The organism is Celeribacter sp. (assembly GCF_048261515.1).
Lineage (GTDB): Bacteria > Pseudomonadota > Alphaproteobacteria > Rhodobacterales > Rhodobacteraceae > Celeribacter.
The window spans coordinates 1-115343 of record NZ_JBLXFZ010000002.1; the positions used below are offsets into that span (position 1 = coordinate 1).

Consider the following 115343-nt stretch of genomic DNA (forward strand, 5'->3'; position numbering starts at 1 on the left):
CTCAAAGAGGAGGGCCTTGTCTGATGTCCGTTCTTCTTCTCGCTGAAGTCTCTGGCGGCGAATTGTCCGTCGATGCAACCGCCAAGGCCGTGACCGCATCTGCCGCGCTCGGCGATGTCACCGTGCTCGTGTGTGGCCCGCAAGCCGCTGCGGAGACGGCGGCGAAAATCGACGGGGTGGCCAAGGTGCTGCTCGCCGATGACGCGGCCTATGCGCATGGTCTGGCCGAGAATGTCGCTGATCTGATCGTCTCGCTTGCGGATGGCGTCACGCATATCACCGCGCCCGCCACGACCACGGGCAAGAACGTGCTTCCTCGCGTGGCCGCCCTGCTTGATGTGATGGTGATCTCTGACGTGATCGAAGTTGTCGACGCCGACACCTTCAAGCGCCCCGTCTATGCGGGCAACGCTGTGCAAACCGTGAAATCGGGCGATGCGACCAAGGTCATCTCTCTGCGCACATCGACCTTTGATGCGGCCGGCGAGGGTGGCTCGGCCTCCGTCGAGGCTGCTTCTGGCGCGGGCGACAAGGGCCTGTCGCGCTTCGTCGAGGACAAGGTTGCCGAAAGCGACCGTCCCGAACTGACCTCCGCCAAGGTGGTGGTTTCTGGAGGGCGTGGTGTCGGCTCCGAAGAGGACTTCGCGATCATCTCCGCGCTGGCGGACAAACTCGGCGGCGCCGTGGGCGCCTCGCGTGCCGCGGTCGACAGCGGCTTTGCCCCCAACGACTGGCAGGTTGGCCAGACCGGCAAGGTCGTCGCCCCAGACCTCTATATCGCCGCAGGCATCTCCGGTGCGATCCAGCACCTCGCAGGCATGAAAGACAGCAAGGTCATCGTCGCCATCAACAAGGACGAAGAAGCCCCGATCTTCCAAGTTGCCGACTACGGCCTCGTGGCAGACCTCTTCGACGCCGTGCCCGAGTTGACTGAGAAACTGTAAGAAAACGTAGCTGTGCTGTCCCCAACCGCTACGTCGTCCGCCTCTATCCGCTTCGAAAAAGCTGCCTCGGATAGAGGCGGACAACTTTAACTCAGGTAGATCCTGCACCAGTTTTTAGCTGTCTCGCGTTTCATCTTCTGAGTGGATAGGCGGGGCTACCTTATTGGTCATCGATGCATGTAAGCTGCAGTGCTCGCGGTCTCAATAGGAGAGACGAAAAAGGTCTCCTAAGAGCTTTGCCTCCCCCTTTTATGAAAGCGGTTGTGGCATCTGCGGTAGGGATCGGAGCTAGTTTCGCCAGAGATTTACAACTGATTGATTTTGCGTAACTTTTTTCTTCGCTGTTGATGGCCGTTTGCCTGATTTGTGAGACATTTGTGAGACGGCTGTGAGACCGTTCCCGTAATGTTCATGTTTTACTTTAGGAGGCGCGTTGCCGATGGTCTAGGAAAAGTTTGGTGGTTTGAGCGTTCGATGCCTCAGATATCCTCCATGCCGACGGTCAGCGGACGGCAGAAATGGAGCATAAGAAGACTTGATACTCTTGGGCCCAACTGTACTTTAGGGATCAGCGAGGTGGTCCGTTCGTGGTCGTCGCGGCATTAAGAAATTGGGCACTCGAATGCACAACTGTTTGTTGTCACCGTGAGAAATTTCATGCAACTACGAAACGCTAAATTTACCATGGAAGTCTAAACGGTGTAGTTTGGTAAAGAAAAAGAGTAGTGTTTGATGAAACTAGTAATAACAGGCGCATCAGGTTTTTTGGCGGGTGAGTTGATACCATTCTTGCGCAACAATGGTCATGATCTCGTCCTTGTCAGTGGTAGATTCGGCGTCTTATCGGAGAAGTATCCCGATTTGGTTTGCGTGGACTATGCGGATTTCGACAACCATCTAGTCGATGCCGCATGCGTCTTGCATTTGGCAGTGCGACATAATGATCGTCAGGGCGATCTCTCTGCGTTTCGCGAGATCAATGTTGATCTTACGCTTTCTGTGTTGGAGGCGGCGAAGTCTGCAGGAGTGAAAAAGTTCATTTTTGCGTCCAGTTTGCATACTCTTGGTCTGTCCCCGCCGAGGAGTGATTACGCGCGTTCAAAAGCTGAGGCTGAAGAACTTGTGTTAAACGAAACTGGAATCGATGTATCGGTTCTGCATATGGCAGCGGTCCATGGCAGCAGATTTCGCGGAAAACTGGCAGTGCTGAACAAATGCCCGAAGATCCTGCTCAAACCAGCACTAACTTGCCTTGGAGCACTTCGCCCGACCGTTCACGTCGAAAAAGTTGCAGATCGAATTGAGGAAATTCTCTGTAACGACCGTTGCGGACCTCACTACTTGCACGACAATTTGCAAGACAACCCAGTATTCGTTTGGACCAAACGCACAATAGACTTGTTGTTCGCGTTATTCGTCTTTGTATTTCTGGGATGGCTCATGTTGCTCGTTTGGGTCGCCATTAAGCTGGATAGCCCAGGCCCAGGTTTCTTTATTCAAGAGCGCGTTGGCCGCAACGGAAAGACGTTCAACTGTTACAAGTTCCGAACAATGGCTCAGGGTACAACTCAAGCCGGTACGCATGAGGTATCCGCAGCTTCAATCACAAAGATTGGAAAAATTCTGCGCAGCACTAAAATCGACGAATTACCTCAAATTTTGAATATTGCTCGCAATGAAATTAGTCTGATTGGTCCCCGCCCTTGCTTGCCATCGCAGGCCGAACTGGTCGCGAAACGCCGCCAACTAGGTGTATTCGATGTCAAACCCGGCATTAGTGGCTTGGCGCAAATCCGAGACATCGACATGAGTACGCCCGACCGACTTGTTCAAGTCGATGCGCAATATGTCGCCCTGCAATGTCTGTCGTTAGATGTTAAAATTGCTCTGGCGACCGCGAAGGGTTCGGGGCAGGGCGATAAAGTCGTGCGCGATTGAGAAGTCTATCGCAGAGTCAGTTTCATTTTGGAGGGTTTTTCCCGTTATAGACCAAGAAAACTAAGTAGTTTGTCGTTTTGCGCATGAACATTAAATTGTTCTTCTGCCATTTTTCGACTTTCTGCGCCCATCGTAGCAATGTCTTCGGGTTGTTCGAGGAAATGACGCATGGCGGCGGCCAAGGCCACTGGGTCTCGGGGTGGAACCATGAACCCGTTTCGCCCATTGATGACCGTTTCGCGACAGCCCGGAACATCGGTTGTAATCACAGGCCGTCCTAGTGCCATTGCCTCTTGCGTGCTTAACGGTACGCCTTCGCGATAAGACGGAAGAACAAAAATGTTGGCCTTTTCGAACCATGGCTTGGATGGGACGTGACCTTTCCACTCAATCAGACCTTCAGCAACCCAAGCATCAACATCTGCTTGGGGGATTGCCGCTGGATTCTCGTCCCGTCCTCCCAATAATACGAAGCGTGCTTCTGGATAATCTGTTCGCAAGAGACGGGCGGCGGCAGCGAATTCACTTATACCTTTGTCGCGTAGCAATCTGGCGACAACAATAAACGTAACTTCATTTTTTGGCGGCGGCACAGGGGACCATGCGTCAAGATCGAGGCCAATACCTCCCAATAGATCTGTCTTTTCTGCGTCGACAAGCCGCCTCTCGATAAATTCCCGTCTGTCGTCTGGATTGAGGAATATTACGCGATTCAATCGTTTCAGGGTGAAACGGGACAATAGCGTGATCGCTTTTTGTACACGCTCACGACGCCTATCGACTGAAGAGGTCGATGTGAACGCAAATCCCAATCCTTCTATCAATCCATAACGCCGAGGAACTCGCGCAAACCAAGCTGCAATTGCCCCATAAATCACAGGCTTAATGAAGTAGGCAAAGCAAACATCTGGCTTATGTTTGAGCAGCAATCGCCAAAGCTCGAAAATCACAGCCAATTCTCGAAGGGGATTTAGACCTGATCGCGACATTGATGTCTCTATTGGTGTTACGCCCATAGCGACCAAGTCGTTGCGGGTGAGTTCATCAATGTTCGGTGCAAAAGTTAGAACTTCATATCCGCGTTTGCACATCTCAGTAAGTAATGGACCTCGGAAGTTCAGGAGTGATGACGCTTGACTCGTTACCACTGCAATTTTCATTTGTTGTACCCTTTCGGATTCTGCTCCTGCCAGCGCCAGTGATCTGTCAGCATATCGCTTAGCCCGCGTTTTGCTTTCCAGCCCAAGTCAGTCGCCGCGCGCGAAGGATCGGCCCAGCATTGCGCTGTGTCTCCAGGGCGCCGTGAAGCAATGCGCTTGGGAAGCGGTTTGCCAGTGATGTTTTCCAGTTCTCGCACCACGTCGAGAACCGAGTGGCCGCGCCCTGTGCCAAGGTTCCAGACGCCAAAGCCAGAGTTCTTTGTGAGGAAATTCACTGCAGCCAGATGCCCCTCCGCAAGATCCATGACATGGATGTAGTCTCGTACGCCAGTGCCGTCCGGTGTGGGATAGTCATCTCCAAAGACAGCAAGGCTTTGACGCCGTCCCACGGCAACTTGCATGGCAAATGGAGCGAGGTTGGCGGGTTCTCCAAGAGGATCCTCTCCAATTTGACCGCTGGGATGGGCTCCGACGGGGTTGAAATACCGGAGGATCGCGACACTCCAGCGTTGGTCAGAGATGCATAGATCTTCAAAAACTTGTTCGACCATACGCTTGGTACGCGCATAGGGACTGGCCGCCTCGCCGGGGACGTTTTCTTCGGTCAACGGCATCTTTTCCTGGTCACCATAGACCGAGGCGGTCGAGCTGAACACAACGCGATACACACCCGCCTGTGCCATCGCTTTTGCCAGAGTGACACTGCCCCCGACATTCACATCGTAGTAGTCGAGCGGTTTCTGAACACTTTCACCGACGGCCTTTAGGCCAGCGAAGTGCAAAACTGCGTCAATTTTGTTGTCCTTGAAAATCTGTTCCAACATTGTCGCGTCACGGATGTCGCCTTCGTACAAAGAAAAATGACGTCCCGTTAACGCCTCAACGCGCGTTAATGCTTCCCTTGAACTGTTCGAAAAGTCATCAAGAACGATGGCGTCATGACCCGCTTCCAAACATGAGAGAAGAACGTGTGAGCCAATGTAACCGGCCCCACCTGTTAACAAGAGTTTCATACTATTCTCTACTGTGTGAGTTTATTTCTTCGAGTTGGTTCGCTTAACTGAACCACGTTTCGTGGTAGCTTTCCACCATCCGCTTGATCGAGAAATTCTCGGAAACGTGGCGGCGGGCAGCCTCGCGACGCTGTTCCCAATCTGGTCCCTGGCGCTCGGTGAGAAGGTCGGTGATTGCGTCAGCAAGGGCTTGTGGATTTCGCGTTGGCACGATCCTGCCCGTATCACCGATGATTGCTGCTGCGTCCCCTACATCAGTTGAAACACAGGGCGTGCCGCAGGCCATTGCTTCAGACAGAACGTTTGGAAATGCTTCGCCGAATGCCGAAGACATAATGTGTAGGTCCAGTGCATTCATCACGGACGGGATGTCATTGCGTCGTCCAAGTAGCAGAATGTCGTCATTGAGGCCTCGAACCGCTATCTCATCCACCAGGTCTTTGGTCTGGGTATCCAATCCCGTGCCAATCAGCAGGCATTTGGGATAATCCCCCTGCGCTTTCAGGATACTCAGTGCATTTAACAGGTTTGCGTGGTCTTTTTGTGGATCAAACCGCGCGACAAACCCGATGACTGGCTCGGTGGGAGAAAGTTCCAATTCTTGTCGCAGTTGGAGACCCGCCGTAGGATTTTGTTGGAAAATGGAGAGGTCATAGCCATTGGGAACAACACGCATGCGCGCGCGGTCATAACCGAGTTCCGCATGCACTTCGAAAGATTTTTTGGCGCAGCAAATTATGCGTCGGGGCACGATCCGAGAAAGTCGGGCACAGGCTTTCGCCACAAGAATTGTGCTTCGCGGACTTTCGGCGGGATCTAGTGTGGTGTGGTGGTTACCCCATACGATATTGCGTTGCCCTGCCAGCCGTGCCGTTACGCCCCCCAGCAGATCGGCGTGGTACATCCACGTCTGAATTGCATCGGGTTGCAGTTTGCGAATGAGGCGCCACAGCTTCCATAGGCCTCGCACACTGACCTTGCCCTGTTTCATGTTCAGGCAGGTAACGGGCACTCCAGCCTCCGTTAACATTGGGCCATATTTGCCAGCATCCATCAGCGAGACGACATGGTGCTGATACACATGATCATGGGTGCAGAGCCGATAGAGGACCGCCTCGGCGCCTCCGTCATTCAGGCCTGTGATGATGTGGAGAATTTTCATTTACGAATATACCCGTTTACTATTGATTTGAATTTGGCGATGTTGTGGCGTTGCAAAGAACCACATGACCAAGGGGCATTTTTCTGCTGATCTAAGACAGAACTACTGTGTTGACCAATTCGCGTTTGGAAGACCAAGCAGCCAAGACTGATAGGGAATGTAGCATTCCTTAAAATGCGACGACAGGCTTGTCCATGTCGTGAAGCCAAGCAACAGCACAACACAAGGAAGCGCCGCTTTCATCTGGCGATGTCGAATCTTCAGAAATGGAATTCTTGCGATAATCATTGCCTGCATTGGGATGAGATAATAGCCGAGGCGGTCTCCGATAATCGACGATAGGGGAAGCATGGCAATCATTAGAACCATAGCCATCGAAAATAGATGCGCCAGCGGGAAGTCTTCGGGAAACTGTCTGCGCCACACTTTGCGCAAAAAGACAATGAAGTACAAACCACTAATAAACAACAATCCAAGTCGGAAGCCCGCGCCGGCAGCCTCGTACCCAGAATCGACATATACATTCATTGCGCGCTCCGCCACTGATCCTGAGACCAGAAAGTACACCCCTGGAATAGCAAAAATGGCGGCCAAAAATATGCGAAGCCTAGTATATGAGCCCATCACGAGAGGGACGAGAAGTAAAAATATTGCCGCGCTAGAATGGAACCCTGTTGCGATGACGACCCAGACAGTGAACCAGATAGTCTTCTTGTCGATAAAGTGTGTTAAAGCGACGGAAATTAGACCGATTGCAGCACCTTGTCTTATCCCAGACATTGGCATGTTGATGATTAGGAATGGAAATAACAAGGCTAGAAAAGCGAGAGGGTTAGGTTGTCTGCGCGCAAGCGAGGCGATTCCGAAGAAAAATATTGCCGATGTAACGACGTGGACCGAAGGGTATGGGAGTTCGAGGTAGCGCAGAATGCGCACCGTCCCCCAATAAAGGGGTTCGCGTTCCGTCAACGTCCAATCTGGATATCGTACGCTTACATCCAAATATTGACCGAAGTATGAGGGCCAATCGCACCCTACTTCGAACCTGAATGCAGAAAAAACAAAGAGCAAGAATAGAGTAACGAGATAAAGTTGGTGAGATAATAAAGTTCTTGCTCCAACCGCGACAGGGAGAAGGAACAATCCATAGCATATAAGAATATAGATCAACCTTAGGGGTACTCCGTGGTGGCAGTGTGTGAGATACTGAGCCTTATAAAAAGGGGGCAGCACTGGGTAAGTGCGATCAAGTTTTCGATGGATGTTACCACCTTACGAGCGATCTCGTGGGGGAGGGCATAGCAGTGCAACATAAGCTTCAACCGCTAGCTCGCTACGAAAATCTTCTGCCCTCTTGCGAACGTCGGGCGGAGACGGGTCGTCTAGCGCGGCTGCCATGGCATTTGCGAGCGCATCGGCATCCCCAACGGGCACCAACCGCCCCCAGCGACCGCCTTCCAATATTTCGTTGGGGCCGGTGGGGCAGTCGGTACTAACCACACGCGCGCCGCAAGCCATGGCCTGCACCAGTACATTTGGAAAACCCTCATGCCGAGATGAAAGAACGAAAAGGTCGCATGCCGACATCCAACCAAACGGATTGTCTTTGAAGCCGACCAAATCAGTTTTATCCGCAATTCCTAGTTGCTCAGCGCACTGTTCAAGTTCTGGACGTAGCGGGCCTTCGCCCAATATGACAAGTCGAACTGACCTTCGCGAGTGAACAAGTGAAAACGCTTTCAAAAGTGTTTCGAAGTCCTTCTGCGGCGCCAAACGACCAACCGCTAGAATTACGGGAGGTTGACCATTGGCGAACCAAGGATGATCTGGTCGCTTTCGTGCCAATGGATCGAGGGCGGTGAAGTCAATGGGGTTGGGAATCGCAACTACTTTTTCGGATGGCAGGTGCAGCTCCTTGATTAACTCCTCCTTCATCGCTTGCGAGACAGCTATGACACCATCGGCGGCAGGATAGAAATGGCGCATCAGGGTACGTATAACCTTCCGAACAGTGCCGCCAGAGTCTGATGTTAGGCTGTTGCGCTCACTGACAATAAGTCGTGTCGAGCTTCGCGCCAGTTTGCGTGCGAGAATTGCGATGATGTTGGCATGGTTCAGGGCCGATAGCATCGCATCGGGACGTTCGCGTCGCAGGTAACGCGCGAGCGGCAGCAGACTGGCCAGCACCCGACCACGTTTCATATCGACGATGCGTACATTATCGGCAACTTCTGGGAGATACGGGCCAACAGCCTGAGTGAGCACCAAGTCCACCTGATGTCCTCGTGCAGCCATTCCGTTGGCAAGAATAACCATGATCCGCTCCGCCCCGCCACCACGCAGCGAGGGCACATAGATGGCGATGTGGCGGGAGTTGCTACGAGAGGACATTTAATGCGTCCCAATGCCAATAGTGGTCAGCAGATCTTCGAGCATAAAACGCTCTGGTGTGACTGGGGCTTCGTGCCAGATCAAAGAGCGATCCCAGTAGCCTGGGCACTTTCGATACGCATCTGCGCTGAATGTATAGCTCACCTCAACAATCAGCCACTTCCCGTCTCGCTGCACAAAATCGAAAGCACAACTCTGCGATCCTAGATTGGAGGTCACGTCGAACGCGATCTGTACGCAATCCAAAGGAATTACTGATCTGTCAAATACGATTTCACCGCTTCCTGAGGCTTTGAAGTCGCCCGTTCGGACCATCCTCTGTATCGCAAAGGCACGATCGCCGATGACGATCACCCGTATGTCGAATTTATTGTCGGGAATAAACTCTTGAAAATACACATAGTCCCTTTGCAATGGGTTCTTGGAATTTAGTTCATGAGGCACGATCGCCCTAAAAACTCCCCTACTAAGGTTCAAAAATGCGCTCAGGCTTCGGTCTCTCCTCAAGTGCCAAAGGCGTTCTTTCAATGCGTGAAAGCGCGAGTTTCCCCACCCTTTGGAAAAAGACCTTTTAATAATTCGGCGTGCATCGGCTTGCGTCTTTGCCAACTGCACGTTTTGAGACCCAGCTCCACCACGGAGTTTCCAAACCTTCGGGAAGGTGGCCGTGTTGACCCATTTTAGAGCCACTTCTTTTTCATAAAAAACATAGGTCGGAACAAGCGGTGCTCTCATAGCTTCCAATAGATACTTCTGGCCAACCTTGTCATCATAGTGCCAAGACGTTTTCGTGCTCGGAAAGACGGTGATCCCCATCTCTTCTACTGATGCGATCAATTGGCGAGCAAATAACTGAGCTCTAAAATCATGGTGTGGCCAATGCCAAAGCAGTGCGCGGCATCCTTTTAGCTGGCTGATGATTTCGGGGGCGAAGCAATCGACAGCTTTAAATGGAATGTCTTTCTCGCGACAATAGGCGATCCATTCGATAGCAAACTGTCCAGATTTTGTATGTATAGCGATCATACCGTATTTTCCATTCCCACTTGTAGGATCCGAATGCCGTTAAACAGTTTGAGTATCATGTCTCATTCGCTCAATGGTGTTCTGGAAGAGTTCCATTCCAACGTGCGCAACGCCGAAACAGTACAAGGATAAGCGCAACGTTTACTGCAACGCTGGTTAAGGAGAATGCCGCGACTGCGGTTCCTGCGTCTCCCCCTAACCATGCAATTGATAGCATTGCGGACACACGTGCAGCCAAACTGACTGTGTTCATAGTCAATAAAAGGTTTTGAGCCTTCACAACTGGAGCTATTCGGACGGCAGGAATATTTGCCAGTGCGACGCCTAGCCACACCGACATCCATCGCGCGTAGTTGCCAGCTTCTCTCCATTCTTCTCCAAAAGCGTAGGCAAAAACAGTGGGGGCAAACCACGCGCAACCGATGATTAGGGGGGCGAGCGCCATCAGTGCAATTGTGCTGCGAAGAAGCAGAGGAAGGAGAGATTGACCGCTCCTAGATAGTTCGGCGAAACGTGCGTAGAGTACATTCCCTACGGCCGCTCCAATTACATTCGAGGGCAAATGCAAGATACTCCGCGACAGTGCGTACAATCCCGCTGCCGTGGGTGAAAACAAGGCCGCGAGCAGCAACACTGGGACCGATTGCGACAGGGCGTTCAGCACATCGGTAGGCATCCGGTAGATCGGGAAATCGCGATGGATCTTTAATAGCTCAAGAGCTTTCTCTTTCGTGAGGGTTGGTGAGGGCTGTCGAAGTTCGATTGCGCCACTACGCAACATGACCGCTTTAACCGTTGGAGCGAGAGAGGTGACAACGACCAGAGCTGCCGCAATCGGTGCCCAAAGCCCTCCAAGAACCCGTGCGAGATTTGTTAGAAACGCTTGGAGAATCTCAACTCTTCCCACCAGCTTGAAAGCACCCAGTCTGGCGGCGCGAAAACTCATGACATCCTGATATGCGATACTGAGGAGCGCAAGCGGTAGAAACAGAATTAAAGCCCCAAGGCCGTCAGCGCCCAACAGTCGTGCAACTGTTTCGCCTCCTGCGATCAAGCCAATCCACAAAATGCCAGCGATACCCGCGGAAATTAAGAGAGACAGTCGCGCAAGTTGTCTAGCGTCATCCTCGTTGCTGGCGGTGATTATTGCCATTGGATATCGCAGAGCAATGACTGGGCTCAGAATGCCGACTAAGGAGAGAAACACCCCCTGCAGGCCAAAAACCTCTGGGCCATAGATGCGCGTGATCAGTGGTGAGAAGGCAACGACAATTACCTGTGCCGCAGCGGTGCCTGACGCGACCACCGCGATGTTCCTCACAAGTGTCGATGACCTTAGAAAACCCATTTATGCCATCTCAAGTGAAGTAAATGGTGCCACGAATGCTCTTTGGAAAAAGTGTAAACTTAGTTTCATAGCTTGCACACGCAGAACGATCCCACTTTCACCTCTTGGGTCACCTTCGAAAAGGTCTCCCCGTTTCCCAGATAGTCCGCCAAGGCGTCGAAGCCCTCGGCGAGAAGAAGTATTGCGAGGTGGAAGCTATTGAACCCCGCGGTTCCAGTGACCAATACTCTCCGTTTCGTCACGCTAATGTCCTCAATTCTGATCTCTTGCTGTGTCGGGAAGCTCTGAAGTCAGCGCCTCGATCTCCTCTCGAAGAGCCTCATACTCCGCCATTTTTCGCGCCAAAAAGGATCGTGTGAGGGCAGCGCGTTTCGCAATTCCCTTCGGCGTCAGAACGTATGCGTATCGCCGCTTGTCCTTCGAGGCCGTGAAATTCCCAAGCTTTACAAGCCCTTTGTCGACAAGGGCTTTGAGGACATAGTTGACACGCCCCACGCTAACACCAACGGCCTTTGCAAGATCGCGTTGCGACATCTCAGGATTTTCCTGAAGCAGCCGAAGGATGCGAAATTGCATGTCTTCTTGGAGTTTGGAACGGGTCATTGTGGCTGGGATTTTCGCAGGCTACCGCAGTAGCGCTGCCTTTGAGGCGCGCCCGATAGCGTTGTGGCGAGGTGCGAATAGATGCTCCATCGTTCAGATTTGAGCAGTAGCCAAACATGGGCGCGCGGGCAACCGTGAAAATTGCGTTCTTGTGCCAGGGTAAGGCGCGATCCCCGCGGGTAGCAGGCTGCTTTCCGACATATTCTTCAAGGAGAGGTCAGGGCTGTGGCGCTACAAGATGGTTGCGGGGGCGAATTCTCCGTTACTCGGCTGTTCCCATGTTCCCATGTTTCGATGAATGTCAGGAGTATTAGTCTGAGACTGTGCGGTGTAGGGGATCGCAATACAGCTGCCCTTCGCGTCACGATCTTATCCATTCAGGTTTCTGACGGGAACAGTGGGAACGCGGGAACGGTTTCAGACGGTTCCTTTAGCTTTCATCGTTCTCAGAGCGTTTGCGTCACCTTGGCCAGCAGGCTCGGGCTATCGGGGTTGATCCCGAGCGCGAGGGCTGCTTCAAGGATTTGCGGATAGAGATGTATTAGGAAGAATGCCGCCGAAAGGGCTTGGGGCAGGGGAGTCGCATGCTCCAGCGACAGACGCACCACCGTGCTCCCTGCACTTTCAAAGCGGTCATGGGCGAGGTCGAGACTGCCCGCGAGCGCAGGGGTCTCGTCGTCCAGAATGATGGTTAACAGGTCGGGGCCAGCAAGCTGCATCGGGCCGTGGATGATCTCGGAGGCCGAATAGGCTTCCGCGTGGATGCCACAGCATTCTTTGATCTTAAGCGCCACTTCCTGCGCCGCGCCGAATGTTGCCTGCCGCCCAACGACGAAGATGTGCTTTGATGCGGCGATCTTGGCGGGGAGGTCTGCGGCCTCGATGGATGTCGGAGGCGTGGAGGCGTCGAGTGTGGGCAGGATCGCGTCGATGCTGCGCGCATAGTCGGCGTCGGCAGAGGCGATAAGGGCCATGCCCGCCGCGATGGCGCCGACCACGGATTTTGTTGCGGGGACGGCCTTCTCTGGACCAGCATTGATGGCGATCCTGTGATGCGCCTGCGCTTCGACGGGAGAGCCTGCGACGTTGGTGATCGCGATGACCTGCGCGCCTGAGGTGGCGGCGCCTTTGGCGGCGGCGACGAGATCACCGCTGGCTCCAGATTGCGAGATGGCTATGGCGGTGCTGTCGTGGAACTCGACGCCATCGCCCACGGAAAACACCGATGGAGGGAGTGTCGTGGCGGGTACTTTCAAAACGCGCATGAACTCGTAATTGAGAACCGTCGCGGCGGCGTCGGACGAGCCGCGCGCGATGGAATAGATGGCGCGGGGACGCGGGGTCAGCAGGGGCTCAAGCGGGCGCGTGCCGAGGGTGCGCCGCAAGACATCGGCGGATTCTGCAGCTTCCGAGCGCATGAGGGCGCCGAATTCGGACGTGTTCATCGTGTTTCCTATCGTTCAGTCAGTGACGGAATTTGTGGGCGCAGCCGTGCAGGGCGGCATAGTCATCTTGGAGCAGGGCAACGGGCACCTGTGCCATCTCGTCTGTCATGCGCCCTTTCTGGCGGAAGGCCGTGAGGAATGGGCCGTCTGGCAGGGCAAGGATCGGCGCGAGCGCGCGACAGGGGCCGCCTGCAAGCCACACGCCGCCCTTTGCCCAAAAGGTCAGCGCCAGATCGCCTGCTGTCTGCCCGAGCATCCGCGCGAATTCCATGCAGGCCTGACGCGCCGTGGCATCACGACCATCAACGCCTGCGCGCAGCACGTCTGGCCCAGAGACTTCATCCACTGGCGTGTTCGAAAGATCGGCGTAGATCTCGCGGAATCCCTGACCTGATAGAAGCCGCTCATTCGAGCATCTGCCGTATCGCTCGGTCATCTTCTCGCGCAATCTCAGGTCGAAGTCGGTGATCGGAACAAAGGAGGCATGTCCTGCCTCGCAAATGGTCACAGATCCGTCCGTGAGATAGGCGGCACAGTTGAAGCCTGTTCCCGCGCCAAGGATCAGCCTGGTCTGGCTGGTGTCGAGGTCGCGCTCTGCGAGGGGCAGGGTGTCGAGCGATGCCATGTCCCCAAGCGCATATCCGAGTGCGGTAAAGTCATTGAGGAAGGTAACAGAGCGCACCGAGAAGGCGTCCATCAGTTCCCGTTTGTCCAGCACCCAATCCAGATTGGTGAGCGCCACGCGGTCGCCCTCGGCCGGAGCCGCGAGCGCAATGACCATCCCCTCCAACGCATCAAAGCGACCGCTTTGATAACGCTGGATCTGGGCAATGAGGTGGGGCACATCCGCGTTCTCGTAAGATGCGATGTTGGTCCTGTCCACGACACCGTCGCGCATCAGACCAAGACGGCAATTCGTCCCCCCCAAGTCACATAACAGAACGGGATCAAGCATCGGGACTTGCAACCCGCGCCACGACGGGCACGTAGTCCTCGATTGCCTCGTCGGGGAAGTTGACCGTGCGTCCGAGTTCTGCCGACATGTAAAGACCCATCAGGATCTCGACGACGGCCAGACCGTCATGGAATGTCTCGGACGGCATTTGCCCCTTGCGGAAGGCGTCGACCATATGACGGTTCTCGTCGGTGTAGCCGTAGACCCCAGCCTCGTCCTCGAGGACTGGCATGAGCCCTTGCTCTGAGTTCTGTTTCTCGACGAGATCCTCTCCTTCTTCACCGGTAACGCGGCGGGACATGAACACTTTAAGACCGGTGTCCAGTGAATTGAATTCCATCGCGTATTCTGGTCCGAGAAGTTCGAGTTGGATGCGCAGGCCTGCGCCAACATAGGCCCAGCTTGTTGTGGCTTCGATGACCAGTTCATTGCCGCTTTCATCTTCGAGGATCACGCGGCCAGAGGCGAAGTCCTCGCTCGGGCGGTTTAGGTAGTCGACGCCCGATCCGAAGCGCTCGGTGAGTTCATTCGCGTAATCGGGACGCGACCATTTCAGGGTGGCAACCGTGCCGTTCACGGCTTTGACCTTCAGGCTTTCGCGGGGCTTGTCAGGGTCGGTCAGCATGTGGCGCGCGGCCTCGACGCTGTGGCACATCATGTCCGACAGTGCGCCGCCGCCCTGTTTGTCGCCTTGCCAGAACCACGGTGCGTGGGGGCCAGAATGCTCCTCGGTCGCGCGGGCAATATAGGGACGTCCTGTCGTGCGCGCGGCCCGTCGCCAGATGATTTCCTTGCCGCGCAGAACCGGTGTGCAGAACACCTGATTTTCGAGGTAGCCATGCAAGAGATTTGCCTCTTCCACAAGGCGTACCATTTCGCGGGCTTCGCGGACGGTGCGGGCCAGTGGCTTTTCACAAGCGACCGCCCTGATCGTTGAGCGTCCCGCGATCACTTCGTCTCTGATAGTGCGCATAACGTCGAGGCGCGTATGGTTGGGCGACAGAATCCAGATAGCATCCACTGTGTCTGACTGGCAGAGCGCTTCGAGACTTTCGAAGCCGACGCAGGGGCCGAGGTCGAGTTCTTGGCTCAGGGCGGTAATGCGGTCACGGTTCTCGGCGCTGCGGGAATAGACACCAACGACGTTTACGTTTCGAACCCCAATCATGGACCGCAGGTGAAATTCGGCAATGAATCCTGTGCCGACAATGGCGATGTTCAATGTGGGTTTGGACTGGAGCGTCATGTTTCTTTCTCCTGCTTCATATTCGAGTTTGAGGGCGCACCGGTTGTGGCGCGTTCGACCAAATGGGTTGGAAAGAGCTGCTGGCCGCATAGTGCGTCGCCGTTGAGTTGCGCGAGAAGGGTGGTCATGGCGCATTGCCCGATGTCGGCGCGAGGCTGGCTGACGGTTGTCAGTGCGGGAAAGACCGCGCGGCTGAGATAGATATCATCGAGCCCGACCACCGAGAGATCCTGCGGGATTCGCAGGCCGCGTTCCTGAGCGGTACTCAGGACGCCAATTGCCATTTCGTCGTTGGAGGCAAAGATTGCCGTGGGCGGCTCGGGTAGGTCGAGTAGGGTATCTGTGGCAACTTTCGCCGCCTCGAAATTGTAGTCACCGCGTTGCTGGTAGTCCTCGCGCAGTGGGATGTCGTGCGCGGCGAGAGCGGCGCGGAACCCTTTGTCCCGCTTCTCGCTCATGCCTTCGCCAACGGGGCCGCGAATATGCGCGATCCTGCTGTGGCCGAGCCCGACCAGATGATCCACGGCTTGTCGCACGGCCGCGGCGTTGTCGATGAGGACCTGTGAAATCTCCTCGCTGTCGATGCCTTCAAGAGCCACGACAATATTGCGCGTGTTGATTTCCTTTTTGTCAGGAAGGTTGCCCGTCATCAGGATCATTCCGTCGGCATGGCCATCGTGTAGCATCTCGAAGCAGTTTTGCTCGCGTTCTGCCTTTCCATCGGTATTCACCATCAATGCCGAATACCCTTGCTCGCGCGCCACTGCCTCCACGCCCTTGAATACCTCCAGGTAGAAGGGGTTTCCGATGTCGCGCACGGCGACCAGAATTGACATTGACCGCTGTGTGCGAAGTGAGCGTGCTTGCACGTTCGGGCGATAGTTCATTTCCGCGGCCTTTTGCCGGATCAGTGACAGTTTCGGTTCCGCCACGAGCCCCGATGAGGACAGGGCACGGCTCACAGTTGCTGGCGCGATGTTCAATTCGCGTGCGATGTCTTTGATGCGTGTTTTGGGTGCCATCAGTTTCTCAGGTTCTTTTCGCGTCCGTAGAGGAAGAGCAGCAACAACAGGGTCGCGCCGAAGATGAATTGCCGCCCTGACTCTTCGATATTGAGTGTCGTAAGGATGCTTTGAAGGACAACGAGCATTACCGCGCCGACCATAGTGCCGGTGTAGCCGCCTCGACCACCTGCCAGAGGGGTGCCGCCGAGAACAACGGCAATGATGGAGGCGAGCATGTATTGTTGTCCGACGTTGGCAAAGGAGGAACCCGAATAGCCGAGGATGCAAAGCCCTGTCACCGCGGAAAACATCCCTGCGAAAACATAGAGGCGGACACGGGTCCAGCGCACTTTCACGCCAACATTTCTCGCGACAGGTTCGTTTGCACCGATGGCGAAGAAACGCATCCCCAGAACCGTTTTGTTGAGCAGGAAGAACATCAACAGTCCGATTGCGATCCAGAGCCAGATGATACCAGGAAGCCAGAGAAGCTGCGGCTTGGACACAAATTCCGCAAGCATAGGGGCTGCACGTCCCGAGGGGATACCCTGCCGCACAACGACCAGAAGGCCTTCGAGAACGCCGAGCATTCCGAGGGTCATTACCAATGGCGGAATGCGCAACAGTGTGACGCCCAGACCATTGAGGAGGCCGAAGAAGGCTCCCGCGCCAAGGCAGGCAACGAGGGCAGGGAGGATGCCTGCATTGCTGCCGTCCATAATGTTCCCGCCGATCAGTGCGGAGATCGAAATGACGCCGCCCACGGAGAGGTCAATGCCTTCGCGGCCGCCCAGAATGACGAGGTTTTGTCCCGCCGCCACGATGCCGAGAAGGGCGGAGACGATCAGAAGGCTTTGCAATTGCTGCAAGGATGCAAAGCCGGGGGACAGCGTTTCGCCAAGCACCAGAAGAGCAAGAACAAGAGCACTGGAGATGGTGATGGGGTGTTGTAGGAACTTCATGACTGAACTCTCCGGCTAACAAATATCCCGATCATAAGGGCCACCAGAATGGTCAAGCCTTGCGCGAGGTTTTGCCATTCAGACGGGGTGCCAAGAAAGAAGACCAGACTGTTTATCAGGCCGATCGCAAGGGCGCCGAAGACGGAGCCAAGCATTGAGCCCGAGCCTCCGGCTAGAGCGGTCCCACCAAGCACGGTTGCGGCAACGGAGTTGAGTGTGATCGCCGCACCAACATTCGGGTCTCCGCTGGCAGTATCTCCTGTGATGCAGAGGGCTGCGAGTGCCGCGAAGACACCGCACATGATGTATCCCTTGATGCGAATGGCCGTAACGGGAAGGCCCGATTGATAGGCTGCCTTTTGGTCATCCCCGACCGTAAGGATCTGCAGGATCAACTTTGTGCGCACGAGGTAAGCGATCAATCCCAGAAGGCCGATGGCAATCAAAAAGACCACCGGCACGCCGAGAAATTTCGCACCATATGCGCGCCAGAAAATGGCCGGAGCAGGCACTCCCGCGACTGGCATGACCCAAAGCGCACAGCCAGCAAACACGATCGAAGACGCGAAGGTGGCAACAATGGCCTGAAGGCGTAGCCTCACGACCAGAAGCCCGTTGAGAAGCCCACATGCCGCCCCGACGGAAAGGCCCGCCGCTATGGCGAGCAGGACGGACGAAAGACCGCCCCCCATTGAGTCCATTATCGTGACGACGATGACATTCACCAAACCCAGAATGGCGCCCACGGAAAGGTCGATGTCGCCTGCGAAAACGACGATGGTTTGCGCAACCGCAAGGAACATTAGGGCGAGGTATGTGCTGATCAACCCTTTGAGCGCGAACATTTTCAGGCTGTTCGGTTCGGTGACGCCGTTCAGGATGAAAACAGCGGCAAGGATTGCGAGTGCGGGCAGGAAGGTAAGTTTTCCTCGCCGACTTTTGGTGAATAAGGTCATTGGGCCGCCTCGAATGCTGCTTGGGTGAGTTTCGTTTTCGTGCGGTCTGCCCCGGTGAGCTCCTTGCAGACCTCCCCGTTGTTGAACACGAGAATGCGATCTGAGTTTGCGAGAAGTTCGGCGTCTTCGGAGGAGTAGAGAATGATGGATAGGCCGCTTTGCGCCAACTCGCGGATGAGGTCGAACAGCTCTATTTTGGTCGAAATATCAATGCCCTTGGTCGGATCATCGAGCAGAAGGACATCGGGTTTGTCGGTGAGCCATCGGGAGATGATGACCTTTTGTTGGTTGCCGCCAGACAGGGCGTCTATTGATGCACTCAGTCCCTCGTATTTGGTCGAGAGGTGGGACAGGGCCGTCTTGGCGGATTTCGATTGCGGGCCCGAGCGCAGGAACATGGTTCCGCGCTTCAGAAGGCTGATGGGGGTGACGTTTTCGAGGATCGTGCGTCCCGTGATAGCGCCGTCATTGCGCCTGTCGCCCGAAACATAGGCCATCCCTTGAAGAATGGCGGTGCGCGGCGATTTGAGGTTGAGGGTTTTTCCGTCGAGGTGAACGGTCCCTGTCGCGCGGGTCAGGCCTGCGAGGCTGCGAAGCAGGTCGGATTGTCCCTGCCCATGTAGCCCGCCAAGGCCGAGGATCTCGCCGCGCTTCAATTCGAATGAGGTGGGCTTCAGTTTGCCTGAGCTGAGATTATGAACCGTCATATGAACATCTGTCGCCACAGGCCTGTCAGGTGCGGCGGCGAACCCATCATGGTCCTGCTCAATCCCGACCATCTGCGCCACAAGATGCTTTTGGGATGTTTCAGAGATTCTCGAAGAGTAGACCGTTTTGCCATCCCGGATCACCGTGACGCGATCACCGATATCAAAGACCTCCTCCATCCGGTGCGAGATGAAGATGATGGAAGCGCCGTCGGCTTTTCGCCGTTCTATCTCGTTGAAGAAGGCTTCTGACTGGCTGCGGTCCAGTGCCGAGGTGGGTTCGTCGAAAATAAGGATGTCGCCACCCGAATGAAAGGTTTTCATGATTTCGATCATCTGGCGCTGGTCGGCGCGCAGCTGCCCAACGGGCGTATCAAGATCGAAGGCCGCGCCCATCACTTCCGCGAATGGTTCCAGCGCGCTTTTCGCCTGTTCCTGTATGCTCTTCCTGTCGAGCAGGCCCCGACGAGCGGGCAGGGCATTAAGCACGATATTCTCCGCCGCCGTGCGATTGTTGGACAGGCTGAGTTCCTGAAAGAAAATCGACACGCCGAGTTTGCGGGCATCCGACGGGCTCTTGATGTTGACAGCCTTACCATTCAGAGAAATCGTCCCGCTATCCGCCTCAACGGAACCCGCGATGATCTTGCAAAGCGTGCTTTTGCCCGAGCCGTTCGAGCCGACGAGCATGTGTACTTCGCTGGAATGTAGCGAGAGGTTCCCTTCCTTCAGGGCCTGCGTCGCACCGAAGGACTTCGTCATTTGGGAAAGTTCAAGGTGTGGCATGTGCGCTCCGGGCAGGTGGATGGTTGCGCCCCCGCAGGGGCGCAGCCGTTTGGTTTGGTTGGGAGGATTGGGAGGTTCTGGCGAGCTTACTTGAAGAGCGCCTTGGCATCGTCGATGGACAGCGACGACGTGTAGGACACGTAGCCTGCTTTCCCGTCGAGTTGTGCTTTGGCCTCGTCCAGGTTCTCGCTGGAAATGAACGGGATCGGCAAATAGAGGGCATTGCCGTAGACGCCGTCATCCGCAGGTTCAGCCAGTTCCTTGCCCTGCAACAGCAAAACCGCAACGTTGAGGGCGGAGGCCATGACGCCGGGGGGGTTCACCGCAGCACCAGACTCGAGGTTGTTTTCCGACCAGAGATCGATGAAGTCCTTGCGGATCTCGCCTGTTGCCGCGATGTCGGTGCGGCCCGCGTCTTGAATGGCGCGCCAAGCGCCGGCGGCCATGCCATCTTGCACCCAGACGCCGTTGAGGTCGGGGTAGGTGGCCAGAAGGTTCTGCATGGCTTGCTGGCCCTGCGCTTGATCCCAGTTGGCATTCACTTCGTTGACGAGTTCGATGCCGTCATATTCGGCAAAGACTTCCTGATATCCTTCGACGCGCATTTCATTGGCAGGGTGCCCCGCGACGCCGTTGATTGCGACGACCGATCCCTCGCCGTCCAGCGTGTTTGCGAGCCACTCGGCAGAGGCTTTTGCCCATGCTTTCTGGTCAATGCCCACATACATCGCGTCAGGGCTGGAGACCTCTGCATCGGTGGCAATGACAAGGATACCGGCTTCTTTCGCCTGTGCGAACACGGGGTCGAAAGCGGTCGGGCTGTTCGGGTTGATGAGAATGGCATCAACGCCCTGATTGATGAAGTTCCGTACGTGCGCAATCTGGCCCGGAACATCGACGTTCGCGCTTTGCACAACGGTTTTGACGGTCACGCCCTCGGCGCCCCACGCTTCGGCGGCCTGTTCGGCTTCTTCGATCATCTGGGTGCGCCATTCGGAGCCGACCCAGCCGTTTGAGAGCCCGATTGTAAACTCTTCGGCCCAAGCAGCCGTCGTGCTCAAGCTTAATGCCACAAGTGTCGTGATGGTGGTTCTACGCATTGCTATCTCCCGTGTTGAATTATCTCTTGCGATTGTCAGTCTGAAATCGATTTCATTTTCAGTCAAGAGATTCCTGAAATCGATTTCATGGGCGGGTGGATGCCAAAATTGGGGGCGTGCGTAGCCCGCCGCTGCGCGTCACTATGGGCGCGCTCAACCTAGGGGGCGGTCTGAATCGGACGATGTGATTCTGTCGTTTTTCGGTCCTGTGAGGGGCTGTCACAGTGGGGTATCTGGCTTGAGTTAAGGTTAGGGTGGCGGTGAGATTTGCGGGCGGTTGGTGCCTGTGGAGAGATTTATCGGCAAGATAATAATTACACAAAAACAAATACATAAATGTCGATCTTATAGTTTCGCCTCAAATGCCAGTGTCGATCGGCATTGACGCAATTGCAAACGCCGCGCTATTCATCCTACCAATGGATTCGCCAACAGACCAAGGGAGGAGGGGCTGTGGCAGACGCAGGACGCACAGGCTGGAAATCCGGCTCGGCTCAGGTCGCCGAAGGTATTGGCAAGGCCATTATCGACGGCACTTACGCGGTCGGAGAAAAGCTGCCCTTGGAGGCAGAGCTGGCGCAGCAGTACAATGCGTCGCGCAATACTCTGCGCGAAGCCATGCGCTTGCTCGCGGCAAAAAACCTCGTGGAAATTGCCCCGCGACGAGGGACCGTTGTTCGCCAACGCTCGGCGTGGAATGTTCTCGACCCGGATGTTCTGGAATGGTCCGCCGACCAGTTGCTCAACGACCCGACCTTCATGGAAGAATTCGTGCGGATGCGTTTCGTGATCGAACCCGCCGCCGCGCAGGAGGCGGCGCGCAACGCGACCGACGCGGAGATTGCGACCATTCGCTCAGCGTACGAGACCATAGAGCGGCTTATCGATCATCAGGTTTTACCTGAGTGTCTCGAGGCCGATCTGGCGTTTCACATCGCCGTTGCGGACGCCACAGGGAACAGGTTCCTGAAATCCGTGGCGCATTCGATCACCTATGCGATGCGTCTCAACTTCCAGCGTCTTTTCGAGGCGCCGCACAACCTCAAGGACAACCTCGAAAACCACCGCCTCGTCATGGAGGCGATTGCAGACCGTGATCCCTATGCGGCGCATTCGGCGGCGCTGGAACTGCTCGCAAAAGCGCACGCCGCCACGCGCAACCTTTTCGACGACCCACCATAGGGGGCGTCGGTCGACCAACGACCCAACCTGAAAATCATGGATAATGAGGAGATAACCCATGAAAAGAAACGCACTTGCATCCACCGTTGCCGCACTCGCCATTATGGCGGGACCGGCCTTCGCCGACTACCCCGAACGTCCTATCACCCTGATCGTGCCATGGTCTGCGGGCGGCGGCACCGATGCCGTCGGTCGTATGATCGCCGAAGGCCTGAGCGGTGAACTGGGCACGCCTGTAAATGTTGTGAACCGCACAGGTGCGGGCGGCATCGTCGGGCACACCGCGATGATCGAAGCCGATCCCGACGGGTACACCATCGGTCTGGCCACAGCAGAAATCACCACCTATGCCGCCATCGGTACATCGGAAATTTCCGCCGATGACATGACGGCCATCGGGCTTGTGAACTTCGACGCCTCGGCCTTTAACGTGCGCGCCGATAGCGAATGGGGTGATGCCAAGGAAGCACTCGCGGACATCGCGGCCAATCCAGGTGAATACAAGGCGTCGGGTTTCCCTGTCGGCGCGGCCTATCACCTCGCCTTTGCCTCCTTCCTCAACCAGAACGGCGTCGATCCCACCAACATCGTGGTTGTCCCCAGCCAAGGCGCCGCTCCCGGCTTTCAGGAGCTTGTTGCTGGCGGTGTCTCCATCGTCCCGTCTTCCCTGCCTGAAGCGGCGTCAATGCGCGATGCGGGTCTGGTGAAGACCTTGGCCGTGCTTTCGGCAGAGCGTCTTGATGCCTATCCCGATGTTCCAACCGCTGAAGAGGCTGTCGGCACGGCCTCCGTGGGCGGCACGTGGCGCGGGGTCGTGGGGCCCAAGGGGCTTGACGGTGAGATCACCGTGACGCTCGAAGAGGCGCTGTCCAACGTCTACCAAAGCGAAGAGTTTCAGGACTTCATGGCCAATCGCGGCTTTGGAGTGAGCTGGCTCGGGGCAGAGGACTTCGCTGCGTTCATGACTGAGGCAACGGCAAACAACGCCGATGTCATCGGCAAGCTTGGCCTGAGCCAGTAACCTCTGGGGGTCCGCAAATGAAACTGAATGACGCCATACTCGGGACGGTTTTTATCCTGATCGCAGCATTGGTGCTGTTTCAGGTGCGGACCTTTCCCACGCTTCCAAACCAACCCTACGGGCCGGGGACATTCCCGGGCATCATCGCGGCGGTCATGGTGCTATGTGGCGGCGCGATGGTTCTCAATGGGGTGAGATCGCAGGCCCCGCTTATGACGCTGTCGGGATGGATCCGCACGCCTGGTGCCGCGGGACGCATGGCGGCGATGCTTGCCTTCGTGGTGCTCTACATATTCCTGAGTAAACCCATTGGCTTCCCGCTTCTCGTTCCTGTGCTCCTGACTGCGCTGCTGTGCATCATGCAGGTACGCGTGGCACTTGCGGTGCCCATTGCACTCGTGACGGCGGGGGCCATCTGGCTGCTGTTTGCGAAACTCCTGATGGTGCCGCTGCCTTTGGGACTGCTCACTGAGGTGATTTACTGATGGACGGATCTCTTCTGGCGGGCTTCGCGCAAGTCCTGCAACCAAGTGTATTTCTGATCATTGTGGGGGCGGCGACCTACGGGCTGTTGATCGGCTCGATCCCCGGATTGACCGCAACGATGGGCACGGCACTATTGGTGCCGCTGACCTTCTTCCTTGACCCGATCCCCGCGATCGGAGCGATTGTCGCGGCGACTACCACGGCCATCTTCGCGGGCGATATTCCAGGGGCCTTGCTGCGCATTCCGGGCACGCCAGCCTCGGCTGCCTATACAGACGAAGCCTACAAAATGCGCCAGAACGGACAGGTCGAGTTGGCGCTTGGCGTGAACCTGATGTGTTCGACCATCGGCGGGCTTGTCGGGGTGGCGATCCTGATCATGGCTGCGCCGCAAATCGCGCGGTTCTCGCTGGGGTTTTCTAGCTACGAATACTTCTTTCTCGCGCTTTTGGGCCTGTCCAGCGCGATCCTTGTCAGCAATGGTCCGCGGGTCAAAGGTGTGCTGGCGCTCTGTGCGGGTTTGATGTTGTCGACCATTGGCATTGATGTCGTGATGGGCATTCGGCGCTTCACTTTTGGGGACACCGAATTGATCGGTGGGATTTCGATTATTCCCGTGCTGATCGGAATGTTTGCGATCACCGAGATCTTGCGCAAATCCGCAGCCCCTTCCGATCTGCCGCCCACGCCGCCCCTGCGGGTGCGTGCTGCTATCTCGGGCGTGCTTGGCACGCTGTGGACCTACAAGGGCGGGGTTGCGCGCTCCTCGATCATGGGCAGCGCCATCGGCGCCCTGCCTGGCGCGGGGGCGGATATCGCCTCGTGGATTGCCTTTGCCCTGTCCAAGAAATTTTCCCGCACGCCAGAGAAATTCGGAACGGGCCATCCCGAAGGGATCGTCAGCGCTTCAAGCGCGAATAACGCGGCCCTGTCGGGGGCCTATGTTCCCAGCCTTGTTTTCGGCATTCCGGGCGACACGATTACCGCCATCCTGATTGGCGTTCTGTTAATGAAGGGGATCACCCCGGGACCGATGGTCTTTGTCATGGACACGGGGCTGGTGAACGCGATTTTTGCTGTGTTCATCCTCGCCAACCTGCTGATGTTGCCGCTGGGGTTGGGCGCTATCATGGTCTCGCGCCAACTGCTCTCATTGCGCCAGAATATTCTGTTTCCGATCATCCTGCTCTTTTGCGTCGTCGGGGCGTTCGCGGCCAACAACACGCTGTTTGATGTCTGGGTGCTGCTGATCCTCGGACTTGTGGCCTTCGTTCTAGAGGAGAACGATTTCCCGCTGGCGCCCATGATCCTCGCCCTGATCCTTGGGCCGCTGATTGAAGAGAACTTCATGAAGTCGGTGATCAAGGCCGACGGTAACCTGCTTGAATTCTTCGCGCGTCCGATTGCGGGCACGCTCGGCGCGATCACGTTGCTCATTTGGGCACTGATGATCGCACTCTCCCTTCGCCAGAGTTTCAAAAAACGCACAAGGACAACGACAACATGACGCGCAAAGTAGTGGTTATCGGCGGCACCAGTGGCATTGGCCGCGCTATTGCGACGGGGTTTCTCGATGCGGGCGATGATGTCACCGTGACGGGCCACGAAGCCGTGGACGATTTGCCCGAGGGAATGGCGCAGGCAGTGTTGGATGTCAGGGATAGCGATGCAGTTACCGCGTTTTTCGCACCGATGGAGCGGCTTGATGTGCTGGTCAATTGCGCGGGCGTCATTCGGCGCGGCGGGGCGGAGTTTACTCACGACGGGTTTGCCGATGTGGTGGACATCAATCTCAACGGGTCGCAGCGCTGCTGCACCGCCGCGCATGACGCGCTCAAGGCGGCGTCGGGATGCGTGATCAACACCGCCTCGATGTTGACCTACTTCGGATCCGCCGTTTCGCCCGCCTATGCCGCTTCCAAGGGCGGGATCGGACAACTCACGCGGTCGCTGGCTCTGGCATGGGCGGGAGATGGCATTCGCGTCAATGCGCTTGCCCCAGGATGGATTTCCACGCCTCTGACCGAAGCCCTGGGCCAAAACCCCGAACGGTCCGCCACGATCCTCGGACGGACCCCAATGGGTCGCTGGGGGCGGCCCGAAGATCTTGTTGGTCCCGCCATGTTCCTTGCGTCTTCGGCTGCAGGGTTCGTGACCGGAGCAATTCTACCAGTCGATGGCGGATACGCCGCAGCTTAAGAACATAAGGAAAAGACGATGAGCAAACTCTACGATAGTGACGAGGCGCTTTTTGCCCTGATGCGTGAGAAACTGTTCACAGCCGTGATCGGTGATGTGATGGACGTTATGGGCCTGCGCAAGCAGTTCCTGCCCGCTGGCATTTCGCCTCTGCAACAGACCAGCAAGATGGCTGGGCGTGCGATGCCGGTGTTGGAAGCCGATATCTTTGATGACGGAGATGAGGACTCCCGCGGACCATTGTCGAACAAGCCTTTCGGCCTCATGCTGGAAGCGCTCGACGACCTCAAGGCGGGTGAGGTCTATGTCGCCACTGGCTCTTCGCTGCGCTACGCGTTGTGGGGCGAGTTGATGACCACGCGCGCGCGCCATCTCAAGGCGGCGGGAGCTGTGCTCAACGGCTATGTGCGCGACGCGGACGGCATCGAAAGCCAAGGATTCCCGACCTTCTGCCGCGGCGTTTATGCGCAGGATCAGGGTGTGCGTGGCAAGGTCATCGACTTCCGAACCGCCATCGAGATTGACGGCATTCGCATCGAAACAGGCACGTTGATCTATGGCGACCGTGAGGGCGTTTTGATCATCCCGAAAGAGGCCGAAGAAGAAGTCATCCATCGCGCGTTGGAGAAGGCCGAAACGGAAAACACGGTTGGCGAGGCAATCCGCAAGGGCATGTCCGCCGTCGACGCACTCGAAACATATGGCGTTATGTGAGGTGGTACCATGACACAGACCGATGACGAAAAAAGAATGCCCTACCAACTCGAAATGCCGAAAGACGCAGGGGAGGATATCGTCATCCCTCACGCCGTTCCGCAGGATGAGCGTGTCTGGGTGCCGCAGGCGGAGAATGTCTATTTCCGCCCGCTGTGCCTCAATGTCTCGCAAGGCTATTGGGTCAACGTACTCAAGGTCACAAAAGGCGGCGTTCTCAGCCGTCACCGTCACCCGCAGCCCGTGCATGGGTATGTCCTCAAGGGGCGCTGGCACTATCTCGAACACGGCTGGACGGCGGAAGAGGGAGGCTATGTTTATGAGCCTCCTGGTGAGACCCACACCCTCGTCGTGCCTGATGACGTGCCCGAAATGATGACCCTGTTTCAGGTGAACGGCGTGATGTGTTACGTTGACCCTTGGGGCAAGCAGACGGGCTTCGAGGACGTGTTTACCAAGATCGACATGTGCCGAGCGCATTACGAGGCCGTCGGTCTCGGCGCGGATTATGTCGATCAGTTCATCCGTTAGCCTTTCCTGTCTGCCGCGATCAGCCTGCTGCGTGTGGACAGGATGCTGGCGGGATGAGTTTTTGGCAAAAAGCAGAGCGGCCCGTCCGTGTCAGAAGTTAGAGATCGGCATGCGAAAATCGGGAGCTTGGTGATCGAGAAAGATTTTTTCGGGCTCACGAGTTGAGCCCGGAGAAAACAACGTTTTTGTCCAGCGTGATCATCCCAAGGTGAACATAGTCGACAATGCAAGTTGGTGCGATTCAGCCGTTCCTCGTTCCATTACGCGCTGGTCGGGGTCAATTCCGACACGCTCGCAACGATGAAAGAGATCAACTGGATGTTCCCGAAATACCCGTTTTCGGCAGGCAACAGATCGTAGCCTTTCTGCGCTCTTCGAGCATGTGCAGATCGGAGCGGTCCTAGTCGTTCTTGACCTGTTCGTTCCCACGTTCCCGCGAGGATAGTGCCGAAGATATGGAAGACGGCGGGGTAGGGGCGGGGCTTCGCGTCGCGACCATATTCATACATTGATTTGACGGGAACAGTGGAACACGGGAACGGGTTCCTGCGGCTTCGCTGGTTTTTGTGTTGTTTTGTTTGTGCTCAAAAGCCCTTTGATATCAGAGGTGTGATAATTTATTTCCTAAAAAATCCGTGGGTTATCCACATATTCCAGCGCCCGCTGAATTGAAAATTTGGCGTGTTGCACGGACATTATTTGCACGCTGAGGCGAAAGCCGGGGGCGCGGTGGATTGCTGTGATCCCTAAAAACGTCCTCGTTTTTGGTTAGAGTTTTCCGCTAGATTTTTCCTGAGCTGGAATAGGAGCGGAAACGCATGAAAGCATCGAAGTTCACGGACGCGCAGAAGGCGTTCATCATTAAGCAGGGTGAAGAAGGCGCAACGGTTGCTGAGATCTGCCGTAAGGCTGGCATCAGCCAAGCTACGTACTTCAACTGGAAGAAGAAGTATGCAGGCATGTTGCCCACAGATATGAAACGGCTGCGTGAGCTCGAAGACGAGAATTCCCGACTTAAGAAGATCGTCGCTGATTTGGCATTGGACAAAGAAATGCTGCAGGACGTTCTGAAACGAAAGCTCTAAGGCCTGCTCGAAGAAGAACGCTGGTTGATGAGATCAGATCTGATTGGCGTGTGTCGACCCGGAGAGCGTGTGCTCTGATCCAGTTCGATCCGCGCACCTATCGGTACAAGTCTCGTCGGCTCGACCAGGCCGCGATCGAACAGCGGATAAAAGAGATTTGTCAGACGCGTGTCCGGTTTGGTTACCGGCGCGTACATGTCCTGCTGCGTCGTGAGGGCTGGGAGATCAATGCCAAGAAGACGTATCGCATTTACAAGGAGTTAGGCATGCAATTGCGGAACAAGACACCGAAGCGACGCGTGAAGGCAAAGTTGCGCGAAGACCGCAAAGATGCTGTTGGCCCTAACGATGTCTGGGCGATGGATTTTGTGCATGATCAGTTGGCTACGGGTCGCAAGATCCGCATTCTCACGGTTGTGGACACTTTCTCACGTTATGTGCCGGTGCTTGACGCCAAGTTCAGCTACAAGGGCGAAGATGTTGTCAAAACGCTAGATCGTGCTTGACGCCAAACAGGATACCCCAAGACGATACGAGTCGATAATGGCAGCGTGTCTATCTCCCGCGACATGGAGTTGTGGGCCTATCAAAGAAACGTCACGCTCGACTTCTCACGTCCCGGAAAACCCACCGATAATGCCTACATCGAAGCGTTCAACGGCAAATTCCGCTAGGAGTGTCTGAACGCTCACTGGTTCATGGGGCTTGAAGATACCGCCGAAAAGTTGGAGACTTGGCGCAGAGACTACAACGAAGAACGACCGCACAGCGCGATTGGGAATAACGTCCCAGCATCGCTGATGAAATTGCCAGACGCATCCAGCCCGTCTGTGTGATCAATATGCGGAAAATCTAGCCCTAACCGGGGACACTTTGGGTAGCTCAGTCTATTGGCTGAGAAATGACAGAACACAACCCGATCAGCAGGAGCAAAGAGTAGCTTAATTTACGCCAGATCCTGTCCAACAAATGGGGAGTAGCTCAGCCTCACGCCTCGAGAGCTGACACTCAAGCAGCATAACCCGCGGTATCAATGAGGCGGTTACGGTCAATACCGACAGAGCTTAAGATCTTATCTGATCACCAAGAAGGCGGTGCCAATGAGGCGGTTACTATAGGTCCCCGGCAAACTGGGGGCAATTCAACCAGCTCTTTGATCTGTTATCGATTTCAAAGTGAAATACGCACAAACAAAAATTAGGAACGGGAAACTACCAGAAAGCCCAGCTTCGCTCGTTACGAAGTTGCGTGAAAGAAAGAGAATAATCAGCTGAATGCAAAGTGTGCAGCAATGCAGTATTATATTATCCTTTGTTGTAGCCAATACGCTGATTGCCAAAATGAGTGTTTTGGCAACAAGATAGGTGAAGAGTGTGAGGCCAATTATACCGAAGCTGATGACAATATCGAAATATGAGCTATGCGTCGAAGTTACTTGGCTATAACCCGAGAGACTTTGCATTAACCGAATTAGTTCGGCATTGCCATTTGCACCGCTGGGGCCCTCGCCAAACCATACAGTGAAAGGATTTGATCTCAGGTAATCCAAGACCACGGCCCAAATTCCTGAACGTTGCGTAAGAGTTGGATCTCGGCCAAGAAGCAGAAGAATATCGTCGCGAAAGATGTTTGTCACCCAAAGTGCAATAGGTAAAATGACTAGAAGCACGACAATTATTGGTTTTCGGTCGGCTGTAGAGAATTTGGCGACTGCTGTCGCCAACAATTGTATTGTTATTGCTAGTACAAGCATTACGATTGCTGAAGCAGAGCCACTGAAGGCAACGCATGCAATGGCAAAAAGTGCTAGAAATAGGTATTTGCCGATGCCAAATATTTTGTAGGTTTGCCAGAAGTAACAAAACGCGAAACTAGAATAAGCGCCAAAATGATTTTTATGCATCATAAGTCCGCGGAGGCGTCCATCATGGTAGTCACTCATGATACCGATAGAAGGTACAATTGTGGTGAAAGCTATATTGAAAACCATAGCTAATGCTAAGATCTTCGCCAGCAGATGGATTTGTTGCTCAGCTTCAAATAGGCGGGCTGTGGTGGCGGCAAAAAACACGGGTACAAGAATTAGCACGTACTGGATTATTCCATCTATTGGTGCAGGTGACCAAAGTATTGAAAGACCACACCATAAAAGAAGCATTATGATGCTAACTGACTGAGATAGAATTTGCCCAGATTTCAGAATGATGGCTACAGTCACGATAGCCAAGATGGAAATCAGTTTTCCGCCTTGGTACGCTGCCATGTTTGCGGGCGGTATGAATGTTCCGAGCGTACTCTCGGAACCCCAGAACCACATGCGTAATTCCAAGAAAACATAAATTGTGAAAACAGAATTCACAGTTGCATACGACAATGCACTCAATGAAATCTTAGTTGACCTTCTGTCCGCGCGCCAGTCATGTTGTGGCTTGGAATTTATGTCTATCAATGCCATCCTGTGGGGTCCCAGCCGAGTAGCTCTTCGATTTCACTTATTTCTGGAGTGTAGAGTTCTTGTAATAGCTTTCGATCTTGTTCTCTCATCGGGGCGGGTGAGCTTCCAATGCTCTCAACGAGATTTCTAATCTTCTTGTGTAAGGATTTCCTGAATGACAAGGGCAAGACAGTTTTAAGAGCGTTTTTGAGGGGGTTTTCACTATATAAATTCACATAGGACCAGGTTACGAACGGCGACCGAATTTTAGTAACATTTGAAGCGCGATTGAAGTTGATAGTTGGAGAGGGATCGATGTCTAAAAATGTGAAAACGCGACGAAGTGTTTCCGCCGGTTGATCGCGAAGGTCTTCATGTTTTAGGACTAGGAGGCTATCTGCACCGAACACTTCCTGAAAGCGTCGAATTTGCTGTGCGTATTGCCCTGTATGGAAATACCGCCAGCCATACCACCAATTGTCTCGTTCACCTGAAATTTCTGATTTCAAGGCCTCTCCGAAACTGTCTGCAGGCTCCCTATTGAATGACTTTTGAAACGTATATGCAGAATAGGCTCGTGCGATAGGATTTCGCAGTACGGCTACAAGTTTTGCATTTGGTGACACGCTGTAAATTCGTTCAGCCGCTTTGGGATCTGGAAGATATAATGGAGTGCCTTCAGCGCGATACTTGTGGGTATTGCCCGCGGCGAAAAGTGATAAGTACTTTTCGCGAGATGTGTATTCTCCGCTACCCATATTGCTTGGCTGCAATTTCTTGTCGGGGCGAATGGGTAGGCTGGTTTTGTCTGTCAAAAATTCTCTACCCTCGACAAAATAGAATGGTTCTTTCTCAAGTGACATGAAAATTTCTGGGTGTTGTCCGAGATAGGTGCAGAGTGATGTTGTCGCACTTTTCATTGCGCCAATTACAAAAAGGTTGGGTAAGTTTGTCATCTTGGTTCCCTTATCTGTTCTGTTTGGGTTTGATAGGGGTCTTAAAGCCCGCTTTATAAAGTAGCCCTACTGCCGCTAAATTTAGAATTGCGAGCAAAGAACTTACCAACATCGCAGCACCCATAGATCCATATATTTTCGTTGAAATGGGGAGAAAAATTGGCAAAGCCAAAGAAGTTAAGAATACCAATATGAAGAGTGCTCGTTCTCGCCCTATCATCATGAGGAAAGCCCTGTTAGGCCCGCACGCCGTGTTTACGAGCTGTCCTAGAGACAAAATGACTAAAATGGGTTTAAATTTTGTGTAAGTATCGCCAAATAAAGACAAAAAATGTTGTCCCCAAACTAAAAAAACTATGAAGATGGAAAGTGCGCCTAAGAAGCTGAATATAGTTGCGCCAAGATACAATGTGCGTGCCTCACCGGCTCGTCCTGAATGCCAGCTGCGAGACAGCATTGGTCCAAAAGCCTGGTTGATAGCGACAAGAAATATTGTCATAAGCTGGCTCAATCTTGTGGCAGCGAAGAAGCCGCCAGCTTCTGCGGGACCAAGTGTCGCGCCAACCGCAATCGTTGCGGCGTTTTGACCAACGGAATTTGCAATTGCTATTCCCCAGAGGCCAATAGTTGCCTTTCTGATTTTGCTGACCGTGCCCGTAATTTTTGCGGCGTCGCCAGCTCTTGAACTCTCTTTCATCAGTGTACCAAGTAGCAACTTATATTGCGGCACGATTACAAGGAGAAGCACCAAGGCCGCCATCCAAGTTGCAGTTTGTCCAGTTTTGATACCAAGAGAGTATGCGGAAACCAATGTGATTACGCGCCAAGCCATATCCATTGGGATAAGGGCCCAATAAACTGATCCTTGTGCTCTCAGCGCGGCGGACGCAAAGTTGGCGAGTGCATAGCAGCATGCAAGTACACCAACAGCCAATAGAGCTGTTCCGTCAAATTTGATACCTGGTGGAGAAATGTTGAAGAGCGAAAAGAGAACCGCTAAAAATAACAGCGTTGTACATGAGGATCCGACCAACTTTAGGGAATACAATAGCACCTTGTTTGCGGCTTCTCTGCCCAGAGTTTCTTCTGTTGAGGGCCAGAAGCGCAAAACAGCGGAATCCTGTCCAAGTGAAGTTATGGTGCCTAGAAGTAGTGCCGTCGAGAAGCCGACTGCCAGAATGCCGTACTCATCTTGCTCTAAAAGTCTTGCGAATAGAGAAAAAAGCAGAAATGCCAGTCCAGTACCAAAGATCTTTATGACCCCGCTACCTGCTGCGGTTGATATGAGCTTTCGAAGCAAAGACTTTTTTTCCGACATTGTTTAATCTTTCAGAAAGGAGCGCTTCAATGGCATGCTTTATGCATTCATGAGTTCTCGGAAATTTTGGTCATGTCGAGTAGGAAAACTGATCGTTGACCGTTGGGCGCACCATTGATGACTACAAAACTCTGTGTTCGATCCCAGGCAGGGTGTGGATCAACTCGCCAACTTGCCTGTGGTCCAACATATTCCGTGGTTACAGGCATGCGGACTAGACATGCCTCTTCTTCACCGTTGTTAGTTATCCATCGAATAGGAACCGAACCATCCCCTTCACACATGGGCTCATGAGGATAGGCGTCGGTGAGAATAGCATTCTTCTTTGAGTTCCAAGTTGGGTGACCGGAGCCTAAAAAGGTTTCACTCAATTGAGTGAAGTTACTTCCATCATATCGAAACTTTACGAATCTCAACGAGAACGGCGAACTTAAAAGTTTGAATCCTGCTCGATGCAAAATCTTTATTGCCGTTGCCGTAAGATTGTTCATGAGGCCTCGCCTAAAAGGAAGCACAACGTTCATGATTATGTCTTTGCTATTTGGGCACCAGTTTGGATGGTGCCCGCCCAACCATTGTTCAGGACCTAAGGTAAGGTACATATTTTTTCCGTCACGATCGGCACATATCAACCAAGTTTTTTGTTTTCCATTCGCCAGTCTGCGACGTAGAACAATCATGACCAATGTATCATCGGGCGACCATTTAACGTGAAATACGTAGAAGTCTCCAGATTTAGCTTCCTCATTAGTGAAATGATCTGGCAGCTTCTCCAAAATTTCGGAAACACTAAGCCACAGCCGTGCGGCACCAGTTTCTAAGTCGATCCTGTATACGCCATCTTCGGTACTCGCGCCCTTAAATTCAGGCCTGAACTCTGGTGGCACATTGACGCCGTAGCCAGGTTGAGTGTTCGCAATACGCCGAAGGCAAGGTGAAAGTGCTTCACGACCATCATGAGACGCCATATAGATTGTGAATTCTAAATGACGTTCACTACCGTTTTGGATGTTGGCGACGACACCGTATGGTGTCCATGTCATTGTGTCCATATCGTTGAACAAGAGGCAGCTGTCATCCGTTCCCCACTGAACTTGTGCCCCGAGTTGGGTGTCCCATCCAAAGGTTTTGCGTCTAAACACAACTCCGCCAGATTTAAGGTCAATTACGACGACTTCCGCAGATTCTCCAATTTCTGGAGGGCGTTTATCAGTCTCAAATTCGGTTAGTGCAAGATATCTACCCGACGGGCTCAACGGGGAAGTGTCGAAAAAACGATGGATTGTAGGCTTTGTCCCAATCGAAACTTTCCAGACTGGAACTAGCGGATCAAAATCGGTGTACCTTTGAAAATTTTGATCCAAGTGGTCATAGCTAGGTTCCATGTTAGGCCTGCCCTCTACCGTCATCTTTTGATTGGGATATGCGTAAAAAAGTGACCATTTCACTTTGAATAGAAAAGTGCGCGTTTCATTTAGCCTTAGTATCGAAAAGCTTGGAGCCAATCACTTTTCTTCAGCTCGCTCATGATTGTTTTGGTACGTCCTCTGAAACTATGTCGCGCTTTCAACGCAATTTTTTGTGCAGTGCGTCAGACTTTTGCTCGGAATTTTTTGACTAGGAAGTCGGAAAGGCTCCGATATGCTGGTTCACTCAAAAAAACTTGTAAGAAAACTGTAGCTGCTAGTTTCACGGAATAGCTTCCCCGAAGTACGGCTACCAGCCAAAAGCTCAGTGGGCGCCAGAACGAGTCTCTACGTAGCAATTTTGCAATGTGCCAGCCTTTGTATCCCCAATAGGCAGAGGCGCCCGCTGTTTCGCGGATATTCTCTAGCCATGTTTCCAGAGCTTCAGACTTCTTGTTGCTAGATACACGTGCAGCTGATGGCATGTCATTCCAAAATACCAATGGATATTCGATCATTTTGAACTTCGCGCCCGCTGCCCATAGTCGGACACAAAAATCGGTATCCTGAGAGAATGGCAGGTCTGGGTCAAACTTGATCTGTTTCGCAAATCCGTTCTCAACAGCCATGGTCGAGGTTTGAATGAAGCCTCGATCAGACATGAGATACTTAGCAATATTCTCATTTTCTTTAGGGCTGCGATGAGGCTTGATAAATTTTATTCCATCACCTCGATCAACCTCAATATATGAACAGATCACTGATTTTTGCGTGCTATTGTTTATGACACGATAGGTCTCTTCCAGTTTCTCCGTTGAAAATTGATCGTCGCTGTCCAAAAACGCTATCCAATGCCCAACAGCAGCATCGATTCCGGTATTTCTAGCTGCTCCGCCGCCGCCATTTTCGCGCCAGATCACTTTGAAGCGAGGGTCGTTGAGCTCACTTACCACCCGAAGTAATTCGGAGTGATCTGTAGAGCCATCGTCGACAACTATGCATTCAAAATCTTTGAACGTTTGGTTCTGAACCGATAGCAAAGCTGGGTAGATTGTTGACGCGCGGTTATATGTCGGGATTACAACCGAAAAAAATGGTAGGTGCATATCCAGACTCATTGATTGATTGCTTGTGCGAGAGTGTGAAAATCTAGCAAGTTTTCTTTGGGCTATTTAAGGCAATCCACAAGGCGTGGGGATTGGTCGTCACGTATCGCCAAAAAAGTTGCCTAGGATTGGTTGCGAGGCGGTGCAGCCACTCCAGATTGAATTCCTGCATCCATTTTGGCGCTCGCGGATAGTGGCCAGTTAGGTAGTTAAAGCATCCTCCACAGGTAATGATCCAAGTGCAGTTGAGCTTTTCTTTGAGACGGAGTGCCATCTGCTGTTCTAAAGGCTTTCCCATTCCCAACCACACTACGTCGGCGCCACTCTGATTTATTTGAGAAATCAGTTCGTTCTCATCTTCCGCAGAGGCAAAAAATCCGTTTCTTCTACCAGCAATTTTCATTTTAGGATATTGTGCTCTAAGGATTTCTTCGCACGCGGAGTTGACTGGTTCTGTTGCTCCTAGAAGAAAAAAACTGTTCCCAGATTTTTCAAATTCAGTAGCAAAGTCATGGATCATATCCGTTGTTGCTGATCGTTCCGGGATTTGTGGCCCTGCCATCCGCTTCGATAACGTTACGAGAAATCCACCATCACAGTGGATAATGTCAGCTTTAGAAACGTCGTTCCTAAAGTCTGGATCGGTGCGCGCCAATGAAAGGCCGTGACCGTTTACATCCATAACGACACGAGGCTTCGTGAGATTAAGTGCAAAATCCTTTCTGAACCACTCAACTAGCTCGCTGCGTGACACGCAATCAATGCTGAAGTCACCAAATGTACGTTTTTCGCGATCTTCGAACTCGGTTGAGGGGTTCCTCGGAGTGGCCTTCATTTGGATGTTGTCTCCGTCGTATCGTGGTTCAAAATGGTCGAGTAAGACTACCTATGCCGTGCCTTTTGCGATTTTGCCGATCTTTTGCTTAGTAATGTTGGTATCGGACGGGACCTTGAAAGAAACAAGGTCGCGAATGCCTGCTAGGAGGATTTACTCTATTTTTCGGAATAGAACTGGCGCGATGCTGGGCCGCAGAAACTGGCCCTCTGCCGCCTCGTAGTTTTGCGGGATGAATAATCATGCGCGCCCTTCCATTCAGAGTACTTTCTTGCGCCTAGTTACTCCCGCTAACACATGTGCTGCAATCGATAGATAAGACTATAGCAATAGTTTCAGACTTATTGCTTCTATGTGATTACAACTTAGGCACTTGTAGATATGTACGGACTCTCGGGGAGCTATTGTCAAATCTGGTGTCCGAGGATTTTTCATGCGGCGGCCTGATCCTAGTTTGATGGCTTGATGCCGTTGACGAAATCGACGCCTTGTATGACGTCGGCGAGATGGGCAAAGCCGCGCAGCTTGCGCCAGCCTTTCTCGGTGCTTTGGCCGAGTTTGAACATCATATTAAGCATGCCGTCTCTGTTGAGGCGGCCCTTAGTCCGTTTTGTTCGGTGCCCGATTGTGGCGAAGGCGCTTTCGATCGGGTTCGATGTGCGGATGCTCTGCCAGTGTTGGGCGGGGAAGTCATGAAAGCTCAACAGCTCGTCACGATCCCGCATCAGGCGGCCTTTGGATATTTCGCGTCGAAGGTTTCAATGAACAAATCGAATGACACATGCGCATCCTCACGGGTTTCCGCCTGCCAAATGTCATGTAGCATCTTTTGGGCCTTTGGCTGGGTCCGCTTGGGCAGGTAGTTCAGCACATTGGCGGACTTGTGAACCCAGCAGCGTTGCTGACGGGTGCATGGGTGGGTCTTCTCCAAGGCGGCCCAAAACCCGATTGCGCCGTCCATCAGCCCCTGCTGGACAGATTTGGGGATTTGAATAAGGGAAGATTTCTGGTTCATCTTATCGATTAGGAGATCGAGATGACGAAGAAGCCTACCACATCGAAAGATGCCGCCGACAAGGTGGTTAAGAACATCCGACGCAAGACGCGGCAAACCTATTCATCGGAAGAGAAGATTTGCATTGTCTTGGCAGGCTTGCGCGGCGAAGAGAGCATTGCTGTTCTTTGCCGTCGCGAGGGCATTTCTGAGAGCCTGTTTTACAGCTGGTCCCAGGAATTTCCTGAAGCAGGCAAGCGTCGACTTTCTGGAGACACTGCGCGTCAAGCGACGTCGCCAGAGGTGACGGAACTGCGTTCAGAGTCGCTGGCATTGAGAGAATGCGTGGCGGATCTGACTCTTGCAAACCAGCTGTTCAAAAAAAGCATGACAGGAAATGGGGGATAATGAGACCTTGTCCGCCATTTGTCCGAGGGCAATGGTCGAATGAATGAGGTATCCAGCACCCGAGAAGCTTGAGATCATCCGCACCGGCGAAGGCTCACATCTGCCAGTCAAACAGACCCTTGATATGTTGGGTATTCCGCGCAGCACTTTTTATCGCTTGTACGACCTTTATGTCGATGGTGGCCTGGATGCATTGGCAGATCAAACTTCACGTCCCAAATCTGTCTGGAACCGTATCCTGGACATCAGGCGCGATGATCTGATCGAGTTTGCGTTGGAGCACGAGGCATTGTCGACACGGGAGCTTGCGGTCAAATACACGGATGAGAAGAAGTATTTTGCTTCAGAAACATCAGCTTACCGCATTCTGAAATGCTGCTGACCTGATCACAACACCAGTATATGTGGTGATCAAGGCTGCTGACGAGTTCACGGACAAAACCACAGCTATCAACGAGATGTGGCAGACCGACTTCACCTACTTCAAGATCATTGGCTGGAGCTGGTATTATCTCAGCACAATCCTGGACGATTACAGTCGCTACATCATCGCCTGGAAGTTCTGCACGACCATGCGCACTGCGGACGTAACGGATACGATCAAACTGGCATTGGTTGCGTCTGGTTGCGATCAAGCTGTTGTGCGTCACAAGCCGCGGCTACTCAGCGACAATGGCTCCTGCTATATCTCTAGCGATCTGGACGAATGGCTCGAGGGGCAAAGCATGACGCATGTGCGCGGCGCACCGTTCCACCCACAAACTCAAGGCAAGATCGAACATTGGCATCAGACTATGAAAAACCGCGTGCTGCTCGAAAACTACTACCTACTCGGCGATCTTGAACGCTAGATCGGCACAGTCGTCGATTACCACAACAACCAACGTTACCATGAGAGCCTAAACAACGTCACACCTGCTGACGTCTACTTTGGGCGCGACAAGGGCATCCTGAGAGAAAGGAAGAAGATCAAAAAGTAGACAATCCGACACCGCCACTTGCATCACGAAAAACAAGCCGCATAATCCATCACACAAACGAGCCAGAGCCTCCAATGCTTAAACCGATCTGAAGTCCAACTTTATATGACGACGGACACTTGCGCCGCTGCTTCGAGATCGAGAAGTTTATCGATTTTATCTTCACGCAGCTCAGGAAAGTTGAGCGGAAAATCGAGCCCGACCGAGGCCGTGTTTAGGGAACACCGCAGCCGGCTAAAATTGGTCACCGCATTCGCGTTTCGGGCGGGTATGGACCCGAAAACAACCATGGTCACTTCCAATACGCGTCGCAAAATGCACGGGATTTGCCGATCTTGACCTGTTCGTTCCCATGTTCCCACGTTCGCGCGAGGATAGTGCCGAAGATATCGAAAGCGGCGGGGTAGGGGCGGTGCTTCGCCTCACGCCCATACTTATTCTTTGAATTACTGGGAACAGGGGGAACACGGGAACGGGTTCAGACAGCTTCGCTGACGTGTGCGTTAATTCGCGTGCGCTTGAAAGTTCTTTTGTATCAATGATCTGACAATTTATTTCCCAAGAAATCCGTGGGTTATCCACATATTCCAGAGCCCGCTGAATTGAAAGCTTTGCGGATTACGTGGACATTGTAGCCACGCCGAGACGGTCGGTGTGTGGCGCGGCGGATATCAATGTCCAAATCTCAATCCACCGCGCAATCACTCCGACATCGTCTCATTTCTGAACCGAGGTCGCTCATACGAGCGGAAAAATGACGGAGTGCCATATGCACGATATGACAAAAGGCCAGAGGCCGAAACAGAAACTGACACAGAAATTCAAGCCCCGGCCGTGGGAGAGTAATATTTTCGATGAGGTGAAAGGGGCGTCGGCTTGGCGCATCGAGCGTCTCGTACGGGCATGGGTCCCCGGGGCGCGTAGGTCCGGTGATCACCTGATCGTTCCGAACCCCAAGTGTGGTGATCTTAGCCCCAGCAATCTCATCATCGATCTTCACACGGGAAGCTGGAATGATCGCGAACGCGGCTACTATGGCAAGGACATCATTTCCTTCTACGCGTATTTTCGCGGTCTGACACAGCTTGAGGCCGCGCGGGACCTCGCGATGCAGCTCGGAGTTGACGCATGAACGATATGTCTCATCACTCTACTGCGCGCCACTTTCTGCGCCCTCTCAGGTCAAAAGACCTGCCGGAAACCGCACTCCCTTGTGTGTCTGTCCCTGCGGAGTTTCCGATGCCTGATATGCGTCTCGGGACGACTGTGCCTGTCGCGACATATGAGTATCGTCATGGGGACGGGACTTTGGCGTTCCTTGTTGCTCGTTGTGAGTACGATGATCGGACGGGATTTTATCCGTTCAGCGTTTGGCGTGTGGAAGGTCAGAAACGCTGGGTCAATAAGGCGCTCCCCGTCGATGCTTTCGCAACGCGGGCACCGCTCTACCGTTTGACGGACCTCATGTCGAATTCTCTCAAACCCGTTTTGATCTCTGAGGGAGAGAAATGCGCGGATGCAGTTGCAGGGTTCGAGAGCGTTGTCTCGACAACCTGGCATGGCGGCGCGAAGGCGTTGGCAAAAACCGACTTCTCGCCGCTGAAGGGCCGCGATGTGATCATCGCACCCGATGATGACGAACCGGGTGCCAAGGCGGCCGAGACGCTGGCCGATACGGTGAAGGCACTCGGCGTCGCGCGTCTGCGGGTTTTGAGGGCAAGCGCGCTGACCGACATGTTCGTTGGCATGCGCAACACGGGCTTTGATATCGCGGATGCCATTGACGCCGGACTGTGTGAGGCACAGTTCATGGCTCTTCTGGAACAGGCCGGGATGGTGGAGGAGATTGATGTGACGGTTGCGGAGGAAGGCGCCACCGATGCAGCTTCTGATGAACATACCGATGAGGACCCCATCTGTCGTGAATTGCGCGAGCAGTTTGGTTTCGAACTCGATCTGCCTGACAATTTCAACATGTCCGTGGGCGGTATTGTGAAATACGACGTGGACCGTCGCGGCCAGCCGGTTGAGGTCTACGCAGGGTCTCCTATCGCTGTCCTCGGCAGGACAAAGCTTGTCACGAGCCGCGGCGGATGGGGCTATCGCATCGCGGTGCGGGCACCAAAACACGACTGGGAGTCCTTCACTGTGCCTGGCCGTTTGCTCGCGGGCGACGGGCGTGACCTGCGCGAAATGATTGCCGACACTGGCGGAATTGTTCCGCAGCAGATGGACGGGCGGCGCGCCTTGGCTGAGTATATTGCCGAAGCCGCGCAGACTTGTCCGATCGTCAATGTCACCGACCATCCCGGCTGGTGTGGGGAGGCCTTCGCATTGCCTGATGTGATTGTTTCGCCCGAGAAAGATGACATGCAGCTGACGCTCGACATGGGCGATCGGCCGACCCTGCTTGCAACGGCGGGCACTCTGGAGGGGTGGCAGGACCTGACGCGGCTCGCCGCACCAAACAGCCGTGCGACATTCGCGATCTGCGCGGCGCTCGCAGCACCCTTGCTCAGGCCTCTCGGCATCGAGGGCGGTGGCTTCCATTTCTACGGCCAGTCGTCCCGCGGAAAAACCACCCTGTTGATGCTCGCGGGCTCCGTGTGGGGCGGCGGGGGACGTGATGGGTTTCTGCGGAGTTGGCGCATGACGGTGAACGGGGCCGAAAGCGTTGTCGCGGATCACAACGATTTGGCGCTCTGTCTCGATGAAATGACCGTTGCGGATGCGGACGGGTTCACCGACATGCTCTATATGCTCGCGAACGGGCAGGGCAAAGCACGTGCGAAGAAAGACGGCAGTGCCGCAGCAAGCGCAAAGTGGAATGCGTTGGTCTTGTCGTCAGGTGAGAACACCATTGAGCAGCAGCTTGAGCAGGGGCGCGGGAAGCGGCGTATGACGGGTGGCATGGTTGTGCGCATGATCGACGTGCCCATCGAAGTCGAACCGGGCGTGAGTTTTGAAGACCTCGGGCCGTACGAGAATGGCGGCGCCTTCGCGGATCAGATCAAAGCGCTCTCCCGCGCGCATTATGGTCACGCGGGCCGCGTGTTTTTGCGGGCCCTCGTCAATAATCGCGAGGCGCTGTTGGCCAAGGCGCGTGAGCATATCGAAGCCTGTTTGGAGCGCATGCTCGATGACGACGATGATCCGCAGATCCAGCGCGTTGCACGGCGTTTTGCCGCTGTTGCCGCCGCAGGGCATTTGGCCGAGCAGGCGGGTATTTTGCAGATCTCACCGGAGCAGATCGACGATGCGGTTTCTGGATGCTTTGGTGCCTGGATTGTGGCTCGTGGCGGCGGTCAGTCCGAGGAATGGCGCAGCGCCGCGCGACACCTGCAGTACTTTTTCGAGGCTCACGGCCCGACGCGTTTCGAGCGCCTCGAAAATGGGAAGGCCGCCGACGATGATGCGGAGCGCAGTGACGGTTTTGCTATCCGTGATCGTTGCGGGTATCGCGTCGAGCAGGAGGATGGCGCGTGGCTTTACTATGTGCTGCCCTCGGCGTGGGAGCGGGACGTCTGCGGACCTCACTCACCCGATCTCATGGTCAAGATTGCTAAGGACCGCGGCGCGCTGATCTGCGGTGAGGGCGGGCGCAGCAAAAAGAACGTTCGTCTTCCCGACTACCCCAACACCACGCGCGTCTACGCCATCCGTCCCGATCTCCTCGCTGGCGACGGGTGATCGTTTAACAACCAACTGCCCCCGCCTGCCTTGTTAAACGATCAGGGCAGGTGGGGGCTATGCCGTGAGTGAGGCGAGCGGGGGGGAACGCTTTTCTACCAGGTGCCGTGTCGATGGCGTGTCGACCATGGCACGCCGTGATCCTATCGCGCCAGGTGTCGCGACACGGGCGCCGATATTGCATTGGCCGAGGTGATGGCCCCTCGCAGTACGCCACTTCTAATTTGTGTCTGTGGACGTGACTACTTTCAGAGCTTTGACACCCGCGGTTTGTAGATAGCGCAACAACCTTTCACCATAACTGCCAGAACATTCGATGCCGACGCGTTGCAGATCACCGAATGAACGCATCCATTCCAACATCATGCGATGTCCATGCCGTGTGGTTGCGAAGCTCTCGGTGCCGAGCGCAGGGTCGTAATGGTCGACGACGGATTCAACGTGTAAATCCGTGTGAGTGTCGACGCCTCCGACGATGTAAGGTGTGTATGTTTCTTGCCTTTTGATGCTCCTTTCATGCGGCAAGTGAGTGAGCGTTGCTCAGAAGAATGCAGGGACAGGACCGGTTATTGTCTAAGTGATCTATCCCCGCGGGTGCGGGGGAGCCCAACTCTCTTTGTCTGACATCGATTTCATCTGGGGTCTATCCCCGCGGGTGCGGGGGAGCCTACACACGCGGCCCCAATGGCGTCAGAGGCCAGGGTCTATCCCCGCGGGTGCGGGGGAGCCTCTTGCGAGCAATAGGTTGATTTTATTCAATTGTCAAAGGGCGTGAAGGCGAGTTATCGGGGCGCTCACTTTCGTTTGGCGAGTAAAACTCCATCTGCATCGACAATGTCTTTAGGTGGTTCGCCCAAATTTTCGATCTGCAGGTGTCCGGTCGCGGAGGTGTCGCGCCAGACAAGTGTGAGGGAGCCTTGACGCAGGTTTTCCCACCAGTCAGAGACGACATTCCAGACCCGTGTGCGCACCCCTGCTGTCATATCTGGCGCGACGTATACGCCGGGCGAGATTTCTAACATGACGGAGGTCAGGAAGCCGCGGTATCGGGTTTGGACATTCCGAGTGACGATAATGGTGAGTGCCATCAATCGCGGCCTTCGATCAAGGTTTTGATCCGTTCGATCATAGCAGAGATAATTTTTTCGTCGGATAGGGTGCGGGCATGAGCCAAAAGACGCAAAGCGTCGTGACTGACTGTAGAGCCTGGGCCCAAAAGGGTCATGGAGACGGTCTGAAGCGGGATAGCATAGCCGCCGGGGGAGAGAGCATCTGCGGGGGTGGTTTCTCCCTGCACAAAGGCGAGTGTGCCGTCGCGTGCCGTTAGGGCGCCGCGCGCAGGATAGAGGCATCCCGCGCGATCGGCGTGAGGGACTTTGACGCTGTCGAGGCCGAGGCGTCCTTTGAGCATTGTTCACTTCCTGCGTTGCGGCGGACGCAGGAGCAACATGCCATAGCCATAGGTGCGATGGCGCCCGATGCCGCGTGCCAGAAGCTCGGCAAAGCCCTGTGGGTCTTGCACAGTCAAGGTGCCGAGGATCGTAGCATCTGGTCCCTCGATCCGTTTTCCGCCGCGCTGGACGACCTGACGCTGGAATTTGTGCAAACGAGTGGTGTCCCGCTCCATTTTAGCCACGGGCGAGAGCCGTTTGGCCAGCCAGTCGCGATAAACCTCTTCACGCGGACGTGCCTGATCGTTGCGCAGAGTTTCTGCGAGGAAGGCATCTATTTCGGCGCCCTTAGAAAAGGTTGTTTTGTCCGAGGTCAGCGCAGAGGCCAGCCGGACAACAGGGCGCAGGCGCAGATCGAAGCCGAACCTCGCGCCTGCCTGCCATGTTTCCGCCGGACGTGGGAGCGAGCGGATCTGTTCGAGGTTCAGAAGTGCGCATTCACTGGGGAGAGCGACGCTTTTGGCCGTCTCCAGAAGAGCCTGCGCCGGTTGTGAGCTATAGGCGTAAAGAGTGGCCCGCGTTGCGCGCGGTGCGACCATGAGGCGGAAGGGCTGCAATGCGGCGGGGCCGAAGACCTCGCCCAATAGGTGGTGCAGGGCCAGTCCTTCGTCAAAGGTGCCCTTGCTCAGGTTGCGTTGCGCAGCCCAACCGTGCAGGTCAGGCAGATGGATCGGGAGTTCGACGAGATGGAGGCTCATGCGATTTCTCCTTCGCAGATAATCCGTGTGCCACCGTGCAGTCCGGTTTTCCAGTTCCGCAAATCCTGCAGGTCGTATTTGAGCGCACCGTCGTAGGGTCGGCCATCATCGGGCCAGATCGCGCGGCCTGTGATTCCCTGTTCCGCGAGGGCCTTGAGGGCTGCATAGGGGCTATCGGCCTCAATCCATCCGGCAACGAGGCGGCGTGTCGGCAGACAGGGTTTGCGTCCCAGAAACAGCGGGCGTGCCGGACGATCGAGCGCGTCTGCCAGTTGCTCTAGCGAAGGCGACACATCGGAGGTCAGCCGGATCACCACATGGGTGTCATGGTCGGCCAGATAATCGCGGCGACGACGGTGCGGGCTGTCATAAGTGGCCCCTGCACGTCCTTCGGGCTGGCCCCATGTGGTCCAGCCTTTGTCTTTTTTTTCCAGTTTGGCGTTCTGCGTATCGGTTACGATCAGCGGGGCGTGTCGCCCTTCGGGCAGGGCCGAAAGTGCGGCAAACTCCAGCCGGTTTTGCAGCGCCTGATGGGCGGCGCTGTCCTCGCGCCGCCAGCCGAGGGCATTGGCAAAGAGTCCTGTCAGTGCGGAGGCGGCGGGGTAGTCCCGCGACGGACCGACATGGTCGATTGTCCCCCCTCCAAAGGCCATGAGCGGCGCGGCGAGGTGAAGATGGAGCCAGCGTTGCGTCATGCAGCCTCCGGCGCTTTCAGCCGCTTGGGTAGGGATTTGGCGAATTGGGCCAAATTCTCAAGCGACCCGCGTTCCGCATCGGGCACCTCGGTGTTGGCCAGCGACATTACGCGGCGGGTTTCACCTGTGGCATAGGCGGAATCGAGCGCGGCAAGATGGTCGCACAATGCGGCAACGGCCTGACCTGTTTCGGCCTTGCAGGGAGAGCGGAAGGCTTCGGCAAGGGAACGCGGTTGCCGGTCTCCGGCCTCAAGCAACATAAAGGATGCGCGCGAATAGGGCGCGGTAGATCCCAGCTTGGCGCCTGGTGACACTTCAGCAATCAGGTAGGTCAGGTTGTGCAGCACTTCTCCGGCCAGCGCCACGTCGCCGCCGAGGTTCTCGATCAGGCCGGGCAGGTCTACCACTACATAGCCGTAGAACAGCCCCGACGTCAGCTCGGTTTCCTGAATGGTGTCGGCGCCCGTGTCCACTTCGCGGGCCAGATCGTCGGCGGCGATGAAGTAATCGCTTTCTGCCTCTTCCGCGTGGACGGTGAAGGCATGGGCGACATGCACGGGTGCCTCGATATTGGCGCGAGGATCGGATGTCACCATACGCCCGAAGAGTGCTCCCGTGAGACCGGCGGGCATTTTGGTGCCTTCACTCATGGCTTTGAGGTTGGCCTTGTGCTCCTTGAGCCATTGTGCTGCGAGATCCTTTGCAGCTTTCTTGTCGCCGCCTGCCTCCGCCACAAGTTCCTTGGCCGCTTTGGTCAGATAGGCGATTTCAACGGCACCGAGAAGCAAGGTCTGACGCGACTTCTTGTCAGCGCCTTTGTCGCCATAGACTGCTTTCAAAAGAGCGTCTCCGATTTCCTTGCGCACGTCCTCGTCAATACTGTCAGCCCATTCTCCGAAAACCTTGCGTTCAACGATTTCGCGCGACCGAAAAGCATCTTCAGCCCCGTCGATCTCGCTCAATGCATGGAGGTCTTCGGCTAGACGCCAGTGCCGCTTGAGACATTGGGAACTGACCCGTGTGCGCAGGGCTCCTCCATAGGGTAGTCGCTTGGCAAGGCCTGCATCGTCACGGTTGAGCAATGCGGCTGTATAGGGGGCGAGGAAATGGATTTGCAGGAAGCGCGGATCAGACATTTTGGATTTCCTTTTCAGGGGTGCGCGCGCTCTGGTCGAGGCGCTGGTAGTAGTCGCGGGCGATGCCCTGCCCGTCTTGTTTCAAATAGGCCCATGCAAGACTGGGCACGTCGATCTGGGGGTGTTTACGTGCAAGCATCCGTATGGCCCGTTCAAGAGCATCATGCCGTGCCGTGCCCCGTGCGGCGAGCAAACGTGCAAGGCGGGGTTCGGAGAGTACCGGCTTTTCAATATGCGCCCGAGCGTCGCCTCCATCGGCAAGAATAGCTCCGAACTGGCGACCATTTTCATGGATGCTTTCGGTTGAGCTGGCAGGGGTCAGGAGCGCCAGTGCCTTTGTGATCGCTCGCCACACGGGTTCTTCGGCAGGAGTCATGCCGAACCGCGCTGCCATACGCCAAAAGACCGGCGCCCCCTCGGTGCCCATGCGGCGTGCGGCGGCCTTTTCGCCGCTGGACGCGTGAGCAAGTGCTGTTGCAATCGCCAAGGCGCGGGCGCCAACTGATGTGGCAGCATTGGTGTCACTTTCAGACATGTTCCTTCTCCGTGATCCCGAAATTCTCAAATATTTTTCGAATACTGCTCTCAAAAGCCGCGCGGCCGCGTGTCATGGCGCGTGGCCGCATGATCCCCGCACAGGGAATCGCGGGGGCGGCGCGTGCAAACTCGGCGCGAGCGGCTGCGGCCAGATGGCGGGTAAAGCGGTTCTGTGCCTCATTGCGGGCATAATCGTCCGAGCATGCCAGTTTCTCCCAAAGAGCGGGGAAAAAGGCTGCATCGGCAATGCGTGCGACCTGATCGCAGGCGGGTTGGCTACGGGCGTATTCGGCTTTGCCGCGCTTGGCAAAGTCGCCCTCGGCTGCAATCAGGGCTAACCCGTCTCGCAATGCACGATCAATATCGTCGATGGTCTTGACTTGTACGGCGGAAAATTCTGCAGCTTGTGGGCCGATCATAGATTTTGTCACGGCTTTTGGCACTGGAACGACACGGGATTTGAAGCCGTCAGTCTTGGAATTCCCGCGAGCAAAGGCTTCGGCGACCAATGCCATGTCTATAGCCTCTTCATCAGCCGTCGAAGTGGCCAGTTCCGGCACTTTCCATTCTCCGCCATAGAGCAAGCGCGTAAGAAGTTTATAGCTCCAGTTCTGTTCCCCGAGTGTCAGGGTTTTGTTCTCGGAGAGGTGAACCGGTGCCCAAGGATCGCCAGTCATGCCTTTGGCTTCCTTGGCCGCGATCCGAGCGGCTTTTGATGTGCCGCGTTTTGCAAAGAGGCCTTGCGGACTTTCTAGGAGGCGGATGCGGCGACATACCTCAATGAACATTGGATCAAGCGTATGGAGATCGAGCATCTGCTTCTGAGGCCAAGGCAGGCACCACAAAAGCGCGGGTCCCGACAGGCCGTTGCGCTTGGCCAGGAGCCGCGTCACGTCACGTCGCCACCATGCGGAGGGATCTATGATCGCTGTGCCTGATTGCACTGGTACAAGGCCGATCATTGCCCGCGACGAGGAGCCGCCATTCATCCGGGCAATGCCGTAGTTCCCAGCACCGCCGAACCCCTCCATCGTTTGTAGGCTCACCAGCGCAAAGAGCCAGTCCTGCGGTGTAGCGTTATGGGCGATCTCACGTTTAAGATCGTGATTGCGCGAGGTGATGAGCATGTCGAGCGCATCAGGGGTCGCCACTTCGCTCCACTTCACGCCGCCGGGATTAGGGGGCTGCAAGAAGGCGGGCTTGCTGTCATCCTCTACGACCAGGTGCCACGCTACGTCATCCTCGAACTCGGCAGTCAGTTTGCGCAGATTTTCGCGCCATGTCTCTTCATCCTCTGGCAAGGGGACATCCTGTCCGCTGTGCGCCAAAACAGCCAATTGCACGAGAAACATGTGCCATGCGGGTCTCTGGTGGGGACGCAGGGCAGGGAAACTCCGGACCTCACCACGTGCCATCGCGGCAAAAATCCCAGGTAAGGTGAACGCCCCACCGTTGGTATGAATAAGAGGGTCAACCAAGAGGTTATGTGTCATAGTTATGTCTCCTCCAGACGTGCCAACCCCGATGCGTCATAAATGAAACCTGCGGTCCCGACGCGGAACGTAAGCGGGGAGGTCGTGATGATCTCTGTTGCTTCATCCCCCGTCAGGTCACGCGCCCAATGCGCAGGCAGGGCAAGCGTTGCGACAGGTGCTCCGAAGGGGCCGATTGTGCCTTCGGGAAAGGTAACAATGGGGCCGCTTTCACCCAGCCGCGTGCGGATGACTTCCTCGTTGGGGAAGGTGTCTGGAAACTTTTCGCGGCGGTCGAGGATGACATTTTGTGCCCCCATGGTCTCCGCGATAACCTTTCCCGTCACACGGCGACGATAGTCTTCCAATCCATTTTGAGCGGCAATCTCGTCGAGTCGTTCGGGATGGGTGGCGCGTTCGACCAGTCTGCGGTTCATCTGCGGAATGCGCCACAGCGGCTCGTTCTCGATTTTGTGCAGTGTCGCGGCCAGACCCGGCACGTCGAGATAGACGCCGGAAAGCGTTGTGTTCTGTCCATATGTGCCCAAGCCATTCTCCGGCTCGCGGGTTAGTCGGCCAAGGTCGCCCTCGGGGCAGAGGACCACGGCGCTGGCTTGTTCGAACCCGCTGGGGCGAGGCCGGTTGTGGCGGTGTAGGCGGCCGATCCTTTGCAGCAGCACATCCATCGGGCACAGGTCGGTGATCAGTATATCGGCATCAATGTCGAGCGATTGCTCCAGTGTTTGGGTGCCAATGACGATGACGCCTTGTGCGGCGCTGTCCTTGCCCAGAACTGCCTCGACGTGGACGTCGAGCCGCGCCCGGTCTTCAGCGGTAAACCGGCTGTGATGTAGGGTTGGCGTGCGATTCAGGCAAAACATCAGATCGGGGGCCTCACTTACGCAGGCGGCAAAGGTCTCTCGCGCGCGGTCAACGGTATTTCGGATGACCAACACCCGCGCTCCGCGGCGGGCAGCCGATATGGCTTTGGCGGCGGCGTCTTCGCCGCTCCAGCCGCTGTATGCGGTAACCGCGACATCCTTTTGTGCCGTGTGGCGGGTCTGGACAGGGAAACACTCACCTTTTGTCCAGACTGCGGGGTAGGGTGTCTGTTCTGCCTCCGATAGGCTGGGGAGCGGTGTTTCGCGCCAGGCGGATCGCGCCACGGCCCCAAGGGTGGCTGACATCAAGAACGCATGCCCCCCAAGCGCCAGATGGTCACGTAGAACCGCGCGCTGGATTTCTGTCATCCATGCATCCGAGGCGTGAACTTCGTCAATGACCAGCAAGGAGCGCGACAGTGCCGATCCACGCAAATGCGCATGTTTGACCTGAAGCCCCGCCATCATCGCTTGATCCACTGTGCCGACAGCAATCTGAGCGGTGAGATAGCGCGTCGCGTGTTCGGCCGCCCATCGTTTTGCTCGGGTGTCGCTGCCCGCATTGTCATCCCATTTTACCTCGAAAGCGGGCAGGCGAATGCCATGCGCCTCGCCGGAAACGGTTTGCCCCGGTATCGCAAGCACGGCTTCGGGGACTGGAGCGGAAAATATGCGGGCCATCGCCGCGTTTACACGGCTTTGTAATTGACGGGCTGCGGCACGAGTGGGAACGGCGAAGTAAAGGCTGTCCACGGCGCCGATTTCATACAGTTGAACAAAACGCCACAGCGCGGATTCGGTTTTGCCTGCACCTGTTTCAGCCTCAAGGATCACAAGATTGTCGGAAAGTGGGGTTCGAGCCACGACCTCCTGTGCTGGGCGTGGTGTCGGGTAATCTGACAAGAGTGCCCATGAGGCAGGGCCGGAGAGATGGCGGTCGGATGTGTCCAGACCGATCTCATGGACACGCCGTCGTGCCCGCTTTCGGGCGGTGTCCCAATAATCTGGGTCGTATGTTGCGACGAATGGAAACGCCTCCCGATCCGATCCGATCCAGTCCGCCAGTGCCAGAAGGCCGCAAAAGAAATGTGCAAATGTGGGGGACGGTGGTGGTGGGCGGTGGTCGCGGATTTCGGGAAACCATGACGCGAGAGCCTGCCCCATACGGGCCTCTTCAGCTTTCCAGTCATATTCTTCCAGCGGAGCAAAGGCATCTTGTGCCCAGCTTGGATCCGGACAGGTAACGGGGCGGCCATGATGGGCGAAGAGTATTTTAAACCAGACCTCTATCCTGTCCCAGCGGACGATATGGAGCGCCTGTCCGCCAAGGGCACTTGCTGCATCGCCCTGCTGCAGCCATTTCCAGCCGCACCGCAAATGATCACGCGTCTTGCGGGGATATGGTGAGGGAAGGGCTTTGCTTTGAAAGGACGGGGCTAGCTTTCCGATGTCATGGAGAAACGCGAGTGCGCCCAAACACATGAGTTGCTCATTCGTCAGACTTTGCCCTGCTGCGCGTTCTGCGCGGGCGCGCAATGTAGGGAGTTCAAGTAGGGCAAGCAGCGTGGCCGCGACATCAGCACTGTGATGCGCGAGATGGTGAAACTCGCCTGTATCTGTGTCAGTTTTGCCCCAAGAATGCATTCAAATAACGATCAACTGTATCATTGTCTGTCTAATGCCGGGAATTGTGCGAGGACTATATGTGTCGCACAATGGAGGAATTCTGGCCTTTATGTATGTACCGCTTCTTGGCCGCTTCTTGTAAAAACACGCAATTTTGGGATAGTGAATTCCAGTCAAGCGAGGCCCGTTCGGCTTTTGCAGAGAGCATTGAGCTCGGGGGGTGACTTGCGGGATTTCGGAAATTGATCCGACGCGGACAAAACGCAGCGTGACTGTTATTCCCCTAAACTCCGAGGAGTTGTGGCGAGGCAGGACGTCCTCATTTCAGATCAGTGTGACAACCCTGATCATTCCTCACTGTTTTTATTCGTGCAAAAGCGCCGTCTGTGCTAAAGTAGACCGCAATCTGTGGTGTAGCTGTGGCATGAGCGGCCCTTCGGATAATCGTTTAATAATAGTACGATACCGTCACGATAGTTAAACGATCATGATCTCAGTGCAGTAGCGGTCGCGCGTTGACGGCTTTCAGCTCCGAGACAATGCGGTCGATGTGGCGCAGTGTGACTGCGCGAGACCAGTTGCGGATGACGGCCATCCGCAGAGCAAACAAGTCACGTGGATCGAGGTCCGCATGATGCGTTTCGACGTATGCCATCACATCATCGATCGTCAGTCTCGGGATCTGGATGACGCGCATCCGTGACAGCAAAACGGGGTCGATAGCGTTGATGTTGTTGGCTGTCAGGATGAATGACACATCGCCCAGATCGACGGTCACACCAGTCGCGGGGCAGCGGAAATGCTTTGCCGTAGAGCGTTCGAGAAGTGGCAAAAGCGCATCAGACATCGAGCTGCGCGAGCCGCTGCTCGACGTGGCGCCCTTGCCGACCTTGTCGATCTCATTGATGATGACCATCGGATTTGGCGATTGGCTGTCGATCACCGCGCGAAAAACGTCACCCATCTGGCTCGACGACCAACCCGCCTCGACACCTGCGATCCGCATCGCGGATGTGCCTGCACCCGCATCGATCTCGACGTGGTGGATGCCAGCTTGTTCCGCGATATTCCGCGCGAGTGTCGATTTGCCTGTGCCATGCGCACCGACGAGGAGGGTAGGGGTCAATCCGAAGAAGCGGTCCTCCACCATTCGGGCTTTTAAGGAGGACCAGATCACGTTCAACGGGCGCTGCAACCAAGGCGCTTCGGCGAAGATCTTGGCGACCAGCTCGTCGATCTCGTGCTCAGAGCGCGGTCCTGCGTAGGCGAGTGGCCCCGTGGCGGATTGGAGCCGTTTGAGTGTCTCCTTATCCGTTTTAGAGGAGATTTGGCGTGTTAGGGGATAGCGCCGCGCATATTTTGTTGCGCGGGCTTCAATGTGCTTTTTCTGTTCGCTCTTCTGGTTGATCACGGTTTCAACAATCAGACAGGCTTGGAAATATGAGAAGTCGTGTGCATCGGCACGGCAGGCGTCCGGATCGAACGAGGTCAAAAGCTCCGCAATCTGTTTGCGGAAGGCTTTGAAGTTGAAATCGAAGTTCTGGAACACGCTGGCTTCGTGGCTGAGCTCGTCAATGCCGATGTCGAAGGCTTCGTCAAACGGAATACCGAGTTCGTCCGCCTTGGATTTGAGACGCGTATAGGCGCGTTTGCGTGAAGCGCGCAGCAACTTCTTCCAGATGCGCGTTTTGGCTTCGCTTCGTGTCTCGCGGATGGTGTAGGTCGTTTTCTTCATAGCGCTATCCAATGAAGAGCGACAGAATATCGGACAAGATGCTGAGCAGATCGTCAGCAAGAACGATCATATTCGCCGCGGCCAAAGCCAAAATTTGAAGGTCGCGTTCTGTACGCGTTTTGTTGTTTGAAGTCGTCATGATGACATCTCCTAATGATGGTAGGAGTCCCGAGTATCGAACTCGGCCGTCCGCGCTCATCTGGCGCCAATTCTCGGGGGTATAAGACCCGACCGCACACCTGTGCTGACTCCCGTTGCTGGAAGCAGTGCTAATCAACCGATCAGCGTATGGTGTGGATCGTGCTCTTGGTCATCATGCGGGGTATATGGGATTAAGGTGCATGTTGGTCAAGGGGAGGAGGAGAAGAGTCAATCTCGTTTTTCCGCAAGACTTTGTTGAACAGATCTGAAGTCAGACGATATGCCAGTCTCGATTGTGTCCTTCGTCTCAGTGGTCTCGGATCGGAGTGTCTCATGAGCCTGCGCAATTCGACATAGTGTTAAAGCGTCATCATCTCGGCCAGCTTCGGTTCGGTTCTTCTCATTGTTTTGGCGGTAAAATTTCCCATGGCATGAATGTTTTGAACATTTGCTCTTGCCATTTAAATTATTTGTAGTCACAAATTGGACTATACAAATTGGAGTCGACGGATTGCTTGCGCTTTCCTTGGCTTCAGTGGGGCGGCGGTTCGCGTTTGCTGCCGGATTTTTATGGATGGCCTCGCCGGCCGATGCCCGTTCGCAACTTAGGAGTTTTGCTTCATGACCTTTTCCCCCGATGAGCTGGCAAAGCGGCAAGCCATTATCGATCACTGCATCTTGATGAATAGCTCGGGGCTCAATCAAGGGACGTCGGGAAACGTTTCGATCCGTCATGGCGAGGGACTTTTGATCTCACCGACGTCACGTCCCTATGCGAGCCTCACACCGGAAGACATCGTCTTTATTGATGGGGACGGGGAGCCGCATGGTCGCTGGAAGCCTTCGACCGAATGGCGTTTCCACCGTGATATTCTCAAGACACGCAAGGACGCAAATGCTGTGGTCCATGCGCACCCGACCTACACCACGATCCTTTCGATCCATAACAAAGAGATCCCCGCCATCCACTACATGCTGGCGGTCTTCGGCGGGCCGAATATTCGCGTTGCTCCCTATGCGATTTACGGAAGCCAAGAGCTTTCCGACAATGCGATTGAGGCACTGGTGGATCGTCAGGCCTGTATCCTCGAGCACCACGGCATGATCTCCGTCGGCACCTCGATCCAGCAGGCATTCTGGTACGCGACCGAGCTTGAAACCCTTGCGCGTCAGTATCACGGCGCCCTGCTTCTGGGTGAGCCGCCTTTGCTTACGGATCAGCAAATTCAGGATGTCATCGACAAAATGGCGGGCTACGGCCTGAGCGACAAAAAATAAGGAGGCTCTCGATGCCTAAGTACGACTATTCCGCAGTAGGCTTTTCTGTTCTCGATGTGCTGTGCCGCTACGCAGAAGATATGCCCCCTCCAGGTGGCGCGACATTCGTGGACGAGATCCAGATGACGGTTGCGGGCACGGCAGCAGCGACGGCTGTTGATTGCGCGATCCTCGGTTTGAATGGCCAGATCGTCACCCGCGTGGGTCGCGATGACATGGGGAACTACCTCGTCAGCAAAATGGGCGAGTTCGGCATTGATACCTCTTTGGTGCAATATGACGACGACGTGCAGACATCGACCAGCATGTTGCCCATCCGTCCTGACGGATCACGCAGCGGCTTTTTCGTTCCGGGCACGTCCGATACATTGGAGATCGGCCCCGAGCTTTGGGATGACGTTCTCGACGCAGACATCATCCACCTCGGTGGCACGGGTCTGCTTGCAGCCTTTGACGGGGAGCCATCGGTTGCCTTGTTGAAGCGCGCGAAAGTGCTGGGTCGCACGACTGTGTTCGATCTTATTCAGGCCAATCCCGAGACTATCGCCAAGGTCAATCCGCTTCTTCCGTACATTGACTACTTCGTGCCTTCCATCGTGGAGGCCGCAGCGATGGCCGGTGTCGATGATCCCGCAGAAGTCGCGCGTTGGTTCAAATCCAAGGGCGTCAAGAATGCGATCCTGACATTGGAAGGCGACGGCGTTTGGGTCGATCCCGAATTCGGTGAAGCGTTCCATCTGCCTGCACACAAGATCGACGTGGTCGACACGACGGGGTGCGGCGACAGCTTTACTGCGGGTATTATCGTTGGCCTGTCCAAAGGGTGGGATATCCGCGAATGCGCTCGCTTCGCAAACGCAGTGGCTGCGAATGTCGCGCTCGGCTTGGGTTCCCAAGGCAAGCTGACTTCGTTCGATGCCACCATCGAGGCCATGAACTCATGGCCTGTGCGCGACGCATAGTCTGCACACAGCATAAAATTTTGGGAGGAAAACATGCTACTGGACGGAAAAACGGCACTGGTAACAGGTGCATCGCGCGGTATCGGCGCGGAGATCGCAATCGGGCTGGCGGAGCAGGGGGCGGACGTCGCCATCACTGATCTGGCGAGCCAGTCTGTCGATCTGGCCAAGGTTCAAGCCGCAATCGAAGCGGCAGGGCGGACCTGCTACAACCATGCACTTGATGTGACATCCAAATCGTCCATCGAGGACGTTTTTGCAGCAGTCACAGAGACCGCTGGCGGTATCGATATCCTTGTGAATAACGCGGGTATTCTTGTGCCCAAGCGTCTTGAGGAACTCGACGAAGCCACATGGGATGCGCATTTCGACGTGAATGCGAAGGGCATTTTGCTCTGCACGAACGCCGTTCTTCCGCAAATGCGTGCGCGCAAACAGGGGCGGATCATCAACATCGCCTCTATCGCGGGACGCCAAGGCTCTCCGACCCAAGGCCACTATGCGGCGACGAAGTCTACTGCGATCACCCTGACGCGTGTTTACGCGCAGGAAGTTGGCATGGACGGCATCACCGTTAACGCGATTTGCCCCGGTATTATCCTGACGGAAATGGGCAAAGAGAACCTCGGAAGCCAAGAAGAGATCGACCATTGGTCCAATGTCGCCGCACTCAAGCGTCTTGGCGATCCCAAGGATGTTGTCGGTCCTGTGGCGTTCCTCGGCTCCGATCTGTCGAACTTCGTGACGGGTCAATCCATCAACGTCTGTGGCGGAATCTACTTCCACTAAGTGAAACGCGAGGCTGGCCGTGTGAGTGGCTGGCCTCCCGATACTATCCCGCTCGCCCTCTTTCGGAGACCTTCATGTGTCACACAGCATCAGCCTGCATAACACACGTCACGGTCTGTCTTTCTCGGACAGGGTGGGCGGACGCATGAGCGCCGTCGCCTCCGCATCGAGAGCAATCCCGCGCGGCTTCGTGATGCGTCACGCTATGGCCCAACTGATCATGTGGTCAGCCTTCTACTATCTCTTGCCCGCCATCCTGCCGCATATGCTTGCGGGCACGGGGTGGTCTGGCGTGGTTGTGTCGGGGGCGTTTACGGCGGTTTTTCTGTTCTGGGCGGTGCTGTCGCCTGTCGCGGGCGCAATCATTGATCGTGGGTATGGCGCGGTTGCGATGCGTCTGGCGGGAGGCCTTGGTGCGTTTTTGCTGCTGATCTTCTCGGTGGTGCAGAGCCAGACCTTGGCGCTTGGAATTCTCGTCGTGTTGGGGCTTCCCATGGCGATGACCCTCTATGATCCCTGTTTTAGTCTTATGATTACGCGCTTTGGCGCGGGTCAGTCGTCGCGGCGTGCGATTACGGTTGTCACGCTTGTTGCGGGTCTTGCAACGCTGCTGACATTTCCTTTGGTGGCGTGGCTTGCGTCAGCGGGTATGGACTGGCGCTGGATCGTCCGCGTTTTTGCCGTCCTCGTTTGCATTGCCGTGGCGATTATGCCCGCCGATGGGGTTGTGCGAAGCGTCGCTCCTCGGCCTGACGGGGTACTAACACATTCGGGCGGAAAATCCCGTGCGATGGCTATCGGAATGGCCTTTGCCTTGGTGATGCTCGGACATGCGCTTCTGTTGTTCCAGCTTCCGCTTCAACTGGCAAAGCTGACTGACGGGGATGCCGCCCTCATGCTGCCGATGGTCTTGGGGCCTGCGCAGATATTCGGGCGTTTGGTTTGGGGTGCGCTCTTGGGGCGGATGGCATTGGATCGCGCGGCGATCGTGCTCTTCGGCTTCATGATTTTGCCGCCGCTTATGCTCTTTATGACTTCGGGTCTGACCGTCGCTCTGATCGCTCTTATCATCCAGGGCGCGGGTTTTGGTGTGCAGACGGTTATCCGTCCGATGCTTTCGGCACAGTGGATCCCTGAAACGGGTTTCGCGCAGCAGCTTGGCCTGATCGCGATGATCGGACTTCTCTTCATGGCACTCGCGCCTGTTCTGGGCGCATGGGTCGCCGCGGCATCGGGCGTCACGGGACTTGTCGCAATGGTTCTCGCGGTAGATCTGGCTGGTCTGGCACTGTTGCTAGGGTTGGTCGTTACCGCACGCAGGGAGGCTTGGGCGTGATGGGTGTTGTCGTAGCAGGTGGCGCCATGACGCCGTTCAATCGTCGCAAGGATGCAAGCTCCTATCGCGACTGGTGCGCTGACGCCTTTCACGGGGCCTGCATGGATGCGGGGCTGGATACGTCAGATATCGACGCGCTGGTTGTCGCCATCGAAAGCGATTTCTTCTCCCTGCAACTCAATCCAGCAGCACTTGTCGCGGATCACCTCGGACTGCGCGACATTCATGTCCAGCGCGTCGAAGGGGGCGGGGCCACGGGGCATTTGGCCGTGCAGGCAGGTGCCGCGCTCGTCGCCTCGGGGCAGGCACGCCGCGTTGCGGTTCTGGGGTTCGAGGGATCGGCCTCCCATCTTCCGCCCGCGTCGATGAGCCTGCTCTATGCCATGTCATATGACGCATGGGCGGAGGGGATGATCGAGATCGGTTCAGCCTCCATCTATGCTTTGTCCGCGCTTGCCTATATGGCGCAAACAGGTGCGACATCCGAAGATTTCGCAGGCATCGCCGCGCGCAACCATCAAAATGCGCGTTTAAATCCGAAGGCACATTTGCCACTGGATGTGAGCGTGGCCGATGTACTGGCCTCGCCAATGGTGTCGTCACCTTACCGTCGTCTGGATTGCTCTCCCTTGAGCGATGGCGCGGCCTGTGTTGTGCTTGCGCGGCCTGACGCTCTTCCTGAGGTGGGCAAGGGGCGTGCGACACTGGCGGGTACAGCCGTTGCAAATGATCTGGTACGGTTGGGGGATCGACCCGATGTTGGGCGTTTCCGCGCGAAAACCACGGCCGCACAGCGTGCCTATGCGCAGGCGGGCTGCCGTCCGAGCGACATTGGCGTGGCCGAAGTTTATGACAGTTTCTCGGGCGCGCAGCTTCAAGCATTGGATGCATTGGGTGTGGTCGAGGATGCGGTGGCATCCGAGCGCAACGGGCATTTCGCCGCCGATGGAGCGCTTCCCGTGAACCTCTCGGGCGGGCTGTTGGGGCAGGGGGCGCCTGTCGGGGCAACGGGCGTTGCGCAAGTGCTGACTGCCGCCCTGCAACTTGAGGGGCGCTACGAAGGTTTGCGCCCGCAGACACCACCTCGTTTTGCTCTTGTTGATACTCATGGCGGGGTTGCCACCCTGTGTGCGGTCTCCGTTTTGGAGGCGCCCCGATGAAGTATCACCTCGTACTTGATTACACCCTCGCGACAGGTCGCTTGTCGCCTTTCTTTACCGCTTTGGCTGAAGGGCGGGCCTGTGCCAGCTCCTGCATGTCCTGCGGACAGACAGCCTTTCCGCCGCGCGCGACATGCGCGGCCTGCCACGCTGACGGGTTCGACTGGGTGGACCTGACGGGGGAGGCAGAGGTGCTTCACATCACGCATACGGCAGATTCCGCATTCGCATTGGTGCAATTCGACGGGGCGGACACAACCGCGCTCGTCAGGATTGCGCATGACCAGACAGAGGGAACGCGCGGACGGCTCGTGCGCTCCGAAAATGAAACGGGCCTGTGGCTAGAGATCACGGCGTCTTAGGAGGAAAAAGAGATGTTTACGGATTGGACTGCGGATCAACTCGCACATATCGGTTTGAAACGGGCAGAGACGGGTGTCGAGATCGACATTCCCGAGGATGCTAATATCTACGCCATGACGGTTGGCAGGCAGATCGCAGAGGGGCGCGCGGATGCGCCTGCGATGGTGTTCGAAAAGCCCGATGGCACGTTGGAGCATTGGAGCTTCGGGCAGGTTGATGACGCCGCCACAGCTCTCGCCGCACGGCTTCGTGCTCTCGGTTACGGGCAGGGCGACTACATCGGGCTGCACACGGGAATGCGCCCCGAAACCGCCATTGCTCATATGGCCGTGTGCAAACTCGGTGGTGTTGCGGTGACGCTTTCGCAACTTTACGGCCCCGACGCCCTGTCCCATGCGCTCAACCATTGCGGCGCACGTTGCCTGCTGACGTCCGAGCAAGGTTGGTCGGGCTTGCGTGCTGACGCGAAAAGCCTCTTCCCCGATCTCGCGCACGTTCTCGTGGCCGATTGCGAAGGGTCCGAAGAAAACCTCGGTGATGTTCTGGCCTCAGACGCGCCTGCCGATTTCGAGCCCGCCTTCACGGGCGCGGACGATACGGCGCTCTTGATGTATACCTCCGGTTCGACGGGGATGCCGAAAGGTATCCGTCACGGTCACCGCGTGCTGGCGTCCTACCGTCCGTCGATCAACCTCTTTTTCAATCTCAGCATGTATGACGAGGATGCTGTATTCTGGTCGCCGTCCGATTGGGCGTGGGTTGGCGGATTGCTCGATATGCTCTTCCCCGCGTGGATGGCGGGGTGTCCTGTGGTCACTGCTGAAGCGCGGTTCAAGGCCGAATGGGCCTACGACTTCATGGCGCGCCACAAGATCACGCACACCTTCCTTGCTCCGACCGCGATCAAACGTCTGGCACAAACGTCCAATCCGCGTGACACCTACGATTTGTCGCTGCGCGTGATTTGCACGGGCGGTGAGGCACTGGCTGCGGATACGCTGGCATGGGCCGAGGACGAGCTTGGCGTTGTGTGCAACGAGTTCTACGGCATGACCGAGGTCAACCACCTCATCGGCAACTGTGCAGCGCTTTACCCGCGTCGCCCCGGTTCGATGGGCGTGGCCTATCCGGGCCATGTGGTGAAGCTGGTCGATGCGGATGGCAACGAGGTTCCCGATGGCGAAGAGGGTGAAATCGTCACCCCCGCCACGGCTCCCACGCGCTACTTGGGCTATCTCAAGAACGAGCAGAAGGAATCCGAGCTACGTCTTGGTGACTGGATGCGGACCTTCGACTTGGCTGTGCGCGATGAAGACGGATACTTCTGGTATAAAGGGCGCTCCGACGATCTCATCAAATCCTCGGGCTTCCGCATTGGACCTGCCGAGATCGAAAGCTGTTTGCTGGCCCACCCCGATGTCGCCGAGGTTGCCGTGATTGGCAAGCCCGACGCCGACCGTGGCCAGATCGTCAAAGCCTTCGTGCGTCTGGCAAAGGGCGCGAGCGCCGAGGATGACCTTGTGAAGGCGCTGCAAAACCACGTGCGTGAGCGCCTCGCCGCCTACAAGGCACCGCGCGAAATCGCCTTTGTCGACAGTTTTGAAATGACGTCCTCCGGAAAAATCAATCGCCGCGCTTTGCGCAATGCTGAAGCCGCCGCCTGAGTGGCGCCACCAGAAGCCGAGATGAAAAGGAAATAAGATGAAGATGATCCAACTCCTACCCGAAGTGGCTGCCTTTCTCGATGCTACGCAGGGGCTGCGCATTGATGGTGAACAGATCGAAACCTCGGAAACCATCTCGGTCGAGAACCCGTCCGACTGCTCGATTTTGGCGCAGGTTGCCTGTGCTGACGCAGGTCACGTCGATCAGGCCGTTTCCGCCGCGCGTCAGGCTCTAAACGGTCCGTGGGCGCGTTTGACGCCTCACGATCGCGGGCAGCTTCTGTGGAAACTCGCGGATGCGATCGAAGAACGAAAAGACGTTTTCGGACAGTTGGACGCTTTAGACAACGGCAAGCCCTTTGCTCATGCGCGGGACGTGGATGCGGTTTGGTCGGCCCGTCATTTCCGCTATTTCGCGGGTTGGCCGAGCAAGATCCAAGGTGCGACCATTCCCGTCTCGACGCCGGATCGGTTCAACTTTACCCGCATCGAACCTGTTGGCGTCTGTGGTATCATCACTCCGTGGAACTATCCCACGCTGATGGTCGCATGGAAACTGGCGCCCGCTTTGGCGGCGGGGAACACAATTGTTCTCAAGCCTGCCGAGCAAACCCCGTTGAGTGCGCTCTATCTCGCGGATCTGGCACTTGAGGTCGGGTTCCCCAAAGGGGTTCTGAACGTCATTCCAGGTTATGGGCGTGACGCAGGGGCTGCACTCGCGGCACACAATGGTGTGGATAAGGTCGGCTTCACGGGGTCCACGGAAACGGGGCGTCGGATCGTTGAGGCGTCAGCGGGTAATCTTAAGAAGGTCTCGTTGGAGCTTGGCGGTAAAGCGGCGAACATCCTGTTCGACGATGCTGATTTGTCGAAGGCTATTCCTGGTGCGTTCTGGGCGCTGTTTGGCAACAACGGTCAGTCGTGTACTGCGGGCGCGCGTTTGTATGTCCATCGCTCGAAAATGGATGAAGTTCTTGAAGGGCTACAAGAGCTGGCTAACGGTTTGAGCATTGGTCCGGGGATGGCGCAGGACGCACATGCGCTTGGTCCCGTTATCTCCGAGCCTCAGATGACCAAGGTTCTCGGCTATATCGAAAGCGGTCGCGCCGATGGTGGCGAGATTGTCGCGGGTGGCGCACGTCAGGGCAACAGCGGCTATTTCGTGCAGCCCACCGTTATCGCGGGCGTGCGGGACGACATGGCCGTTGCGCGTGAAGAAATCTTCGGTCCCGTTCTGAGTGTTCTTCCCTTCGAGGATGAGGATGACGTTTTGGCGCGTGCGAACGACACGGTCTACGGGCTGGCGGCTGGTTGTTGGACCCAAGACATCAGCCGCGCAAATCGCATGGCGGCGGGTCTCAAGGCGGGAACGATCTGGATCAACTGCTGGGGAGACACCGATGCGGCCTCTCCCTTCGGCGGAATGGGACAAAGCGGTTACGGCCGCGAAATGGGGCCAGACGCTCTGGCGCTCTACACGCAGACGAAGAGTGTCTGGCAAGGTTAACGAATGCATGATTTGATGCCGCGAGTTTAGCATCGGGAGTAAAACAGTATGAAAAACCCAACGATCCCAAAGTATAAGATGGTTCATGACGAACTACTCAAGCGCTTGAAGGCGGGGATGTATTCCGTCGGTACACGCTTGCCCTCGGAAGACGCCTTGGCGCGGTCTTTCGGTGTCAGCCGTCTAACAGCGCGTCGTGCGCTGGAGCCATTGGTAGATGCCGGTTATCTGGTGTCGCGACAGGGCAGTGGCTATCTCGTCAACACCCTGTCGCCGCCAGAAACAACCTGCCTGACCTCATTTACGGATATGGTTCTGCGCGACGGTCAGATTCCGGGCGCACGTCTGATTGAAATTCGTGAGCGTGATGACGAGCCGCCGCACGAAGTGACCTCGTTGTTCAATGAACCCGTGGCACTCATTCGGCGTCTACGAACGGTGGATGGTGTACCCACACTGTTGGTGAGCACTTGGCTGCCTTGTCGTTTGGTCGAGGGGATGAGCCCCGAAGACTTCCCGCAAGAGGGGCAGGACCAGTCAATCCTGCGCATTCTGTCGGAGCGGTTCAATCTCGATTGGGGGCGTGCCTGTGAAACCATTGGACCGTGCGCGGCTCCCGAAGACGCGGCGGAACATCTCGGTATCGAGGAGAACACGCCAATCCTGTCGCAGGCCTGCACCGCGTTCGACAGCGATCACAACCCTGTCTTTTTCGATCAGGTCTACCGCGTTGGCCCTGTCACTTTCAATCTCGTCGGAGCGCAAAGATCCTCCGACACGATCTAAAGAAGGAACAAATATATGTCTCTCGTGGTCGGAATTATCAAAGGGTCTCTTCCCAGCTATTTCCCTGAGAAATATGGCGTTTTCCCTGCCGCTTTTGCGGCTGTCGAGGAGGTCGCCTCTGGCGTTGATGCCCGTGTGGTGGAAGTGCCGAGCGTTCCCATGGATGGTTCTGGCGCGAGAGAGGCGGTCGATTATTGCAAAAGCAACGGCGTGGATTTCATTCTGCTTGTGCATGGTGGTTTCACTATGGGCGATGTTGCACGCGAAATCGCCGCGAGCGGAATGCCAATGGGGGTTTGGGCCACGCCTGAACCCGTTCATGAAAACGACATTCAGCTCAATAACTTTGTGTCCTTGAACATGAGCCTATCCATTGCACGCGGCGTGCGCGATCTACGTAAAGCGCCTGTGCAATGGTACTTCGGCGCACCCGATAGCGCACAGTTCCAAGCGCGTTTGGGGCGCACACTTCGAGCTTTGACGGCACGCAAGGCGTTGCAGCATGCGCGCATCGGTGTCGTCGGTGGTTTGGCGCCGACATTCTACAATATGGCGGTGTCCCCCGACACGTTGAAGCGCAGCACAGGTGTTGAACCTGTACACGTTGATATGATGCGCATGACCGCTGGAATGGCGAACTGTGCCGAGGATGACGTTGCGCGCGAAGTGGCCGCGATGTTGGCGAAAGCACCGATGCGCGGCGTGTCCGATGCTCATATGGAGAAAACCGCGCGGGCGGCATTGTCCCTTCGTGACATTGCAGCACAAGAGGGTTTCGTGGGCCTGGCCGTGTCGGACTGGCCGACTTTGCAAGAGGTCGAGGGTATCCATCCAGGTGCGGCGTTCACGTGGCTTGAAGAGAATGACAATATCCCCGTGGCTTCCGAAGGCGATGTGCTGGGAACGGTGACGCAACTCGTTGCGCGCGCGCTCACGGGACGTGTCGGTTGCCTACTGGATATGACCTCCCCGCAGCTGGAGCAGAATCGAATTCTGATGTGGCATGGCGGTGGAGGGCCGCTCTATATGGCGGCGGGAGAGGCGGCTTGGATCAACAATCCCATGATCGGTCGTGGCACCCCTGAAGGGGCCTGTTTCGGGGCCATTGTGGACTATGAATTCAGTGATGGCGCGCACACGATTTTGCGTGTTGCCCGCAGTGGCACAGCCACCTTCACCGTAGAAGGATCCGTGCAGGCGGGAGGAGAAACTGGCTTCACGGGGACGCGCGGCTGGGTCACGAATTTCCGTTCAAATACAGGTGATTGTACGGCATCCGATGTGGTCACGACAGTGATGGAGCACGGGCTTGAGCACCACTATGTCTTGGTGCCTGGTGAGTGGTCAGCCGACTTCAATGAGTTCTCGGCGTGGATGGCGATGGAACAACTTCCGGTTATTTCCGCCCATGATGGGCTGCCGAGCACTTCTATCGCTTGACAGGTTCCGTAAAGCGTGTTCAGGTTGTATCAACAAATTCGTCAATACAGATTTAGGGTGGGAGAAGCTCGTTGACAAAAGTGCAGATAAAGTCGGTTCGGAAAGAATTCGGTGGTTTCACCGCAATCGAGAATATCGACTTGGACATCGAGTCGGGCGAGCTGGTCGCTTTGTTGGGGCCGTCGGGCTGCGGCAAGACGACAACCTTGCGTATGATCGCAGGCCTTGAGCATCCGACAAGTGGGGAGATTTTGTTTGACGGGCGCGATGTTTCTGATCATCCCGTCCAAGATCGGAACGTAGGCATGGTGTTCCAGCGCTATGCGCTGTTCCCGCATATGACGGTCGAAAAGAACGTGGCGTTTGGTCTGAAAGTGCGTGGCACGCCTCAGTCCGAGATTGCTCCGCGTCTCGACGAAATCCTCGACGTGGTTCAACTGACGCAGTTCCGTCACCGCTTCCCCGCCCAACTTTCTGGCGGACAGATGCAGCGTGTCGCGATTGCGCGGACACTCATCACCAAGCCTTCGGTCCTGATGATGGACGAGCCGCTTGCAAACCTCGACACGAAACTGCGCGGCGAGATGCGCCAGTTTATTCGCGAGTTGCAGCAGCGCTTCGGGATCACGACGATCTTCGTGACGCACGATCAGGTTGAGGCGATGGAACTCGCTGACCGTGTAGCGGTGATTTTCAACGGCCATCTGGCGCAATTCGACACGCCGGAAGCGCTCTACAATCATCCCAAAACGCTTGATGTCGCCGACTTCATGGGCGCGTCGAACATCGTGCCTGGCCGCATGACTTCGGCCACGTCGGTGACAACCGATCTGGGTGAAGTCAGCGTCGTCGCACGTGATGACATCTCCGCAAACCAGTCGGTTCAGGTCATGCTCCGCAGTGAAGCTATTGATTTGAAGCTCGAAGCTCCTGCTGCAGGTAATGCCATCAGCGGGACTGTAACAGGGCGCGACTTCTTCGGTGCGAACGTAAGCTACGCCGTCGATTGTGGTGGACGAACCATCGAAGTTAACGAGCCAGGCGGTCGCCGCTTGGTCGATGTGGGGACGCCTGTGTGGCTCGATATCGCGCCCGACCGTGTTTGGCTCCTGCGAAACTGATCTGGCGCTTAAGCCTGAAACTTACTTTGGAGGAGTGAATTAATGAAAACTTTAGGGAGGACTACTATGAAACACTCATGGAAACTGGCGAGCGTCATCGCCATTGTGGCGGCTCAAGCTGCTGTAGCAGACGATGTGAATGAATTCCGCGAGGCATTCTTGGCTGGTGAACTCGACTGGTCCGCTGTCGAAGCGCGCGCCCAAGAAGAGGGCGAAGTGAACCTGTACTACTACGGTGGTATCGACCCGCTGAATGTTTGGATGGACCGCGTTGTTGGACCTGCTATGTCCGACCTCGGAATCAAACTGAACCCCGTGCGCATCACCGCGACCAAAGATGCCGTCGATCTGGTTCTTGCCGAGAAGAACTCCGGTAAGGGCCTCGGCGAAGGTAGCATTGACCTCATCTGGTTGAACGGCGAAAACTTCGCAACGCTCAAGCGTCAAGACGCATTGTTCGGTTCGTTCGCAACGCTTCTGCCGAATTCGGCAAACCTTGAGTTTGATCCAGAAGATCCGCGTTCGCAGCTGAACCTGCGTGACTTCGGTGTTGAAAACAATGCCGCAGAAATGCCGTGGTCTGGCGATCAATACGTCTGTTCCTATAACGCTGACCGCGTTGCAGCAGAAGACGTGCCTTCCACTTTTGAAGAGATGCACGCCTATCTGGAAGAGAACCCAGGCAAGTTCACCTACGTCAAGCCGCCGCACTACCTCGGCAACACCTTCGTTCAGGAAGTCATTTACGCATTCAATCCTGATGGTACGGGTGCCGAGCCTTTCCAACAGTCGCGTGACGACATCCCCGCAGAAGAGTTGGCACGTTTGATCGAGCCTGCCTTCGAATATCTTCGCGACATCGAGCCTCTGCTTCTTGACGGGACCAATGGGAGCGCACGCTACCCTGAGGACAACCCCTCGCTGGACGGCTTGTTCTTGAACGGTGAGATTGACTTCTCCTGTGCGTTTGGCCTCTACGGCGCGGCGACAGGGCTGGCTATGGGCACATTCCCGGAAGCTGCACAGCAGTTCATCTTCCCCGAAAACACCATGATCAAGAACAAGAACTATCTGGGTGCTCCATCCAATATGCCGAACCCCGCTGCGGCGATGGTTCTGGCTAACTGGATGACCTCGCTCGAGTCTCAGGCGACGAAAATGCAGATGGCGGGTCAGCCCGCAGGTATCGATGTGTGGAAACTCAGCGAAGCTGATGCTGCAACGCTCGCCGAAGCCTCTCCGGGCCTGATTGGTGTAACTGCGGAAGAACTTGCCGCTAATACCGCACCCGACACCAATGCGACGCTGGTTGATGTGATCGAGGCCACATGGCTCGAGTACATTGAGCGTGACAGCACGGACTCCATCGAAACCATCGTGGCGCGCGCCTACGAGAACCTTTCGAAGTAAAACGATCCTTGTCCGCCGCGCCCTACACGCGGCGGACACCATCCCCACATTTGGAGATCAGGATGTCAAATCCTTCAGCGACAGTCCCTGAACCTGCGCGCGCGCCTCGCCGCACTCTCGCCGAAAGGCAACGCCGCGCCCGTTTCTGGCAAATTGCGCAACTCGTGCCGATGATGGCTGTGTTGCTGGTATTGTTTGGCGGCGCGCTTTTTCTAGCCGTTCTACAATCTCTCGGCTTTGCACCTTGGTTCGGGGTCAACACTTTCCCCGACTTCTCGTTCTTTGGCGCCCTGTGGGGATCCTCGACGTTCTGGGTGTCACTTTGGCTGACGCTCTATTACGCGACGGTGTCTACCATCCTCGCCTTGATCTTCGGTACGCTTTTGGCTCTGGCGCTGGTGAAAACCTTCCCAAGCAAAACGCTCTATAAGTACCTCTACAAACTGCCATTGATGATCCCCTATACCGTCGGGATCGCCCTTGCCATGATCATGCTCGGCAATGGCGGTATGCTCTCTCGCTTGGCAGCATTCTTCGGACTGATCGACGATCCGTCGCAGTTCATCCAAATCCTCAAGACGCACTACGGGTGGGGCATCATCGCCGTGTACGTCTGGAAGCAGACACCGTTCATCACTTTGGCAGTATATGCCGTGTTGCTCGGGGTAGGGCGCGAAACCGAAGAAGCAGCCGCGATCCTTGGTGCTCGCAAATACCGCATCTTCTTCAGCGTTACCCTGCCGCAAATCCTGCCAGGTATCGTGTCGTCGACGCTCATCTGCTTCGCCTTCAATGTCGGCGCTTTCGAGGCTCCGTTTATTCTGGGGGGAGGGTTCCCTGATACCCTGCCAGTGGTGGCGTGGCGCTACTTCAATGACGCAGACTACACATTGCAATTGCAAGGCATGGCAACTGTTGTGTCCATCGGAATGGTCGCGGGTGTGATCTTGTTCTCATACCTCGCAGTATACCGACGCTACGAGCGTCGTATGGGGCGGAACTGATATGAAAAAAGCAAATGATACTTCACTGAACGAGCGTCTGTCCCCGTTCCAGAAGTTCTACCTGATTATCGTGGTGGGCTTTATCCTCGGGCCGTTCATTCCTTTGATCATTCAGAGTTTCGCCTTCCGCTGGGCGTGGCCTGATCTCCTGCCGAGCACTTGGTGGCTTGAACAGCGCGAGAAATCGATGTTCCCGCTCGCATGGGACTACGTTCTCTCGCCTTACAGCAACCTGTGGGAGGCGACGGTTAACACTGTGGTGATCGGGCTTGTGGTGACATTCATCTGTCTCGCGATCTCCCTGCCTGCCGCAAAGGTTCTGGCGCGTGACCAGTTCCGTGGAAAGAACGCGTTTGAGTTCTTCCTGTCGCTGCCACTGATTGTGCCCGAAGCTGCGATTGGTATCGCTCTGTTGATGATCTTCATTCATCTCGGATTGGCGGGTACCTACGTGGGGATTGTGATCGCCCATTTGATCCCGACCATTCCCTACATGGTGCGAATGCTCACATCCGTCTATCAGGGTCTCGGCCGTGATTTCGAGGAACAGGCGATGATCTTGGGTGCAAGCCCGTTGCAGGTCCTGCGCCTTGTGACCCTTCCCATGCTGTTGCCTGGCGTTGTGGCCGGTGCGTTGTTCACCTTCCTTGTGTCAACCAACATCTTCTTGCTGACCTTCTTCCTTGGACAAGGGAAGGTCATCACCTTGCCGACGCTTTTGTTCTCGAAAATCTCAAGCGGAACGCTCGACGCCTCCGCCGCTGGCCTCGCTTTGATTGTGACCGTTCCCGGGATCATTCTGCTCATCATCTCTGAGCGCTTCATCAAAGAAGAAGCTTTCGGCAAAGGCTTTGGAAATTAAAAGGACGTTTCACATGATCGACCCAACTATCCTCAGTCGCTTCCCCAAGATCGACCCCAAGACCCTTGAGGCACGACTTGGACGGCCAGGGCCTTCTCCGCGCGTGATCATTGATACCGACACCGCCAACGAAATCGATGACCAATATGCTCTCGCATGGTCCTTGCTCTCTCCTGAGCGGATGGATCTGGAAGGCGTCACCGCTGTGCCGTTTTCCTTTGCCCACCACAGGGAAGGCCTGCTCGAGTCCTATGACCTGATCAAAGACGCAGAAGGCAAGGGCGATGCCGAGCGCTTCATGGGCGGCTTCGGTGGATGGGCCAAGCGGCTGATCGACCAAGGGCGTAGCGTTGATGACGTCACCTTTGTCGGCCCCGCTGAAGGCGTGGAACTCTCTTATCAAGAGATCCTGCGCGTCTTCGACAAATGCGGCGTATCGAGTGAGGGGAAGGTCTTTAAAGGATCGCCCGCGTATCTCGAAAGTTTTGATCAGCCCATCGACACGCCTGCCGCACGGTTCATCATCGAGCGTGCGCGTGCCGAGGATGATCGCCCGCTGTATGTGCTCGCTATGGGTGCCCTGACGAATATCGCGTCTGCCTTGCTTATGGCGCCCGATATCATCGAGAAGATCGTCGTGGTTTGGACCGCATCCTTCCCGTCCTACGCGCCGTTCTGTAACGAGCCGTCATTGAACCTCGTGCAGGATAAACTTGCCTCGCAGCTTTTGTTCGAGAGCGGCGTCCCGCATGTCTATCTGCCTGGCTATCACGTCGGTGCGCAGCTGAAGATTTCGCTGCCTGAGATGGAGCGGTTTGTGAGCGGGCAGGGCGCGATTGGTGACTACCTCCACCACTTGTATACGCATAACCCGCTGCACGACATGTTCGCGATCACGGATGCGGAAACAAAGACATGGGTGATCTGGGACATCATCAATGTCGCGTGGCTGTTCGATCCTGACTATGTCTCGACCAAGATCATGCCGTCTCCTGTTCTCAATGACGAGTTGTATTGGGAGCATCCAGAGGGCGCGCATATGATGCTGGAAGCCTTCGATCTCGATCGAGATGCGATCTTTGAGGACTTCTACGAAACACTAAAGCGCGCACCAAAAGCGTAACCCAATCCCTCCTCCCGGGTGCTAGAGGCCTGTAAGTGCAACCCGTTCTTACAGGCCTCTATAGGTTTGTAAGCGGGGTTCCGACCTTGCAGTTACCTACTCATGGAATGTGGCGAATTGACTTACCGCAAGCGGTAAACTCGCGCCATTGGCACCGCCTGCCTGATTTGCTGGATGGTCGCCGAAGCCATGTGCAACCTAATGCTTACTTCGACAAGTGTCGCAACGGTTGGCCGCATTCCGTCCTTGGCGACAATCGATGAGAACAGCCCCTTGCTGCGGTGCAGCTTCATCAAAGGGCTTATCCATTGCGTGGTGCTGGACGGCCTTAAATGCCAAGGTCGGCAAAACGGACAAAACACCCCTCCGCTGTGGCGAGATCAATAGACGCTTTTTGTCTAAGCACAGCCCGCTGTGATTGGGCCGAACTTTGGTTCGTCGCATAGTCTTAGAAATCATCAACTTCAGGGACATTCCCAAGCCTGACAATGAATCTGGGTGCTCCGACTTCTCCACTGCCTGTGTCCTCGCTAATCGAATAGGCGTCAGCGCCTACACAATTTTCACTCAGGGCTTCCCGTTCGGCTCTATTTTGGGCTTCTACTGCTGTTGAATACTGGAACTGTTTGCCGATTTTTAGTCCGGATCACTCATCTCGTCCGGGCTTTTGTTCCACATAGGTCTGGCAGATATAGTGAACTTTGCTTGCACTTTCGTCTACTTTTTTCATGGTAAATCCTTTGTGCAATGTGTTGTGCCATTGACGATTGAAAGGACGAGAACGTCAGATATGTTGAGCCATTGTTTTGGCACCGGGCCAGTTTTGGCATGCATTAGCGCGGGGGATTTGTCGACGCTTTTCCTTCGCGCCCGAGACGCGCGATGCGCAGACGGTTGATCTTGGTTTCCCGTTGTTCCGCCTCTTCTTCAATTAGCTTTCGGACAATGCGGGTTGTCTTGTCCATCGCGGTTTCCGCTTTGGGCTTTTGCGGTTTGAACAGATTTGATTTTGTCAGTTTTTCCAACTGGTTTCCTTCTCTTTGATATTTTCGTGGCACGTCGGAACGGCGTCGTTCAGACCCGTGCCAGATGTTCGATCGGCCCCTGAACGTCGCGCGCGTGCGGCGCGGATCGGTCGTTGAGCAGTTTTGTCGGGATGTCGGGGGCCGCCATGGTGCGCATCAGTGCGCTGTAGTTCATCTGGAACCGCATTTGCGATCCAACGCCGTGCGTCGTCGTGCCGTTCGTTCCTGTGGTGCCAAGGACAAGGTGGTCGCTTGTCGCGCCGATGAACCTGTGTCCCGATGGTATCGAAAGCCCGTCTGCATCCGTGTCCTGATACCCGATGGCAAGGATAATCCGCGTTGCGTCCCGACTGTCGGGCACCAGTCGTATGCCCGCCAAGGTGATATCCGCATAGCTCACGAAGGGGCGCAAGGACTTCGCATCCGTTTCGATCACTTCGGCCACCAGCGTGAAGGCGTCCTGAAAAAGACCGTCAATCGGAGTCCCTGTGAGGGGATCGACACCGAGTAAAAGGGCCTCACCAATGCGCAGGTCGTTTATCCGGCCTGTTGCGTGCGTGCCAAATGCCCACGGCAGGTTTGCCGAATTGCCGCCCGAGACCGTTTCGAGAAGAGGGCCACACTGGACCTCGATATCATCGGCAAGTGCCGAGAATGCCCGCATTTTTGCTGCCGTAGGGGCAATGCCGCTCAGGCAGGCGAAATTTGTGCCGATGCCTGTCAGCACCACTCCTGGTGTGTCCATGACGTGTCGCGCCATATCGCCCAGATCATGCGGCATGATCCCCTCGCGCATATCGCCCATTTCGACCATCAGGATGATGCCGTGAACCGTGTTTTGCCGCATGGCCGCCACGGCAAGCGCCGAGATCACCGACATTTCGGTATTGTAACTCGTGTCACAGAGGTGAACGATGTCATCGACCTGGCTCAACATCGGGGTCCGGATCAGAGTGATCGGAGAGCGGATGCCTGCCTGCCGCAAACGCTTCACATTGCTCAAACGCGCCTCGGCCAAACCTACGGCGCCACCATCGAGCATTGCGCGCGCGATGGCGGGATGGCCGCGCACCGCCTTGGTGACGGCGGTAAGGCCGATCCCGCGTGTCTGAAGACGTTTTGCGAGCGTTTTGGTGTTGTGGCGCAGCTTGTGCAGATCCACTTCCAGTCGCGGGCAGGTCATATCGTGTCCAGCGCTGGCTTTTGCATCATGGCGGGAAAGGCCGTGGCCACCATCGCATGAAGATGCGCCTCGGGACGGGTCAGGGCATCTGTCACGGGCAATCCCAGTTCGGTGGACTGTGCGATGATGGTGTCCGTTATCTCGGCGTCTGTCATGCCCTCGTGGTTCAGCGTGATCCCGATGACCTTCGTGTCGGCAAAAGCTTCGATCAGGGCAATCTCGCTGGCGGGCGTTGGCATGGGCATCGTGTCGAAATCGCAGCGGTTCACCCGTTTGGGGGCGTGCTGGAGGATGACCGCATCAGGTTGGCTGCCGCGCAGAATAAAGGCGGAGGTGCAGAAGGCGGGGTGGCTGAGCGCTCCTTGACCCTCGATCACGATGACATCGGGCTGCTCGGCCTCGGAGGCCGCGACAATCGCGCCTTCGAGCTCGCCACAGCAGAACTGGGGCGGGACGGCGTCCATCGCGATACCGTATTTCGCACCTTGCATCAGGCCTGTCTGGCCTGTGCCGACCAGCACTGTCTTGATCCCCTTGGCGTTCAGCGCACGCGCCAGACAGGTTGCAGTTGTCCGCTTCCCGATGGCGCAATCTGTTCCGAGGATCGCGATGCGAAGCGCAGGGACATCGGCGACACTGCCATCGAACAGGCGCATATCCTTGCTTGGTTTGGGTCTGCGGATGTCACGGATGGTGACATGTCGATCCGATGCCGCTTGTGCGATTTCGGTGTCGTCGCCGAGGTATTCGTGCAGGCCGCTGACGATGTTCATCCCGTGGGCAATCGCTTCCAACACGACAGCACGATCAGCCGGCGAAAGCCGACCCGTCGAAGGGGCCATGCCGTAGATGAAGGTGTCGGGCATATAGGTTTCACGGGTGATTGCGGCATTGAGATCTTTGACGACGGGAATGGTGTTGCGCACGTCATCAAGAACCAGTCCGCTGTTCTCGCCGCTACAGGTGCTGTCGATAACGGAGAGGATCTGGTAGGCCTGTGAATGGCGCACGAGACCGTTGGCGGTCTTGCCGTCAATTCTGGCAAAGTTGCCCTCGCAATAGACAACGGCGGTCGGGTGTGCGGGGATCGGACGTGGCGTGGTCTGTCGTGTGGCTGCACCATGTGTCATGGGGGGAGCTTGAGCGCCCCTGATGGGACGGCGAATGGTGTCGACCGTCTGGGTTTCAGTTTTCATAATGTTTCCTTTTGGTTGCGAAGCTATCGCATTGGCGGGACCGTGACGGGATCGTCTTGGCGCTGCGTGCTCAGTTGATGAGACGGCATTGTCCCTTGTATTGCTGGAAATTCCTGTTGCATTCCCAACGGTTTCCAGACCTGTCGAGATGGGCGTTTTCGGGGATGTCGATCAGGTCGCAGCCTGTCTCGGTGGCTTCATAGCCCCGTTGGCAGGACCATCCCTCGCCGTAAGAGGCATCGTCAAAATAGGCGAACTCGGGAACGAAAACGGCCTTGCACAGATCGTCCTGTGCAAAAAAGCCCCGTTCGCAGGTCCACGGCTCGCCATAGTGCAAACCGTTGAGAAATCCGTTGGCGGGCACAACGATTGGCGCGCAACCGTTTCCTGCCTGTTCGAACCCGCGCTCGCATTCCCACGTGGAGCCGTTGGAGGCCTCCACGAGATAGCCGTTGTCTGGCACGATGACCTCCTGGCAGTTGTCGCCGACCTTGAGAAATCCGCGGAGGCATTTCCAGCGTTCGCCCGAGGGATCCAGAAATCCGCCAGCGGGGACAGCCACAGCCACGCAGGTCGTTTTGTTGACTTCGCGATAGCCGTGGTTGCATTCCCATCCCTGACCGTATGTCCGATTGGTCGCATAGGCCTGCTGGGGAACCACAATGGCCACGCAGCTCTCACCGTCAGGCCTATACCCGATATTGCATTCCCACCCCTCGCCATAGGTATTGGTGCTAGCGTTTTCGGGCACGGGTTGGGCGATTGCGGGCAGCGCCAGTAGGAGCAGGGCGAATATCGGACCAAGCAAGGTCCAGAACATCCGGCCATGCCCCGACACGGGGTGGGCGCAGGCGGCGCGTGACGAGTGCTGCGTTGCTATCGTGTTATGAGCCATCCAGCCCGAGCCCTGTGAGGCAAGCGGTGGCGAGGTCACGGTCCGGCGTATCTGTGCCAGGGCGGGTTGCCCAACCCGTTTCCATCATTGCATTGCGGCGGTCAAAGCCCGAGAGATCGCGAAGCGCGGCAAGTTTCCCGATACGTTCGGGATCAGTGGCAGCCATGTCCATGCATACTGGAACCATCGCCATGGTCACTTCGTTTTCCGACATTTCCGCGGCCAAGGCCTGAGATTTGGTATGTGTCGTCCAGCCACCCCAATTGAAGCCGAAGACAGTAATTGCAATAGCGCCGACCACGGCACCGTAGATGCCGGGTTTCGTCCATTCGGGAAAAGTCATATTTTGATCCTTTGACGGAGAAAGTGCCGTCTCACTGTGTGTTGCGCTGACAAATCATTTTGTCAGCGCGCTGTCCAAGTCGTTTGATCGACGGTGCCGCCCGTGGCCGTGAGCATTCTGTTCGAAAACAGACCGCAACTACGCGATGTCATGGCGCAGCTGTGGCGCACGACAAAATCGGCAAGCATCCGAAGCATCAGATTCCTGCTCGGGCATGTGACAGCTGAATTTTGATGATAGAATATCGTAATCCACTCTGGCGGGCGACGCGCCACTGCCGAAGAAGACCACAACTTTGTGATCTACATATAGTCTCTTTGCACCCGAATTGCAATGATTGTGGTCCCGCTCTTGTTTTGACGCCATAGCGGCGGAAGCACAGTGCGAGCGGGCCGAGCATAGAGAGTGTCCGCAGTTCGTAATTTGGCAAAGCCGTTTACCATCAAGATCGCTCGAATGAGCCGCGCGGGTATCAGTGCTTGATTTTGCTGCATTGATAGGGTTTACGCTCACACCATAGCGTAAGGACCCGGTGAGAGCCCGGGTGGCTCTTCCGGCCGCTGATCCGCCGGACAACCCTGTAAACTCCCAATATTTACCGCAGGTCGTCACGTGAAAGACGATCATGCGCAGGGTAACGGACTGACTATATGATTTCTATTTCTGACTACCGACAGCAATGGTTCGGGAACATTCGTGGCGATGTGCTTGCGGGTATTGTCGTTGCACTGGCGTTAATTCCCGAGGCGATTGCCTTTTCCATCATTGCAGGCGTAGACCCCAAGGTCGGTTTATATGCATCCTTTTCCATTGCCGTGATTATTTCCTTTACTGGCGGACGGCCTGGGATGATTTCGGCTGCGACGGCGGCCACAGCCGTTTTGATGGTCACGCTCGTCAAGGATTACGGGCTTGAATATCTCTTGGCTGCAACTGTTCTTGCGGGTCTCTTGCAGATCGGGGCGGGGCTTTTGAAGCTCGGGCGCTTTATGCGCTACGTGTCGAAATCTGTGATGACAGGCTTCGTGAATGCCTTGGCGATCCTGATCTTTATGGCGCAACTGCCGGAGTTGAACCTGAACAACGCAGGCGTCACTTGGCTGACATACGCCCTTGTCGCTTTTGGGTTGGCGATCATCTATCTGTTCCCACGTTTAACAACCGCTGTGCCATCGCCCCTCGTGACCATCATTATTCTGACCTTACTCGTCGGGTTCATGGGGTGGGATGTTCGAACCGTAGGCGACATGGGCGCATTGCCCGATACGCTGCCCGTCTTTCTCATTCCGCAGATCCCGCTGACGTTTGAGACGCTTGTGATCATCTTCCCATACTCCGCAGCGGTTGCCGTTGTCGGTCTGCTGGAGAGTTTGATGACCCAGAACATCGTCGACGACCTGACGGACACAAAGTCGGATCGGAACCAAGAGTGCATCGGTCAGGGGATTGCCAATACCTGTACGGGGTTCATTGGCGGCATGGCTGGCTGCGCTATGATTGGCCAGTCGATCATCAACGTGAAATCCGGCGGGCGCGGGCGTCTGTCGGCCTTTACCGCTGGCGTCGTGTTGTTGTTTCTTGTTGTTGGCCTCGGTGATCTCGTGGCGCAAATCCCGATGCCTGCCTTGGTCGCGATCATGATCATGGTGTCGATCGGCACATTCTCCTGGTCCTCGATTAAAGCCCTTAGAGTGCATCCGCGCTCGTCCTCCATCGTGATGCTCGCAACAGTCGTCACCGTGGTCTACACCCACAACCTCGCCATTGGCGTGTTGGTCGGTGTGTTGCTCTCCGGGATCTTCTTTGCGGGCAAAATCGCGCAGCTCTTCCGCGTCTCTTCGACCCTGTCCTCTGACGGGCGCGAACGGGTCTATGTCCTCGAAGGTCAGCTTTTTTACGGATCGGCTGAGGACTTCGCCGCAGCCTTTGATTTCCGTGAGGCACTTGACCGCGTGGTCATCGACGTCAGTCGGGCGCATATTTGGGATATCAGTTCCGTTCAAGCGTTGGATATGGTCATCCTGAAATTCCGCCGCGAAGGTGCGGAGGTTGAGGTCGTCGGCATGAACGATGCAACAGAAACGCTCGTCGACAAGCTTGCGATACACGACAAGCCGGGCGCGTTGGACAATTTGATGGGACACTGAGGGAGGATCATCATGGACAAGATACTGACACTACTGGACGGGTCGGCCTATTCCGAAAGCGTCTGTCACTACACAGCGTGGATCGCGCGAAAGCTCAATGCCGACGTGGAGGCCATGCATGTATTGGGCCGCAGCGAAGGCGCGGTGACGGGCGATCTTTCGGGCGCGTTGAAACTCGGTGCTCGCACGGCTCTGCTTGAAGAGTTGTCGTCACTGGACGCCCAGCGTGCAAAACTTGCGCAAGCAAAAGGTCACGCCATTTTGGAGGATGCGAAAGCCATCCTTGAAAAAGACGGCATTTTGAATGTGAACCTTCGCTTGCGAAAAGGTGATCTTCTTGAGGCGGTTCGCGATCTTGTGGACGACACGCGTGCTATCACGATCGGGAAACGGGGCGAGGGCGCCGATTTCGCGACGGGTCATCTGGGGTCCAATCTGGAGCGGATCGTGCGAAGTTCCAAGGTGCCTGTTTTCGTGGCCTCGCGGGAGTTTCGCCCTGTCACCAAAGTGCTCGTGGCCTATGATGGAAGCGCAAGCTCGAAGGTGGCTATCGAACGCATGTCGACGAGCCCCGTTTTTATCGACCTCGACGTAAGTGTGTTGTGCATTGCACAAGATAGCGCACAAGCGCAGAGCATCGCGAATGACGCAGTTGAAAAGCTCACCGCCGCCAATATCGCAGCCACGTCACGAACCGCGACAGGCGACCCCGAAGACGCGCTCAATAAACTGGTGTGCGGGGAGGGGTTCGATCTTCTGGTGATGGGGGCGTATGGCCATAGCCGGATCAGAAGGCTCATTATCGGCTCAACGACCACCGCGATGATCCAATCCGTGAAAATTCCTGTTCTGTTGTATCGCTAACGCTCAGGCGGGTCCAAGCGTGGAGGTGTTGCGAAGTACAATTTTGCCGTAGTGATAAAGGTATAAATGACGGCGGCCCTATCGCCTCACCGCTAGGAACCGGCGAGGAGCCACGACTTACGCCCTAGATGATATGTAGATATGTAGCGTGGCTGTACGATCCTGACTATGTCTCGACCAAAATCATGCCGTCTCCTGTTCTCAAGGACGAGTTGTATTGGGAACATCCAAAGGGCGCGCATATGATGCTGGAAGCCTTCGATCTGGATCGCGATGCGATTTCGAGGACTTCTACAACACGCTGATACGCGCACCAAAAGCGTAACCCAATCCCTCCTCCCGGGTGTTAGAGGCCTGTAAGTGCAACCCGCGCTTGCAGGCCTCTATAGGTTTGGGAGGGGGGAGGGCGTGAGACTTCAAAAGGCGTATGCTTGGTCTTTTGCGGCTTGCTTGGCCTCGGCTATTGAAAGATCAAGGCGACCTCTGCTTCACTAAGAAGCCTCCATTCCCCTGGTCCTAGCTCGTTAGAGAGGACCAGGCCGCCAAAACCCTCGCGGTGTAATTCCGAAACGTGGTTTCCGGTTGCGGCAAACATGCGGCGTACTTGGTGGTATCGCCCCTCGGTAATATGAAGCAGGGCTTCGGTCGGCGAAACCACCTCCAATTCAGCAGGAGCGAGTGGTTTGTCTTCGTTCTCCAATATCATGCGCCCCGAGGCAAACAGGTCTCCTTCCGTGCCTATTAACGGGCGGGCCAGCTTGACCCGATAGGTCTTTTTTACGCGGCGCTTCGGGCTGGTCGCATGGTGCAGAAGATCGCCATCATCTGTGAGCAGCAAAAGACCAGAGGTCTGTTTATCCAAGCGGCCAACAGTTGAGATCCTTGGATCACGCAACCTCCAACGCTTGGGGAGGATGTCATACACCAAAGCGCCGTCGTCATTGTGTGAGCAGGTCATGCCCACAGGCTTGTTCAACAAAATAACCATAGGTGCGAGCGGATCGAGAGCCTCACCGTATACGCTCATGCGGTGAGGTAAATCTGGTGTGATAGGTATACGCTTGGTGACGTCCACAAGCGTGGAGGCATCGAGAGTGATCCCTCCAGCCTTTGCAATGCGTGCGATGTCTTTGCGCGAGCCGTAACCCATAGAGGATAGCAGCTTGTCGAGCCGCGCTGTTGGAACCTTAGCCATGAATTTGGCTCCCTGAATGGAGGTCCGCCCCCCCGAGTTCTGAATGACCATTTGAGATTTCCAGATCACAACATGGGCCATTTACAGTCATCTTTAAGGGGCACTTGTGTGTGGAGCACGCGCCCTAAATGGATGACGGTTTGGCGCGAACGAGTTCAATGCGTCGGTGTGGCGCGAGGTATCCCTTGTCTCGCAGAGCGTCATCGACAAGGCTATAGACCTCGTCGCGGCAATCGGGATCGAGATCAAAGCGCGATAGCCAGAAACGAAGCGCATAGGTGATGCCACCTTCTTCGTAAGCAAGAACACGCACGTCGGGTGCAGGGTCTTGTTGGATCAGCTTTGCATCTTTCACTGCATTCAGCATCACCTCGCGAGCGCGACCGACGGGCATGGTGTGATCAAGGGTGATCGCGACCTGCGCCCGATACTGCGGTCTGGGGGCCGAGTAGTTGGTGATCCTCTGCCGTGCGATTTGGCTGTTGGGGATGATCATATAGGTCGAGTCACGTGTTAGAATGCGCGTGGTGCGCCAGCCGATTTCAATGACTTTCCCGCGCGCCAGACTATCAATGTCGATCCAGTCTCCAATGCGAAATGGCCCTTCGACCCCGAGAGCGATACCCGATAGGGTATCGGCGACAACGTTTCGGATCGCGAAGCCAAGCATGGCAAGGATCAAGCCCGATCCTGCCAAGGCCCCGATCGCACCCTGTCCGAGAAACAGGGAGATGGCGGCTCCAAACGCCACGAAAAAGAGAAGCGCCGCAATCAGGTCGCGTAACAGCCGTGGATAGGGGCGGTTGCGCGGGCTGGCTGCGTCCAACGCCACAGACACCACGCGACTGGCAAGCCATGCGAATGCAAAATAGGCCAATGCAGTGATACTGGTCGACAAGGTGTCATCGGTGCCTATCAGAACCGCGATGTGCGATGAAAACAGTATCAATCCTGCGCAGATGATTGAGAAAACCGTCGGCCAAATGAGGCGTCTGGCATGGAATTTCGTATTCATTTCAGACGCCTCCTTTGTGGCTCTGAGTTAGTCATGTCTTTGGGAGAGGAGAAATGCCTCGACCTCGCCTGTTTCTAGTCTTTGTGGTTTGCTGAAGGTGGGGTCACTTCCATAACCGTCAATGTCCGTCGCTGATCGTCACGGGTGTCCCAGTAAAAACTGGCTCCTTCGGACAATCCGAGAAGCGCGACACCAATGGGTGTCATGACCGATACGCAAAGGTTCGTGATGTCAGCCTCTTCGGGATAGACCAGCGTGATTGTCTTTTCCTGTCCGGACATTCCGTCCTGATAGGTGACTGTGCTGCCCATTGTCACAACATTGTCGCGCACCTTGGCTGGGGCAACGATACGGGCGCGCCCGATTTCATCGAGTAGTCGATCTGCCAGTGCAGGCTGACGCCGCATCATGCTGTCTGCCAGCTTTTCGAGGTGGGGCAGATCATCTGCGCTGATCACGATTTTTGGGTTGCGCTTGTTTGGTTTCTTGGTGGTCTCAGTCGAAGTCGACATGGGATGCCTCCTTTAGATGTGGGAAGGTTGTAAGAATGCCTGCAAACGGGAGACGTGCGAGCGGGTGCTCGACGGTCTGCCGGTCGAAGTTGGAGATATGAGGGATGAAAGGCGGGGAATGTGTTTTCCTACTGGCGATTTAATCGCCAGAGCCGCAATTCAGTACTGTAGGAGGACCCCGGAAGGTTAGGCAGACACGAACGCGCCTAGACCGCCCGGGGAAGGGAGCGGTTTAGCAAAAAAGTCCGAACTTGATTTGCACATACCATCATGACGATAGAGCTAAGCACACTCCGCTCGATAGTCAATCTCGATTACGAGACTTAGATTTCGTGACCGACCAGCCACGTGAATTGGCCCCCTATTTCGACTGGACTGTAACCTGGACTGCTGTGATCCCTAAAAACGTCCTCGTGTTTGGTTAGAGTTTTCCGCTAGATTTTTCTGAGCTGGGAGAGGAGCGGAAATGCATGAAAGCATCGAAGTTCACGGACGCGCAGAAGGCGTTCATTATCAAGCAAGGCAAGGAGGGCACAACGGTTGCTGAGATCTGCCGTAAGGCGGGCATCAGCCAAGCTACGTACTTCAACTGGAAGAAGAAGTATGCAGGCATGTTGCCCACAGATATGAAACGGCTGCGTGAGCTCGAAGACGCGAATTCCCGACTGAAGAAGATCGTCGCTGATTCAGCAGGATCGGCTCAATCCGGAGAAACCAACCGCCCAATCCGACCTCGAACGCGAGATCGCAGAACTGCGAAAAGAGAACCGTATGCTCCAGGAGGAGAGGGATATTTTAAAGTTGAGCCGTACAGCAATCGATCCAATGGAACGATTGTAGGCGATAACGCCAACGCCACGGTGTTCTTTGCGGAGAGCAGCAGATGAGGTTTGCCTTTGTTGAAGAACAACGCGACATCCCAGTGAACCGCTTGTGTGTGATTGCGGACGTCAGCCTACGTGGCAACCGCGCCTGGCGTCCTCGACCGGCCAGTAGGCGGCAACGCACTGACATGGTGTTGCTCGCCCACATCCGAGAACAGTTCCGCCTGCCTCTTGGCAGCTACAGCAGACCCCTTACGAAGCTCTTAGAGACAGGCTACAGTGACACCGCAAGTGTTCCGCAGGTCCGTCCAGGCTACAATCTGATCACCAAGAAGGCGGTGCCAATGAGGCGGTTACTCTTCTCCACCTATGTCCGCAACAATAACAGCGGTTTGGTAGGAGGGCAGCTCAGGCCTGTGTAATGGAGCAAACCTCGAGCCAAACTATTGCCGCCAGAAATATCAGTAATTTGCAGGCCTCAACTCGGCAAAGGTTGCAAGATAATGTCGCTCCAAAAGTTGGCAAGCCATTTTCTTGTCCCTTGCAAGTACACTCTCCAGAATGGCTCTATGCTCTTCTGCAGCCCCCTCGCGGCGGGCATTGCTGGAATTTATGTTCATAGAAATGTTCCGATAACGCACAGCTTGGTCCATCATCAATGCACAAAAATCTTTCAGCCATGTTGATCGGCATGGATCGAGCATTCGCACGTGGAATTCCTTGTGCCGGACATCCCATGCCTCCGAGATTTCCCGCTCTGATCCAGGTTTCAATTTGCGTGCCTCGCGCACAAGGGCTTGATACGAGAGGATTAACGCATCCTCCCATTCGTCATCCCCCAGCGTGATTGCCTCTGATAATGCCTTCTTTTCTGCCCAAATCCGGGTTTTGACAAGCTCTTCAAGATCATCCAGTTCTAGCGGCGCAACAAAGAAGCCGCGTTGTTTCTTGCGCTGGACCAACGCTTCGGCGGAAAGGCGGTTCAAAGCCTCTCGAACGGGTACAGAGCCAATCTTGTAACGATCCGAGACTGCCTCTATCCGGAGCTTTTCGTTGGGCAATAAAATCCCCTGAAGGATATCCCTTCGGATCAGATCATAAACTTGTTCTGAGAGATTTCGAGCGTCAGGCAATAATTTCTCCATAGTCCCACTTAGCCAATTGGCCCTGATTGTTCTTCTTTCTGCCAGAAGACAATTTTCCGCTGTGCAAACAGAACTGTAAAGTACAGGAGTAGGCCAAGAAGACTCAAGTAAAGGATTAGTGCGAACACGCGTGGTGTATTCATCTGGCTAGCTGATTGCCGGATCAACGCGCCAAAGCCCTCTCCACCTCCTAGAAACTCGCCAGTAATTGCACCTGCCATAACTCCCACAGCGGCAATTTTCAGACCTGTGAAAAAATATGGAAGGCCAGTAGGAAGTTTCAAGCGAAGTAGGGTTTGCATACGCGTTGCACCCATTGCCTTAAATAGCATTCGTTCATCCTCGCTTGCGGCATAAAGACCTGCGGCTGTGGACACTACGATTGGAAATGTTGCGATAAATGCCGCAAGTGCAACCTTGGATGAAATGCCGAAGCCAAGCCATGCGATAAACAACGGCGCAAATGCGATTTTTGGCATTGTATCAATCGCCACGAGGTACGGAAGCAATGCACGCTCGCCAAAACGGGTCTCGCCGACGATAACACCTAGAGTGAACCCGATAGAAATAGCGATGGCAAAACCCCAGAATACTGTTTTGGTCGTGGTCCAGAATGCTGTCAGCATATAGCCGCCAGAGAACAAATTTTTGCCGACGAAAATCAAATCCGTTAAAGTCTCAGCTGGGCTTGGAAGTATAATTGGAGACACCCATCCCATTCGAGTAACCAGTTCCCACGTTCCGACAAAAGCAATAAACAGCAAAGTCATCGCAAGCCAACGTGGAATGGAGTCGATGATGCTTATATTCTCTGTCCAGACAGTATCAGGCAGTTCGGCATTTATTTGATTCGCCGTATTTTGATCGGTCATACCGTCGCCTCCTTATCTAACAATGCGCGCATATGAGCGACGATCTTTCCAAACTTCTCAGTGTTGACCATCTCAAGCGTTCTGGGGCGCGGCAGATCAATAATGACTTCTTCGACAACCCGCCCAGGGCGCGGCCGCATTACCAATACACGGTCCGACATAATTACGGCCTCCGCGAGTGAATGGGTGACTAGAAATGCAGTTGCGTTTGTTTCACTGCAAATGCGCTGGAGCTCCATATTCATGAAGTCCCTGATCAACTCGTCCAATGCGGAGAACGGTTCGTCCAAAAGTAGGACTGCGGGTTCGGAAATTAGCATTCGACAAATCGAAGCGCGTTGGGCCATACCGCCTGACAACTCGCCAGGGTAGACATCGGCAAAATCCCCAAGGCCGACAAGGGACAAAAGCTCTTGTGCTTTTGAGTGAGCAGCGCGCGCTGCGGCCTTGCCTTCACGGATATCGATGGGCTGAACGATGTTCTCCAGAACTGTCTTCCACGGCAAAAGCGTTGCATGTTGAAACATCATGCCAATGTCGGCACGCGGCCCAACGACAGGTTTACCTTCCAGAATGACCCGCCCTTGGGTTGGAGGCATGAGCCCCGACATGATCTTCAGCAATGTCGACTTCCCACAACCAGACGATCCCACGACCGAGACAAATTCACCCTTGTGTAGGGTTACGTTCACATCGGACAATGCAACCAGCCGGTTCTTGGCATATGTTTTTGACAAGCGGGAGATTTCATAGACTGGCCGTCCGTGAGGAGAGGCAGCCGATGAGTTTCGGGGCTCAGCCAGAGTCATTAGGCGTTCCAATCTGCAACAAATTCGTTCGTATAGACGGATGACAGGTCGTCGAGTGGTCCTTCTAGCGCGCCAGAGGATACCGCTGAGTCGTGAATCAGTTTCCAGTGCTCAGGGGGCTGATATCCAAAGCCGTGTTCAATGAACGCATCGGTTGGCGTCATTCGGTCGATTGCCAGCGACAAGAGCGCAGTCGCGACTTCAGTATCTTCACCTTCCTGCGGATTTCCTGCCGCACAGTGAGCCAGCGCAGCTTCTTTGTTGGCAGGATCGGATGCAAAACGCATTCCTTTTACCAAAGCGCGACCGAATTTTGGCGCAAGATCAGGGTTTGCGGCCATCGTGCTTTCTAGCATGGCGATACCGTTCCCGAAGAAAGCGAAGTATTTTTCAGGAGTGATTTCACGCAGGTCAATTCCGCGCGCGCTAAGAATGGCTGCATCGGAGATCGCGCCAGCATAGGACCCAACTTCGTCGCGCAAGAACGCAACCGCAGCCGTGCCACCATCACCCACCGGAAGGAACGTGTAGTCCGTACCTTCCGCCATGCCCAAATCGCTTAGGATCGCTTGAGTAAACGACATTTCTGCCCCGTCAGCTGTGCCGATCCCTACAACTGTCCCGCGTAGATCCTCGGGAGTTTGCACTGGACTGTCGTCTTTTACGAGAAGGCCGAATACCGATTTCGCAAATAGGTTGTAGATGAACTTTACATCGAGCCCACGTGCTCGAGCGCCTAGTACAGGGCCAGGGCCAGGTGCGCCGATTTCTGCCTGACCGGCGGCCATTGCCTGTAGGACAGAAGATGATCCATCAACCGCTTGCAGTGTCGGACTTAAACCCTCTTCGTCGAAATAGCCTTCGCCGAGGGCAACCCAATAGGGCATCCAGGTGATCGCCGATGGGTTCGGTACCGCGAATGTAATTGGCGTTTGTGCCCGCAGCAAGCTGGGGGTGCCTAGCGCGAACGAGGCAGTTGCGGCGGCGGTAAGCCCACCAAATGTGCGACGTGAAATTTTCCTGTTGGTCGTCATGGTGATTTCCTCCCTATATGGTTAGCGGCACAACGAAGAAAGCTTCCTCTGTGCGCTAGATCTCACGCTATATGATTCGGCGAGAAATGCAAAAAAATATATATTTTTTAAAATTTGGACTTGGAATATCTCGCACTTGATGCAAGATCTCATGGGGAATGGCACCGTTCGGATTCCCCGCGCATTGCCAATTGGAGGAGAAAACCATGAACTACGCTGTGTCCCCGCCACCCCAAGCCTACCTTGATATCACTGGCAGCGATGAGAAATTTCCTGTGCGCCGCATTTATTGTATCGGCAAGAATTACACGGCACACATTATTGAGATGGGCGGAGATGTTGAGCGCGATCCCCCTGTCATTTTTCAAAAACCTGCTGATTCTGTGGTTCGAAATGGTGGGGATATTCACTATCCAGCTTATACGAAAAACTATCATTTCGAAGGCGAGATGGTGGTCGTGCTAAAATCTGGTGGTTACAACATAAAAACTGAAGACGCATCCAGCCATATTTTCGGCTACGCGGCTGGCCTAGATATGACGCGCCGCGATCATCAGGCAGGTGCGCTAGAGAACGGTTTGCCATGGGAAATGGCTAAGTCCTTTGATCAATCGGCGCCGATTGGCCCTGTCACAAGAGTTGAAGAGACAGGTGTGATCACCGATGGGAACCTTAGCCTGACCGTGAATGGCGACGTGAAGCAGGACGTTGATATGTCGTTGATGATCTGGAAAACCGACGAAATTATCTCGAAGCTCTCCGAGCAATATGAACTGAAAGCTGGTGATGTTATCATGACTGGCACACCTGCGGGTGTTGGTGCGGTTGTTACAGGCGACATTATCAATGTCCACGTCGATGGCTTGCAGGACCTACGGGTTCGGATAACTGAACCTGCAGGATGACGACTGCTTCGGATCTTGCGGCTGCCGGCACGGCTACGCTTGGCGAGGCGTGGGAGGCCGCGAGAGTCATAGATAATCCCCCGCTGCCACTGACACCTGAAATGTCAGTGGCAGGTGTGGCGCTTACCGTCCAATGTAAGCCTGGCGACAATCTGGCGATACATAGAGCCATTGCCGCCGCGCCATGTGGTGGGGCGGTCCTCGTCGTTGATTACGGAGGATGTGTTTCGTCCGGACCTTTCGGGGAGATCATGGCCGTGGCTTGCCAGATGCGAGGCATCGTCGGACTGATTATCGACGGGGCCGTCCGTGACAGCGTTCAAATAGCGCAAATGGGCTTTCCGGTTTTTGCCCGTGGGAAAAACATTCGGGGTACGAAAAAGGATGATCATGGCGCACTTGATATACCGTTGGAAATGGGCGGCACAATAATTCAGCCTGGTGAAATGGTTGTCGCCGATGCCGACGGAATTGTCGTTTTTCCACAACACGAGGCCGATGATGCATTAACTGCAGCTCAAGTTCGTTTGAAAGGCGAGGACAGCGTAATGGCCCGTTTGAGGGCGGGTGAGACCACGATGCAGATTTTTCAGTTAGATAAGTCGGAGAGATGATTATGCAAAATGAAATTGGGATCGCGGGTGCTGGTCGCATGGGAACTGCTCTCGCGAAGCGGCTCCTTGAATTGGGCCACTCGGTTACGATTTGGAACCGAACTGTAGCGGGGACGACTGCTGCGGTTGAGGCAGGGGCGACGGTCGCCGCTGATTTGGACGCTCTGGCGAGATGTGAGATCATTTTGATCTCGTTAACGGATGCCGATGCGGTGTCATCTGTGGTTGGAAAATTGGCCGCCTCGGGAATAGGAGGGCGGCTTGTCATTGACATGTCGACGCACTTACCCAGCGAAACACAAGCTATTGCCGAAGTTATCACATCATCAGGGGGCGAATTTATTGAATGCCCAGTTGGAGGGACCGTCGGTCCTGCTTTGAAAGGCCAACTGCTTGGAATGGCCGGAGGGACATCATCTGCATTTGCTCGGGCCCAACCGATATTGGAAAGGCTTTGCAAACGTGTTGAACACTTAGGGCCCGTGGGTAACGGTGCGCGCATGAAGTTGGCTGTTAATCTGCCGCTCGCGATCTACTGGCAGACCTTAGGTGAAGCTTTGTCGCTTCTTGGTGACGCAGGCGTTTCACCAGAAACTGCAATCAGCCTGATCGCAGACAGCTCCGCAGGCCCGACCGTTTTAAAGAACAGGGCGCAGGTGATAATAGACACATTGAATGGCACCGATCAGCCTGGCACTTTTGACATCGCGGGACTTAACAAAGATTTGCGCCTCGCTTTGACACTGGCGAAATCCGAGTCGCGGGAGCTACCATTGGCGCGGGCCGTTGAGCCCATTTATAAAGACGTTCTGAATGCTGGATTGGGCGGCTTTGACGGTGCAAGTCTTACAAAGCGATCTTCAACTTGAGCGTTTTAAATCCAGCCGAACTCGTATTGCTAATTTCCGCTCTTGCATTTTCCGGCGCAGTGATCGGTTTGCTCGCAGGACTCTTTGGAATTGGTGGTGGAGCAATTTCCGTTCCGGTTTTCTTCGAGTTTTTCCGCTTTTTTGATTATTCGTCGGACATTGCAATGCCCTTGGCTGTCGGAACGTCACTTGCGGTGATCATCCCGACTTCAATCAGTTCAGCGAGAGGGCATTTTTTGCGCGGTTCGGTTGATATGAGCTTACTGCGAATTTGGGCGTTACCCGTGATGTTGGGGGTCCTTATTGGGGCGTTTATTGCTGGCTACGCAGCGCCATGGGTGTTCCAAATAGTTTTTGTCGTTGTCGCCAGTCTGAATGCAGCAAAATTGCTCTTGGGCGGAAAAGGTTGGAGGGTCTCAGATTCTCTTCCCAGAAAAAATATGTTACGGCTATACGGCGCGATGATCGGGGTGATGTCTGCACTGATGGGGGTTGGTGGCGGCGCAATTTCCAACCTCGTAATGACGCTTCATAACGTCTCAATCCATAAGGCCGTATCTACGTCCGCTGGCGTTGGGGTGCTTATCGCAATACCTGGTACGATCGGATACATGGCGGCGGGTTGGGGAACCCCAGGATTACCACCCGATGCCATCGGTTTCGTGTCAATACTCGCATTCATCCTGACCATTCCTGCGACCTTGCTTACGACGCAGATTGGTGTCCGACTTGCACACACGTTTTCTCAGAGGCGATTGGAGACGGCGTTTGGTCTATTCTTGGTGCTTGTCTCTTTGCGATTTCTCTATTCGCTGCTCTCGACTACGACATAGATCCTCGTTCATCTACGTTGCCGTACGAAATCTAGCGCCACTATCATATGCCCATAATCACAACAGAAGGTACGTTTCATGACTGAACTTCGTATTCTAGCCGGAGGTGGAATCGCTGCTTCGATGCGCGCTATTGCGCCACGCTTTGAACGCGCAACTGGTAATCAAGTTAACTTCTTTTTTGGCACGACGCCCGAGCTTATAGCTGAGGCGACGTCTGGAGCGAAGTTCGACGCAGGCGTCTTGCCGCATGAGGTTTATGCGGATGTACAGGCTCGCGCGCACTTTACCGCACAGACGCCCATTGACATCGCTTACGTTGGTCTCGGTGTTGCGGTTCGCGCCGGAAATGCGAAACCCGACATCCATTCGCCCGATGCGCTGCGATCGACCCTAATCTCCGCAAAGTCTCTGGCGACGATTCCCGAAAGTGCCGCTGGAATGCAGATCATGCGGTTGTTTGAGAAGTTGAGCATTTCGAAAGAGATGGCGCGTAAAACTCGGGTAAAGAAAGCGCCGCCAGACGTGGTGCAGTCCCTCGCATCAGGCGAGACCGAATTGGGGATGTTTCTTGCTAATGTATTTAAAATTGCACCCGAAGTTGATTTGCTGACGCCGTTCCCAGATGAGTTACAGCAGAAAGTGAACTTTGCGGCGGCAGTCGCGAAAAACACTTCACTTTCAAGCGTTGCAAGTGAATTCATTGCCTGTTTAAAAACGGCCGAATCTGCTGCCCTAATCAGGGAAAATGGAATGTCACCGTTTGCCTGATATTTTGCGCTATACTAGAAGTTGATGACACTCGAGATCAGACGTAACCGCCTCATTGGCACCACCCTATACACCAATCCCGGTTATCGTCTCGCGTTCGGGCGAATACCCATGCCGGAAAAGACGGGCGGGGTCTTCTTTCGTAGTTTCATGTTTGTAGGCCTCCAATAATACGGCCAGTTCAGCTTCAACGGCTTGCTCGATGAGTTGCCGCGCGCCAGATCGTTAAATCTCGGTCAGCGGGTCGGTCGAAAATCCGGATGGATCAGGCAAGCTGGTGATGGTAGTCTTCGTCATGCGGCATACCCCTTTCCCTATGGAGAATTGACGGCGCTCTGAACACCGCCATGATATGCCGCCCCTACGGGCCGTCGCCAACTTTCAGGCATTAATCGCTTTTAAAACTAGGGAAAATTGAGTTTCGAACCTTGGATGGAATTGATGGGGAGACTGGCATGAGTGCTATTGGATCAATTATTGGCCGAACGGCCCATACAAACTCTTTTTCTTTAGGAGAATTCCATATCTCGACAATTCTTGATGGATTTTTACGCCGAGACAACCCATCAGAGATTTTTGGAACCAACCAGTCACCCGACGACGTCAAGGCACTGTGTAAAGAGAACAATTTACCAACAAATGCTTTCTTTCATTGCTTCTCGCCCACTCTGGTTCGTGTTGGTTCAGAAACAATTTTATTCGACACGGGCTTCGGGCCAGCAGGCCGCAAGGCTGGAAACGGTCAGCTTCGAAATCGGCTCTCGGAAATTGGTGTTGTTCCAGAAGACATAACGAAGATCGTATTGACACATATGCACGGCGATCACGTCGGTGGCTTGATGGAAGAAGCAGAAACGCCAGCGTTTCCAAATGCCGAGATACTATGCTCCAAAGTGGAATACGACTTTTGGCTTGATGATTTGTTGTTGTCTGGCTCTCTTGAAGCTGGGGCAAGGTTGGTGCGCCAAAACCTTTTACCACTCCGAGAGCGTGTCTCTTTTTTTGGTGACCGTGACGAGATATTTGGTGGAATTACAGCCAGATCGGCATTTGGGCATTCGCCGGGCCATTCAGCATTTATGCTTGAGTCCAATGACCAACGCCTAATGTTAACTGCCGATACAGCAAATCACTTTGCCCTATCGCTCCAACGTCCAGATTGGCACGTTTTCTTTGATATGGATAAGAACAAAGCTGCCGAGAGCCGTCATCGCATTTTTGGCGAGTTAGCAGATGAAAGAATTCCCTTTATCGGGCATCATATGCCTTTCCCGTCCGCTGGGTATGTATCCCGAGCAGAAATTGGCTTTTCATTTATGCCAATGACCTATCAATTTGACCTGTGATCACACCAAGATGAGCGGTTGTAGAGGTAGTGTCCCAAGGAATGGTGTAACTTTGTTCTTCGGCCATTGCTTGGCTGCAGTTACAGGGCGGCGATTGTCGCTGGGTCCTTGGGGTAGTGTCGCAAATTGCGGCTACGGTTTTCAGCGTCATGTAGGCTTCGCGTGATTGCCTACTCATCTTTTTGCTCCAGCAGTACGCCTTGTGGCCGCCATCGGTCCGAGCGACAATGGCGGCCCGACCGCCACGGCAGACCTTGATGTAAGTTGCGTCAAGCCAGAGATAGGACCATTCGCCTTCCAACGGGCGGTTCAGGAATGCATCGACGCGTTCACCTATCTCGCCGCAGAGCCGCGAGACCTGGCTCTTCGATACGCCAGTCACTTCCATCGCCTTGACCAGGTCGTCCACGGAGCGCGTCGATAGCCCCTGAACATAGGTAACCACCTCATTGGCACCGTCTTCTCGGTGATTGGATAAGATCTTAAGCTCTGTCGTTATTGTCGTCGTTATGGACGTCGTTTAATGCGGAGCAAGATATGCGTCATGAAGTTATTGTCGGTGTTGAGCGCCGAAGGCGCTGGCGGGATGATGAGAAGCAGGCGATCCTTGAAGAGGTTGGAGTGAATGGAGCGACCGTCACTGATGTGGCCCGTCGTCATGACATCACACGCCAGCATATCTACCAGTGGCGCCGGGCGCTGCGACGCAAGGGGCATGGAGCAGGTTCCGACAGGGCGGTCTTTCTCCCGTTGCCTCCTCTGACAAGCGACGAGGCCCCTGACGAGCCGGTAGCGACATCAGCACCCGAGATTGACATCTTCTTGAGGAATGGCCGCCGGTTACGCTGCGCACGGGATTTGCCGACGGCCAGCCTTCACCATCTCATTCGAGCGCTGGAGACGGTATGATTGGTCCCGGAACAGGTGTGCGCGTGTATCTGGCCTGCGGTGTTACGGATATGCGCAAAGGGATCGCTGGCTTGTCAGCTATGGCGCAAGATGTGTTGCGGCAGAAGCCGGCCGGCGGTGCTGTGTTTGCATTCCGTGGACGACGTGGTGACCGGATCAAACTTCTCTATTGGGACGGTCAGGGGTTTTGCCTCTACTACAAAGTGCTGGAGCGTGGCCGCTTCCCTTGGCCAAGGGCCGAAGATGGCGCGTTGCGACTGACCTCCGCGCAGCTTGCAATGCTTTGGGAAGGCATAGATTGGCGGCGTCCGAACTGGGGTGCGCCACCTGCGCGGGTCGGGTGAATTTATTGCCGTTTTAACTATATTTATATGGAGGTTTGGCCTGATTTTTGGTAGTCAGGCGCATGTCAAAACCTGTCGAAAACCTGCCCGATGATCCCGCCGTTTTGAAGGCGATGATTGCTCTTTTGCAGGCAGAAAACGACAAGATGGCGACCTCGTTGCGCGCTCACGATCAACTGGTCCAAGCGCTGCGATTGCGGATCGCCAAGCTGCAGAAACTGGCGTTCGGAAAGTCTTCGGAAAAGGTTGAACGCGAGATCGAACAGCTGGAACTGGCACTTGAAGATCTCTTTGTTGCAATGGCTGAAGACGATGACCAGCCCATTGACGAAGGGCAAGACGAGCCTGACGTTGAGGACGTCTCGCCGGAACCCACGCTGCGGCGCCGTCCGCGTGTCTCGGCAGAGACACCCCGTGAGCGCCGCGAACTCGATCCCGGCTCCTGTTGCCCGGATTGTGGTGGCGAGCTTCGCACTGTCGGAGAAGATGTCAGAGAACTGCTCGATATGATTGCCGCGCAAATGAAGGTGATCCAAATCGCCCGGATCAAGAAGTCCTGCCGTCGCTGCGAGCGTATGGTGCAAGAGCCGGCCCCAAGCCGTCCGATCCCGGGAAGCATGGCCGGGCCGAACCTGCTTGCCCACGTTCTGGTCTCGAAGTTCGATGACCACCTTCCGCTCTATCGCCAGCACGAGATCTTTGCCCGTATGGGGGCAGACATTCCGGAGAGCACGCTTGTCGGCTGGTGTGGACGCGCCATGCGCACCCTTCAGCCGCTGATCGAGTTGATCGAAGCTGATGTGATGGGCAGTGACCTGTTGCATGCGGATGATACGCCGATCCGTGTGCTGGATCGCTCGAAGAAAGACAAAGGACTTGGGAAAGGCGTGAAGAAAGGCCGGATTTGGACCTACGTCCGGGATCAAAGGCCTTGGGCCGGGGCGTCTCCGCCCGCCGCAACTTATGCCTTTGCTCCTGACTGGAAAGAGGAGCACGTGCATAAGCACCTCTCCGGGACCCGGGGCATCCTTCAGGCCGACGGCTATAAAGGCTATGCCAAACTGTATGAGCCGGAAGCTGACGGTTCAAAGCGCCTGCGCGAGGCGGCGTGCTGGGCGCACTGGCGGCGGGACTTCCATGATGAATGGCAGAAGACCAAATCTGCGATTGCCCGCGAAGCCATCGACCGGATTGGCAAGATCTATGACATCGAGCGCGAGATCAACGGGCGGCCCGCAGATGTCCGTCATGCGGCGCGTCAAAAACACAGCGCGCCACAGGTCGAAGCCTTCTTCGCCTGGTCCGAACAGCAACTCTTGCGTCTTCCTGGCAAAAGCAATCTCGCAAAAGCGTTCCGCTATGGGTTGTCTCGGCGGGGTGCATTCTGCCTGTTCCTGACGGACGGCCGTGTGGCTATAGACAACAATCCAGCCGAACGCGCCCTGCGCCCGATTGGCATTGGCAGGAAAAACTGGCTATTCGCCGGAGCCGACACGGGCGCGGAGACCCTCGCGCGGGCCATGACCATCATTGAAACCGCCAAGCTGAATGGTCTCGATCCACAAGCCTATCTAGCCGACATCCTCGACCGCATCCACGATCACAAGATCAACCGGCTTGAAGAGTTGTTGCCGTGGAATTGGAAGCCTCACGCCTCGAGAGCTGACACTCAAGCAGCATAACCCGCGGTATCAATGAGGCGGTTACGAGGGGAGACCAGTCGATGGTGGAGAAAAATCTCGTGGCAGGTCAGATACGTATTGCTGGGTGGCGAGGAGAGCATCGCTACCCTTTTCCGTCGCGATGGCTGTTAGGGGAACCTGTATTTCTGCTGATTCAGAGAATTTCTTGAAACAGGTAGGCTTTAGCTTGCTGGTGATATTTCGCGGCAGGCCACGTCGCTTAAGGTGACAGGAACCGTGTTCAGAGCCGCTGGCGTTTAAAGAATGCGTGTCTGGTCTGACCTTCGGATGGCATTTGCTTGAAAAGGCATGCTAGGAAATTGTCAAGGACGGCCCAAAAGTGGGCCGTTAGGTGGAGTGCGCCCCTCGGGCTGGACCGGTCAAGCAGCTATTTTTGACCGGGGCGCGGCGTTCCTTTCTTCGAACTGGTTGGGGGTCAGATAGATTAGCTTGGTTGCTGCGGCTTCGTCGGTCTAAAAGCTTCCGCGCGTTTTGGTGGTTTTGCGGATCATCCTGTTCAGGCGTTCAATTGCATCTGTTGTGTAGATGATTTTGCGCATCGCTGGTGGAAAGGCGAAAAACGAGATGACCTCTTACCATGCGCGCCGCCAGCTTGGGGCGATTGTGGGGTATTTCTATCCACAGGCCTATTACTTTTCCTCAAGAGGGGGCGAGTAACGATTCCATTGGTCTGCGTACCGCTTCCATAATGGTGGAGATTCCGCCGATGTGGCGTCAACGAGACGGGGCTTCCTGGTTGACTTGCCAAATAAAAGCGCCGCTCCGATTGCTGTACCGGTTGATGCATCACTTTGAATGACAGCTCGGCCAGAGGCTGCGATTAGCATTCGTTTAAACTCATCATTGCGGGCAAACGGACCCTCAATTATTATCGGCCCGTCCGCACCGATTAGCGACAAACAGGTATTTGCCATCATAGCAAGATAAAATGACAAAGCGGCAGCACGTTCACCTGTGCCTAACTGTGGCTCCGTTCCTATCCAACACATCTGTTGACCTTGAAACGGCCCTGTAGAAGGATCTACGGCTGGCAAGAGCATCAAAGGGGTCTCTAACACCTTTGTGATATTTTCAGGTGTTGGTGTTGCAGCTTGTCCGGCCAAAATGCGTTCATATTCACGCCCCCCCATAAATCGTGCTGACGGAACTGGCTCACCAAATGCATTCACATTAATAAGAGTGTCGTGGTTAGGAGCGAGACGAGGAGGAGTGCCGCCAACTGCCATCGCGACGACCCAGGTTCCTGTCGAGACAACAGAAAATGGCTTGGGTTGCGATAAGATATGGGGATACAACGACGCGTTTGAATCATGGATGCCAACAGCTACTGGTGTACTGGGCGACAGCCCTGTTTTGTTTGCAACATCTATCGATATATTTCCCAAAATATCATTGGATTTTCGGATTGGGGCAATTTTATCCCGCAACCCAAGCGAATTTACCAACTCAGAAAATGTTCGGTCTTGTGGCTGCCACAAATCAGTATGACACCCGATCGAGGTAGCGTCGCATGCTAATTCGCCTGTAAGTCGAAGCCCCCAATATTGCGGGTACCCTACAATTTTGTGTGTTCGATGAAAGAGTTCTGGGTCTTTCTTAAACTGAAAAAAGAGCTGTGCTCCAACGTTAAGACCTCCGGAAAGTCGAGGGGACCCAGTTTGGCTGAAGTCTGGGCGCAGTTTATCATAGTCGCTAGCGATTGCTTCAGGAATTGGGTGTTCATAATCGAGGATCGGGGCAGCAAGATTATGGTTTTTGTCAATTAGCGCTATGCACGCCCCGTGGGTCGTAATCGAAATTGCGTCAATAGCATAATCCTTATGAAAAGACTTGAGCGACGCTAGTAAAAACTCCCAATGCCCATCGGCGTCAAAATGTGCCCATGGCGGACCCGCCAAGACAATGTTCGGACGTGTGACAACAGCAATCTCGCGTAACGTTTCGAGGTCAACAAGCGCTAGTTTCGCATTGGTTTTTCCGATATCAATAACGGCAATATGGCGCAGATCAGCCATGGATCTTCCTTGATAATTAGTTTGCGTCAGGCTGGCCGTGACGCCGCGCTTTCTTTTGGGGCAACGTTTGTGGGAACTACAGTCAGTGTGACATCTGCTGCATCCAGCATGGCTGCTGCACGGTCATCAATGCCGTCATCGGTGATGATCGTATCAATCTGATCGAGCGGACAGAGTACAAGGCTGGAACGATTTTTAAATTTTGAGCTGTCGGCCAACACAATTAGCTCTTCGGCCTGCCTTATCAGTTTTTCCTCGGCCTGAATCAGAAGTGGATCTTGCTCCATCAGGCCCAGAGGCCCAATGCCCGATGCCCCCATGAACATACGTTTTGCATAAAAGTTGCGGGTCACATCACCCTCAAAAGGAGACAGGATGATGTTTTGCTCACGATAGACGATCCCTCCAGACAACATTACTGTGTTCGAAGTATTCTTCAGCAAATGTTCGGCGATTGGGAATGAATTTGTGAAGACTTGCATACGCCGCGAAGCCAGTGGGTGGACCATTTGAAAAGTTGTTGTTCCGCCGTTAATGATGATAGGCTCTCCATCTTTACAAAGCTCTACAGCGGCGGTGGCAATGGCCTGTTTTTCAACAATTTTCATGCGTTCGTTGACGCTGAATGGCCTCCCAGCTAGCCCGACAAAGGGTTTAGTGCTCAAAGCCTCGACTCCACCGCGAACACGGCGCAACAGCTTTTGACCATCAAGCGCATTGATGTCGCGGCGTACCGTCGCCTCTGACGCACCCGTTAGCGCACATAGCTCAACCACAGTCACTAGTGCTCGATCCTGTACGGCGGATAGAATAACGCGGTGGCGGTCTTTTTCGTGCATGAGTTGTCCCTTTTGTCAAAATTCTTGTGCCGCAAACTCGCGCTTCTTGTCAAGCGCGCGGCCGTCATTTTCAGTCATGAACCTTCAAAAGCGATTTAATTTGATGTTTTTTGATTATTTGTGATTGACAGAGGGGGGGTGAAGACGCAACTTGATTGGGCAAAGTGCATATTATCCGCCACCTACGGAGCGAAAATGACATCTTCTACTTCTGTTCAGAGCCTTGAAAATAAATGGAATACCTCTCTTTCAGATGAAATGGGAGAAGCCGAAAAGCTTCTGTATCGATCGAACCTTTTGGGGTTGGACAAAAGAATTACGAACTATGGGGGCGGCAACACTTCCGCCAAGGTCATGGAGAAGGATCCCGTGTCTGGGGGCATGGTGGAGGTCCTTTGGGTCAAAGGGTCTGGCGGGGATTTAGGGTCCATCAAGATGGACGGGTTTTCAACGCTATATATGGATAAGCTAAACGCGTTACGTGGCATCTATCGCGGGGTGGAATTTGAGGACGAGATGGTTGCTTACCTCCCCCATTGTACGTTCAATTTAAATCCGCGGGCAGCTAGTATCGACACCCCATTGCATGCCTACATTCCCGCCAAGCATGTTGATCACATGCACCCAGATGCCATCATCGCGATTGCGGCAGCCAAGAACAGCAAGGAACTTACTCAGCAGATTTTTGGTGATACCATCGGTTGGTTGCCATGGAAAAAACCTGGTTTTGAACTTGGATTGTGGCTGTCGAATTTCTGCGCAAATAATCCTGACGCAAAAGGGGTCGTACTAGAAAGCCATGGACTGTTTACTTGGGCAGACGATGCGCAGGAATGCTATGAGTTGACGCTAAAAATCATTCAAAAAGCAATGGACTGGTTTGCTGCGCAGACCGCTGGAAAGCCAGTGTTCGGGGGGGCTAAGCATCAAAGCCTGAGTGTCGAAGATCGCCGCGCAGTTGCCGCTCGTCTGATGCCTGCGATCCGTGGCATGGTGTCGACCCAACAGCATATGATTGGACATTTCACCGACAGTGACGCTGTGCTGGAATTCGTCAATGCGCGAGATATGGAGCGCCTTGCATCTCTGGGCACATCATGCCCGGACCATTTTTTACGAACAAAGATCCAACCACTGGTTGTGGATTTCGATCCAGCCAGACCGGACATTGAAGCGACCTTGAGTGGCCTATCCGATGCTGTAACAGCCTACCGTGAAAGCTATCAAGCTTATTATGACCGCTGTAAACGTGACGACAGTCCTGCGATCCGCGACCCGAATGCGGTCGTGTACCTGATCCCCGGCGTTGGCATGATAACTTTTGCTAAAGATAAAGCTACTGCGCGTATATCCGCAGAATTCTACGTCAACGCGATCAACGTTATGCGCAATGCCGATGCAGTGTCGGAATATCAAGGTCTGCCTGAGCAAGAAGCATTTGATATCGAGTACTGGCTTTTGGAAGAAGCTAAACTGCAACGGATGCCCGCACCCAAATCCATGGCTGGTCGCGTGGCGCTCATCACGGGCGGAGCAGGTGGAATCGGATCCGCAACCGCAGAACGCTATCTGCGCGAAGGCGCTTGTGTGGTGCTGGCTGATATCGATGATGCAGCCTTAGCTGAAACAGCCGCCACCCTCGCACAGCGCTATTCCGCAGACGTGGTTCGTACTGTGAACATGAACGTCACAGATGAGAACGCGGTTATCACATCCTATGCCGATGTTGCCGTTGAATTTGGCGGTATCGACATTCTGGTGTCAAACGCAGGCATCGCCAGTTCAGCGCCAGTAGAGGACACGACGTTGGAATTGTGGAACAAGAATATGGCGATCCTGTCTACTGGGTATTTCCTTGTTAGTAGACAGGCATTCAAACTGTTCAAGGTGCAAAACATAGGTGGTTCTGTCGTCTTTGTGGCCTCGAAGAACGGTCTTGCTGCATCCCCGAATGCATCGGCGTATTGCACCGCTAAAGCTTCAGAAATTCACCTGGCGCGGTGTCTAGCGTTGGAAGGCGCACCGATGGGCGTACGGGTGAATGTGGTAAATCCAGATGCGGTGTTGAAAGGGTCTAAAATTTGGGAGGGTGAATGGCTCGACCAACGAGCGGGTACTTATGGGACGAATAAAGACGGGTTGGAAGAGATGTATCGGGATCGCTCTATGTTAAAACGTTCGGTCCTTCCCGAAGACATCGCTGAAGCTGCTTATTTCTTCGCCTCGGAGCAATCGGCCAAATCAACGGGCAACATCATTAACGTTGATGCAGGCAACGTACAGGCGTTCACGAGATAAAATTCGTACTGCGTGTTTGCGTTTGAAATAGCTCTGGGGAGGGAGCATGGGAAATTTACTTTTACAGGCGAAAGGTGTCGCCAAAAGCTACAACGGAGTGCCAGCACTTACCAATGGTGAAATTGCGGTGCAGTCTGGTAAAGTTCATGCGCTTTGCGGCGGAAATGGTGCTGGGAAATCCACATTTCTAAACATCCTGATGGGGTTAACAGCATCTGATTCCGGTGAAATTTACATCAACGGGACGCTGACAAACATCAACAGCCCCTCCGACGCGCTTGATGCCTCAATTGCGATCATCACTCAAGAATTAAGCCTTGTGGAAGATTTAACGGTCGCAGAAAATATTGCATTAGGCCGCGAACCCACGCGTTTAGGTGCTATAAACTACAAAGAAATCACGAAGCGCGGACAGGAACTACTTGACCGCCTTGGTTTCCCGATTGCTGCAAATGCGTTGATCAGCAGCCTTAGCGTCGCTCGAAAACAACTGGTCGAAGTAGCGCGCGCGATCAATTGTGACGCGAAAATTCTAATCATGGATGAACCGACATCTGCGCTAGGTGAGGCAGATACACAAATGCTCTTTCAGGCAATCCAGGGCCTGAAATCTCACGGGGTCGGGATCATCTATGTCTCGCACCGACTAAGCGAACTTTTCGAAATTTGTGATGAATATACAATTTTTCGTGATGGAAAGTTCGTTCAATCTGGAAATATGGCTGATTTAGATCGCCACACATTAGTTCAGTTAATTGTCGGGCGCCCATTGCACCGACATGTAGCTCAGCCTCGTGAAGCGAGAATAGATAAAATCTTAGAAGTCAAAGGAGCCGTTCGCCGGAACGAATTTCACAACATAAGTCTATCGCTATCCAGTGGTGAAATTTTGGGCGTCTACGGGCTTGTTGGATCGGGAAGAAGTGAATTTTTGAACTGTCTCTATGGGCTATCGCCCTTCGATGAGGGCGAAATGTTCCTTCATGGTGAAAAGGTAACAATAACGTCTCCTCGGGATGCGCAGCACCATAGGATCGCTCTAATTACCGAAGATCGCAAGGAAACTGGGTTGGTTGGATGCCGCTCTGTCCGTGAGAATATTGCTCTGTCTTCTTTGAGTTCTTTCAGTCGCTTCGGCTTTGTTTTGAGAGAACGGGAGCGGCAGGAGGTGGCAAAGATGATCAAACTATTGCAGATCAAAACCGCATCTCAAGATCTTTTGACCGAAAGTCTGAGTGGCGGAAATCAACAAAAGGTTGTTTTTGCCCGATGCTTACTAACAGAACCCCGACTTTTGTTGTGTGATGAACCAACTCGCGGCGTAGACGAGGGGGCAAAGCAACAGATTTTCAAACTGATCGAAGATTTCGTGGCTCGGGACAACGGAGCTATCGTGGTCTCATCCGAGTTGGATGAAATCCTGCAGGTCAGCGACCGCATTCTTGTGTTCCGAGATGGCGCACTGGCTGGAATGGTGAACGGCGATGAAGCCACGCATGCAAACCTTACAGAGTTGGCAACATAAAATGACAAAAGTACCTGACATCACAGTGAACGGGGACCTGAAACAACGCCTGAAGGTGTTATTCGGGAGATATGGGATCATATTCGCCTTTCTTGCCGTTTTTATAATCATGTCTTTTTCCAATCAGTATTTTTTGACCACAGGCAACCTGCGCAATGTCATGTTGCAAGTCTCAGTAAATGGCCTGTTGGCTACAGGTATGACCTTTGTCATCCTCAATGGCGGCATTGACCTTTCGGTTGGGTCCGTGCTTGCCTTTGCGGGCATCGTTGCTGCGAGTTTTGTCACCCGAGAAGCCGGCTTCCCCGTATGGGTCGGTGTCGGCGCAGGGGTGCTTGCGGGCATCGCCGTGGGTGCGATCAACGGGGCCTTGATAGCGTTTCTTACTATTCCTGCCTTTGTCGCTACGCTTGGCATGTTGAGTGCGGCCCGCGGGCTTACCCGTGTGTACAATGACGGTATGCCGATTTCATCTCTTAGTTCCGACTTTGTAGATTTAGGGATTGGCCGCATTTTGGGCATTCCCATTCCGGTCATTATGTTCCTGTCTATGCTGACACTGGCTGGAATTGTTCTGAAATATAGTAAATTCGGACGCTATGTCTATGCCGTTGGAGGCAATGAGAAAAGCGCGAGGGTTAGCGGAGTTCGGACTAAGTGGATCCAATTCGGGGTCTACGTAATATGCGGTGCTTATGCAGGGATCGCGGGTACCGTTATTACTGCGTTGAATAGCTCGGCTCAGGTCCAAACTGGCGTTGGATATGAATTGGATGCAATCGCAGCGGTCGTTATCGGCGGAACCAGTCTTTCAGGTGGGCGCGGTAGCATCATCGGAACCCTTTTTGGCGTTCTTTTAATCGGCATCATCAATAATGGCCTCGATCTCGTCGGCGCCTCATCGAATCTGCAACCCGTCATTAAGGGTGCAGTAATCGTCCTCGCTGTCTTTCTCGATATCATATCGAGAGGGCGCAGGACCTGACTTGGAGGAAGTTAAAATGAAACTGAATACACGATCCTTGCTCTCACCGCTTGTGGTAGCGGGCACATTGTTCGCATCGGCATCTGCGGTACAGGCCCAAGAATCTTGGCGTGTTGGTGGCGCGGTTTACGGGCTCCAAAACGAATATGCACAGCGCTGGTCCAAAGATCTGGAGAGCCATCCAGCTATCGCATCTGGGCTGGTTGATCTTAACATCTTTGATGGACGATACGACCAATCGACGCAAAGCGCACAATTTGATAACATGATCACACAGCAGTACGATGCTGCGATCTATGTCCCAATTGATTCAAATGCTTGCGCAGGTGTTATTCAACGCGCACTTGATGCAAATTTACCTGTGATAGGGTCGAACGGCCCATGTGACACGGATCTTAGTGTGTCCTATATCGGGTCTGACGATGTCGAAGCTGGTCGTCGTGTTGCACAAGCTGTAATTGAAAACTTGCCTGACGGTGGAGGAGTTGTTGTTTTCCAAGGACCAGTCGGTCAGCTAGGAGCAATTCAACGAGGTCAAGGCATTGACGAAGTACTTGCACAGCACAGCGAAATTGAACTCTTAGAGGCCAAAACCGCAAATTGGTCAAGATCTGAAGCTTTTGCATTGATGCAAAACTGGCTGACAGCCTATCCTGGCCAGATCAAAGGTGTCATCGCTCAAAACGATGAGATGGGTCTTGGTGCAATTGCTGCGATGAAGGCTGCGGGGATTGATCCTGAAACTATTCCTGTCGCAGGCATTGACGGTGTAACCGATGCGATTGTCGCCGTAAGCGAAGGTGAAATGGTGATGACTATCGCACAAGATTCTTTGGCACAGGCTCAGGGCGCGTTGGATATCACATTGCGCCACTTGATCGGTTCCGGATATGAACCTCAATCCGTAATTTGGGATACCTACGCTGAGAGCATGCCATGGGGTGATGGAACGGATAAACTATATTCCGTTCCATGGACGTTCATTACCAGCGAAAACGCCGCTGACTTTCTGAAGTAAAATTTGCAAACTGGTAGAGGCATAATGCATGCCTCTACCTCGAACTTATTAAGGTGGCTTCGAAAATGGCGACGAAGAAAGCTGAAACGAATGAATTCAATGGGCGCGTTGTCGTGGTGACTGGTGCTGCCGCGGGAATAGGCCTTGCAACAGCAGAGGCCTTTGCGAATGGAGGCGCAAGCGTCGCCTTGCTGGATATTGACCCGATAGTGACCGAGGTCGCATCTCATATTGGTGGTGCGCACAAGGGATGGATTTGTGATGTCAGCAACGCAGCAGAAGTAGATCGGATAATTGCCGAAGTTGCCACGTATTTCGGTAGAATTGATATTTTAATCAATAATGCAGGGATTGGCCGCCTCGCTCCAGCAGAAGATCTCTCTGTTACTGACTGGGATCTAACAATGGCCGTGAATTTGCGTGGCCCGTATTTATGCTCCCGCGCTGTTGCACCACATATGTTTAAGAATAGTTGGGGCAGAATCATCACTGTTGCATCCCAAGCTGCCGTGATTGGCATTGAAGACCACGTCGCCTATTCGGCCAGCAAAGCTGGGTTGATCGGGATGACTAATTGTCTTGCGCTAGAGTGGGGACGGCGAGGCATTACAGCAAATGCAATCTCACCTACGGTTGTCGAAACAGAGCTTGCTTTGGTCGGCTGGTCTGGCGAAAAGGGCGAGAAAGCGCGCGCCGAAATTCCTGTTGGCCGTTTTGCACAACCTGAAGAAGTGTCAAGCGCCGCGCTATTTTTAGCCAGCGAACGGGCTGCCATGATTAATGGCGCTAACCTGATGCTTGATGGTGGCAATACGATTTGCTGATTCTTACTGAATACAAGTTGGCATCTCAGCCTTAGCTTCCAACGGCGGACTAAAATCTTCCCCTGTGACGGAGAAGAAGTTGACCTGCTGCGCGAGATGAAAGCTTCGCGCGTCGGGCGATTGCTAACCTCGCGCCAAATGGCGTAAACAGCCACTGAACTCCGGTCGCGGCTGGATGAAGGGTCAGTGGCAGGTCAGGATCACAGGAGTTCTATCAGCTCCTCGGTTGCAAAAGTGACGTCGACTTAGAGGCCAAGCTGGAACAATGGGAACGGCTCTACAACTTCGCTCGACCTCACGGTGCCTACAACGGCCAGACCCCCTACGCAGTTCTCAGAGACAAGCTACAGTAACCTCACAAGTGTCCCGCGGGCCCGTCTATGTTACAATGCTCACGGGGCCGCGCAATGTGACCATTCGCGAAATGATCGTCTTGCCGTCGAATTTTGATATCTGACGTATGGCCCTGATTTGTTGGGGTGCTATCAAGGAAAGCCCGCTAAGCGGGCTTTCCTTTTTATCTCTGTGTGGTGCTAGATTTCGAGAAAACGCACAGGTTAAAGCCCCCATGAACACAGGGGGGGGGCACGGGTATGTGAATGCGTTGGAAAAGTTGGTGGCTTTGCCCCATCGGGGGCATGATGAGCATGACCCCGATGGTTTGTGGCTTCGATTGCAGAGAAGAAAGGTCGTTTCGCACGCAGGGCATACTACGGCTTCAGACCCCTCCCATATCAATCTGGATTTTCACATCTGTCTCACGTCCCTCAACAGCTCGATTAAAGGCGGCGATGCTGTCCTTGAACGGCAGCGTGGCCGAAATCAGCGGTTTGAGATCCACTTTGCCCGCAGCGAGCAACGCAATGGCCCGATCATAGATATTTGCGTAGCGGAAGACCGTTTCGATCCTGAGTTCTTTCGCCTGCATCCCGACGATATCTACTGGCACGGGATCAACAGGCATTCCGACGAGCACCACAGCCCCACCAGGACGCGCGAGCGCAGGCAGTCCAAGAATGGCGGGCGCGGCGCCTGAGCATTCGAATACAACATCTGCACCCCAGCCGTCGGTAGCCTCGGTGATGGCTTCGGCGGCAGACTTTTGGCGGATATTGATCGTTTCGATGCCCTCATAGGCACCGAGGATGTCCAGTTTGGGTTGCGCGAGATCGGCAACATAAACTTTGGCGCATCCCCCCGCCAAAGCGGCCAAAGCCGTCATCATTCCGATGGGGCCCGCACCCGTTACAACCGCGATATCGCCGGGCTGGATACGCGCACGCAGCGCACTTTGCATCCCGATGGCGAAGGGCTCGACCATTGCCCCTTCGGCAAAGCTTACATGGTCGGGCAGTTGATAAGTGAACGCTGCAGGGTGAATGACTTCAGGCGTCAAACACCCATGAACGGGCGGGGTGGCCCAGAAGCTGACCGACGGATCAACGTTGTAGATCCCCAACTTCGACGCTCGGGACGTTAAGTCGGGAATGCCCGGCTCCATGCAGACCCGATCGCCGACCTTTAAATGCGTCACGTCCGCACCTGTCTCAAGGACAACGCCCGCCGCTTCGTGCCCGAGAATCATCGGCTCGTTAACGACGAAAGGCCCAATTTTCCCATGCGTATAGTAATGAACATCAGAGCCGCAGACACCGACTGTGCGAATGCCGATCCGAACATCGGCAGGCCCCAAGGCCTGCTCCAAGGGGATGTCCCGAATATTGAGTATTCCTTTTTCTTCGAGAACAAGTGCTTTGACCAATGTTATACCTCCCGCATGTTGCAGCGAACCATTCGACTGCCGACCGTCCATCGTCAGAGTTTTTTAGCACCAATGGCGGCCTAAATTAAGAGAGATTTCGGCTCATTTGGTTGGTTTGATTATGCGGCGCGTGGCCTTTGATACAAGTGCCGCATTTCGAGTATCTTCCGTTTGATCCTTTCACGTCGTTGTAGAATGGTTTTGTCACGCCCGAAGTAGACATCTGCGAGTGCGACGTTGTTGATGCTCTCATGGTAGCGTTGATGAATGTAGTGGACGACAAAGGCTTCGATCTGGGCATCAAGATCTGAATAGCCCCTAGATTTGTAGACGCCTTGCTTGGTAATTTTGGAAGCAAGGAGACAGTGATGTCAGGGATTAGATTTACAGATGAGTTCAAGCGTGACGCGGTCGCGCAGGTGGTGGACCGAGGTTACTCGGTTGCAGAGGTTTCGGAGCGGCTGGGGATCAGCACAAAGTCGCTCTACACTTGGAAGGCCCAGTTCTCGCAGCCGCGCAAACAGCTCAACGAAAGCACAGAGCAGGCAGCCGAGATCAGGCGGCTGAAGAGGGAGCTGGCCCGCGTATCTGAGGAGCGCGATATCTTAAAAAAGGGTGAGACCATTTTCCGCCATTGGTCCGAGGACAATGGTCGAACGCGTACTTCGCCAGGGATGCAAAGTGAGGTATGCGTTTATCGTCGAGCATCGTCCGTTGTTTTCGGTTCGCGCGATGTGTCGTTGCTTGCGGCTGCATCCGAGCGGTTTCTATGCATGGGTTAATAATCCGTTAAGCCAACATGTGCAGGAAGATGAACGCCAGACGAAGTTAATCAAGGATGCTTGGAAAGAAAACGGCAACATTTATGGTTACCGTAAACTGCACGACGATCTCTGCGATCTAGGTGAGACGTGCTGTTCAAACCGTGTGGCCCGATTGGCCAGACTGGCTGGGATATCCGCACAAATCGGATACAAACGTCGCCCCGGAAAGTATGGTGGCAAGCCATCAGTCGTCGTTGACAATACGCTTGATCGTCAATTCGATGTCGAGGCACCCAACAAGGCCTGGGTCACAAACATTACCTACATCAAAACACACGAAGGGTTCTCGTATTTGGCTGTTGTGATCGATCTGTTTGCACGGCGTATTGTGGGATGGTCTGTGCAAAACAGGCAGCCAACAGACCTTGTGCTACAGGCGCTGCTGATGGCTGTTTGGAGGCGCAAACCAACGAGCAAGGTTCTGATGCATTCCGATCAAGGATCACAATTCACAAGTATTGATTGGGCGTCGTTTCTCAAACATCACAATCTGGAACACAGCATGAGCCGTCGTGGGAATTGTCATGAACGAGACCTTGTTCGCCATTGGTTCAAGAACAATGGTCGAGTGCCGTGGCCGAGAGCTTCTTTAACCTGCTCAAACGCGAACGCATCCGGCGCAGGACATACAAAACCAGAGAAGACGCAAGATCCGATGTGTTCGATTACATCGAGATGTTCTACAACCCAAAGCGCAAGCACGCTAGAAATGGGATGTTGTCACCAGCAGACTTCGAAAGACAGCAACAACGGAAGCTGCAAGGCGCCTAAGAAACTAGGGGCTATTCAGTGTGCGTTAACCAAAAAAGGCCCCAGCTTAGCCGGGGCCTTTTGTCGATAAAGGAATTTCCTCAGTGACAGGCTGGACGGGTGCCAGGCAGCAGAACCTTGTCGATCACATGGATCACACCGTTGTCGGCCTCGATATTTGCGATGATCACGTTCGCGCTTTCACCGGTGCCATCGGCGATCGACACGCCTGACGAGTCTTTTGTGATGCACAACCGCTCTGAAGCCAGCACCGGCTTGAAATAGTTTGAACCGTTCGGGATCATCTCGGCGGTCAGTTTGCGGTCATCGACATGGTAAAGGAGGATATTGGTCAACTGGCCTTTATTCTCGGGCTCCAACAGAGTTTCCACAGTGCCCTCAGGCAGCGCAGCAAAAGCGTCGTTCACTGGCGCATATACTGTAAACGGACCAGGACCCTGCAGCGTCTCTACCAGGCCAGCGGCGCTGACCGCAGCCACGAGTGTCGAGAAGCGCTCGTCACCCGATGCGATTTCGACGATGTCTGCCGCGCTCACGGCGGCACCCATTGTCATGAAGGTTGCCACGACAGCGGTAAATTTGCGGATAGTTTTCATCAGATTGCCTTCCCTTTTTCTGTTCATGCTTGTTTGCATGTGAAAGGGATACGTAGCTGCTGCCGAATTTGGATCATTTTATCATGCAGCGGTAAAAAATGGACCTTACACGCGCTGATTGGCATTAATCATATGTTAGATCGGTTTCAGTATCTGGCAGCGGAAGGATGCCGGTGATCTGTTCGTCCGTAATTCTCGTTCGTTTCATTGTCCCGCACTAGGACTTCTCTTGCACCCATAAATCTGTGGCGCGGACGCGATTACAGCCAGCGCTCAGAGAATTGGCGCGGCGACAAACAGGCCCGCGACCAGTCTATTTATACATCAATGAATTCGGCAGGGTCGGGGCGAGGTCGCTCGATGCGGGAAATCACTTCGCGCATGCAATCCTCTGCCAGAGTAATTGCGTGATCCTGATTGCTGTCCTTTCGACGCCCAATGCGCAATTCGTGGCTTGCAATGTCGCCTGCGTGAATGGGCACACATACGAGCTGCCCATCAGCTAAATCCTCGTCGACGTCGATCCGGCTTAGAAAGGTCATAGCCTCGCCAGCGCGGGCCATGGATTTCAAAAGCTCAATTGAGTTGGACAGAATGATTGGACGCAGGGGATAGCCTGCTGCGGCAAATGCTTCCGTCACCATTAGGTTGATTGCTACGGATTCATCTGGCAGCGCTATGGGTTGATCCGCGATGTCAGCCAAGCGGACAACATGATGCCCCGCCAGCGGGTGATCACGCGACATGACTGCGCCCAATCGGGCCGTAAACACCCATTTCGCGGGTATACCTGCGCCACTTGGCCACGAATACCCTAGCCCAAGATCACATTCACCTGTTGCTAGGTCACGCTCGATCAATGCCTCGGCCTGACTGCGAACGGTTACATTGATTTCAGGATGTCGGGACCTGAAAAGCCTTAAGAACGATGGGATCACTCCAGCGGTCATGCCGTGCATTGCCGATATCCGCACCCTTGGACCTTCGGTGCCGATCATCTCGCGAATACGTCTTCGCATCCGCTCATGATCCAAAAGGGTCTGGCGCACATGGGCCAGTACAACCTCTCCGATGCCAGTCATCCGCATTCCGCCAGCATGTCGATCAAAGAGCGGCGCGCCCACCTCTTCCTCGAGTCGCAGGATTCTTCGATTAATAGATGAGGCAGAAACGTTTAAAACTTCAGCAGCTGCTCGAATTGATCCACGATGCGCCACCTCTTCAAGTTGAGAGAGTAGACTTGAGTGTAACATTTTTTTGTTTTCTATCCGAAGGTTAGTCCATAGGTATTTTTAGCGTACTCTTTAAGGCTACGCTAAGCACTTTAAAAAATGCTCGGCTTCCAAAATTTTTCGTCCCTATGACTAAAGCATCGGGCGAAACCAAAACATTCGCCCAGTCACACACCACTGGCGCCAGCTTTCTTGCGCGGAGCCAAGGTAGTCCAAGTTATATGGAGACCGCTATGCGAAGGATTGCAGCGAGACTTTCGAAGGGGCTGAATAGTATAGTCGAGGCTTTCGTCGTGCTGCTTCTCGCGGCGCTGGTGCTTGATGTCTGGATAGGCGTTCTCGATCGCTACTTCTTTCATTGGCAATTACCGTGGCCCGAAATTATGGCACGGTACTTGATGATCTGGGTGGCGTTGCTCGCAATCTCCTGCGGGGTCGCGCGGCGCGAACATATCGGTCTTACTGTTCTCATAGATCGCTTGCCCCGACCGTTGCGCCGCTCGCTTCTTGTGTTTTGCGACTTGGCCGCTTTGGCATTGTTGCTTTGGACGTTTTGGTACGGCGTCCAGTTCGCGATTAGTGGCGCGTCGCGCTTTGCCTTGATTTTCGGAATGTCCATGGCGCCAGCTTTCGCTGCGGTGCCTGTAGCGGCTGCAGTTACGTCACTCCAACTCGTGTTGAGCATGATCCGTGATCGCGGCGACTACGCCGTCGCAGACCAGGCACAGGAGGTTTAACCATGGCAATTGCATTCGTTTTCTTCGGTTTTCTAGCAATCGGCATGCCGATCGCCTTTGCCATCGGTCTCGCTGGGTTGGCCGGTCTGATCCAATTGGACAATCCGAGATTTATGCTGGCGGGCGTTTCAAAGCTCTTCACAGGAATGGATTCATTCACCTTTCTTGCAATGCCGTTCTTCATCCTAGCGGGTGAGATCATGAACCACATCGGGATTACCCGACAATTGATGCGACTGGCTCATGTGCTGGTTGGCCATTTCCGCGGTGGATTGGCGCATGCCAACATGGTCGCGTCCGTGCTGTTCTCTGGATTGACAGGGGCTGCAACGGCGGATGCTGCCGCATTCGGCAAGACACTTGTGCCTGAAATGGTCCGTAACGGCTATCGACGCGACTATGCGGCGGCCGTCACGGCTGCGGGTTCGATCATAGGGCCCACAATTCCGCCCTCGGGCTTGATGGTGGTCTATGGGTCGTTGATGGGCGTATCCATCGGCGGTCTGTTCGCTGCTGGTATACTCCCGGGGCTTGTGATCTGCGCAGTCTGTATGGCCATCATTGCTCTTGGGGCGACGCGCAATAATCTGCCGCCAGCTGAAAAGCGCGTCAGCCTGAAAGTACTGTTGCGCTCGGTCCGTGACGCAGCCCTCGCTCTTATCATGCCCGTCATTATTCTCGGTGGAATTTTGGGCGGGGTGGTCACGCCGACCGAAGCTGCTTCCGTAGCTGTGGCCTATGCGTTGTTTGTCGGTGCAGTCATCTATCGCAACCTGTCTTGGGGTGCTCTTTATCAAATGCTCCTAGCCACTGCGCGCACCACTGGTGTGATCTTTGCCATCATTGCCTTCGCGTCCCTTTTGGGCTGGTGGATGAGCTTTGAGCGTATTCCCCAAGCAATAGCGGATGCGGTGCTTTCGATCTCAGAGAACCGGCTGGTGGTGATATTCCTCATCGTAGTGATCTTGTTGGTGATCGGAATGGTTATGGATATCACCGCAATCCTGATCATTCTTGCACCGGTCTTGGTGCCTCTGGCAAACGAGGTCGGCCTCGAACCGATCCATTCGGGGATCATCTTTGTGTTGGCGCTAAATATCTCGCTGATGACCCCACCCGTCGGAGCCTGCCTGTTTGTTCTGGCGTCGGTTACTGGCGAAAAGCTGGAACGTATCGCCGCCAAACTCTGGCCTTTCCTCGTCGCTGAAATCGCCGTGCTCTTTATCTTTGCATATTGGGAAGGACTGGCCCTGTTCGTCCCCCGATTGCTTGGATTTGCCAACTAGATCCAGTTTTACGTCGTGCGTTTGTACACCTGTTTCCACCCAACCAACCAAACAAAACTACCAACTAAAAACAGAGAGGTAACAACATGAAACAACAACTTAAAGCCTTTGGGCTGGCTGCTCTTACAGTCGTATCCAGCGGTGTCGCCGCCAGCGCAGAGCAAAAAATCATCCGCTTCGCACACGACAGTAACGGAGAGATTTTTGACAATCCCAACCATGCGTGCGCGTCTGTCTTTGCGGGTATCGTGAACACTGGTAGCAACGGAAGCCTGAAGGTAGAAATTTACCCAGGCGGTCAACTCGGAACGATTGGTGAAGCCGTGCAATTGGTTCGGGATGGTGTGATCGAGGTCTCGAATATTTCCGCTGGGGCGCTTGCATCATACTACCCGCGTATCGACGTTTTGAACTTGCCGTTTGCCTTCGCAAACAACGGTGCTGCGGATTCGACCTTCAATGGCCCGTTCGGTAAAGCGCTCGCTGCGGATATCGAAGCGACACTCGGCGATGTCGAGGTTCTGGGATACCCAGACACAGGCGGGCTCTTTGTGGTTTCCAACTCTGAAAAACCACTTGCTTCGCTTGAAGATATGACTGGCATCCGCTTGCGCACAATGACACTGCCTTCGCATCAGGCGATCATGAATGCTCTCGGAATGGAGGCATACCCTCTGGCGTTCTCCGAGGTGTATTCAGGCCTGCAAACGGGCGTGATCGATGGGCAAATGAACCCGATCCCGATCCTCGTATCGGCTAATCTTGATGAAGTTCAACAATATATCACCCTGACAAACCACCTGTATTCTCCCTTCGTCATGATGTTCAACAAAGACTTTTATGCCGATCTGACAGAAGAGGAAAAAGACCTCGTACATACAGCGGCACAATCTTGCGAGAGCGCTGCGCGGGGTATCTCGCGGATCATCGAAGCTTCCGATCGCGGACTTGCAGGGCTGGTGGACAAGATGGAAATCACCGCGCTTGCACCCGAGGATCGTGCCGCGATGCGCGATGTTACAGGTGTCGCCTTTGACACCTACATGACGGAAAACCACGACGAAGCCGCGCTCGAACTGGTCGAACTCCTACGTGTGGAAAGCGCCAAGGCCAACGAAACGCGCTACTTCGGCGAGTGATTTAAACTCTCCGGACACATTGGCAGCCGGGTTTGGCTCGGCTGCCATCGTCATAAATGCTGCAGCTACTCCCACACTTCTTATTAAACAATTGTGAAAGACCTTTATATGCGCACGCGTCTCGGAGAAACTCGGTCGGACGTCCAATCGACCCATGCTCTTATCTGTCAGGACAGCCACGAATTGATCGAGCTTCCACACTGGCCCGACTGCGATATCGTTTATTTCTCTGCGCCCGCACTCGGGTCACAGTTTTCTTTCTTTTCCGTAACTGCTCAAAGCGCCACGCAGATCCCGCCACCACCGCATGACGGACTCCGCTTTTTCCTGGTGCGTAGCGGATGCGCTGAGGTTCATGTTTCCGGATCAAGCTATGTGCTCGAGGTCGACGGTTTTGCCTGCCTGCCGCCTGAATCCGCGGCGACAATCAACCTCCAAAGTCAAACAGAGATCCTTTGTCTCGAACGAAGCTACGTCCCGATTAAGAATGTGCCCGTTCCTCCAGCTTTCTTTTCTTCGATCTCCAAAATACCCGCAGCACCGATCAAAGGTGACGATAAGCTTCACGTACAGCATCTTCTACCTGGCGGTCCCGGATATGATATGGAGATCAACATAATGACCTTCGATCCAGGGGCGTCTTTGCCTTATGTCGAAACCCATTTTATGGAACATGCACTCATGATGCTAAAAGGTGGCGGCATCTATCGGCTTGGAGAAAAGTGGTATCCAGTTGCAGCTGGCGACGCCATTTGGATGGCCCCGTTTTGCCCTCAATGGTTTGGCGCGCTCGGCCGAGAGAATGCGCAATATCTGATCTTCAAAAACTTCAACCGCGACCCCATACGGCGACAGTCGTCAACGCCGAGTTGATTGCGGTTGCGATCGGTCGGAAAAGTAGAACCAACTCTTAATCAAATCCTCAAATCTGTCCAGCAACCGCTGACTTCAGACAGGGATGCAAGTTAACGCATTCGTATTTCAGGGTGCGCCACAGCTTCTCGGTGAAGATGTTGTCGAGGAAGCGGCCTTTCCTATGCATCGATATCTGCACCCCGAACCGGCCGGCAAGCTCGGCCGCTGTCTCCTCGCCTTCCAGCGCGGCCTTCGCCTTAAACTCAAGCGCGTGCTTCCTTCGTTTCGACATCTTTGATCTCCTTCTCGTCGAAGATCAGCAGACTGCAAATCGTAGCTTATGTCAGTGTTTGAATTGTAGGGGGGTAGCTCACCTCGGACACTAACCCAAATGCTCATAACCTCCGCCCACGCTGCGGGCTTCAAGAAGCAAATTACTCAGCTAATTCATGCTAAAAGGCGGGACGGGAACGCTTTCCGGGCAATTCGGAGGGGTTGTGTTTTAGATCGTAATGCCTCAAAACAATTTTAAGCTTATAATAAATTTCGAGTTTCGATTCGAAACGGGAAGGACGGCCGTTCATGCGAAGACCCTATGACGATATCGTAGTGGCAGCGCCTGTGAGCCTGCCGTACGAGCGGTTTTCCATAGAAACGATGCATTGGTGGGCTGGTGCTGCCTTGCGCGGATTGGTCGAGGCGTCTGGCATTTCGCACAAGGATATGGATGGGCTGGCCCTGTCGTCCTTTACCGCGGGCACCGATAGCGGCGTCAATTTGGTGCAGCACCTTGGCATGACCGTTCGTTTTCTCGACACGGTTCCTTTGGGCGGCGCTGCGGGGACTGTGTCGCTTCGCAGGGCGGCCCGCGCAGTTGAAGCAGGGGACGCGGATGTGGTTGCCTGTATCGCCGCCGACACAAACCATCCGGACACGTTCCGTCAGTCGCTCGCCAATTTCTCGCGCTTTGCGCAGGACGCGGTTTATCCGTTTGGGGCAGGTGGCGCGAACGGCAGCTTTGCGCTTTTGACCCGTAATTACATGAACCGCTTCGGTGCGACCCGTGAGGATTTTGCGCGGATCTGCATCGATCAGCGATCGAACGCTGGGGTGAATCCGCGGGCTTTGCTGCGCAAGCCGCTGTCGCTTGACGAGTACATGAACGCGCGCCTGATCTCGGACCCGCTGCATCTGTTTGACTGCGTGATGCCCTGCGCCGGGGCCGAAGCGTTCCTTGTCATGCGGGAAGAGACAGCCAAGGCCCAAGGTCTGGCCTATGCCAAACTCACCTCCTCCATCGAACGCCACCACGCTTATCCCGAAGACCCGATTCAAATTCGAGGCGGCTGGGCACGGGACGTGGACGAGCTTTATGCCATGGCCGGATGCACGCCGGACGATATTGATGTGGTTCAAACCTATGACGATTACCCAGTGATCGCGATGATGCAGTTCGAGGATCTGGGGTTCTGTGCCAAGGGTGAAGGGCCTGAGTTCGTGCGTAGCAAGGACATGACGATTGCAGGCGATTTTCCGCAAAACACCACTGGAGGCCAATTGTCGTCTGGACAGGCAGGGGCCGCTGGCGGCCACATGGGGCTGGTCGAAAATATCCGCCAACTCACCGATGCCGCTGGACCCTCGCAGGTCAAAGACGCCTCGCGCGCGCTGGCACTGGGCTTTGGTATGATCAACTATGACCGCGGGCTGGCCTCGTCCGCAGTAATTCTGGAGCGCGCATGACACAGGAACTCAAGCGTCCGGGTCGCAAGAACCCGCTATCGCGCACCCACCTTCCGCTTTTGCCGCCCGATGTAAGGTCGGTCCCGTCGCTAGGCCTGTTGCCCGGTGCCGCCGAGGGGCGTTTCGCTCTGCAAAAATGCACGGGCTGTGGCACCTTCATCTATCCAGTTCGCGATGTGTGTCCCAATTGCTTGGGGCAGAACCTGATCTTTGATGACGCCCCGCGTGGGGGCGAATTGCTTGCAGCTACGGTGATCGACATCACCGCCGACCCCTATTACCGCCAGCGCCCGCCGATGCGGCAGGGCTTGGTTAAATCCGATGCGGGCGTCGAGATGGTGGCGATTCTGCATGGCGATTGCCCGGACACGGGCCGCGTGCGCCTGTCGCTCAAACTCGACCGCGCTGGAAACGCTGTGGTCTTTGCTCATCCTGAAACCGGAGGAGGACCGAATGCTGAAGACGATCCCGCGTGGCGTGAATTGACTGCGCAGCCGAAATATCGCCGGGTTCTGATTACCGATGCGCGTAGCCCGGTAACGATCCCGCTGGTCAAAGAATTCCAAAAGGCAGGCGCGGATGAAATCCGGGTCGGCGTGGCGGAACGTTGGAAACCTTCGCCGATGATTGACGCGCTAGAGGCGATGGACGGCGTGATGTTGGTCGATCTGAACTTGCGGGACGAACGCTCGGTCAAAGATCTGGCCTCGGACATTGGCGGTAAGACTGAAATTCTGGTCCACAACGCGTTTCATTTCCGTCCCGGCCGGATGTTCGAAACGGGGCAGGTGCTGCGGGCCAAGGACGCGTTGGACATCTCGGCGCTCGGGTTTATGCGGCTTGCGCATTTCTTTGGCCCCGCGCTTGCTGGCCGTGGGGCCGATGGCGTGCGCTCGGGCGCGGCTTGGGTCAACGTGCTGAGCATCTGGGCGCAATCTGGCCGTCCTGCTTACGCTGCCTATTCGGCGGCGCAGGCGGCTGAACTTTCCTTGGCGCAATCTTTGCGCGGGGAAATGGCACAGGGCGGCGTGCGTGTGATGAACATATTCACAGGCGCGATTGAGGACCCGTGGTTTGAATCACTGCCACCGCCCAAAACCGCTCCGGCGGCAATTGCCAAAGGCATTCTGAAGGCTCTGAACGAAGGGTTGGAAGATCTCTACATCGGGCCGGAAGCGCAGGATTTCCAACAGCGCATGGCTCGCAATCCGAAAGAAATCGAACGCCTTATGTGGCGTGAGTAAGGAGCTCGGCATGGATATTCTGAAAGCCCTTGGGGGCGCTCTGGGCGATGGCTCCGTACGTATCGTGGACCTGACCCGGACCCTGTCTCCGGATGACCCTACGATCGTCATGCCGCCCGAACTGGGCCAAAGCTGGGGCGTGAAGATCGAGCGCATCTCGCGCTACGATGGGGATGGGCCAGCGTGGTACTGGAACAACTTGAGTTTCGGCGAGCACACCGGCACGCACTTTGACGCGCCAGTACACTGGGTCACGGGCCGAGATCTGCCCAATAACACCGTGGATACGATGCCGACCGAGCCGATGTTGGCCCCGGTCTGTGTAATCGATTGCACGCCTGAGTCCGCAGCCGACTCTGATTTTCTGCTGACCGTCGCTCACATCGAAGCATGGGAGGCCGAGAGAGGCGTCATCCCGGCGGGCGCTTGGGTGTTCATGCGCACTGGCTGGAGCCACAAGACGGGGGCGGATTACGCCAACTTGCAATCCGACGGGGCGCACACGCCCGGGCCTGATGCGGATGCTGTGCAGTTCCTTGTGAATGAGCGCAATGTGATCGGCCTCGGTACCGAAACCATCGGCACCGATTGCGGTCAGGCGGGGCATATGAACCCGCCGTATCCGGCGCACCATTTCTTGCACGGGGCTGGCAAATACGGCCTGCAATGTCTGGCCAATCTTGAGGCGTTGCCGCTTACGGGTGCGTTGGTCTTTGCGGCACCTCTCAAGGTGCTGGCGGGGTCCGGTAGCCCGCTGCGTGTCATAGCCTTGGTGCCCGCCGCCGCTTGATCCCCTTACGTGGTTCTAAATGGCCAAAAACAAAACGCCCCGGTCTTACGATCGGGGCGTTTTCAATTGTGGGGTTTGGTGTGCTTCGCCGTCAGGCGGCGAAGCTTCTGACCGTCGCTAGCGCTTCGTCCAGCTTGTGGCCTTTGACATCGGCCAGCGCAGCTGTGCGCAGGCGGCGCATCCAGTCGGCGGCGTCTGAGCGACCTGCAAGCATGTCACGGGCGTCCATAAGCCGGGCG

General features: G+C 54.9%; 101 protein-coding genes, 12 pseudogenes and 1 other annotated feature (1 of these 114 running past the window's edge). Of the genes and pseudogenes, 55 read left to right on the forward strand and 58 right to left on the reverse strand.

Going from position 1 to position 115343, the window contains the following annotated elements; genetic code table 11:
- Positions 1 to 23: 23 nt before the first annotated feature.
- Positions 24 to 944, forward strand: coding sequence for an electron transfer flavoprotein subunit alpha/FixB family protein (locus ACN0SC_RS04905; protein ID WP_417248559.1), 921 nt, complete (start codon positions 24 to 26; stop codon positions 942 to 944).
- 732 nt (positions 945 to 1676) lie between these two features.
- On the forward strand, positions 1677 to 2882 hold the full coding sequence (locus ACN0SC_RS04910; protein ID WP_417248560.1) for a sugar transferase: 1206 nt from the start codon (positions 1677 to 1679) through the stop codon (positions 2880 to 2882).
- Between the two features lie 44 nt (positions 2883 to 2926).
- On the opposite strand, the gene ACN0SC_RS04915 is transcribed toward ACN0SC_RS04910, so the two are convergent.
- The 17 genes and pseudogenes from ACN0SC_RS04915 to ACN0SC_RS04995 all read right to left on the reverse strand — a co-directional run bounded on the left by ACN0SC_RS04915 (position 2927) and on the right by ACN0SC_RS04995 (position 20746).
- Entirely contained in the window at positions 2927 to 4042 is a 1116-nt protein-coding gene (locus ACN0SC_RS04915; RefSeq protein ID WP_417248561.1) for a glycosyltransferase family 4 protein, read from the reverse strand.
- Positions 4039 to 5055 carry a UDP-glucose 4-epimerase GalE gene (galE, locus tag ACN0SC_RS04920; protein WP_417248562.1) on the reverse strand — a complete coding sequence of 339 codons (1017 nt, stop codon included), beginning with the start codon at positions 5053 to 5055 and terminating at the stop codon, positions 4039 to 4041. Before galE ends, ACN0SC_RS04915 begins: the two co-directional genes overlap by 4 nt.
- 43 nt (positions 5056 to 5098) lie before the next feature.
- Positions 5099 to 6217 (reverse strand): glycosyltransferase family 4 protein, encoded by a 1119-nt coding sequence (locus ACN0SC_RS04925; protein ID WP_417248563.1) that lies wholly within the window; start codon positions 6215 to 6217, stop codon positions 5099 to 5101.
- A gap of 102 nt (positions 6218 to 6319) precedes the next feature.
- Positions 6320 to 7450 (reverse strand): EpsG family protein, encoded by a 1131-nt coding sequence (locus tag ACN0SC_RS04930; protein WP_417248564.1) that lies wholly within the window; start codon positions 7448 to 7450, stop codon positions 6320 to 6322.
- Between the two features lie 39 nt (positions 7451 to 7489).
- Positions 7490 to 8608 carry a glycosyltransferase gene (locus ACN0SC_RS04935; protein ID WP_417248565.1) on the reverse strand — a complete coding sequence of 373 codons (1119 nt, stop codon included), beginning with the start codon at positions 8606 to 8608 and terminating at the stop codon, positions 7490 to 7492.
- The gene (locus ACN0SC_RS04940) at positions 8609 to 9634 is read right to left on the reverse strand and encodes an ATP-grasp domain-containing protein (protein WP_417248566.1); all 1026 of its coding nucleotides are present in this window, start codon (positions 9632 to 9634) and stop codon (positions 8609 to 8611) included.
- 70 nt (positions 9635 to 9704) lie between these two features.
- A complete protein-coding gene (locus ACN0SC_RS04945) occupies positions 9705 to 10982 on the reverse strand; it encodes a lipopolysaccharide biosynthesis protein (protein ID WP_417248567.1) in 1278 nt (425 codons plus the stop codon).
- A gap of 140 nt (positions 10983 to 11122) precedes the next feature.
- Positions 11123 to 11224 (reverse strand): annotated as a pseudogene (locus tag ACN0SC_RS04950) (UDP-glucuronate 5-epimerase); the annotation flags it as partial.
- A 10-nt stretch (positions 11225 to 11234) separates the two neighbouring features.
- Positions 11235 to 11558, reverse strand: a complete 324-nt coding sequence (locus tag ACN0SC_RS04955; RefSeq protein WP_417248568.1) for a MarR family EPS-associated transcriptional regulator — start codon at positions 11556 to 11558, stop codon at positions 11235 to 11237.
- Positions 11559 to 12031: 473 nt separating this feature from the next.
- Positions 12032 to 13030: an SIS domain-containing protein gene (locus tag ACN0SC_RS04960; protein WP_417248569.1), complete on the reverse strand. Its 999-nt coding sequence runs from the start codon at positions 13028 to 13030 to the stop codon at positions 12032 to 12034.
- 19 nt (positions 13031 to 13049) lie between these two features.
- Positions 13050 to 13985: a glucokinase gene (locus ACN0SC_RS04965; protein WP_417248570.1), complete on the reverse strand. Its 936-nt coding sequence runs from the start codon at positions 13983 to 13985 to the stop codon at positions 13050 to 13052.
- A complete protein-coding gene (locus ACN0SC_RS04970) occupies positions 13978 to 15231 on the reverse strand; it encodes a Gfo/Idh/MocA family protein (protein WP_417248571.1) in 1254 nt (417 codons plus the stop codon). Before ACN0SC_RS04970 ends, ACN0SC_RS04965 begins: the two co-directional genes overlap by 8 nt.
- Positions 15228 to 16253 carry a LacI family DNA-binding transcriptional regulator gene (locus ACN0SC_RS04975; protein ID WP_417248572.1) on the reverse strand — a complete coding sequence of 342 codons (1026 nt, stop codon included), beginning with the start codon at positions 16251 to 16253 and terminating at the stop codon, positions 15228 to 15230. Before ACN0SC_RS04975 ends, ACN0SC_RS04970 begins: the two co-directional genes overlap by 4 nt.
- Positions 16253 to 17197, reverse strand: coding sequence for an ABC transporter permease (locus ACN0SC_RS04980; protein WP_417248573.1), 945 nt, complete (start codon positions 17195 to 17197; stop codon positions 16253 to 16255). The genes ACN0SC_RS04975 and ACN0SC_RS04980 overlap by 1 nt, the downstream gene beginning before the upstream one ends.
- The gene (locus ACN0SC_RS04985) at positions 17194 to 18153 is read right to left on the reverse strand and encodes an ABC transporter permease (protein WP_417248574.1); all 960 of its coding nucleotides are present in this window, start codon (positions 18151 to 18153) and stop codon (positions 17194 to 17196) included. The genes ACN0SC_RS04980 and ACN0SC_RS04985 overlap by 4 nt, the downstream gene beginning before the upstream one ends.
- A complete protein-coding gene (locus ACN0SC_RS04990; RefSeq protein ID WP_417248575.1) occupies positions 18150 to 19646 on the reverse strand; it encodes a sugar ABC transporter ATP-binding protein in 1497 nt (498 codons plus the stop codon). The genes ACN0SC_RS04985 and ACN0SC_RS04990 overlap by 4 nt, the downstream gene beginning before the upstream one ends.
- An 86-nt stretch (positions 19647 to 19732) precedes the next feature.
- Positions 19733 to 20746, reverse strand: a complete 1014-nt coding sequence (locus ACN0SC_RS04995; RefSeq protein WP_417248576.1) for a substrate-binding domain-containing protein — start codon at positions 20744 to 20746, stop codon at positions 19733 to 19735.
- Positions 20747 to 21199: 453 nt separating this feature from the next.
- Here ACN0SC_RS04995 and ACN0SC_RS05000 point away from each other — a divergent pair, with 453 nt between their 5' ends.
- The 8 genes and pseudogenes from ACN0SC_RS05000 to ACN0SC_RS05035 all read left to right on the forward strand — a co-directional run bounded on the left by ACN0SC_RS05000 (position 21200) and on the right by ACN0SC_RS05035 (position 28800).
- Entirely contained in the window at positions 21200 to 21928 is a 729-nt protein-coding gene (locus tag ACN0SC_RS05000) for a FadR/GntR family transcriptional regulator (RefSeq protein ID WP_417248577.1), read from the forward strand.
- A 58-nt stretch (positions 21929 to 21986) separates the two neighbouring features.
- The gene (locus ACN0SC_RS05005; protein WP_417248578.1) at positions 21987 to 22949 is read left to right on the forward strand and encodes a Bug family tripartite tricarboxylate transporter substrate binding protein; all 963 of its coding nucleotides are present in this window, start codon (positions 21987 to 21989) and stop codon (positions 22947 to 22949) included.
- Between the two features lie 17 nt (positions 22950 to 22966).
- Positions 22967 to 23434, forward strand: coding sequence for a tripartite tricarboxylate transporter TctB family protein (locus ACN0SC_RS05010; protein ID WP_417248579.1), 468 nt, complete (start codon positions 22967 to 22969; stop codon positions 23432 to 23434).
- Positions 23434 to 24942, forward strand: a complete 1509-nt coding sequence (locus ACN0SC_RS05015; RefSeq protein ID WP_417248580.1) for a tripartite tricarboxylate transporter permease — start codon at positions 23434 to 23436, stop codon at positions 24940 to 24942. Before ACN0SC_RS05010 ends, ACN0SC_RS05015 begins: the two co-directional genes overlap by 1 nt.
- Positions 24939 to 25634, forward strand: a complete 696-nt coding sequence (locus ACN0SC_RS05020) for an SDR family NAD(P)-dependent oxidoreductase (RefSeq protein WP_417248581.1) — start codon at positions 24939 to 24941, stop codon at positions 25632 to 25634. Before ACN0SC_RS05015 ends, ACN0SC_RS05020 begins: the two co-directional genes overlap by 4 nt.
- Before the next feature lie 18 nt (positions 25635 to 25652).
- Complete coding sequence (locus ACN0SC_RS05025) at positions 25653 to 26348, forward strand: RraA family protein (protein WP_417248582.1); 696 nt, start codon at positions 25653 to 25655, stop codon at positions 26346 to 26348.
- Between the two features lie 9 nt (positions 26349 to 26357).
- Positions 26358 to 26879, forward strand: coding sequence for a 2,4'-dihydroxyacetophenone dioxygenase family protein (locus tag ACN0SC_RS05030; RefSeq protein WP_417248583.1), 522 nt, complete (start codon positions 26358 to 26360; stop codon positions 26877 to 26879).
- Between the two features lie 818 nt (positions 26880 to 27697).
- Positions 27698 to 28800: pseudogene (locus ACN0SC_RS05035) on the forward strand (IS3 family transposase).
- Between the two features lie 305 nt (positions 28801 to 29105).
- Here the strand turns inward: ACN0SC_RS05035 and ACN0SC_RS05040 are convergent.
- From ACN0SC_RS05040 to ACN0SC_RS05070, 7 genes and pseudogenes are all read right to left on the reverse strand, one after another.
- Positions 29106 to 30419: an O-antigen ligase family protein gene (locus tag ACN0SC_RS05040; protein ID WP_417248584.1), complete on the reverse strand. Its 1314-nt coding sequence runs from the start codon at positions 30417 to 30419 to the stop codon at positions 29106 to 29108.
- Positions 30410 to 31354, reverse strand: coding sequence for a sulfotransferase family protein (locus tag ACN0SC_RS05045; RefSeq protein ID WP_417248585.1), 945 nt, complete (start codon positions 31352 to 31354; stop codon positions 30410 to 30412). The genes ACN0SC_RS05040 and ACN0SC_RS05045 overlap by 10 nt, the downstream gene beginning before the upstream one ends.
- A 10-nt stretch (positions 31355 to 31364) precedes the next feature.
- Positions 31365 to 32672 (reverse strand): lipopolysaccharide biosynthesis protein, encoded by a 1308-nt coding sequence (locus ACN0SC_RS05050; protein WP_417248586.1) that lies wholly within the window; start codon positions 32670 to 32672, stop codon positions 31365 to 31367.
- Between the two features lie 47 nt (positions 32673 to 32719).
- Complete coding sequence (locus tag ACN0SC_RS05055) at positions 32720 to 34057, reverse strand: hypothetical protein (RefSeq protein WP_417248587.1); 1338 nt, start codon at positions 34055 to 34057, stop codon at positions 32720 to 32722.
- A 206-nt stretch (positions 34058 to 34263) separates the two neighbouring features.
- Positions 34264 to 35196, reverse strand: coding sequence for a glycosyltransferase family 2 protein (locus tag ACN0SC_RS05060; protein WP_417248588.1), 933 nt, complete (start codon positions 35194 to 35196; stop codon positions 34264 to 34266).
- Between the two features lie 31 nt (positions 35197 to 35227).
- A complete protein-coding gene (locus ACN0SC_RS05065) occupies positions 35228 to 36019 on the reverse strand; it encodes a WecB/TagA/CpsF family glycosyltransferase (RefSeq protein ID WP_417248589.1) in 792 nt (263 codons plus the stop codon).
- Between the two features lie 449 nt (positions 36020 to 36468).
- Positions 36469 to 37034: pseudogene (locus ACN0SC_RS05070) on the reverse strand (transposase); the annotation flags it as partial.
- 21 nt (positions 37035 to 37055) lie between these two features.
- Between ACN0SC_RS05070 and ACN0SC_RS05075 the strand changes: the two are divergent.
- From ACN0SC_RS05075 to ACN0SC_RS05085, 3 genes and pseudogenes are all read left to right on the forward strand, one after another.
- A pseudogene (locus ACN0SC_RS05075) lies at positions 37056 to 38401 on the forward strand (IS3 family transposase).
- Between the two features lie 769 nt (positions 38402 to 39170).
- Complete coding sequence (locus ACN0SC_RS05080; protein ID WP_417248590.1) at positions 39171 to 39533, forward strand: hypothetical protein; 363 nt, start codon at positions 39171 to 39173, stop codon at positions 39531 to 39533.
- A gap of 107 nt (positions 39534 to 39640) precedes the next feature.
- Positions 39641 to 42091 carry a DUF927 domain-containing protein gene (locus ACN0SC_RS05085; protein WP_417248591.1) on the forward strand — a complete coding sequence of 817 codons (2451 nt, stop codon included), beginning with the start codon at positions 39641 to 39643 and terminating at the stop codon, positions 42089 to 42091.
- Positions 42092 to 42334: 243 nt separating this feature from the next.
- On the opposite strand, the pseudogene ACN0SC_RS05090 reads toward ACN0SC_RS05085, so the two are convergent.
- The 11 genes and pseudogenes from ACN0SC_RS05090 to ACN0SC_RS05140 form a co-directional block, all read right to left on the reverse strand.
- A pseudogene (locus ACN0SC_RS05090) lies at positions 42335 to 42598 on the reverse strand (IS110 family transposase); the annotation flags it as partial.
- Between the two features lie 287 nt (positions 42599 to 42885).
- Positions 42886 to 43179: a type I-E CRISPR-associated endoribonuclease Cas2e gene (cas2e, locus tag ACN0SC_RS05095; RefSeq protein ID WP_417248592.1), complete on the reverse strand. Its 294-nt coding sequence runs from the start codon at positions 43177 to 43179 to the stop codon at positions 42886 to 42888.
- On the reverse strand, positions 43179 to 43502 hold the full coding sequence (locus ACN0SC_RS05100) for a hypothetical protein (protein WP_417248593.1): 324 nt from the start codon (positions 43500 to 43502) through the stop codon (positions 43179 to 43181). Before ACN0SC_RS05100 ends, cas2e begins: the two co-directional genes overlap by 1 nt.
- A gap of 3 nt (positions 43503 to 43505) precedes the next feature.
- The gene (locus tag ACN0SC_RS05105) at positions 43506 to 44240 is read right to left on the reverse strand and encodes a type I-E CRISPR-associated protein Cas6/Cse3/CasE (RefSeq protein ID WP_417248594.1); all 735 of its coding nucleotides are present in this window, start codon (positions 44238 to 44240) and stop codon (positions 43506 to 43508) included.
- Positions 44237 to 44935, reverse strand: coding sequence for a type I-E CRISPR-associated protein Cas5/CasD (gene cas5e, locus ACN0SC_RS05110; protein WP_417248595.1), 699 nt, complete (start codon positions 44933 to 44935; stop codon positions 44237 to 44239). Before cas5e ends, ACN0SC_RS05105 begins: the two co-directional genes overlap by 4 nt.
- On the reverse strand, positions 44932 to 46071 hold the full coding sequence (gene cas7e, locus ACN0SC_RS05115; protein WP_417248596.1) for a type I-E CRISPR-associated protein Cas7/Cse4/CasC: 1140 nt from the start codon (positions 46069 to 46071) through the stop codon (positions 44932 to 44934). Before cas7e ends, cas5e begins: the two co-directional genes overlap by 4 nt.
- Positions 46064 to 46606 (reverse strand): type I-E CRISPR-associated protein Cse2/CasB, encoded by a 543-nt coding sequence (casB, locus tag ACN0SC_RS05120; protein ID WP_417248597.1) that lies wholly within the window; start codon positions 46604 to 46606, stop codon positions 46064 to 46066. Before casB ends, cas7e begins: the two co-directional genes overlap by 8 nt.
- The gene (locus ACN0SC_RS05125) at positions 46599 to 48101 is read right to left on the reverse strand and encodes a hypothetical protein (protein ID WP_417248598.1); all 1503 of its coding nucleotides are present in this window, start codon (positions 48099 to 48101) and stop codon (positions 46599 to 46601) included. Before ACN0SC_RS05125 ends, casB begins: the two co-directional genes overlap by 8 nt.
- Before the next feature lie 2 nt (positions 48102 to 48103).
- Positions 48104 to 50605, reverse strand: coding sequence for a CRISPR-associated helicase Cas3' (cas3, locus tag ACN0SC_RS05130; RefSeq protein WP_417248599.1), 2502 nt, complete (start codon positions 50603 to 50605; stop codon positions 48104 to 48106).
- Between the two features lie 475 nt (positions 50606 to 51080).
- A complete protein-coding gene (locus ACN0SC_RS05135; protein WP_417248600.1) occupies positions 51081 to 52322 on the reverse strand; it encodes an ATP-binding protein in 1242 nt (413 codons plus the stop codon).
- A 4-nt stretch (positions 52323 to 52326) separates the two neighbouring features.
- The gene (locus tag ACN0SC_RS05140) at positions 52327 to 52461 is read right to left on the reverse strand and encodes a hypothetical protein (protein ID WP_417248601.1); all 135 of its coding nucleotides are present in this window, start codon (positions 52459 to 52461) and stop codon (positions 52327 to 52329) included.
- Positions 52462 to 53084: 623 nt separating this feature from the next.
- Here ACN0SC_RS05140 and ACN0SC_RS05145 point away from each other — a divergent pair.
- From ACN0SC_RS05145 to ACN0SC_RS05215, 15 genes are all read left to right on the forward strand, one after another.
- Entirely contained in the window at positions 53085 to 53741 is a 657-nt protein-coding gene (locus tag ACN0SC_RS05145) for a class II aldolase/adducin family protein (RefSeq protein WP_417248602.1), read from the forward strand.
- 11 nt (positions 53742 to 53752) lie between these two features.
- Positions 53753 to 54703, forward strand: a complete 951-nt coding sequence (locus ACN0SC_RS05150; protein ID WP_417248603.1) for a carbohydrate kinase family protein — start codon at positions 53753 to 53755, stop codon at positions 54701 to 54703.
- Between the two features lie 33 nt (positions 54704 to 54736).
- A complete protein-coding gene (locus ACN0SC_RS05155) occupies positions 54737 to 55492 on the forward strand; it encodes an SDR family NAD(P)-dependent oxidoreductase (RefSeq protein WP_417248604.1) in 756 nt (251 codons plus the stop codon).
- A gap of 145 nt (positions 55493 to 55637) precedes the next feature.
- Complete coding sequence (locus ACN0SC_RS05160; RefSeq protein ID WP_417248605.1) at positions 55638 to 56828, forward strand: MFS transporter; 1191 nt, start codon at positions 55638 to 55640, stop codon at positions 56826 to 56828.
- A complete protein-coding gene (locus tag ACN0SC_RS05165; protein ID WP_417248606.1) occupies positions 56828 to 57988 on the forward strand; it encodes a thiolase family protein in 1161 nt (386 codons plus the stop codon). Before ACN0SC_RS05160 ends, ACN0SC_RS05165 begins: the two co-directional genes overlap by 1 nt.
- Complete coding sequence (locus tag ACN0SC_RS05170; protein WP_417248607.1) at positions 57985 to 58350, forward strand: Zn-ribbon domain-containing OB-fold protein; 366 nt, start codon at positions 57985 to 57987, stop codon at positions 58348 to 58350. Before ACN0SC_RS05165 ends, ACN0SC_RS05170 begins: the two co-directional genes overlap by 4 nt.
- Positions 58351 to 58362: 12 nt before the next feature.
- A complete protein-coding gene (locus ACN0SC_RS05175; RefSeq protein WP_417248608.1) occupies positions 58363 to 60015 on the forward strand; it encodes an acyl-CoA synthetase in 1653 nt (550 codons plus the stop codon).
- A gap of 37 nt (positions 60016 to 60052) precedes the next feature.
- A complete protein-coding gene (locus ACN0SC_RS05180; RefSeq protein WP_417248609.1) occupies positions 60053 to 61522 on the forward strand; it encodes an aldehyde dehydrogenase family protein in 1470 nt (489 codons plus the stop codon).
- A 48-nt stretch (positions 61523 to 61570) separates the two neighbouring features.
- Positions 61571 to 62308 (forward strand): GntR family transcriptional regulator, encoded by a 738-nt coding sequence (locus tag ACN0SC_RS05185; RefSeq protein ID WP_417248610.1) that lies wholly within the window; start codon positions 61571 to 61573, stop codon positions 62306 to 62308.
- 15 nt (positions 62309 to 62323) lie between these two features.
- Positions 62324 to 63748 carry an L-fucose/L-arabinose isomerase family protein gene (locus ACN0SC_RS05190; protein ID WP_417248611.1) on the forward strand — a complete coding sequence of 475 codons (1425 nt, stop codon included), beginning with the start codon at positions 62324 to 62326 and terminating at the stop codon, positions 63746 to 63748.
- A gap of 80 nt (positions 63749 to 63828) precedes the next feature.
- A complete protein-coding gene (locus ACN0SC_RS05195; RefSeq protein WP_417248951.1) occupies positions 63829 to 64869 on the forward strand; it encodes an ABC transporter ATP-binding protein in 1041 nt (346 codons plus the stop codon).
- Between the two features lie 66 nt (positions 64870 to 64935).
- On the forward strand, positions 64936 to 66279 hold the full coding sequence (locus tag ACN0SC_RS05200) for an ABC transporter substrate-binding protein (RefSeq protein ID WP_417248612.1): 1344 nt from the start codon (positions 64936 to 64938) through the stop codon (positions 66277 to 66279).
- 62 nt (positions 66280 to 66341) lie between these two features.
- The gene (locus ACN0SC_RS05205; RefSeq protein ID WP_417248613.1) at positions 66342 to 67283 is read left to right on the forward strand and encodes an ABC transporter permease; all 942 of its coding nucleotides are present in this window, start codon (positions 66342 to 66344) and stop codon (positions 67281 to 67283) included.
- A 1-nt stretch (position 67284) separates the two neighbouring features.
- Positions 67285 to 68145: an ABC transporter permease gene (locus ACN0SC_RS05210; RefSeq protein ID WP_417248614.1), complete on the forward strand. Its 861-nt coding sequence runs from the start codon at positions 67285 to 67287 to the stop codon at positions 68143 to 68145.
- Between the two features lie 13 nt (positions 68146 to 68158).
- A complete protein-coding gene (locus tag ACN0SC_RS05215) occupies positions 68159 to 69268 on the forward strand; it encodes a nucleoside hydrolase (protein WP_417248615.1) in 1110 nt (369 codons plus the stop codon).
- Positions 69269 to 69390: 122 nt separating this feature from the next.
- Here ACN0SC_RS05215 and ACN0SC_RS05220 read toward each other — a convergent pair whose 3' ends face one another.
- The 6 genes from ACN0SC_RS05220 to ACN0SC_RS05245 form a co-directional block, all read right to left on the reverse strand.
- Positions 69391 to 69561, reverse strand: coding sequence for a hypothetical protein (locus tag ACN0SC_RS05220; RefSeq protein WP_417248616.1), 171 nt, complete (start codon positions 69559 to 69561; stop codon positions 69391 to 69393).
- A gap of 540 nt (positions 69562 to 70101) precedes the next feature.
- A complete protein-coding gene (locus ACN0SC_RS05225; protein ID WP_417248617.1) occupies positions 70102 to 70293 on the reverse strand; it encodes a hypothetical protein in 192 nt (63 codons plus the stop codon).
- A 49-nt stretch (positions 70294 to 70342) separates the two neighbouring features.
- Positions 70343 to 71476 carry an alanine/ornithine racemase family PLP-dependent enzyme gene (locus tag ACN0SC_RS05230; RefSeq protein ID WP_417248618.1) on the reverse strand — a complete coding sequence of 378 codons (1134 nt, stop codon included), beginning with the start codon at positions 71474 to 71476 and terminating at the stop codon, positions 70343 to 70345.
- Positions 71473 to 72672 (reverse strand): DUF1611 domain-containing protein, encoded by a 1200-nt coding sequence (locus tag ACN0SC_RS05235; protein WP_417248619.1) that lies wholly within the window; start codon positions 72670 to 72672, stop codon positions 71473 to 71475. Before ACN0SC_RS05235 ends, ACN0SC_RS05230 begins: the two co-directional genes overlap by 4 nt.
- A gap of 70 nt (positions 72673 to 72742) precedes the next feature.
- Positions 72743 to 73567, reverse strand: a complete 825-nt coding sequence (locus ACN0SC_RS05240; protein ID WP_417248620.1) for a hypothetical protein — start codon at positions 73565 to 73567, stop codon at positions 72743 to 72745.
- Positions 73557 to 73910 carry a hypothetical protein gene (locus ACN0SC_RS05245; protein WP_417248621.1) on the reverse strand — a complete coding sequence of 118 codons (354 nt, stop codon included), beginning with the start codon at positions 73908 to 73910 and terminating at the stop codon, positions 73557 to 73559. The genes ACN0SC_RS05240 and ACN0SC_RS05245 overlap by 11 nt, the downstream gene beginning before the upstream one ends.
- A 522-nt stretch (positions 73911 to 74432) precedes the next feature.
- Positions 74433 to 74488: a sequence feature (sul1 is cis-regulatory element that is thought to sense ions involved in sulfur or methionine metabolism; They are found in Alphaproteobacteria), on the forward strand.
- A gap of 72 nt (positions 74489 to 74560) precedes the next feature.
- Between ACN0SC_RS05245 and ACN0SC_RS05250 the strand changes: the two genes are divergently transcribed.
- Together ACN0SC_RS05250 and ACN0SC_RS05255 are read left to right on the forward strand one after the other, a co-directional pair.
- On the forward strand, positions 74561 to 76057 hold the full coding sequence (locus ACN0SC_RS05250; protein ID WP_417248622.1) for a SulP family inorganic anion transporter: 1497 nt from the start codon (positions 74561 to 74563) through the stop codon (positions 76055 to 76057).
- 9 nt (positions 76058 to 76066) lie between these two features.
- The gene (locus tag ACN0SC_RS05255) at positions 76067 to 76921 is read left to right on the forward strand and encodes a universal stress protein (protein WP_417248952.1); all 855 of its coding nucleotides are present in this window, start codon (positions 76067 to 76069) and stop codon (positions 76919 to 76921) included.
- A gap of 460 nt (positions 76922 to 77381) precedes the next feature.
- Here the strand turns inward: ACN0SC_RS05255 and ACN0SC_RS05260 are convergent, their stop codons facing one another.
- The 3 genes from ACN0SC_RS05260 to rnk all read right to left on the reverse strand — a co-directional run bounded on the left by ACN0SC_RS05260 (position 77382) and on the right by rnk (position 79643).
- Positions 77382 to 78116 carry a pseudouridine synthase gene (locus ACN0SC_RS05260; protein ID WP_417248623.1) on the reverse strand — a complete coding sequence of 245 codons (735 nt, stop codon included), beginning with the start codon at positions 78114 to 78116 and terminating at the stop codon, positions 77382 to 77384.
- Between the two features lie 124 nt (positions 78117 to 78240).
- Entirely contained in the window at positions 78241 to 79131 is an 891-nt protein-coding gene (locus ACN0SC_RS05265) for a mechanosensitive ion channel family protein (RefSeq protein WP_417248624.1), read from the reverse strand.
- Between the two features lie 74 nt (positions 79132 to 79205).
- A complete protein-coding gene (gene rnk / locus ACN0SC_RS05270; protein ID WP_417248625.1) occupies positions 79206 to 79643 on the reverse strand; it encodes a nucleoside diphosphate kinase regulator in 438 nt (145 codons plus the stop codon).
- 470 nt (positions 79644 to 80113) lie between these two features.
- On the opposite strand from rnk, the pseudogene ACN0SC_RS05275 reads away from it, so the two are divergent.
- Together ACN0SC_RS05275 and ACN0SC_RS05280 are read left to right on the forward strand one after the other, a co-directional pair.
- Positions 80114 to 80329: pseudogene (locus ACN0SC_RS05275) on the forward strand (transposase); the annotation flags it as partial.
- Positions 80330 to 80490: 161 nt separating this feature from the next.
- Positions 80491 to 80718, forward strand: a pseudogene (locus ACN0SC_RS05280) (IS3 family transposase); the annotation flags it as partial.
- A gap of 210 nt (positions 80719 to 80928) precedes the next feature.
- Here ACN0SC_RS05280 and ACN0SC_RS05285 read toward each other — a convergent pair.
- Genes ACN0SC_RS05285 through ACN0SC_RS05300 form a run of 4 tightly spaced genes read right to left on the reverse strand, consistent with a single transcriptional unit; the run spans position 80929 to position 84327 of the window.
- Entirely contained in the window at positions 80929 to 81612 is a 684-nt protein-coding gene (locus ACN0SC_RS05285) for a GntR family transcriptional regulator (protein ID WP_417248626.1), read from the reverse strand.
- Between the two features lie 8 nt (positions 81613 to 81620).
- Complete coding sequence (locus tag ACN0SC_RS05290; protein WP_417248627.1) at positions 81621 to 82484, reverse strand: ABC transporter permease; 864 nt, start codon at positions 82482 to 82484, stop codon at positions 81621 to 81623.
- Positions 82481 to 83293, reverse strand: a complete 813-nt coding sequence (locus ACN0SC_RS05295; protein ID WP_417248628.1) for an ABC transporter ATP-binding protein — start codon at positions 83291 to 83293, stop codon at positions 82481 to 82483. The genes ACN0SC_RS05290 and ACN0SC_RS05295 overlap by 4 nt, the downstream gene beginning before the upstream one ends.
- The gene (locus ACN0SC_RS05300; RefSeq protein ID WP_417248629.1) at positions 83293 to 84327 is read right to left on the reverse strand and encodes an ABC transporter substrate-binding protein; all 1035 of its coding nucleotides are present in this window, start codon (positions 84325 to 84327) and stop codon (positions 83293 to 83295) included. The genes ACN0SC_RS05295 and ACN0SC_RS05300 overlap by 1 nt, the downstream gene beginning before the upstream one ends.
- A gap of 206 nt (positions 84328 to 84533) precedes the next feature.
- Here ACN0SC_RS05300 and ACN0SC_RS05305 point away from each other — a divergent pair, with 206 nt between their 5' ends.
- The 5 genes from ACN0SC_RS05305 (at position 84534) to ACN0SC_RS05325 (ending at position 88319) form a co-directional block, all read left to right on the forward strand.
- On the forward strand, positions 84534 to 85232 hold the full coding sequence (locus ACN0SC_RS05305) for a fumarylacetoacetate hydrolase family protein (RefSeq protein WP_417248630.1): 699 nt from the start codon (positions 84534 to 84536) through the stop codon (positions 85230 to 85232).
- The gene (locus ACN0SC_RS05310) at positions 85229 to 85846 is read left to right on the forward strand and encodes an RraA family protein (protein ID WP_417248631.1); all 618 of its coding nucleotides are present in this window, start codon (positions 85229 to 85231) and stop codon (positions 85844 to 85846) included. The genes ACN0SC_RS05305 and ACN0SC_RS05310 overlap by 4 nt, the downstream gene beginning before the upstream one ends.
- A 2-nt stretch (positions 85847 to 85848) precedes the next feature.
- Complete coding sequence (locus tag ACN0SC_RS05315; protein WP_417248632.1) at positions 85849 to 86715, forward strand: NAD(P)-dependent oxidoreductase; 867 nt, start codon at positions 85849 to 85851, stop codon at positions 86713 to 86715.
- Positions 86712 to 87548, forward strand: coding sequence for a sulfite exporter TauE/SafE family protein (locus ACN0SC_RS05320; RefSeq protein WP_417248633.1), 837 nt, complete (start codon positions 86712 to 86714; stop codon positions 87546 to 87548). Before ACN0SC_RS05315 ends, ACN0SC_RS05320 begins: the two co-directional genes overlap by 4 nt.
- Positions 87549 to 87626: 78 nt before the next feature.
- Positions 87627 to 88319: a substrate-binding domain-containing protein gene (locus ACN0SC_RS05325; RefSeq protein WP_417248634.1), complete on the forward strand. Its 693-nt coding sequence runs from the start codon at positions 87627 to 87629 to the stop codon at positions 88317 to 88319.
- Between the two features lie 72 nt (positions 88320 to 88391).
- On the opposite strand, the pseudogene ACN0SC_RS05330 reads toward ACN0SC_RS05325, so the two are convergent.
- Positions 88392 to 88616, reverse strand: a pseudogene (locus ACN0SC_RS05330) (IS256 family transposase); the annotation flags it as partial.
- A gap of 158 nt (positions 88617 to 88774) precedes the next feature.
- Between ACN0SC_RS05330 and ACN0SC_RS05335 the strand changes: the two are divergent.
- Entirely contained in the window at positions 88775 to 89665 is an 891-nt protein-coding gene (locus tag ACN0SC_RS05335) for an MBL fold metallo-hydrolase (RefSeq protein ID WP_417248635.1), read from the forward strand.
- A 220-nt stretch (positions 89666 to 89885) separates the two neighbouring features.
- Here ACN0SC_RS05335 and ACN0SC_RS05340 read toward each other — a convergent pair.
- A pseudogene (locus tag ACN0SC_RS05340) lies at positions 89886 to 90101 on the reverse strand (transposase); the annotation flags it as partial.
- 101 nt (positions 90102 to 90202) lie between these two features.
- Between ACN0SC_RS05340 and tnpA the strand changes: the two are divergent.
- The 3 genes from tnpA to tnpC all read left to right on the forward strand — a co-directional run bounded on the left by tnpA (position 90203) and on the right by tnpC (position 92600).
- Positions 90203 to 90574 carry an IS66-like element accessory protein TnpA gene (gene tnpA, locus ACN0SC_RS05345; RefSeq protein WP_417248636.1) on the forward strand — a complete coding sequence of 124 codons (372 nt, stop codon included), beginning with the start codon at positions 90203 to 90205 and terminating at the stop codon, positions 90572 to 90574.
- Positions 90571 to 90918 (forward strand): IS66 family insertion sequence element accessory protein TnpB, encoded by a 348-nt coding sequence (gene tnpB, locus ACN0SC_RS05350; RefSeq protein WP_417248637.1) that lies wholly within the window; start codon positions 90571 to 90573, stop codon positions 90916 to 90918. Before tnpA ends, tnpB begins: the two co-directional genes overlap by 4 nt.
- 62 nt (positions 90919 to 90980) lie before the next feature.
- Positions 90981 to 92600, forward strand: a complete 1620-nt coding sequence (gene tnpC, locus ACN0SC_RS05355; RefSeq protein ID WP_417248638.1) for an IS66 family transposase — start codon at positions 90981 to 90983, stop codon at positions 92598 to 92600.
- Positions 92601 to 92980: 380 nt separating this feature from the next.
- On the opposite strand, the pseudogene ACN0SC_RS05360 reads toward tnpC, so the two are convergent.
- The 3 genes and pseudogenes from ACN0SC_RS05360 to ACN0SC_RS05370 all read right to left on the reverse strand — a co-directional run.
- Positions 92981 to 93235 (reverse strand): annotated as a pseudogene (locus ACN0SC_RS05360) (transposase); the annotation flags it as partial.
- 15 nt (positions 93236 to 93250) lie between these two features.
- Positions 93251 to 94636, reverse strand: a complete 1386-nt coding sequence (locus tag ACN0SC_RS05365; RefSeq protein ID WP_417248639.1) for an FGGY-family carbohydrate kinase — start codon at positions 94634 to 94636, stop codon at positions 93251 to 93253.
- Between the two features lie 26 nt (positions 94637 to 94662).
- Positions 94663 to 95475: a DeoR/GlpR family DNA-binding transcription regulator gene (locus ACN0SC_RS05370; protein WP_417248640.1), complete on the reverse strand. Its 813-nt coding sequence runs from the start codon at positions 95473 to 95475 to the stop codon at positions 94663 to 94665.
- A gap of 195 nt (positions 95476 to 95670) precedes the next feature.
- On the opposite strand from ACN0SC_RS05370, the gene ACN0SC_RS05375 reads away from it, so the two are divergent.
- The 6 genes and pseudogenes from ACN0SC_RS05375 to ACN0SC_RS05400 form a co-directional block, all read left to right on the forward strand.
- Positions 95671 to 97773 carry a bifunctional rhamnulose-1-phosphate aldolase/short-chain dehydrogenase gene (locus ACN0SC_RS05375; protein ID WP_417248641.1) on the forward strand — a complete coding sequence of 701 codons (2103 nt, stop codon included), beginning with the start codon at positions 95671 to 95673 and terminating at the stop codon, positions 97771 to 97773.
- A gap of 46 nt (positions 97774 to 97819) precedes the next feature.
- Positions 97820 to 99298, forward strand: a complete 1479-nt coding sequence (locus ACN0SC_RS05380) for a sugar ABC transporter ATP-binding protein (RefSeq protein WP_417248642.1) — start codon at positions 97820 to 97822, stop codon at positions 99296 to 99298.
- Positions 99270 to 100283: an ABC transporter permease gene (locus ACN0SC_RS05385; RefSeq protein WP_417248643.1), complete on the forward strand. Its 1014-nt coding sequence runs from the start codon at positions 99270 to 99272 to the stop codon at positions 100281 to 100283. Before ACN0SC_RS05380 ends, ACN0SC_RS05385 begins: the two co-directional genes overlap by 29 nt.
- 16 nt (positions 100284 to 100299) lie before the next feature.
- On the forward strand, positions 100300 to 101301 hold the full coding sequence (locus ACN0SC_RS05390) for a substrate-binding domain-containing protein (protein WP_417248644.1): 1002 nt from the start codon (positions 100300 to 100302) through the stop codon (positions 101299 to 101301).
- Between the two features lie 65 nt (positions 101302 to 101366).
- On the forward strand, positions 101367 to 102125 hold the full coding sequence (locus ACN0SC_RS05395; protein WP_417248645.1) for a GolD/DthD family dehydrogenase: 759 nt from the start codon (positions 101367 to 101369) through the stop codon (positions 102123 to 102125).
- A 185-nt stretch (positions 102126 to 102310) separates the two neighbouring features.
- A pseudogene (locus ACN0SC_RS05400) lies at positions 102311 to 102478 on the forward strand (integrase core domain-containing protein); the annotation flags it as partial.
- A gap of 365 nt (positions 102479 to 102843) precedes the next feature.
- Here the strand turns inward: ACN0SC_RS05400 and ACN0SC_RS05405 are convergent.
- Positions 102844 to 103887 carry an NAD(P)-dependent alcohol dehydrogenase gene (locus ACN0SC_RS05405; RefSeq protein WP_417248646.1) on the reverse strand — a complete coding sequence of 348 codons (1044 nt, stop codon included), beginning with the start codon at positions 103885 to 103887 and terminating at the stop codon, positions 102844 to 102846.
- A gap of 368 nt (positions 103888 to 104255) precedes the next feature.
- Between ACN0SC_RS05405 and ACN0SC_RS05410 the strand changes: the two are divergent.
- Positions 104256 to 105482, forward strand: a pseudogene (locus tag ACN0SC_RS05410) (IS3 family transposase).
- Positions 105483 to 105562: 80 nt separating this feature from the next.
- Here the strand turns inward: ACN0SC_RS05410 and ACN0SC_RS05415 are convergent.
- Positions 105563 to 106030: a fasciclin domain-containing protein gene (locus ACN0SC_RS05415; protein ID WP_417248953.1), complete on the reverse strand. Its 468-nt coding sequence runs from the start codon at positions 106028 to 106030 to the stop codon at positions 105563 to 105565.
- A 365-nt stretch (positions 106031 to 106395) separates the two neighbouring features.
- Positions 106396 to 107331 (reverse strand): LysR family transcriptional regulator, encoded by a 936-nt coding sequence (locus ACN0SC_RS05420; RefSeq protein ID WP_417248647.1) that lies wholly within the window; start codon positions 107329 to 107331, stop codon positions 106396 to 106398.
- Positions 107332 to 107543: 212 nt separating this feature from the next.
- On the opposite strand from ACN0SC_RS05420, the gene ACN0SC_RS05425 reads away from it, so the two are divergent.
- From ACN0SC_RS05425 to allE, 4 genes are all read left to right on the forward strand, one after another.
- Positions 107544 to 108047 (forward strand): TRAP transporter small permease, encoded by a 504-nt coding sequence (locus ACN0SC_RS05425; protein ID WP_417248648.1) that lies wholly within the window; start codon positions 107544 to 107546, stop codon positions 108045 to 108047.
- A 2-nt stretch (positions 108048 to 108049) separates the two neighbouring features.
- Positions 108050 to 109333 carry a TRAP transporter large permease gene (locus ACN0SC_RS05430; protein WP_417248649.1) on the forward strand — a complete coding sequence of 428 codons (1284 nt, stop codon included), beginning with the start codon at positions 108050 to 108052 and terminating at the stop codon, positions 109331 to 109333.
- An 86-nt stretch (positions 109334 to 109419) separates the two neighbouring features.
- Positions 109420 to 110472, forward strand: a complete 1053-nt coding sequence (locus tag ACN0SC_RS05435) for a DctP family TRAP transporter solute-binding subunit (RefSeq protein WP_417248650.1) — start codon at positions 109420 to 109422, stop codon at positions 110470 to 110472.
- 108 nt (positions 110473 to 110580) lie between these two features.
- Positions 110581 to 111345, forward strand: a complete 765-nt coding sequence (gene allE, locus ACN0SC_RS05440; RefSeq protein WP_417248651.1) for a (S)-ureidoglycine aminohydrolase — start codon at positions 110581 to 110583, stop codon at positions 111343 to 111345.
- A 49-nt stretch (positions 111346 to 111394) separates the two neighbouring features.
- Here the strand turns inward: allE and ACN0SC_RS05445 are convergent, their stop codons facing one another.
- On the reverse strand, positions 111395 to 111619 hold the full coding sequence (locus tag ACN0SC_RS05445; protein ID WP_417248961.1) for a hypothetical protein: 225 nt from the start codon (positions 111617 to 111619) through the stop codon (positions 111395 to 111397).
- 290 nt (positions 111620 to 111909) lie between these two features.
- Here ACN0SC_RS05445 and ACN0SC_RS05450 point away from each other — a divergent pair, with 290 nt between their 5' ends.
- The 3 genes from ACN0SC_RS05450 to ACN0SC_RS05460 are packed head-to-tail and all read left to right on the forward strand — an operon-like array spanning position 111910 to position 115104.
- On the forward strand, positions 111910 to 113070 hold the full coding sequence (locus ACN0SC_RS05450; RefSeq protein WP_417248652.1) for a thiolase family protein: 1161 nt from the start codon (positions 111910 to 111912) through the stop codon (positions 113068 to 113070).
- Positions 113067 to 114314: an SDR family oxidoreductase gene (locus ACN0SC_RS05455; RefSeq protein WP_417248653.1), complete on the forward strand. Its 1248-nt coding sequence runs from the start codon at positions 113067 to 113069 to the stop codon at positions 114312 to 114314. Before ACN0SC_RS05450 ends, ACN0SC_RS05455 begins: the two co-directional genes overlap by 4 nt.
- A gap of 10 nt (positions 114315 to 114324) precedes the next feature.
- A complete protein-coding gene (locus ACN0SC_RS05460; protein ID WP_417248654.1) occupies positions 114325 to 115104 on the forward strand; it encodes a cyclase family protein in 780 nt (259 codons plus the stop codon).
- A 91-nt stretch (positions 115105 to 115195) separates the two neighbouring features.
- Here the strand turns inward: ACN0SC_RS05460 and ACN0SC_RS05465 are convergent, their stop codons facing one another.
- Positions 115196 to 115343 carry the 3' end of an indolepyruvate oxidoreductase subunit beta family protein gene (locus ACN0SC_RS05465; protein ID WP_417248655.1) on the reverse strand. The gene runs 1406 nt beyond the window's last position, so only the last 148 of its 1554 coding nucleotides appear in the window; its start codon lies beyond the right edge, outside the window — the gene reads right to left on this strand; its stop codon occupies positions 115196 to 115198.

Coding starts and splice junctions, on each gene's coding strand:
- ACN0SC_RS05310 (WP_417248631.1), top strand. CDS start 85,229: ATGACGACTGCTTCGGATCTTGCGGCTGCCGGCACGGCTACGCTTGGC.
- cas3 (WP_417248599.1), bottom strand. CDS start 50,605: ATGCATTCTTGGGGCAAAACTGACACAGATACAGGCGAGTTTCACCAT.
- ACN0SC_RS05425 (WP_417248648.1), top strand. CDS start 107,544: ATGCGAAGGATTGCAGCGAGACTTTCGAAGGGGCTGAATAGTATAGTC.
- ACN0SC_RS04960 (WP_417248569.1), bottom strand. CDS start 13,030: ATGAACACGTCCGAATTCGGCGCCCTCATGCGCTCGGAAGCTGCAGAA.
- ACN0SC_RS05230 (WP_417248618.1), bottom strand. CDS start 71,476: ATGACCTGCCCGCGACTGGAAGTGGATCTGCACAAGCTGCGCCACAAC.
- ACN0SC_RS05305 (WP_417248630.1), top strand. CDS start 84,534: ATGAACTACGCTGTGTCCCCGCCACCCCAAGCCTACCTTGATATCACT.
- ACN0SC_RS05185 (WP_417248610.1), top strand. CDS start 61,571: ATGAAAAACCCAACGATCCCAAAGTATAAGATGGTTCATGACGAACTA.
- ACN0SC_RS05175 (WP_417248608.1), top strand. CDS start 58,363: ATGTTTACGGATTGGACTGCGGATCAACTCGCACATATCGGTTTGAAA.
- galE (WP_417248562.1), bottom strand. CDS start 5,055: ATGAAACTCTTGTTAACAGGTGGGGCCGGTTACATTGGCTCACACGTT.
- ACN0SC_RS05300 (WP_417248629.1), bottom strand. CDS start 84,327: ATGACGACCAACAGGAAAATTTCACGTCGCACATTTGGTGGGCTTACC.
- ACN0SC_RS05045 (WP_417248585.1), bottom strand. CDS start 31,354: ATGACAAACTTACCCAACCTTTTTGTAATTGGCGCAATGAAAAGTGCG.
- ACN0SC_RS05415 (WP_417248953.1), bottom strand. CDS start 106,030: ATGGGTGCCGCCGTGAGCGCGGCAGACATCGTCGAAATCGCATCGGGT.
- ACN0SC_RS05005 (WP_417248578.1), top strand. CDS start 21,987: ATGAAAAGAAACGCACTTGCATCCACCGTTGCCGCACTCGCCATTATG.
- ACN0SC_RS05100 (WP_417248593.1), bottom strand. CDS start 43,502: ATGCTCAAAGGACGCCTCGGCCTCGACAGCGTCAAAGTCCCTCACGCC.
- ACN0SC_RS05020 (WP_417248581.1), top strand. CDS start 24,939: ATGACGCGCAAAGTAGTGGTTATCGGCGGCACCAGTGGCATTGGCCGC.
- ACN0SC_RS05145 (WP_417248602.1), top strand. CDS start 53,085: ATGACCTTTTCCCCCGATGAGCTGGCAAAGCGGCAAGCCATTATCGAT.
- ACN0SC_RS04965 (WP_417248570.1), bottom strand. CDS start 13,985: ATGCTTGATCCCGTTCTGTTATGTGACTTGGGGGGGACGAATTGCCGT.
- ACN0SC_RS05315 (WP_417248632.1), top strand. CDS start 85,849: ATGCAAAATGAAATTGGGATCGCGGGTGCTGGTCGCATGGGAACTGCT.
- ACN0SC_RS05260 (WP_417248623.1), bottom strand. CDS start 78,116: ATGGCTAAGGTTCCAACAGCGCGGCTCGACAAGCTGCTATCCTCTATG.
- ACN0SC_RS05180 (WP_417248609.1), top strand. CDS start 60,053: ATGAAGATGATCCAACTCCTACCCGAAGTGGCTGCCTTTCTCGATGCT.
- ACN0SC_RS05015 (WP_417248580.1), top strand. CDS start 23,434: ATGGACGGATCTCTTCTGGCGGGCTTCGCGCAAGTCCTGCAACCAAGT.
- ACN0SC_RS05080 (WP_417248590.1), top strand. CDS start 39,171: ATGCACGATATGACAAAAGGCCAGAGGCCGAAACAGAAACTGACACAG.
- ACN0SC_RS05430 (WP_417248649.1), top strand. CDS start 108,050: ATGGCAATTGCATTCGTTTTCTTCGGTTTTCTAGCAATCGGCATGCCG.
- ACN0SC_RS05390 (WP_417248644.1), top strand. CDS start 100,300: ATGAAACTGAATACACGATCCTTGCTCTCACCGCTTGTGGTAGCGGGC.
- tnpA (WP_417248636.1), top strand. CDS start 90,203: ATGCGTCATGAAGTTATTGTCGGTGTTGAGCGCCGAAGGCGCTGGCGG.
- ACN0SC_RS05250 (WP_417248622.1), top strand. CDS start 74,561: ATGATTTCTATTTCTGACTACCGACAGCAATGGTTCGGGAACATTCGT.
- ACN0SC_RS05210 (WP_417248614.1), top strand. CDS start 67,285: ATGAAAAAAGCAAATGATACTTCACTGAACGAGCGTCTGTCCCCGTTC.
- ACN0SC_RS04945 (WP_417248567.1), bottom strand. CDS start 10,982: ATGGGTTTTCTAAGGTCATCGACACTTGTGAGGAACATCGCGGTGGTC.
- ACN0SC_RS05395 (WP_417248645.1), top strand. CDS start 101,367: ATGGCGACGAAGAAAGCTGAAACGAATGAATTCAATGGGCGCGTTGTC.
- ACN0SC_RS05240 (WP_417248620.1), bottom strand. CDS start 73,567: ATGGCTCATAACACGATAGCAACGCAGCACTCGTCACGCGCCGCCTGC.
- cas7e (WP_417248596.1), bottom strand. CDS start 46,071: ATGTCTGATCCGCGCTTCCTGCAAATCCATTTCCTCGCCCCCTATACA.
- ACN0SC_RS05040 (WP_417248584.1), bottom strand. CDS start 30,419: ATGGCATTGATAGACATAAATTCCAAGCCACAACATGACTGGCGCGCG.
- ACN0SC_RS05085 (WP_417248591.1), top strand. CDS start 39,641: ATGCCTGATATGCGTCTCGGGACGACTGTGCCTGTCGCGACATATGAG.
- cas2e (WP_417248592.1), bottom strand. CDS start 43,179: ATGGCACTCACCATTATCGTCACTCGGAATGTCCAAACCCGATACCGC.
- ACN0SC_RS04905 (WP_417248559.1), top strand. CDS start 24: ATGTCCGTTCTTCTTCTCGCTGAAGTCTCTGGCGGCGAATTGTCCGTC.
- ACN0SC_RS05370 (WP_417248640.1), bottom strand. CDS start 95,475: ATGCACGAAAAAGACCGCCACCGCGTTATTCTATCCGCCGTACAGGAT.
- ACN0SC_RS04915 (WP_417248561.1), bottom strand. CDS start 4,042: ATGAAAATTGCAGTGGTAACGAGTCAAGCGTCATCACTCCTGAACTTC.
- ACN0SC_RS05385 (WP_417248643.1), top strand. CDS start 99,270: ATGCAAACCTTACAGAGTTGGCAACATAAAATGACAAAAGTACCTGAC.
- ACN0SC_RS04910 (WP_417248560.1), top strand. CDS start 1,677: ATGAAACTAGTAATAACAGGCGCATCAGGTTTTTTGGCGGGTGAGTTG.
- ACN0SC_RS05050 (WP_417248586.1), bottom strand. CDS start 32,672: ATGTCGGAAAAAAAGTCTTTGCTTCGAAAGCTCATATCAACCGCAGCA.
- ACN0SC_RS04925 (WP_417248563.1), bottom strand. CDS start 6,217: ATGAAAATTCTCCACATCATCACAGGCCTGAATGACGGAGGCGCCGAG.
- ACN0SC_RS05190 (WP_417248611.1), top strand. CDS start 62,324: ATGTCTCTCGTGGTCGGAATTATCAAAGGGTCTCTTCCCAGCTATTTC.
- ACN0SC_RS04975 (WP_417248572.1), bottom strand. CDS start 16,253: ATGGCACCCAAAACACGCATCAAAGACATCGCACGCGAATTGAACATC.
- ACN0SC_RS04985 (WP_417248574.1), bottom strand. CDS start 18,153: ATGACCTTATTCACCAAAAGTCGGCGAGGAAAACTTACCTTCCTGCCC.
- ACN0SC_RS05450 (WP_417248652.1), top strand. CDS start 111,910: ATGCGAAGACCCTATGACGATATCGTAGTGGCAGCGCCTGTGAGCCTG.
- casB (WP_417248597.1), bottom strand. CDS start 46,606: ATGTCTGAAAGTGACACCAATGCTGCCACATCAGTTGGCGCCCGCGCC.
- ACN0SC_RS05165 (WP_417248606.1), top strand. CDS start 56,828: ATGGGTGTTGTCGTAGCAGGTGGCGCCATGACGCCGTTCAATCGTCGC.
- ACN0SC_RS05375 (WP_417248641.1), top strand. CDS start 95,671: ATGACATCTTCTACTTCTGTTCAGAGCCTTGAAAATAAATGGAATACC.
- ACN0SC_RS04935 (WP_417248565.1), bottom strand. CDS start 8,608: ATGTCCTCTCGTAGCAACTCCCGCCACATCGCCATCTATGTGCCCTCG.
- ACN0SC_RS05285 (WP_417248626.1), bottom strand. CDS start 81,612: ATGGAGAAATTATTGCCTGACGCTCGAAATCTCTCAGAACAAGTTTAT.
- ACN0SC_RS05445 (WP_417248961.1), bottom strand. CDS start 111,619: ATGTCGAAACGAAGGAAGCACGCGCTTGAGTTTAAGGCGAAGGCCGCG.
- tnpB (WP_417248637.1), top strand. CDS start 90,571: ATGATTGGTCCCGGAACAGGTGTGCGCGTGTATCTGGCCTGCGGTGTT.
- rnk (WP_417248625.1), bottom strand. CDS start 79,643: ATGTCGACTTCGACTGAGACCACCAAGAAACCAAACAAGCGCAACCCA.
- ACN0SC_RS05205 (WP_417248613.1), top strand. CDS start 66,342: ATGTCAAATCCTTCAGCGACAGTCCCTGAACCTGCGCGCGCGCCTCGC.
- ACN0SC_RS05460 (WP_417248654.1), top strand. CDS start 114,325: ATGGATATTCTGAAAGCCCTTGGGGGCGCTCTGGGCGATGGCTCCGTA.
- ACN0SC_RS05140 (WP_417248601.1), bottom strand. CDS start 52,461: ATGACGACTTCAAACAACAAAACGCGTACAGAACGCGACCTTCAAATT.
- ACN0SC_RS05265 (WP_417248624.1), bottom strand. CDS start 79,131: ATGAATACGAAATTCCATGCCAGACGCCTCATTTGGCCGACGGTTTTC.
- ACN0SC_RS05160 (WP_417248605.1), top strand. CDS start 55,638: ATGAGCGCCGTCGCCTCCGCATCGAGAGCAATCCCGCGCGGCTTCGTG.
- ACN0SC_RS05325 (WP_417248634.1), top strand. CDS start 87,627: ATGACTGAACTTCGTATTCTAGCCGGAGGTGGAATCGCTGCTTCGATG.
- ACN0SC_RS04955 (WP_417248568.1), bottom strand. CDS start 11,558: ATGCAATTTCGCATCCTTCGGCTGCTTCAGGAAAATCCTGAGATGTCG.
- ACN0SC_RS05215 (WP_417248615.1), top strand. CDS start 68,159: ATGATCGACCCAACTATCCTCAGTCGCTTCCCCAAGATCGACCCCAAG.
- ACN0SC_RS05135 (WP_417248600.1), bottom strand. CDS start 52,322: ATGAAGAAAACGACCTACACCATCCGCGAGACACGAAGCGAAGCCAAA.
- ACN0SC_RS05125 (WP_417248598.1), bottom strand. CDS start 48,101: ATGACACATAACCTCTTGGTTGACCCTCTTATTCATACCAACGGTGGG.
- ACN0SC_RS05365 (WP_417248639.1), bottom strand. CDS start 94,636: ATGGCTGATCTGCGCCATATTGCCGTTATTGATATCGGAAAAACCAAT.
- ACN0SC_RS05150 (WP_417248603.1), top strand. CDS start 53,753: ATGCCTAAGTACGACTATTCCGCAGTAGGCTTTTCTGTTCTCGATGTG.
- ACN0SC_RS05235 (WP_417248619.1), bottom strand. CDS start 72,672: ATGAAAACTGAAACCCAGACGGTCGACACCATTCGCCGTCCCATCAGG.
- cas5e (WP_417248595.1), bottom strand. CDS start 44,935: ATGACGCAACGCTGGCTCCATCTTCACCTCGCCGCGCCGCTCATGGCC.
- allE (WP_417248651.1), top strand. CDS start 110,581: ATGCGCACGCGTCTCGGAGAAACTCGGTCGGACGTCCAATCGACCCAT.
- ACN0SC_RS05170 (WP_417248607.1), top strand. CDS start 57,985: ATGAAGTATCACCTCGTACTTGATTACACCCTCGCGACAGGTCGCTTG.
- ACN0SC_RS04990 (WP_417248575.1), bottom strand. CDS start 19,646: ATGCCACACCTTGAACTTTCCCAAATGACGAAGTCCTTCGGTGCGACG.
- ACN0SC_RS05055 (WP_417248587.1), bottom strand. CDS start 34,057: ATGGAACCTAGCTATGACCACTTGGATCAAAATTTTCAAAGGTACACC.
- ACN0SC_RS05380 (WP_417248642.1), top strand. CDS start 97,820: ATGGGAAATTTACTTTTACAGGCGAAAGGTGTCGCCAAAAGCTACAAC.
- ACN0SC_RS05290 (WP_417248627.1), bottom strand. CDS start 82,484: ATGACCGATCAAAATACGGCGAATCAAATAAATGCCGAACTGCCTGAT.
- ACN0SC_RS05010 (WP_417248579.1), top strand. CDS start 22,967: ATGAAACTGAATGACGCCATACTCGGGACGGTTTTTATCCTGATCGCA.
- ACN0SC_RS05455 (WP_417248653.1), top strand. CDS start 113,067: ATGACACAGGAACTCAAGCGTCCGGGTCGCAAGAACCCGCTATCGCGC.
- ACN0SC_RS05025 (WP_417248582.1), top strand. CDS start 25,653: ATGAGCAAACTCTACGATAGTGACGAGGCGCTTTTTGCCCTGATGCGT.
- ACN0SC_RS05065 (WP_417248589.1), bottom strand. CDS start 36,019: ATGAAGGCCACTCCGAGGAACCCCTCAACCGAGTTCGAAGATCGCGAA.
- ACN0SC_RS05200 (WP_417248612.1), top strand. CDS start 64,936: ATGAAACACTCATGGAAACTGGCGAGCGTCATCGCCATTGTGGCGGCT.
- ACN0SC_RS04995 (WP_417248576.1), bottom strand. CDS start 20,746: ATGCGTAGAACCACCATCACGACACTTGTGGCATTAAGCTTGAGCACG.
- ACN0SC_RS04980 (WP_417248573.1), bottom strand. CDS start 17,197: ATGAAGTTCCTACAACACCCCATCACCATCTCCAGTGCTCTTGTTCTT.
- ACN0SC_RS05220 (WP_417248616.1), bottom strand. CDS start 69,561: ATGAAGCTGCACCGCAGCAAGGGGCTGTTCTCATCGATTGTCGCCAAG.
- ACN0SC_RS05295 (WP_417248628.1), bottom strand. CDS start 83,293: ATGACTCTGGCTGAGCCCCGAAACTCATCGGCTGCCTCTCCTCACGGA.
- ACN0SC_RS04940 (WP_417248566.1), bottom strand. CDS start 9,634: ATGATCGCTATACATACAAAATCTGGACAGTTTGCTATCGAATGGATC.
- ACN0SC_RS05335 (WP_417248635.1), top strand. CDS start 88,775: ATGAGTGCTATTGGATCAATTATTGGCCGAACGGCCCATACAAACTCT.
- tnpC (WP_417248638.1), top strand. CDS start 90,981: ATGTCAAAACCTGTCGAAAACCTGCCCGATGATCCCGCCGTTTTGAAG.
- ACN0SC_RS04970 (WP_417248571.1), bottom strand. CDS start 15,231: ATGACGCTCCAGTCCAAACCCACATTGAACATCGCCATTGTCGGCACA.
- ACN0SC_RS05030 (WP_417248583.1), top strand. CDS start 26,358: ATGACACAGACCGATGACGAAAAAAGAATGCCCTACCAACTCGAAATG.
- ACN0SC_RS05420 (WP_417248647.1), bottom strand. CDS start 107,331: ATGTTACACTCAAGTCTACTCTCTCAACTTGAAGAGGTGGCGCATCGT.
- ACN0SC_RS05155 (WP_417248604.1), top strand. CDS start 54,737: ATGCTACTGGACGGAAAAACGGCACTGGTAACAGGTGCATCGCGCGGT.
- ACN0SC_RS05435 (WP_417248650.1), top strand. CDS start 109,420: ATGAAACAACAACTTAAAGCCTTTGGGCTGGCTGCTCTTACAGTCGTA.
- ACN0SC_RS05060 (WP_417248588.1), bottom strand. CDS start 35,196: ATGAGTCTGGATATGCACCTACCATTTTTTTCGGTTGTAATCCCGACA.
- ACN0SC_RS05245 (WP_417248621.1), bottom strand. CDS start 73,910: ATGACTTTTCCCGAATGGACGAAACCCGGCATCTACGGTGCCGTGGTC.
- ACN0SC_RS05105 (WP_417248594.1), bottom strand. CDS start 44,240: ATGAGCCTCCATCTCGTCGAACTCCCGATCCATCTGCCTGACCTGCAC.